We start from the raw sequence: 113,368 nt of genomic DNA, 5'->3' as shown, positions 1-113,368 counted from the left end.
GGGGCGGGGTGTTCCCCGCCCTCGACGCCCGGCGATCATGGGGAGCGGGCGACGAGCCTTGCTCCCCATTTCGTTTCCGGCGCTTGTCGCGATGAACCTATCGAGGTCACCGAATGGATGAACTGAGCAGCCGCGTAGCGCAGGCGCTCGAAGCAGTCGCCGCCGCGGCGACGCTGGAGGCGCTCGATGCCGAGCGCGTCGCCGTGCTGGGCAAGTCCGGCTTCGTCACCGAGCAGCTCAAGGGGCTGGGCAAGCTCGAACCGGAAGCGCGCAAGCGCGCCGGCGAGCGTATCAATGAGGCCAAGGACGCGTTGCTCGCGGCGGTCGCGGCGCGCAAGGCCGTGCTCGAACAGGCCGCGCTCGACCGGCGCCTGGCCTCCGAACGCATCGACGTGACGCTGCCTGGCCGTCGCGGCGAGCGCGGCAGCCTGCACCCGCTGACGCGCGCGCAGGACCGCATCATCGAGATCTTCGCGCGGCTCGGCTACGACGTCGCCGACGGCCCGGAGATCGAGGACGACTGGCACAACTTCGGCGCGCTGAATTTCCCGCCGGACCATCCGGCGCGCACCATGCACGACACGTTCTGGTTCCCGGACGGCCGCCTGCTGCGCACGCACACCTCGCCGGTGCAGATCCGCGCCGCCAAGGGGCGCACGCCGCCGATCCGGATCATCGCGCCGGGCAAGGTCTACCGCAGCGACTCGGACCAGACCCATTCGCCGATGTTCCACCAGGTCGAGGGCCTGCTGATCGACGAGACCTCGACGATGGCGGACCTGAAGGGCACGCTGCGCGAGTTCCTGCGCGCGTTCTTCGATCGCGACTTCCGCATGATGTTCAAGCCGACGTTCTTCCCGTTCGTCGAGCCCGGCGCCGACGTGGTGATCCGCTGGGAGCTTCCGGACGGCGGCTCGCGCTGGCTGGAAGTGCTCGGCTGCGGCATGGTCCACCCGGAAGTGCTGCGCAACTGCGGCATCGACCCGGAGCGTTACACCGGCTTCGCCTTCGGCATGGGCGTCGAGCGGCTGGCGATGCTGCGCTACGGCGTCACCGACCTGCGCGCCTTCTTCGAAAACGACGTGCGCTTCCTGCGGCAATTCGCATAGGACGACATGAAGATCTCAGAGAACTGGCTGCGCGAGCGCGTGGCCCTGGCCGTTGGCCGCGACGCGCTGATCGAGCGCCTGGACATGATCGGCCACGAGGTCGAGAGCGCCGATCCGGTCGGCGCGGGACTCGACGGGGTCGTCGTCGCCCGCATCCTCGCCTGCACCAAGCACCCGGAGGCCGACCGCTTGCAGGTGTGCGAGGTCGACGCCGGCGACGAGCGGCTGCAGATCGTCTGTGGTGCGCCGAACGCCCGTGCGGGTCTGGTCGCGCCGCTGGCCAGGATCGGCGCGCGCGTCGGCGACCTGACGATCAAGGCCGCCAAGCTGCGCGGCGTCGAGTCGTCGGGCATGCTCTGCTCGGCCAAGGAGCTGGGCCTGGACGCCGATGCATCCGGCTTGCTGGAACTGCCGGCCGATGCGCCCGTCGGCGCGCCGCTGGCGCGCTACCTGGGCCTGCCCGACGCCATCCTCGACCTCGGGCTGACGCCGAACCGGGCCGATTGCCTGTCGGTCGAGGGCATCGCCACGGATGTCGCCGCGGCGTTCGACCTGCCGCTGGCGCCGCTCGCGGTCGAGCCGGTGCCGCCGCAGTCCGACCGGCACATCGAGATCCGCCTCGACGCGCCGGCGGATTGCCCGCGCTACTGCGGACGCTACATCACCGGTCTGGACACGGCCGCGCCGTCGCCGGCGTGGATGCGCGAGCGCCTGCGGCGCTGCGGCCTGCGCCCGATCAGTCTGCTGGTGGACGTCACCAACTACGTGATGCTCGAGCTGGGCCAGCCGCTGCACGCATTCGATGCCGCCACGCTCGCAGGGCCGGTCGGTGTGCGTCGTGCGCGCAGTGGCGAGTCGCTGCGCCTGCTCGACGAGCGCGAGGTCGCACTGGACGAGGCCTTCCTGGTGATCACCGACGGCGACCGGCCGGTGGCCCTGGCCGGCCTGATGGGCGGCTGGGACACCCGCGTGCACGAAGCGACGGCGGACGTCTTTCTCGAAGCCGCGCATTTCGCGCCAGCCGCGCTGGCCGGCCGTGCCCGCCGGCTGGGGCTGCACACCGATGCCGCGCACCGTTTCGAGCGCGGCGTCGATCCGGACCTGCCGCGGCGTGCGCTCGAGCGTGCGACCGGGCTGATCGTCGAGGCGGCCGGCGGCACGCCGGGCGCGATCCTCGAGGCGGTTTCCGCGGCGCACCTGCCGGTGCGCGCCCCGGTGCGCTTGCGCCGCGCGCGGATCCGCCGCGTGCTCGGCATCGACGTGGCGGATGCCGAGGTGACGCGGATCCTGGCCGCGCTCGGCATGCAGGTCGAGGCGGCCGGCGACGGCTGGATCGCCACGCCGCCGAGCCGCCGCTTCGACATCGCGATCGAGGAAGACCTGATCGAGGAAGTCGCGCGGATCCACGGCTACGAGAAGATTCCCGATCACGCACCCAGCGGCGAGCTGGCCGGCCCGTCGCTGCGCGAGGACCGCATCGCGCCCGGTCTGGCGCGTGAACAGCTGGCGGCGCGCGGCTACCTCGAAGCGATCACCTATGCCTTCGTCGCCCGCGAGCAGCTGGTGGACTGGGGCCTCGACGAGGGCGTGGTCGCGCTGGCCAATCCGCTGTCGGCGGACCTTTCCGTCATGCGCACCAGCCTGTTGCCGGGGCTGGTCGCGGCCCTGGCCGCCAACCGCAGCCGCCAGCAGGCGCGGGTACGCCTGTTCGAGGTCGGCCGCGCGTATCACGCGACGGCGGACGCGCCGCGCGAAACCGCGCGCATCGCCGCGGCGGCCAGCGGCGGCGCCTTCGCCGAGCAATGGGGCGAGGCCGTGCGCCCGCTCGACTACTTCGACGTGAAGGGCGACCTGGAGTCGCTGCTCGCCCTGGCCGGTACCGAAGCCGGGGCGTTCACGTTCAGCGCCGGTGGCCCGGGCTGGCTGCATCCGGGCCGTGCCGCGACCGTACTGCGCGAGGGGACGGTCGTCGGCCATCTCGGCGCCCTCCATCCGCAGCTGCAGAAGCGGCTGGACCTGGACGAGGACGTCTACGTCTTCGAGCTCGACCTCGACGGCGTCGCGCCGCGCCCGGTGCCGGTGGCCGGCGAGCTGTCGCGCTACCCTTCGCTGCGCCGCGACATCGCCGTGGTGGTGCCCGACGAGGTGACCTGGGCCCAGGTCCGCGAGACCGTGCGGGAGGCGGTCGGCCCCGTGCTGAACGACGTGTTCCTGTTCGACCGTTACGTCGGTCACAATCTCGGAAGCGGAATGAAAAGTTTGGCTATGGGCTTGATTTTGCAGGACCGTTACCGCACTCTGACGGACCAGGACGCAGACAGCTGCGTGACCCGGGCAGTCGCCGCCCTGGAACGCGGTTGCAGTGCTACGTTGCGAGGGTAGGATGGCGTTGACTAAGGCGGAAATGGCCGAGCGTCTGTTCACCGACGTCGGCCTCAACAAGCGCGAAGCCAAAGAGTTCGTCGATGCCTTCTTCGAAGTCGTCCGCGACGCGCTGGAGCAGGGGGAGCAGGTCAAGCTGTCGAGCTTCGGCAATTTCGACCTGCGTCTGAAGAACCAGCGGCCCGGACGCAATCCGAAGACCGGCGAGGAGATTCCGATCTCCGCCCGCCGCGTCGTCACCTTCCGTCCCGGCCAGAAGCTGAAGGTCCGAGTCGAAGCCTATGCTCGACCAGAGCGGCAATAGTGAGCAGCCGGTCATACCGGCCAAGCGCTATTTCACGATCGGCGAGGTGAGCGAGCTGTGCGGCGTGAAGCCGCACGTGCTGCGCTACTGGGAACAGGAGTTCTCCAGCCTCAAGCCGGTAAAGCGGCGTGGCAATCGCCGCTACTACCAGCGCCACGACGTGCTGATGATCCGGCAGATCCGGTCGCTGCTGTACGACCAGGGCTTCACGATCACCGGCGCGCGCCAGCGCCTGGAAGGCCAGCAGGCCCGCACCGAAGCGAACATTTCCAACCAGATCGTCCGCCAGGTGCGGATGGAACTGGAGGAAGTCCTGCAGATACTTCGCCGCTGAGCCTGCTACAATCCCGGGTTCAAGCCGCAGCAGTCGGGGCGTAGCGCAGCCTGGTAGCGCATCTGCCTGGGGGGCAGGGGGTCGTGGGTTCGAATCCCGCCGCCCCGACCAACGCGGCCTCATCTTTCCGTTCCGGCGCCCTTGCGGCGCCGGAATCGTTTCCGGAGTCCGCCATGGCCGACCACTACCGCGCGCTCTACCCCGAGATCGAACCGTACGACAGCGGCTTCCTGCAGGTCTCGCCGCTGCACCGGATGTACTACGAGCAGTGCGGCAATCCCGGCGGCAAGCCGGTGGTGTTCCTGCACGGCGGCCCCGGCGCCGGCTGCAGCCCGAAGGCGCGACGCTTCTTCGATCCGGCGCACTACCGGATCGTCCTGTTCGACCAGCGTGGCTGCGGGCGCTCGACACCGCACGCGGAGCTGACCGACAACACCACCTGGCACCTGGTGGCCGACATCGAGCGCCTGCGCGAACACCTGGGCATCGATCGCTGGCAGGTGTTCGGCGGTTCCTGGGGCTCGACCCTGGCCCTGGCCTACGCCCAGACGCATCCGGAGCGCGCCAGCGAGCTGGTGTTGCGCGGCATCTTCATGCTGCGCCGCTGGGAGCTGGAGTGGTTCTACCAGAAGGGCTGCGACGCGCTGTATCCGGACGCCTGGGAGACCTACCTGGCGGCGATCCCGGAGGTCGAGCGCGGCGACCTGATGAGCGCCTACCACCGGCGCCTGACCGGTGCGGACCCTGCCGCGCAACTGGAAGCGGCCAAGGCCTGGTCGGTCTGGGAAGGATCGACCAGCTTCCTGCTGCCCGATCCGCAGCACATCGCCGGGACCGCGGTGGATGCCTTCGCGCTGGCCTTCGCGCGGATCGAGTGCCACTACTTCGTGAACGGCGGATTCTTCGAGCAGGAGGACCAGTTGCTGCGCAACGCCGGCCGCCTGCGCGGCATTCCGGCGGTGATCGTGCAGGGGCGCTACGACGTGGTCTGTCCGATGCGCAGCGCCTGGGACCTGCACCGGGCCTGGCCGGAAGCAGACCTCAGGATCGTCCCGGATGCCGGGCATTCGGCGTTCGAGCCGGGCATCGCCCACGAACTGATCGAGGCGACCGACCGCTTCCGGTCGGCGTGACGGAATGAACGGCGGCCGCCGTGTCCGGCGGCCGCCCGGTCGTCAGGCGGCCGCCCGGTCGTCAGGCGGCGGCCCGGGTCGCGTCGGCGCGCTGGCGCGGACCCTCGACGAGCGCACGGCGCAGGCCGTCGACCAGCAGGTCGACCTCGGCGCCGGTGATCGTGAACGGCGGTGTGAAGCGCAGCGAATTGGCGCCGCCGTGGATGACGCCGAAGCCGTGCTCGCGCAGCCACTCCTCGGTGCTGCCGGTGCCGTAGCACTTGAACACGGGTGCCAGCTCGCACGAGAACAGCAGGCCCGTGCCCTGCACCTTGGTGATGCAGTCGGGCAGCTCGGCCCGCAGGCGTTCGAGCTTGGCGAGGAACTCCTCGCCACGCGCGCGGATGTTCGCCCGCACCTCCGGCGTCAGCAGGTCCAGCACCGCGCAGGCGCCGTCGAGCGCCCGCGGGTTGGTCGTCATCGTGTTGCCGTACACGCCCTTGCGGTACAGCTCCGCGGTGGCCGGCAGCGCCGCCAGCACCGACAGCGGGAACTGGCCGGCATTGAGCGCCTTGGAATAGGTCTCCAGGTCCGGCGGGTCGACGTCCTCGAAACCGGGATAGTCGACGAACGACAGCACGCCGTGCGCCCGCAGGCCGGCCTGGATCGAATCGACCAGCAGCAGCGCGCCGTGCGCGCGCGTCAGCTCGCGTGCGGCCAGGTAGAACTCGCGCGTGACGGCGCGGCCCGGGTCGCCTTCGCCCATGACCGGCTCGAGGAACATCGCCTGGATGAACCAGCCGTTGCGGTCGGCGTCGGCGAAGGCCTGGCGCAGCTGGCCGACGTCATAGGGCTCCACGGTGAGCAGGCTGTCGTCGTTGCGGTAGCTGGCGAGGTTCTCGACGTAGGCCTTGCGGCTGGAGTCGGAGAATGCCGCCGGGCCTTCGGTGCGTCCGTGGAACGAGCCCTTCACGGCGAGCCGCTTGATCGTGCGGCCGGCATGGCGCGCGCCGGGATCGGTCATGCGCTTGGCGTTGATGTCGGCGATGCGGCTGGCGAGCGTCATCGCCTCGGAGCCGGAGTTGAGGCAGAAGAAGCGCGTGTACGGAGAACCGCCGCGGCGATGGCCGATCTCGCGCTGCAAACCCTCGACGAAGCGCAGCTGGCTCACGCTCGGTGTCATGACGTTGGCCATGACCTGCCGGCCGGCCAGCGCCTCCAGCACCGCTGCCGGCGCGTGCCCGAAGCCGAGCATGCCGTAGCCGCCCGAGTCGTGGACCACGGCGCCCTTGAGCGTGACCAGCCAGGGGCCGCGTGCGGCCAGCGCGACGTAGGGATTGACCGCATCGTCCGGGTAGAAGTTGACGAAGCCGGCCTGGACGCGGTGGATCTGCTCGTTCTCGTCCAGGTGCAGGAAATCGGCCCGCGCCGACTGCAGCTCCAGGTAGGCGGCATGGGCGGCATCGATGGCTTCGCCGAGCTCGGGATGGGTCGCGGCGAAGGCCTCGATGGCCTCGTCGGGGAGGCCCGAGGTCCGGATGGCACCGCCGACCTGGCGCATCTCGCGCAGCTTGCTGATCAACCGATTCATGTACACGCTCCGAAACGACCCGCAGCGCCCGGCGCCTCGCGTGGAGGTCCATCCGTTTCGCTTAGTCGTTGACTGAGAAGGAAAAATTGCAATCCGGCTAGGGTAGCACAGGGGCGCCGGAGGCGGTACCCCCGACAGTGGTGGCCGTCGATCGGGCCGTTGCCGGGTGCCGCGGTGCAGCGGCCGGCGGGCGGCCGCGCCGCCCGGGCACCGTCCTCATGACAGGCGTCACCTGCCTTGCCTGACCGAAGCGACTGCCGCGGCTGCCGGCCGGGTCCTAGGCTGCGTCCACTGGACCCCTGGAGCCGAACGATGCGATCAACCGAAACGATTCCCGCCCGCCTGGACCGCGTCAGCAAGCGGTACGGCGGCGCGGTCGCCCTCGACGGCGTGGCCGTGGACATCCGGGCCGGCGAGCTGCTGGCATTGCTCGGCCCCAACGGCGCCGGCAAGACCACCGCCATCGGGCTGCTGCTGGGCCTGCACCAGCCCGATGCGGGCGGTGTCGAGCTGTTCGGTCAGGCCCCGCAGACGCTGGCGGCCCGCCGCGAGGTCGGCGTGATGCTGCAGAGCGCCGGCATCCCGGACACGCTCAAGGTGCGCGAGCTGCTGGAACTGACCCGCAGCTACTACGCCGAGCCGCGCAGCATCGCCGACTGCGTCGCGCTGGCCGGCCTCGACGGCCTGCTGGAGCGCCTGTACGGCCGCTTGTCGGGCGGCCAGCAGCGCCGGGTGCAGTTCGCGCTGGCGTTGTGCGGGCGCCCACGCCTGCTGTTCCTCGACGAGCCGACCACGGGCCTGGACATCGAGGCGCGCATGGGCCTGTGGAAGGCGATCCGCGAGCTGGTCGGCCAGGGCTGCGCGGTACTGCTGACGACGCACTACCTGGAAGAGGCCGAGGCACTGGCCGACCGGGTCGTCGTGCTCAATCGCGGCCGCATCGTCGCCGAGGGCAGCGTCGCGCAGATCCGCGCCCAGGTCGATCGCCGGCTGATCCGCTGCGTGTCGCGGCTGACGGCCGCCGCCGTGGCCGCCTGGCCCGGCGTGGTTGCCGCCACCGCCGTCGCCGGCCGACTGGAGATCGTCGTCGCCGATCCGGAGCCGATCGTGCGGCGCCTGCTGAACGAAGACCCGGAGCTGCGCGAGCTGGAGGTCCAGCGCGCCGGCCTGGCCGAGGCCTTCGTCGAGCTGACCCGGGAGGCCGCATGAACGCGGTCGCCGTGTCGTCGCCGCGCCGCACGCTGCGGCCGTACCTGCTCGAGGCCCGCTATGAGTTCGTGCGCCTGCTCCGCACGCCGTCGTTCGTGTTGCCGACCTTGCTGTTCCCGCCGCTGTTCTATGTGTTGTTCGGCGTGCTGCTGGGCTCGCGCGGCGGGGCCGCGGCGGCGCAGTACATGTTCGCCGCCTATGGGGTGTTCGGCATCCTCGGCTGCGCGCTGTTCGGTTTCGGCGTCACCATCGCGATCGAGCGCGAGCGCGGCTGGCTGACCTACAAGCGCGCACTGCCGATGCCGCCGGGGGCGGTGCTGGTGGCCAAGACCGCGATGGCGATGATGTTCGCCGCCATCATCTCGCTGATGCTGGCGCTGATCGCCGCCGGCCTGACCGGCGTGCGCCTGGCGCCGCTGCAATGGCTGGGGCTGTTCGCCGTCAACGTGCTCGGCACGCTGCCGTTCTGCGCGATCGGCCTGTGGATCGGCACGCTGGTCAGCGGATCGGCCTCGCCGGCGCTGGTCAACATCGTCTACCTGCCGATGGCATTCCTGTCCGGCCTCCTGATTCCGCTGTCGGTGCTGCCGCCGGTTCTGGGCACCCTGGCACCGGCGTGGCCGGCCTATCACCTGGGGCAGGTGGCGCTGAAGATCGTCGGCCGCGACGCGGGCGGCAGCCTGCTCGTGCACCTGGGGGTGCTGGCGGTGATCACGGTCGCGTTCTTCGTGCTGGCGCGCCGGCGCCTGATGGCTGCCGGCTGAGCCGGCATCGACCCAGGAGACTTCCATGAATCGCATGCCCGAGGCGTTCTGGCTGATCGTGGTGGCGGCCGTGCTGCTGGCGGCCGTGGCATACCAGCGGCATTCGTCGGTGTCGCCGCCTTCGGCGCCGACGCCGTCCGTTCCCCGCGTGCCGACGGACGGTTTCGCGATCCGCGGCGTGCGCCTGTTCGACGGCGAGCAGGTGACCGATGCGGCCACGGTGGTCGTGCGCAACGGCCGCATCGAGGCGGTAGGAACCGATATCGCGCTGCCGGACGGCATCGCGGTGATCGAGGGCGCCGGACGGACGCTGCTGCCCGGCCTGATCGATGCCCATACGCACAGCTTCGGCGCCGCGCGACAACAGGCGCTGCAGTTCGGCGTCACCACCGAAGTGGACCTGCACGGCGACCGCCAGCGCCTCACGCAGATCCGGCGCGAGCGCGAGTCGCTGGACCGCACCGACCAGGCCGATCTGTGGGCCGCCGGCGTCGCGCTGACGGTGGCGGGCGGCCACGGCACGCAGTACGGATTCGCGGTTCCGACGATCGACGCGGACACCGACATCCGCGCCTTCGTCGATGCACGCGTCGACGAAGGCGCGGACTTCATCAAGCTGATCGTCGAGGACCTGTCCGTCTACAGCGAGGCGACACGCTGGCCGACGCTGTCGCCGGAACAGGTGGCCGCCATCGCCGCCGCTGCGCATGCGCGCGACCGGCGCGCGATCGCCCACGTCTCGCGCGAGCGCGACGCCGCTCATGCCCTGACGGTCGGTGTCGACGGCCTGGCGCACGTCTTCGTCGATGCGCCGGTCAGCGAGGCGCTGCTGGCGGCCGCCGCGCGCACGCGGCCCTTCGTGATCCCGACCTTGTCGGTGACCGCCGCCGAGACCGGTGCCGGCGACGGTGCCTCGCTGCTGGCCGATCCGCGCCTGCGCCCGTGGCTGGCGGCCGACCAGGCGGCGACCCTGGCGGCGCGCTTCCCGTCGACGGCGCGGACGCCGGCATACCGGCGCCAGGCACTGGAAAACGTCCGCCGGTTGCAGGCGGCGGGCGTCGTCCTGCTCGCCGGTACCGATGCGGGCAATCCCGGCACGGCCCATGGCGCCAGCCTGCACGGCGAACTGGAGCTGCTGACGCGCGCGGGCCTGAGCCCGGTGCAGGCGCTGGCGGCCGCGACCGCGGTGCCGGCCCGGGTGCTGGGCCTCGCCGACCGCGGGCGCATCGCGGCGGGCCATCGCGCCGACCTGATCCTGGTGGACGGCGATCCGACCCGGGACATTACCGCGACGCGCGCGCTGGTCGGCATCTGGAAGAACGGCCAGGCGGTGGCGCGAACGCCCGCTGCCGCCGCCGCGGCATCGGACCGTGGCGCGGAAGTGCCCGCCGCGACGGTGATCAGCACGTTCGATGGTGCGTCGATCGACGCGGCCTTCGGTGCGGGCTGGCACGCCACGACCGACCAGATGATCGCCGGCCGTTCCACGGCAGCGCATCGCCTGGTCCAGCCCGGTGCGTCCGGCAGCGCCGGCGCGCTGGAGGTCGCCGGCGAGATCGTGGCGGGCGCCGCCTTCCCTTGGGCCGGCGTCGTCTTCTTCCCGGCGAGCGAGGCGATGCAGCCGGTGGACCTCTCGGCGCGCCGGGAGCTGGTGTTCCTGGCACGCGGCGACGGTCGCGAGTACAACGCGATGCTGCTCTCGGGACCGACGATGCAGGGCATGCCGGCGATCCGGACCTTCGTCGCCGGCCCGGACTGGACCCCGGTGCGCCTGCCGCTCTCGGCGTTCGGCGGCGCGGATCTTTCCCGGGTCCGCGGCATCGGCTTCACGGCGGGCGACCCGCCGGGCCGCTTCCGCTTCCAGGTCGATCAGGTAGAGTTGCGATGAACGCCGATCGGATGCCGCTGACGATGCGAACGTTCCAGGCCCGCCTGCTGCGCCTGCGCCAGTGGCTGGTCCCCGACGAACTGGGCCTGGGCTGGGCGCCGCTGTACATGCTCGGCTATCTGGTGTTCCTGTTCCTGCCGGCGATATTCAACTTCCTCGGCACCCGGGAGCTGCTCTGGTTCGGAATGGAGAACGGGCAGCTTCTCGCCACGCTGGCGAGCGTGGTGGTGTTCCTGCCGATCTATTTCCTGAGCTACCGTGTGCGGTCGGCAGCGGCCGAGGGCGCCTGCCTGCTCGCGATCGCGGGCCTGGGCTACGCCCTGCTGCCGTTCAATTCATTCGCCAATACCTACGTGATCTACGCTGTCGCGATCGCGGCGACGATCGACGGGGCACTGCGCTACAAGCTCGCCTGGATGATCGGCGTGTTCGCCGTGTTCCTGCTGCAGGTGATCGCGCTGAACTATCCGCTGTTCGTCTTCGCGATCACGCTGCTGGTCGGTGTGGCGGCGTTCTTCAGCAATCACTTCTACGTCGAGAACCGGCGCAAGGGTGCCGAGCTCAAGCTCTCGCACGACGAGGTGCGCCGCCTGGCCGCGCTGGCCGAGCGCGAACGCATCGGCCGCGACCTGCACGACCTCCTCGGCCACACCCTGTCGCTGGTCGCACTCAAGTCGGAGCTGGCGGGCAAGCTGCTCGACCGGGACGTCGCCGCCGCGCGGCGCGAGATCGACGAGGTCATGCGCGTGGCCCGCGATGCGCTGTCGCAGGTCCGCCGCGCCGTCACCGGCATTCGCGCGGCGGGGCTGGCCGCCGAGCTGGCCTCGGCCAAGCTGCTGCTCGAGTCCGGCGGCGTGGCGTTCCGCTACGCGCTGGCCGACGTCGCGTTGACGCCGGAACTGGAAACCGTGCTGGCGCTCGGCGTGCGCGAGGCGGTGACCAACATCCAGCGCCACGCGCGTGCCCTCAGGGCGGAGGTCGCGCTGGAGCAGCGGCACGGCCGCGTGCTGCTGCGCATCGGCGACGACGGACGCGGCAGCGCGATCGTGCCCGGCAACGGCCTGACCGGCATGCGCGAGCGGATCGAGGCGCTGGGCGGCGACCTGCGCATCGATTCGGCGCCCGGGCGCGGCACCCGTGTCGAGATCGAGCTGCCGCTGCCGGAGCCCTCGTCGCCGGCGCCGGCGGCGGCGTCGCGGCCGATCGCATCCTGAGCGCGCCCGGCTTCGCCGCGCGCGCCGGAGTACGGCCGGCGATGGGATTTGCTACTGTCGCGGACCTGTCCGGCCGCCGCTTCCCGCCTCGATGATTCGCGTCCTGCTGGCCGAAGACCAGACGATGGTCCTCGGCGCCCTGTCCGCCCTGCTCAAGCTCGAACCGGACATCGATGTGGTCGGTGGCGTCGTCGACGGCGAAGCGGCCTGGCGCGAGCTGCAGCGGCTGCAGCCCGACGTGCTGGTGACCGACATCGAGATGCCGGGGCTGACCGGGCTGGAGCTCGCGCAGCGCATCCAGCGCCACGCGCTGCCGGTCAAGGTGGTCATCGTCACGACCTTCGCGCGTCCGGGGTTCCTGCGGCGCGCGCTGGATGCGGGCGTGGGCGGCTACCTGCTGAAGGACGCGCCCGCGGAGAACCTCGCCGAGGCCTTGCGCAAGGTCCACCGCGGCGGGCGGGCGATCGATCCGCAGCTGGCGGTCGAGGCCTGGTCCGAAGCGGACCCGCTGAACGATCGCGAGCGCCAGGTGCTGCGCCTGGCCGGCGAGGGCGCGTCGGCCGGCGACATCGCCCGGCAGCTCAACCTGTCGCAGGGCACGGTGCGCAACTACCTGTCGGAGGCGATCGGCAAGCTCGGCGTCACCAACCGGATCGAGGCCTACCGGCTGGCGCGTCAGAAGGGATGGTTGTAGCCGGCGCCCCGCGGCGGTTTGGAGCCGTCCCGTCGCACGCCTACAATGCGCGCCCCGCTGCTGCCGCCGTCGCCTTGAAGAAGTCCGATTTCCATTTCGATCTGCCGCCCGAGCTGATCGCCCAGGTGCCGCTGGCCGAGCGCTCGGCCAGCCGCCTGCTGGTGCTCGATGCCGCTGCGCGGCGTTTCGAGGACCGCGCGCTGCGGGACCTGCCGGACCTGCTGGCGCCGGGCGACCTGCTGGTGTTCAACGACACGCGCGTGGTGCCCGCGCGGCTGTTCGGGCGCAAGGAAACCGGCGGCGCGGCCGAGATCCTGATCGAGCGGCTCACCGGCGCCCACGAGGCGACGGCGCAGATCGGCGTCAGCAAGAAGCCGAGGGAAGGAACCGCGATCGTGCTGGCCGACGGCACCGTGGTGCGCGTGCTCGGTCGCGACGGCGAGTTCTTCCGGCTGCGCTTCGAGACGACCGAGCCGCTCGAGAAGCTGCTGCTGCGGCTCGGCAGGCTGCCGCTGCCGCCGTACATCGCGCGTGATCCGGACGCTGCCGACGCCGAGCGCTACCAGACCGTGTTCGCGCGCGAACCCGGCGCGGTGGCGGCACCGACGGCCGGCCTGCACTTCGACGCCCCGCTGCTGGCTGCGCTGGAGCGCCGCGGCGTGGCGGTGGGACAGGTCACCCTGCACGTGGGCGCGGGCACGTTCCAGCCGATGCGCGCCGAGCGCCTCGACCAGCACGTGATGCACCGCGAATGGCTGAACGTCGGCGCCGGCCTGGTCGAGAAGATACGGCACACGCGCGAGCGCGGCGGCCGCGTGGTGGCGGTCGGCACCACTGTCGTGCGCGCGCTGGAAACGGCGACGCGGGACGGCGTGCTGGGTCCGTATGCCGGCGAAACGCAGATCTTCATCTTTCCCGGCTACCGCATCACCAGCGTGGACGCGCTGCTGACCAATTTCCACCTGCCCGAATCGACCCTGCTGATGCTGGTCTCGGCATTGGCGGGGCGCGAGCTGATCCTCGAGGCCTACCGGCATGCGGTCGAGCAGCGCTACCGCTTTTTCTCGTACGGCGACGCGATGCTGATCCTGCCGGACCGGGGGCAGCCGTGAGCGCGCTGGAATTCACGCTCTCCGCCCGCGACGGTGCGGCCCGGCGCGGCTGCCTGACGCTGGCGCGCGGCACGATCCAGACCCCGGCGTTCATGCCGGTGGGCACCTACGGCTCGGTCAAGGCGATGACGCCGCGCGACATCGAGGAGACCGGCGCGGAGATCATCCTCGGCAATACCTTCCACCTGTTCCTGCGGCCCGGGCTGGACGTGGTCGGCGATTTCGGCGGCCTACACCGCTTCATCGGCTGGCAGCGCCCGATCCTGACCGACTCGGGCGGTTTCCAGGTCTTCTCGCTGGCGCACAAGCGGCGCATCAGCGAGGACGGCGTGACGTTCGCCTCGCCGGTCGACGGCTCGAAGGTGTTCCTGAGTCCCGAGGAGTCGATGCGCATCCAGCGTGCGCTCGATTCGGACATCGTGATGATCTTCGACGAGTGCACGCCGTATCCGGCCAGCGAGCCGGTCGCGCGCGATTCGATGGAGCTCAGCCTGCGCTGGGCGCTGCGCTCGCGCCGCGCGTTCGATGCGCAGGAAAACCCGCACGCGCTGTTCGGCATCGTGCAGGGGTCGGTCTATCCGGACCTGCGCAAGCGCTCGGCCGATGCCCTGGTGGCGATCGGCTTCGACGGCTACGCGATCGGCGGCCTGGCGGTCGGCGAGCCCGAGCATGAGCGCAATGCGATGCTCGAGACGGTCTGCCCGTTCCTGCCGGACGACCGGCCGCGCTACCTGATGGGCGTGGGCCGGCCCGAGGACATCGTCGAGGCGGTGCGCCGCGGCGTGGACATGTTCGACTGCGTGATGCCCACGCGCAACGCGCGCAACGGCTTCCTGTTCACGCGCGAAGGCACCCTGCGCATCCGCAACGCCCGCTACGCCCGCGATGCGCGCGTGATCGAGGCGGGCTGCACCTGCTATACCTGCCGCTCCGGCTTCAGCCGCGCGTACCTGCGCCACCTGGACAAGTGCGGCGAGATCCTCGCCTGCCAGCTCGCGACGATCCACAACCTGCATCACTACCAGCAGCTGATGGCGGGGTTGCGCGCCGCGATCGCCGAGGCGCGACTGGACGCCTTCGTCGCCGATTTCTACGCGCAGCGCCAGGCAGGGAGCGCCGAATCGCCATGAGCCGCAGCCTGGACGACTGGCTCGACTACCAGCAGCGCGTCCACCCGAGCGCTATCGCGCTCGGCCTGGACCGCATCCGCACGGTGTGGGGGCGGCTCGGCGCGCCGGCGCCGGCGCCGGTCGTCATCACGGTCGGTGGCACCAACGGCAAGGGCTCGACGGTCGCCTTCCTCGACGCGATGCTGCGGGCGGCGGGCCGGCGCACCGGCGTCTACACCTCGCCGCATCTGCTGCGCTACAACGAACGCATCCGCATCGACGGCGAGGAAGCGAGCGACGCGGCGCTGGTCGCCGCATTCGAGCGCATCGAGGCGGCGCGTTCGCGCGACGGCGAGGCGATCGCGCTGACGTACTTCGAGTTCGGCACGCTGGCGGCACTGCTGCTGTTCGCCGAGGCGGGGCTGGGGGTGGCGGTGCTCGAGGTCGGGCTCGGCGGGCGCCTCGACGCGGTCAACCTGGTCGATGCCGACGCGGCGATCGTCACGACGATCGATCTCGACCACCAGGACTGGCTCGGCAACGACCGCGACAGCATCGGCCGCGAGAAGGCCGGCATCTTCCGGGCCGGCCGGCCGGCGATCGTCGCCGAGGCGCACCCGCCCGCCGGCCTGCTCGACGCGGCCACCGCCGCCGGGGCAGACCTGCGCCGGCTGGGGCGCGATTTCACGATGGAGGTCGACGGCGACGGCTGGCGCTGGACCGCCGGCGGCATGGCGGTGTCGGTGCCGCGGCCGGCACTGGCGGCGCCGTGCCAGCCGCTCAACGCCGCCGGCGCGATCGCCGCGCTGCATGCCCTGCGCGAACGCCTGGGCTGGCATCCGGCCGCGCTGGCCGAGGGGATCGTCCGCGCCCGGGCCGCCGGCCGGTTGCAGCGTTTCGGCGGCGCGGTCGAGCTGGTCGTGGACGTCGCCCACAATCCGCAGGCGGCCGCCGTGCTCGCTGCATGGCTGCGCGCCGTGCCGTGCGCCGGGCGCACGATCGCGGTGTTCGGTGCGCTGGCGGACAAGGACGTGGCCGGGGTCACGGTCGCGCTGCAGGGCCTGGTGAGCCGGTGGCACCTGGCCGGGCTGGACCTCGAGACCCCGCGCGGCCTTGCGGCCGCCGCGTTGGCTTCGCAGCCCGCGTTCGTGCAGCCGGCGCTCCATGCCGGCCCGGATGCGGCCCTGGCGGCGGCGATCGCCGAGGCGCGGCCGGGCGACCGGGTCCTGGCTTTCGGCTCGTTCTTCATCGCGGCGGCGGCCCTGCGTCTCGCCGCGCGCGAGGCCCTGCCGGCGCGTTGAGCCTGTGTTGCGTCCGGCACGGGTATAATCCGCGCCGTTCGCCTGCGACCGGTCTCCAGAAGTCGATGGACATTTCGCTGAAACAGCGCCTGCTGGGCGCCGCGGTACTGATCGCGCTGGCGGTCATCTTCGTACCGATGTTCCTGTCCGGTTCCGGTCCCAAGCAGGAATCGGAGACCGTGAGCCTGCAAATCCCGCCGGCACCGGACCGCGAGTTCCAGACGCGCGTGCTGCCGGTCGAGCCGGCCGGGCAGCCGGCGCCGCAGCCGCAACCGGCGGCGCCCGCGCCGGACGCGCTGGCGACCGTGGACATCCCGCCGCGCACCGAGACCCCACCGCCCGCGGCAACGCCGCTGCCGACGCCCGCACCGGCACCGGCACCGGCCGTGCCCGAGAAGCCGCAGCCCGCCGTTACGGCGCCTGCGCCCGGCGCAGCCGCCACGGGCACGTACTTCATCCATCTGGGCGACTACGGCAACGCCAAGAACGCCGGCGACCTGGCGGCCGGCCTCAAGCGCGGCGGCTTCCTCGCCTTCACCGAGGCCAGCCAGTTCCAGGGCCAGCAGACGACACGGGTCCGCGTCGGTCCCTATGCCGATCGCGCCGCGGCCGAGGCGGCACGGCTGCGTATCGCCGCCACCGGTGTCAAGGCGCCGAGCAAGATCGTCGAGAACGCCACCGATGCGGCTGCCGATGCGCCGGCAACGGCCGTTCCGGCGGGCCGCGCCGGCGGTTGGGCCGTGCAGCTGGGTGCGTTCAAGACCCGCGAGGAGGCCGACAAGCTGCGCGAGCGGCTGCGCGGCGCGCAGTTCGCCGCGTTCGTCGACCAGACCAGCAGCAACGGCCAGACCCTGTGGCGCGTGCGCGCCGGCCCGGAGGCCGGTCGCGACAGTGCGACGCGCTTGCGTGACCGCATCAAGGAGAAGCTCAAACTGGACGGGCTGGTCGTCACCCAGCCGTGACCGGCACGCGCGGCGCCGGATTGCGCGCCCCGCTGCGTATCGGCGTCCCCGATCCGAGGCGGCCCGGGTGGCCGGTGCCGGCGAGCAGATTCCGATGAACTGGGCCGACTACACGATACTCGCGGTGCTGGCGCTGTCCGTCCTGGTCGGGCTGTGGCGGGGCTTCGTCGCCGAGGTCTTCGCACTGGCCTGCTGGGCGCTCGCGTTCTGGCTGGCCTGGATGTTCGGCCCGGCTCTTGCGGAGCGGTTTTCCGACAGCATATCGGTGCCGTCGGCGCGCGTGCTGCTCGGTTATGCGCTGTGCTTCGTCGCGGTGCTGATCGCCGGGGCGATCGTCGGATTCGTGTTGCGCAAGCTGGTCAGCGGCAGCGGCCTGTCGGGCACCGACCGCCTGCTGGGCATGGTGTTCGGTCTGGTGCGCGGCGTCGCGCTGGTGGTACTGGTGGTGCTGCTGCTCGGATTCACGCCGTTCACGCGGGATCCGTGGTGGAGCGCCTCGCAGCTGCTGCCGACGTTCCGCAGCGCGGCGGCCTGGGTCACCGACCGGCTTCCGGCGCAGGTCGCCGCGTATCTGGAGCCGGCGGCGGCATTGGCCGCGCCGTTGGCGCTGCCCGCGGAACGGCCTGCTGCCGCGCCCGCGGGCGCCGAGCCGGCCGCGCCACCGGCCGAGCCGCAGCGGTGAACGCCGCCGCGCTCCGGCGGTGCCTGCCGCGCGGTTGCGGCGGGCATTCGGCGTCCGTGCGGCAGGTGCCGTGTCTTTTCATCTTTTCAACGAGATAGACCCATGTGCGGAATCATCGGCATCGTAGGCAAGTCGGAAGTGGCGGCCTCGCTCTATGACGGATTGACCGTCCTGCAGCATCGCGGCCAGGACGCTGCCGGCATCGCCACGCTGGACGGTTCGCGGCTGCGCCTGCACAAGGGGCCGGGCCTGGTCCGCGACGTGTTCGACCGCGAGCACATGCTGGGCCTGCGCGGCCATGCCGGCATCGGCCACTGCCGCTATCCGACGGCCGGCGCGGAGGGTTCGACGGAAGCGCAGCCGCTGTACGTCAACTCGCCCTACGGCATCGCGCTGGCGCACAACGGTAACCTGATCAACACCGAGACGCTGCGCCGCGAGGTCTACGAGGACGATCGCCGGCACATCAACACCGATTCGGACTCGGAGATCCTGCTCAACGTCTTCGCACACGAGCTGCAGATCCAGGACCGGCTCACCCTGGCGCCCGACAACATCTTCAAGGCGATCGCCGGCGTGCACCGGCGCTGCGTCGGCGGCTATGCCGTCGTCACGCTGCTGCTCGGCTGCGGCATCGTCGCCTTCCGCGACCGCAACGGCATCCGCCCGCTGGTGCTCGGCGAGCGCGATACCCCGGAAGGCAAGGAGTACGCGGTCGCCTCCGAATCGGTCGCCTTCGACATCCTCGGCTTCCGGCTGCTGCGCGACGTCGAGCCGGGCGAGGCGGTGCTGATCACCTTCGACGGGCAGCTGCATTCGCGCCAGTGCGCGGAGGCGGCCGTGCATGCGCCGTGCATCTTCGAGTACGTCTACATGGCGCGGCCGGACTCGATGATGGAGGACGTCTCGGTCTACAAGGCGCGCCTGCGCATGGGCGAGCGGCTGGCCGCGAAGATCCGCCGGCTGCGCCCGGACCACGACATCGAGGCGGTGATCCCGATTCCCGACACCTCGCGCACGGCGGCATCCTCGCTGGCGCAGGCGCTCGGCGTGCCGATGCGCGAGGGCTTCGTCAAGAACCGCTACATCGGCCGCACGTTCATCATGCCGGGCCAGGGCGAGCGCGTGAAATCGGTGCGCCGCAAGCTCAATCCGATCCCGCTGGAGTTCCGCAAGAAGGCCGTGCTGCTGGTCGACGACTCGATCGTGCGCGGCACCACCTCCAAGCAGATCATCCAGATGGCCCGTGAGGCCGGTGCGCGCAAGGTCTACTTCGCCTCGGCGGCGCCGCCGGTGCGCTACCCGAACATCTACGGCATCGACATGCCGGCCGCGGCCGAACTGGTCGCCCACGGCCGCAGCGAGGCCGAGATCCAGGACATCCTCGGTACCGACTGGCTGATCTACCAGGACCTGGACGATCTGATCGCCGCGGTCATCGACGGCAACGAGGAACTGGCCGAGTTCGATGCCTCGTGCTTCACCGGGCAGTACGTCACCGGCGTCGAGCCGACCTACCTGCGCGAGCTGGAGTTCGCGCGCTCCGACGAGGCCAAGGCGCAGCGGCGCCAGGTCGGCTAGCCGGCGGCGGCGCGCTACCCGGCGCTTCACGGTGGCTGCCGTGCGGTAGCGCCGGCGCGCCGCGCCTGACCGGCGGTCCGAACCCACCGGCCCGGCCCCGGGGTGGCGATACGCGGGCGGGCGCGGCACACTTCGTCGCTTCCCGACCTGGAGCGACGATGCCCGCGTCCACGCCGCCCGCCCCGCCCCGCACCGAGGCTTGCCGATGAGGTGGCGCGTCGGCGTCGGCGTGGCGCTGGTCGTGGCCAGCGCCTTCGTCCTCGCCCTGCTGGCGGCGCGGGTCGACTGGCGCGATCCCTGGCATCCGCGCGAGCGGCAGACGTTCGAGGGTGCCGCGTTCCTCGCCGTGGGCGGGCAGGGGCGGGAGCTGGACGGGCATCTGCACGTCGACGCGCCCGGTCCCGAGAACACCGCCGTGCAGACGCTGGCGACGGCCGGGTTCGAGGCCGCGGCGTTCCCGTTGCTGCGCTACCGTTTCGACGGCCTGCCGCCGACGCTGGCGCTGTCGTTCGCGTTCCGGCGGACCGATGCGCCCGACCAGTTGCACGTCGTCGAGCTGCCCTGGCCCGGTTCGGGATCGGGCAGCTTCGACCTGCGCGCGCTGCCCGAATGGCACGGCGCGATCGAGGAGATCGGCTTCGCCGAGTTTCCGACGCCGCAGATGACGCCGCCCGATCGCGGCTTCGCGCCATTCGCACTGGTCGGTGCGGAGCTGTGGTCGCCGTCGTGGCGGGGCAGCCTGGCCGCGCTCGGCACCGCCTGGTTCGACCCGTGGCCCTGGACGATACGGTCGGTGCACGCGCTCGGCCGCGACGTCGCCGGGTTTCGCCAGTGGCCGCTGACGGTGGCGTCGGCGGCATTCGCGGGTCTGGCCGCCCTCTGGTGGGCGCTGCTGGTGCCCGGTGCGCGCCGCCGCTTCCTGCCGGCGCTGGCGATCGCGCTGGCGGCCGGGTGGCTGCTGCTCGACCTGGTGTGGGCGGCCGGCCTGCAGTGGCGGCATGCCGCGGCGGACGCGGTCTACGGCGCGCTGGACGGCGAGCAGCGCACGCGCCAGGTGACCGACCGCGACCTGGTCGAGGTCGCACGCCAGGTGCAATGGCTGCTGCGCAACGAGCCGGTCGATACGCCGGTGCTGATCCATGCCCGCAGCGGCTATCCGCTCTATCGCCTGGTCTGGCACCTGCTGCCGCGCAACGCCTTCGTGCTGTCGCAGGCGATGGAAGCGGCCGGTCCGCGGCAGGCGCGCCTGCCGCTGTACGCGGCCGGCTTCGACACGCCGGCGCCGCTGCTGCAAGGGGAGGTCCTGCGGCCCGGCAGCGTGGTGGTGTTCTACGACATGCCCAACTGGCGCTACGACGCGGCGCGGGGTGCCGTCGCCAGTACCGACGCGGTCCTGCCGGCCGACCTGCTGTTGCAGCGCGACCGCCTGCTGGTGGTGCGCTACCGGGGGCTGCGATGAGCCTGACCTATCTCGCGGCCTGGCTGCTGCCGTGGCTGGCCGGCTCCGGCTTGGTCTTCGCGGTGCTGCGGCCGTCGCTGCGCGGCGCGGACGCCGCAACCGTCGCCGGCTACGGCTACTTCGTCGGCTTGCTGATCGCCGCCGGTCTGGCGTCGGTGCTGGCGCGCGACGATGTCGTGCAGACGTTCGCGCGGGTCGCGCCGTGGCTGGGGGCGATCGCCGTGGTGGCCTGGGGTGCCGGCGTCTGGCTGCGCCGGCACCGGCCCGGGCGTGCGCTCTCCCGGCCGGAGCACGATGCACCCGCCTGCCGGTGGCTGCGGCTGGCGACGGCGGCGCTGCTGGCCTTGATCGGCTGGCGGATCGGCCTGCTGGCGGCGGACGTCCTGCTGCGCCCGACGTTCCCGTGGGACGCCTGGGCCGCCTGGCAGGTCAAGCCCAAGACCTGGTTCCTGAGCGGCACGGCGCTGCCCTTCGTCGCGCCGGGCGACTGGCTGATGGCCGACGGCGAATCGTTGCGCACCGTGTCGTCCTGGCGCTATCCGGACTTCCTGACCTGGATGCAGCTGTGGTTCGCCAGCGCCGCAGGGGGATGGATCGAGCCGAAGATCAACCTGGCCTGGTGCGGTGCGCTGGCCGCGCTGGCCCTGGCCGCCTACGGCCAATGGCGGGCGATCGGGCTGCGTGCCTGGCTGGCGCTGGTGCTGGTCTGGGGGCTGGTGTCGCTGCCGCTGGTCGACGCTCACGTCGCGCTGGCCGGCTATGCGGACCTGTGGCTGATGGCGCTGTTCGGCCTGGTCGTCTTCGCGGCGCTGCGATGGGTCCGCACGGGTGCAGTGGAGCAGGGCGGGTTGGCGCTGGGCCTGCTCGCGTGCCTGCCGCTGGTCAAGCTCGAAGGTGCGGTCTGGGCGATGGCCCTGCTGGCGGTGGGGCTCTGGAGCCGGATGCCGCCGCGCTGGCGCTGGGGACTGGCTGCGGTCGTCGTCGTGTCGCTGGCCATCGTCGTGGTGGCCGGTGGCGTATCGCTGCCGGTGCCGGGACTCGGATGGGCCCGGATCGAATGGGGCAGGATCCAGCTGCAGCCGTTCGGCACGATCGACCTGTACTGGCGGCCGGTCGGCGAGGTCGTGCTCGGCAGCCTCTTCAGCCTGCCGAACTGGCATCTGCTCTGGTATGCACTGCCGGTGCTGGTGCTCTGGCGCCGCGACGCATTCGGACGCGATCCGGCAGCCGCCTGGGCCGGCCGCGCGCTGCTGGGCTGCCTGCTGCTGTTGTTCGGATTGTTCTTCTTCACCGACGCTTCCTCGTGGGCGGTGGACTACACCAGCGCCAACCGTTTGGTCATGCAGGTCGTGCCGGCGGTCTTCGCGCTGGCGGCGGTGCTGTTGCGCGGCATCGGCACGCCGTGGCCGGCACCGCCACCGGCGCAGCGCTGATGCCGCTGGCGCGGTCCGGGCCGTGCGGGGTTTTCCGTGCGGGCTGAAATCGGCAGAATCCGGAAGTTCCCCTCCTGCGCACCGACGCCACCGGACTCCAGAGCACGCCCGACGATGTCCGATCTCCATGCCGCCGCGCTCGACTGCCTGCTGCTCGACGACCCGGTCGCCAAGGTCGCCGCGACCCGGCGCTGCGCAGCCCTGTTCCACGCTGGCGCGCTGCGCGCTGGACACGCGGCACCGCCGCGGCCGATCGCCGATCCGGGGCGGCCGTCGCGGCCGCTGCTGGTGCCGCCGCGGCAGCTCGCGCAGCGCGGGCTCGGCAGCGCCGACGGGCGGGCGGCGCTGGTGCATGCCGTGGCGCACATCGAGTTCAATGCGATCAACCTGGCCTGGGATGCGGTCTACCGGTTCCGCGACATGCCCGAAGCCTTCTATGCCGACTGGATCGGCGTGGCGGTCGACGAGGCGCGCCACTTCTCGCTGCTCGGCGAGCGGCTCGCCGGGCTCGGCCATCGCTACGGCGACTTCGCGGCCCACAACGGCTTGTGGGAGGCGGCGGTGGCGACGGCCGGTTCGTGCCTGGAGCGCATGGCGCTGGTGCCGCGCGTGCTGGAAGCGCGCGGCCTGGACGTCACGCCCGGCATGATCGAACGGCTGCGCGCGGTCGGCGATGCCGCAACGGTCGCGATCCTCGAAGTGATCCTCCACGAGGAGGTCGCCCATGTGGCGGCCGGTTCGCGCTGGTTCGCGTGGTGCTGCGCGGCGGCGGGCGTCGAGCCCGGGGCCACGTTCGATGCGCTGCTGCGGCGGCACATGCCGGGCAGGGTGAAGGGACCGTTCAACACCGATGCCCGGCTCCGGGCCGGTTTCTCGGTCGAGGAACTCACGCGCCTCGGCGAGCTGGCGGCATGATCGTCCGGCGGGTGCTCTTCTTCCTGAGCCTGTGCATCAGCATTCCGTTGCTGGTGGCCTGGGCGGCCGGCGTGCGCTGGGGCATGCCGGTGGCGCCGGCGGACCGGCTGGAACTGCCCGGCTCCGGGTTCCGCGTGGTCATGGGCGCCGGTGCGCCCGATGATGACGCCCTGCAGGTCAGCGCGGTCGGCAAGAACCGCTCGGCGGTCCAGGCGATGAGCCTGCTGCCGATCGAGGCGGCCGACTACCCGATCCTGCGCTATCGCTTCGAGCGCTTTCCGCAGGTGCTGGAAATGTCGCTGCTGTTCCGCCGGGCCGACGATCCCGGCGAAGTGCACGTGGTCACGCTGCCGCAGCCCGGCGACGGTGTGGCCAGCTTCACCTTGAGCGACCTGGAGGAATGGCAGGGCTCGATCGTCGAGATCGGCTTCGCGCAGTTCCCGATCGCGCAGCTGGTGCCTTCCGAGCAGCGTTTCCAGCCGTTCCGCCTGCATGGCGCCGAGTTGTGGTCGCCCTCGGTGACCGGCGCGCTGGACGCACTGCGCACCGACTGGTTCGCGCAGCGGCCCTGGGGCCTGTTCGCGGTCAGTTCGGTGGATCGCGAAGCCGGACCCAACTCGCCGCGCCGTCCGGCGCTGGTGCTGGTCGCCAGCGGCGCCGTCGTCCTGGTCGGCCTGTGGGGATGGATCTGGTTCGGCCGGCGCTGGCGGCGCGCCGGCACCGCCCTGGCCGTCGCCGTCGCGGTCGGCTGGCTGGCGCTGGACGCCACCTGGCTTTGGCAACTGCGCGGCCGCCTGGGCACGACCGAGGCGGTCTACGCCGGCAAGGACTGGCCGGCGCGCTCGCGCCTGGTCGCCGATGGCGTGCTCCAGTCCGCGGCCGAGCGGGTCAAGCGCGCGCTGCTGCCGCAGGACGCGGAGACGCGCGTGCTGGTCGATGCGCCATCGGTGTACGAGGCGTTGCGGCTGAACTATCACCTCCAGCCGATGAATACCGCGCTGTTCGGGCCGATCCGGACGATCGGCGATCGCGACTTCGCCGCCGGAGCGATTCTCGTGTTCTACGGGCGCGACGACGTGCGTTTCTATCCGCCCACGCGCGAGCTGTTCGTCGGGCTGCAGCGCTTCGAGGCCCGATCGCTGATCGATGCCGGCGTGCTGCAGGTCTTTCGCGTCGACACCCGGGACGGCCGATGACCTATCCACTGATAGTCGCGCTGCTCGTCGCGCTGGGAACCGGCCTGGTCGTCGCCGCTGCGGGCTGGCCGCGCGATCGCCTGCACTGGGCCCTGGTCGCCGGCACCGGCCTGTTCGTCGGTCTGCTCGCCGGCGCGCTGCTGGCCGGGCTGTTGATGCCGGCCGAGACAGCCAGGCTTCCGCTGCGGGTCGCGATCGCCGCCTTCCTGCTCGCGGCGGCGAGCTGGTCCTTCGCGTTCCTGCGGCGGCCGGCGCCGGCGGCGGCTTTGCCGCCTGCGGCGCCGACCCCGCGTGCGCGCCTGGCCTGGTGGGCCCTGCTGGCCCTGGTCGTGCTGCACCTGGTGCCGCTGGTCTGCGAGGTCTGGCTGCGTCCGGCCTATCCCTGGGATGCCTGGGCGACCTGGCTGATCAAGCCGCGGGCGTGGTTTCTTTCGGGTCGTTTCGCGTCCTATGTCGATCCATCGGCGTGGCTGGCGACCGAAGGGACGCGCACGATGGTGGGATGGAACTATCCGGAGCTGTCCGCCTGGTTGCAGCTGCTGCTGGCGCAGGCGCGCGGTGCCTGGGAAGAGCCGCTGCTGCTGCTGCCCTGGCTGGCGCTGCTGCTGGCGCTGCTGACCGGCGTGTACGCGGTGTCGCGCCGCCTCGGCGTCGGCGCGCTGCCGGCCCTGCTGGCGGTCTACGGCCTGGTCTCGATGCCGCTGATCGACTCGCATGTCGCACTGGCCGGCTACCTGGACCTGTGGGTGGCCACCGCCGTGGTGTTCTCGCTGGCCTTCTGGCTGTGCTGGCTGCACGCGCCGGAGCGCAGGGGCTATCTGGTGCTGGCCGCGGGCTTCGCGCTCTGCCTGCCGCTGCTCAAGCGCGAGGGCGTGGTCTGGATGGTGCTGCTGGTCGCGCTGATGCTCTATGCGCGTGGCGGCATCCGCTGGCGTCGCCGGATGCTCGGCCTGGCGCTGGCCGGCCTGGCCGCCGGCCTCGTGCTGGTGCTGGGCTTCAACGAGACCGTCAACGGCTGGCTGGTCGCTTCGGGCCTGGCCGCTTCCAGCCACGTCGCCGAACCGGTCCGCCTGGGCTGGCGGCCGGGCGGCCTGGCGATCGTGGCCGCCTCGTTCGGCGCCGACAACTGGCACCTGCTGTTCCTGGCGGTGCTGCTGGCGCTGCTGCTGCGCTGGCGCAGCCTGCGCGAGGACCCGCAGGCGCGGCTGGTCGGCCTGTTTCTCGCCAGTGGCTGGATCTTCCTGCTGCTGCTGTTCTGCCTGACGCCGGCTTCCAGCTGGGCGCAGAGCCAGACCGCGGCCCATCGCCTGGTGATGCACCTGGTGCCGGCCACCGTGCTGTGGCTGGTGCTGATGCTTCGCGATTCGCCGAACCCGTCGCGGACGGCGGCGGGAACCGCCGGTGTAAGATGAGCCCGTGCCGGCCCGGCCGCGCGGGGAGGGTTCCATGAGCAGCGTCGATTTCACCTCGTTCCTGAAGCTGATGGCGCACAAGAAGGCGTCGGACCTGTTCATCACGGCCGGCATCGCGCCCTCGATGAAGGTCCAGGGCCGCATCGCGCCGATCACGCAGAACGTGCTGACGCCGCAGCAGTCGCGCGACATGGTGCTGAACGTGATGACGCCCTCGCAGCGCGAGGAGTTCGAGAAGACGCACGAGTGCCAGTTCGCGATCGCCGTCACCGGCGTGGGGCGCTTCCGTGTCTCGTGCTTCTACCAGCGCAACTGCGTGGGCATGGTGCTGCGGCGGATCGAGACGCGGATTCCGACGATCGAGGAGCTGAGCCTGCCGCCGATCATCAAGACGCTGGCGATGACCAAGCGCGGCATCGTCATCTTCGTCGGCGCCACCGGCACCGGCAAGTCGACCTCGCTGGCGGCGATGATCGGCTACCGCAACCAGAACTCGACCGGCCACATCATCACGATCGAGGACCCGATCGAGTACGTCCACAAGCACGAGGGCTGCATCATCACCCAGCGCGAGCTCGGCATCGACACCGACAGCTGGGAGAACGCGCTGAAGAACACGTTGCGCCAGGCGCCGGACGTCATCATGATCGGCGAGGTGCGCACGCGCGAGACGATGGAGCACGCGATCAACTTCGCCGAGACCGGCCATCTGTGCCTGTGCACGCTGCACGCCAACAACGCCAACCAGGCGATGGACCGCATCATCCATTTCTTCTCCGAAGACCGGCGCATGCAGCTGTTCATGGACCTGTCGCTGAACCTCAAGGGCGTGGTGGCGCAGCAGCTGATCCCGACGCCGGACGGCAAGTCGCGCCGCGCCGCGATCGAGGTGCTCATCGGAACGCCGCTGGTGCAGGACTACATCCGCCAGGGCGAGATCCACAAGCTGAAGGACGTGATGAAGGAATCGACCAACCTCGGCATGCGCACGTTCGACCAGGCGCTGTTCGAGCTGTACCAGTCCGGCGAGATCAGCTACGAGGACGCGCTGCGCCACGCCGATTCGGCCAACGAGGTGCGCCTGAAGATCAAGCTGGCCCAGGGCGGCGACGCGCACACCCTGAGCCAGGGACTCGACGGTGTCGAGCTGGTCGAGAGCTGAAGCCCTGCCGATGAACGACGATCTCGCCCGCTTGCAGCGGGTCTGGAGTGCGCTCGGCCGTGACGACCCGCTGTGGGCCGTGCTGTCGCAGCCCGGCAAGCGCGGTCAGCGCTGGGACGAGTCGGAATTCCTCGCCACCGGCCAGGTCGACATCGAGACCCAGCTCGCCGGCCTTGCCGCGCACGGCCTGCCGGTGCGCAAGGCGGTGGCGCTGGACTTCGGCTGCGGCGCCGGCCGCCTGTCACGGGCGCTGGCGGGGCACTTCGAGCGGGTCGTCGGCATCGACGTCTCGCCGACGATGATCCAGACCGCGCGCCGGATCAATGCCGACCTGGCCAATGTCGAGTTCCGCGAGAATCCCTCCGCGCGCCTGGAAGGCATCGCCGACCGCAGCGTCGACCTGGTCTATTCGACGATGACGCTGCAGCACATCCCCACCGGGCTGGCTGCCGGCTACGTGGCGGAGTTCGCGCGCGTGCTGGCGCCGGGTGGCGTGGCGTCGTTCCAGTTCGTCGCCGATCACGACCGCGGTTCGCGGCGCGGCCGGCTGTTCGCCCGCGTCTCCAACCGCTGGCTCAATCCGCTGCGCCGGCTGCTCTGGCGGCGCTGGTCGGTCTTCGAGATGCACGTGCTGCCCGAGTCCGTGCTGCACGAACGCCTGGCCGCGGATCCGGCGGTGCGGCTGCTGGCGGCGCTGGACGATGGATCGGCCGGTCCCGGCTGGCACGGCCGGCGCTGGTACCTGGTGCGCGATCCGGCCGCATAGCCGGTTGCCGCGGGCGCGTTGCGCGTCGCGCGGCGCCGCCCCTCATCCGTCGAAGCCGCTGCGGAACACCGGATCGGGCCGGCTGCCGGTCAGCGCGCCGATGGTCGGCGGTGCTTCGGGCGGTCGCGCCAGGCCGGTGCCGGGCGCCAGCGGCTGCCGTATCGGCGGCAGCTGCAACGGCAACGGCGTCGGGGCCGGGAACGGCCAGGCGGCCGGGCTCGCGGGCGACGGATGGCCGGCCTGGTTCAGCGGGCTGGCAACCGAAGGACGGAAATCGAAGCGCGCCGCGTCGACGAATCCGGGCGCCTGGCCCAGCAGGGTGCCGGTCCATTCGGCCGGGACGTCGGTGGCGCCCGCCGGAACCCAGTTGTACGACCCGGCCACGCGCCGGCCCAGGCTCCAGGCCGCCTCGGTCGAGCGCTCGATGCGCAGGCTGCCCGGCGTCGTGCGATGGATGACGTTGTTGTGCGCCTCGACCGACTCCAGGCCCTCGAACAGCCGCAGCACGGTGTAGTTCGACGCGCTGCCGGTCGCGACGATCGTGTTGTTGACGATGCGGTAGCGGCCACGGCTCTCGCCGGTGCCGTCGCCGCCCAGGCGTATGACGGCGCCGAAGCTGCCACCGTGCACGATGACGTTGCCGAGCACCTCGGAGTCCTCGCGCCGCAAGTCCGGCGTCCAGCCGCCCTGCTGGGTGTACTGGTCCGGGCCGATCAGCTCGAGCTCGTGGTAGTAGGCGTTCTCGAACCAGTTGTAGTGGATCTCGTTGCGCTCGGCGCGGCTCTTGAGCAGGTTGCCGCCGAGCCCGTCGTGCAGGTAGTTGTAGCGCATCCGGAAGACCGCGCCGGGATGCGCGATCTCGTCGGTCTGGATGTAGAGCGCATGGCGGCTGTCGCCACCGCCGGAGGTGCGGATCTCGCTGTACTCGAGCGTCAGCGAGCCCGAGTCCTGGTCGCTGGACAGGATGCCCTGGCCGCTGCAGTCGCGCACCAGCAGGTCGCGCAGGACGACATCGGCGGCATTGACGAAGACGCAGCGCGAGCTGCCGCCGGTGATCTCGAAGCCTTCGACGACCACGTGGTCCGCGCGCCGCAGCTCGATCGTGTTGACGCCGCCGCTCAGCAGCGGCCGCCGCCCGTCGACCCGCCGGCCGCGCAGCACGATCGGCGCGGCCGTGGTGCCGGCCTGGCGCAGCACCGCGCCGCCCGGATAGCTGGCGCCGCCGTCGACCTCGACGACGTCGCCCGGGCGCAGCGTCACGTCGGTGAACAGCGCCTGCAGCGAGGCGAACGGGCGGCCGGGTCCCACGGCATAGGTGGCCGCCGCTGCCGGTCCGGCAGCCAGGAACGCTCCGAGGAGGGCGCAATGACGGTAGCGGGAGCGATGCATGGGCGAGCCGAGCCAGCCGGGGTGCGTCACAGCCTCCACCGGTCGGCCGCTGCGGACTGCGAACGACTTCGCATCTGCGGCATCGGCCGGTGGCCCGCCTGCCGGGCGCCGGGTGCTTGTCAACGCGCCGTGGCTGGCGGAACCTTCCGTGACGGTCTCCACGGACATTCCCGCCTTGCCGATCCTCGACGCGCAGCAGGCGCGCCTCCTGCATCTTTCCGCCCAGGGCCTGCTGGCCGCGCCGCGCCGGCGCGCGCGGCAGGGCGACGTGCTCGCGGCGATCGAGCGCATGCGTCTGCTGCAGATCGACACGATCCACGTGGTCGCGCGCAGCCCGTACCTGGTGCTGTTCTCGCGGCTCGGCGACTACCGGCCCGAGTGGCTGGACGCGGCCCTGGCGGATGCGGCGATCTTCGAGTGCTGGTCGCACGAGGCCTGCTTCGCGCCGGCGTCGGATTTCGCGCTGCACCGCTCGGCGCGGGACACGCGCGGCCATCACTGGTCGATGAAGCACGCGCAGCGCATGGCGCGGGAACAGGCCGAGCCGATGCAGCGCCTGATCGACCACGTGCGTGCCAACGGCGCGGTCAAGGCCGCCGATTTCGAGCGCACGCAGGGGCGTGCCAGCGCCTGGTGGGGATGGAAGGACGAGAAGCGCTGGCTGGAAGCTGCGTTCGCGCTGGGTCATCTGATGATCGCGCGGCGCGAGAACTTCCATCGCGTCTACGACCTGCCCGAGCGCGTGATCGGCCGCGTGCAGCCGGACTGGGATCGCGAGGCGCTGCCGGCCGCGGAGGTGCGGCAGCGGCAGATCGCCGCCGCGGTCAAGGCGCTGGGCATCGCGCGCGCGGCATGGATCGCCGACTACTACCGCAGTGGACGCCGCTACCGGGATGCCGATCTCGACGAGCCGGTGGAGCGCGGCGAACTGCTGCGCGTGGAGGTCGACGGCTGGGACGCGGCCGGCTACGTCCATCGCGATCTGGAAGCCGACCTGCGGCGCGCGCAGGCCGGCCGGCTGCGTGCCAGCCACACGACGCTGCTGTCGCCGTTCGATCCGGTGGTCTGGGATCGCACGCGCGCCGGCGAGCTGTTCGGGTTCGACTATCGCCTTGAGTGCTACACGCCGGCCGAGAAGCGCCGCTTCGGTTACTTCGTGCTGCCGATCCTGCAGCGGGGACGCCTGGTCGGCCGCCTCGACGCCAAGGCGCATCGCGCCGAGGGCCTGTTCGAGGTCAAGTCCGTCCACCTCGAGCCGGACGTGGTGCCGGATGCGACGCTGCTGGCCGATCTGGGCCGCGCGCTGCGGGCCTGCGCGGCCTGGCATCGCACGCCGCGGATCGTCGTGCGGCGCAGCGACCCGCGCGATTTCGCCAAGCGCCTGCGCGCCGAACTGGCGGCTTCGGCATGACGATGGCCGGCGACCCTGCCTCGCATCGCGCGGTACCCGTCGCACTGCGCGGCATCGCCGTCTTCAAGTTCACCAAGAGCGCGCTGCTGGCATCGCTGGCGGTGGGGCTGCATGCGCTCGACGATCCGTCCGTCATGCATCGGCTGTCGCATGCGCTCGGCCCGTTCGCCGCCGGCCACCACCTGCTGGCCGGCTGGCTCGCGGCGGTGCCGGTGCCGCCGGCCGGGCGCTGGTCCTGGTTCGCGGTCCTGGCGCTGGCGTACGCGTCGGTGTTCCTGGTCGAAGGGATCGGCTTGTGGCGCGGCCGCCGCTGGGGCGAATACCTGACCGTGGCCGTGACCGCCTCGCTGATCCCCTTCGAGGTGTGGGAGAACTGGCGCCACCCGGGGTGGCTGCGCGTGCTGGTCCTGGTGGCCAACGGCGCGATCCTGGTCTACCTGATCGTGCTGCTGCGGCGGTCGCGCGCCGCGGGAGCCGCGACGTGAAGCGGCACCTGCCGCTCGTGCTGGCGGGGGCGGCCCTGCTGGCCGCCTGTCGCGATCCGGCGCCCGCATCGGCACCGGTGCCCACCGTGGCCGCGCCCGCGCCGGCCGTCCCTGCGGCGGTCGCTTCCACGCCCTTGCCGGTGGAAGCGTCCGACGCGCACGGCAGCACGCCGCCCATCGGTCCGCCCCTGGCGGTCGCCGGCGAGGTGCACGACGGGACGCCGCGCGGCGACTCGGCGCGCTGCCTGGCGGGTACCGGTGCGAAGGTGGCCCGGCAGGAGCGCGCGATCCATCGCTGGGTCGACGCGGCCGGCATCGTGCACTACGCCGATCGTGCCCCGAGCGGCGTGGCGCGCGACCATCGGTTGATCGCGACGGCCGGCGGGCCGCCGGTCAGCGTCGAGGCGAACGGCTACGACGTCAACCTGCCGGCAGACCTGCATGCGCGGGCGGTGGCCGACGCGCTGGCGATCGACCGGATCCTGCGGACGCTGTTCGGCGCGGATGGCGACGACCGGCTGGCATTGCGCATCGTCTTCGTGCAGTCCCCCGAGGCGTACGCCCGATTCATCGGCGAGCCGGACCTGGCACGCTCGGCCGGTGCCTACTCGGCGCGCGAGCGCACGGTCTACGTGCGGGCCCAGGCCAGCGAGGCCATCGGCTTCGCCGTCCTGCGCCACGAGATCGTCCATGCGCTGGTTCACGAGCGTATCGGCAACCTGCCCACGCCGTTGAACGAGGGGCTGGCCGGCTACTTCGAGCGACTGGAGGTCGCCGGCCAGGGCGGACGCGTCGACATCGGGCCGCTCAGAGCCCGGCTGGCGGCGGCGGTGCCGGCCGATCCGGCCGCGGACCTGGCCGACCTGCTGGCCGTCGAGGGGCCGGCTTTCTACCGGGAACACAGCGAGCAGCGCTACGCGCGGGCTTTCGCACTGGTCGCGCTGCTGATGCAGGACGTGCAGGGGCGGGCCTTGCTGGGGAAGGTGCTGGCGCAGCAGCGCGAAGCGCCGTGCGAGCCGGTCGCGGCGGAGCACATCCTCGATGCCGGCTACCCGGGAGGACTGCAGGGCCTGGCGGCCGCACTGGCCCGCTGGATGGCGGCGCCGGATGCGGCCGTGCATGCCTGGTGAGTGCCGGCCGGCCGCGGAACGCGGGCGAGGCATGTGGAAAGTTCCACTTGTTCCCGTCGTGACGGTGCGCGGCGCCGGCAGCGTATCGGCCTGCGGGCAGGCCGCGGGATCGGCGTTAACACACTGACAGGTAAGGGGTTTTCGGGGGCGGCGTGTTCCCGCCGCTCGCCCTGGAAATCCCTATCAGAAACCGTCGCTTCCGTCAAAATACTGCGCTAGACTCGGCAAACTGGAGGTGCACGGGCACGGATTTTCGGAAGGAGGCGGGGTGCCGCGTCGATCGTCGGCCGCATCGAATCCGCCGGCAGGCGTGCCTGCATGTTCAGTGTTGGAGCGTCCCGATCGGATGCGATTCACGTCAACTTGATACCTGTGGAGAGTTACATGTCGGACCGTCAGCTCGGCACCGTCAAATGGTTCAATGAAAGCAAGGGTTTTGGTTTCATCAGTCGCGAAAACGGCCCCGATGTGTTCGTGCACTTCCGCGCGATCAGCGGCACCGGTTTCCGTACGCTGCAGGAAGGCCAGCGCGTCAGCTTCCGTGTCGTGCAGGGCCAGAAGGGCTTGCAGGCGGAAGACGTCACCGCCGCCTGAGCGCCCGCGTTCCCCGCTTTCCGGAGTCGCGACGTCCGACGCTCGCGACTCTTTTCGTCATGGCGAACGATGACTCGCCGGGCCGGCATCTCGCCGGCCACCGGTGTCGTCGTGTTCGTTGCGTGCGCATGCATTCCTCGATCGATTGATGACCGACCGACCCCGTACCCCGCTGCCGACCCGGCCCGTACGCGATAGCCTTCGCGTGCGGGCGGGCGATGGCCCGGAGGCGACGCTCGAACTGGACCTGCCGGCCGGTGCCGAGACCGGCTTGCTGTGGCTGCCGGCGCTCGGCGTGGCGGCCCGCCACTACGAACCCCTGGCGCACGCGCTCGCCGAGACCGGCATCGCGGTCGCGCGGCACGAATGGCGCGGCCTGGGATCGAGCACGGTCCGCGCCTCGCGTGCCTGCGACTGGTCCTATCGCGAGCTGCTGGTCCAGGACCTGCCGGCCTCGCTGCGGGCGGCACGCGCGGCGGCGCCGCAGGTGCGCTGGTACGTCGGCGGCCACAGCCTGGGGGCCCAGCTGGCGGCGCTGGCGCTGGCGTTCGAGCCGGAGGACCTGCAGGGCCTGGTCATCGTCGCCGGTGGCGTGCCGTGGTGGCGCCATTTCCCGCCGGGGCGGGGGCTGGCGTTCCGGGCGATCCTCGGCATGCTGCGGCCGCTGCTGGCGGCCACCGGCCATTTTCCCGGCCGCCGGCTCGGCTTCGGCGGGCGCGAAGCGCGGGGCGTCATGCGCGACTGGGCGGCCAGCGCGATCAGCGGGCGCTACGGCTCGGCCGCGACCGGCACGGATGCCGAGGCGGCACTGGCAGCCGTGCAGCGGCCGGTGCTGGGCGTCTGGTTCGATCAGGACGCCCTGGTGCCGCGGGCGGCCTTCGATGCGCTGCTCGACCGGATCGGCGGCCGCGATCACGCCGTCGCGGTGTTCGGCCGCGACGAGCTCGGCGGCCTCGCCGCCGATCACTTCTCGTGGATGAAACAGCCCGGCCCCGTCGCGCGGCAGCTTGCCGGCTGGCTGCATGCGCGTGCATGAAGTAGCCTGATCGGATGTCCGAACTGTTCTCGCCCCTGGCCCTGCGCGGCCTGACGCTGCGCAACCGCATCGCGGTGTCGCCGATGTGCCAGTACTCGGCCGTCGACGGCGTGCCGCAACCGTGGCACCTGGTGCATCTGGGCAGCCGCGCGGTCGGCGGTGCGGGCCTGGTGATCGCCGAGGCCGCGGCGGTCGAGGCGATCGGGCGCATCTCGGCCGCCGACTGCGGCATCTGGAACGACGCGCAGGTCGAGGCCTGGCAGCCGATCGCCCGCTTCGTCGGCGAGCAGGGCGCTGTCGCCGGCATCCAGCTGGCGCATGCCGGCCGCAAGGCCAGTACCGAGGCGCCCTGGCTCGGCGGCGGTCCTGTGCTGCCCGGCAATGGCGGCGGCTGGCAGCCGGTGGCACCGTCGCCGCTGCCGTTCGACGCCGGCCATGCCGAGCCGGCCGAGCTCGACGAGACCGGCATCGCCGCCCTCGTCGCGGCGTTCCGCGCCGCCGCCACGCGTGCGCTGGCGGCGGGCTTCGGCCTGGTCGAGATCCATGCCGCGCACGGCTACCTGCTGCACCAGTTCCTGTCGCCGCTCAGCAACCGGCGTACCGATCGCTATGGCGGCGATTTCGCCGGCCGTACCCGCCTGCTGCGCGAGACCGTCGCCGCGGTGCGTGAAGACTGGCCGGAGCGGCTGCCGCTGCTGGTGCGCATCTCGGCGACCGACTGGTCCGAGGGCGGCTGGGAGATCGAGCAGAGCGTCGCACTCGCGCGCGATCTGGCCGCACTCGGTGTCGACCTGATCGACGTTTCCTCGGGCGGCCTGGTGCCGCGCGTGACCATCCCGCTGCAGCCCGGCTACCAGGTGCCGTTCGCCGCGCGCATCCGCCGCGAGGCGGGCATCGCCACGGCGGCCGTGGGGCTGATCACCGAGCCGGGACAGGCCGAGCGGATCGTCGCCGGTGGCGAGGCCGATCTGGTGCTGCTGGCGCGCGAACTGCTGCGCGATCCGTACTGGCCACGGCGCGCGGCGCAGGCGCTGGGCGCGACGGTCGTCGCACCCGTGCAGTACCGGCGGGCCTGGTAGTCCCTCCCGGACGATCGCAGTATCCTCGGGTCCACCGCGCGCAGACGCGGGTCGAGGAGGGTCAGCCGATGAGCCGTTTCGCCAGCTTCCGCGAGTTCTACCCGTTCTACCTGTCCGAGCACCGCCATCCGGTCTGCCGCCGCCTGCATTTCGCCGGCAGCAGCCTGGTGCTGGTGGTGGTCGCGGCGGCGCTGGTCAGCGGGCGCTGGGGCTGGCTGCTGCTGGTGCCGGTGATCGGCTACGGTTTCGCCTGGGTCGGCCATTTCGCGTTCGAGAAGAACCGGCCGGCCACCTTCAAGCACCCGCTGTACAGCCTCGCCGGCGACTGGGTGATGTTCTGGGACATCCTGCGCGGCCGCATCCGCCTGTAGTCGGTCAGCGTGCAGTCGGTCGGCGTGCAGTCGGCCGGCCTCTCGCTGGCCTGCGAAGTCGACCCGTGGTCGCACGCCCGCCGGCGGGCCGGCGCGGCCGTTCAGCGGTAGTCGCGGTGGCAGTCCTGGCAGGCGTTGTCGATCGCGGTCAGCGCTTCGGCCTGGGCGGGGCAGTTCTCCGGCAGCGCGCTCGCCGCCGCGATGCGGCTGCGCAGCGCGCGTGCGTAGCGCGCGAACACGCGGTCGCCTTCACCGCCGGGCACGAACACCGGTTCGAGATCGCCGGCCAGCCCGTCCAGCAGCTGCAGGCGCTGCCCGTTGCCGGCGCAGCCGCTGCCGGCGGCCGTCCGTGCTTCGCCGAGGGCGTGCTTCATGACGTTCATCATCGCTCGCGGATACGGGTCGCGCGGACGCAGCAGGCCAATCGCCATCAGGGCGCACAGCAGGCCGACGAACAGGCCGACGCCCAGGCATGCCAGGTAGCGCACCGTTCAGCCGCCCTGCGGCAGGCGGGGGCGGCGGCGCAGGTTGGCCAGCAGCAGGCTGGCGAGGCCGAGCAGGATCTCGTCGACGAACGGAATGAAGTCGGGTATCAGCAGGTCGGCCACGAACAGCGCGATCGTGATCAGGGCCAGCCGCGGGAAGCGCAGCCCCTCGGCCCAGCGCAGCAGGCGTTTGGTCAGCGGATTGGGCATGACGGCTCCCGGTCGGACAGGGGGCATACCATGCTGCCCGGCGTGTCCCGGTGCAAGGGGTGCCTCGCTGGCGTCCGGCGATTCGGTGTACCCTCCGCGCCCGCATGGACCGTCCCGTTCCTCCTCCCGCACCGGCTGCCGATCCGCGGTTCGCCGGCCTCGACCGCCTGTACGGTGCCGGCAGCGCCGCCGCGCTCGCGCAGGCGCGCGTGTGCGTGGTCGGTATCGGTGGCGTCGGTTCGTGGGTGGTGGAGGCGCTGGCCCGCAGCGGTGTCGGACGACTGAGCCTGATCGATGCCGACGACGTCTGCGTCAGCAACACGAATCGCCAGCTGCACGCATTGGCCGGCGAGTACGGGCGCAGCAAGGTGGCGGTGATGGCCGATCGTGCCCGCGCGATCCAGCCGGGCATCCGGGTCGATACGATCGCCCAGTTCCTGACGCCGGCCTCGATGGAGCAGCTGCTGGGTGACGGCCACGACCTGGTGCTCGACTGCTGCGACGCGTTCCGGGTCAAGGTCGAGATGATCGCCTGGTGCCGGCGGCGCAAGCTGCCGCTGATCGTCAGCGGTTCGGCCGGCGGCCGCACCGATCCGACACTGATCCGCGTGCGCGACCTGTCGCGTACCGAGCACGACGCCCTGCTGGCCCTGATCCGCAAGAAGCTGCGCGAGGCGTTCAACTTCCCGCGCGGGCCCAAGCGCTACTTCGGCGTGCAAGCCGTCTATTCGCTCGAGAACGTGCGCTATCCGCAGGCCGATGGCCGCGTCTGCGGCACGCGCCCTGCCGCCGGCGATGCCGGCAAGCTCGATTGCGGCGGCGGGCTCGGTGCGGCCGCGCACGTGACCAGCGCATTCGCGATGGCGATGGTGTCCCGCGCGATCCCGCGCCTGCTCGAGCGATCGCGCGACGAAACCGCCGCCTCCTGATCCGGAGCCGCCCGGCTACGGCAGATCGAACAGGCGTACGGCGTTGGCCGTGGTGGCGCGGGCGATCTCTTCCGGTGCCTCGCCGCGCAGCGCGGCGACCACGTGGAGCACCTCGACGAGGTGGGCCGGTTCGTTGCGTTCGCCGCGGTGGCCGCTGCCGGGCTGGTCCGGTGAGTCGGTCTCCAGCAGCAACTGCCCGAGCGGCATCGCGGCGACGATGCGGCGCAGGCGGGCGGCCCGTTCGTAGGTGACCGGCCCTCCGATCCCGAGGTGGAAGCCGAGCTTCCAGAGCTGCCGCGCCTGCTCTTCGCTGCCCGAGAAGCTGTGCACGACGCCGCGCAGGTTCCCGATGCGGCGCAACGTGGCGATGACCTCGTCGACGGCGCGCCGCGCATGGACGATGACTGGCAGGCCGGATGCGCGGGCCAGTTCGAGCTGGCCGGTGAAGTAGCGCCGCTGTGCCTCGGCGTCGAGCCCTTCCACGAAGAAATCCAGGCCGCATTCGCCGATGGCGACCGGGGTCTCGCGCCGGACCCATTCGGCCAGCAGGTCCAGGTGCTCGGGCGCATGCTCGGCCAGGTACATCGGGTGCAGGCCGTAGGCGGCGTAGAGGCCCGGCGTCGCGCACAACCGGCGCAGGCCGCTCCAGCCGGCGGCGGCGATCGCCGGCACGATCTGCCGGGTGACGCCGGCCGCGTGCGCCCGCGCCAGGGCTTCGTCGCGGTCCGGATCGAACTGCGGCGCGTCGAAGTGGGAATGGCTGTCGACCAGGGCGTGCATGCCGCGACGCTAGCAGGCGCGGCACGGGCCGTCGACTTCGGCCGTGGCCCCCGAACGAAGACGGCGCCGCATCGCTGCGGCGCCGTCGGAAGCGGAACGGGCGGGGTGGCGCGTCCGGGCTGACGCTCAGGGCGCCGGGCCGTCGAAGCCGTCGGCGAACAGGGCGTCGGCGCCGTTGGAATCGGTGATGGTGACCGACTCCAGGTCCAGCCACATGCCGGTGGAGCCGCCATCGGCCTGGACCGACCAGGCGATCTTCTCGAAGAATTCAGGACCGAACGTGCGATTGATGCGGTTGAGGCTGTCCGAGTCGAACAGGTCGCCCCCAGGATTGAACAGCTCGAACTCCAGCGCGTGCCCGGCGGTGGCCAGCGGCGTCGAGAACAGGTGGATGCCGTCGGACTTCGGATAGTCGTTGCTGAGGATCAGGCCCGGGCCGGCCGGGGTCGCCACCAGCAGGTCGCTGGCCGTGCCGGACGTGAGCTGGAAGCTGTCGAGGACGACCGGGTACTTCGTGGCCTGGTCCGGTTCCATGTTCAAGGCGTCCTGCGCGGTGATGCGGAACGTCATGCTGACCTTGGTACCGACCGGCAGGCCGGCGAACGGGCCGCTGGTCAGGTCGTTCCAGTTGATCGTGCCGTGCGCCTCGACCAGGGCCTGGCCGGACGGCGCGTCGTGCAGATCGATGACGAACGACTGCATGCCGGTCTCGCTGAGGCCCCAGCCGGCGATCGTCTTGCCGTCGGCGGAAACGGCCGACGCCGTCATCAGCGACCAGCCGGCCGGAATCTCCACGCCCTGGGCGGCAGCGTAGTCGGCCAGGGTCTGCATGCCGGTATCCGGCGTCCAGATCACCGCGCTGCGATCCCAGCCGAAGCCGCTGGCGCCGACGACGACATTGCCGTCGTCGCTGACACCGAAGCCGAAGGCGGTGCCCATGAAGCCGATGAAGCCGATCGGCTGGACACCGGTCGCGGCCGTCCAGCGCCAGGCCTCGCTGCCGACTTCGGTCATGACGCTGGAGCCGACGACGACGCTGCCGTCGCTGTTGGACGCCAGCGCTTCGCCGACGCCCTCGCCCTGGTAGGTCAGGTCGATCACCTGGCCGCCCTGCCAGATCACGGCGGTGCGGCCGCCGTTGTCCTGGTCGTTCCAGCCGAACACCGTGCTGCCGTCGGCGCTGATGCCGTTGGCGCGGGAGTAGTTGGCGGGGCGGTTGACCGGCAGGCGGGTCATGCCCTCGGCCGCGGTCCAGCGGAATGCGATCGGGTTGTTGGCCGCGTCATAGGCCAGGCCGACCGCGACACCGGTGTCGGAGACGTCGTAGGCGGTGGACAGGTGGCCGTCGAAGCCGGGGCCGCCGCCGGGGAAGGCGCCGATCACGGTCGGGCCGACGAAGTTGTTGTTGCTGTAGGCGATTGCGGCGACCGTATTGCCGTCGCCGTCGGTCGTCGTGCCGGCGAGCGGCTGGGCCCACGCGCTCATGCCGTTGGTGTCGGAGAAGCCGTCGAGGATCTCGGCGCCGCGCGCCGGCGTCCAGCGCCAGGCAGCCGTGCCGGCGATGCCGCTGACGATGCGGCCGTTGTGGGACAGCCCCGTTGTCTGCCCGGAGGCCACGTCGATGGCGGTGAAGGAGGCGGCCTGGGTGCCGCTGGCGGCCAGGGCGAGGGCGATTCCGGCGTGGAGCGTGATGCGCATGCAATTCCCCGTAGCGTGAGCGAGAGTCGGTGGGTTTGCAGAACCGTGCGTCGCCGTCAGGGCGGGCGACCGATCGGGAGCACCCGGAGTCTCGGCCCGCGGCTGCCGAACCTGCATTCGCGCTTCATTCGCGGACCGTTCGCGGGTCGCGAATGAGCGTTCATGTCACTGATGAATCAGAAGAAAAGTTTTCTTCCGGCATCTGCGACGCCGGCGCCGGGTGGCGTCGCCAGGATGTCCGGCAGGGCGCGCTCGCCGCTCAGGCTTCTGGCACGCGTCAGCGCACCCTGCCAGGCATCGTGCTGGCCCAGGGCCCGGTACAGGCGCACCAGCACCAGGGCGCAGTCGAAGTCGGCATCGGCCCAGCGGGCGACCTGTCCGACCACGGCACTGGCGCGCTCCAGGTCGTCCTGGCCGATCAGGTGATTGCCGTAGGCGGTCACGGCCTCGGCGACCAGCATCGGGACGCCGAGGCGGTCGGCGCCCAGCAGCACCTGTTCATAGGCCGCGTTCGCGGCCGCGCCGGTGGTGGCCTGGGCCGCTTGTTCGGCCAGGGCCAGGCCGGCGAATACGTTGGCGGCCGGATTGTCGGCGCGAGCGGCCCAGGCGGCGAGCACGCTGGTTTGCGCGTCGGCCTCCTCGGTCCGGCGCTCGGCACGCAGGACGCGGATCCAAAGCAGCCAGGCCTGGGCGCGTTCGCGGTCGTAGTTGACCGGGGCTTCGTCGGTGGCGGCGCGTTGCGCGTAGGCGGCTGCGGCCGGGAGCCTGTCCTCCGCGGCCTCCAGCAGGGCCGCCGCCAGCAGCGTGCGTCCGGCCATGCTCGCTTCCTGCTTGAGATCGGGGTCGTGCAGGATGCCGTCGAGCAGGGCACGTGCCTCGGTCAGCCGGCCGATGGCCATCAGCGTGCGTGCGCGCTGGAGGCGCATCGAGCGTCGCGCCAGCGGATTTTCCAGCCGGCCCAGCAGGCTCCAGGCGCGGTCGCTGATCGCCAGGGCCTCGACCGGCCGCAGCAGGGCGAGCAGCGCGTCGATCTGGTTGCTCTGCACCGTGGACAGCTCGTTGAGCGCGCCGAACTGCTCGAAGCGCTGGGCGGCCCGCTCCAGGATCGGCAACGCTTCGGCGGGGCGGTTGCGCAGGTTGTCGAGCACGCCTTCGTTGGCCTCGACGCGCGCCAGCGCCAGCGCGTCACCGGCCAGCTCCAGCACGATGCGGGCACGCGAGAAGTCCGCCGAGGCCTCGTCGAGGCGCCGCGATTCGGCCAGCGCGGCGGCCCGGCCGGTGTAGGCCTGGCCGAGTGCGGCCGGCTCCTGGCGGATCTCCAGCAGGCGGACCGCTTCGTCGAAGGCCGCCAGCGCGCGTACGGGGGCATCCTGGCGGACCGCGACGGCGCCGATCGCGATCTGGATCCGCGCGCGCAGCACCGGGTCGGTCTCGGCCGGGGTTTCCGCCAGCAGCGGGCCCAGGCGCTGCATCGCCTCGGCCAGCCGGCCGGCGCGAAAATCGATCTGCGCCAGGCGCAGCCGCAGCGCCGGCGTGTTGCGCAGTTCGGGCGGCGCCGACTCCAGCAGGCGGCGTGCCTGGTCGAGGTCGTCGGTCAGCAGGGCCGCTTCGGCGCGCTGCAGGATCTCCGAGGCGGACAGTTCGACGACCGAGGCGGCGGCGGTCTTGCCGAGCCGGCCGAGCAGCACGTCGGTCGCCTCGCGCCCCGCGGCGGCGGCTTCGGCGGCCTGCGACTGCACCTCCAGCGGTGCGCCCGCGACGTCCTGCAGCTCCAGCCTGACCACCCAGGTATCGCCCGCCCTGCGCACCGAGGGCAGCACCAGCCGGGTGGCGCCGGAGGCCTGGCGTACCGCGTGGGCGGCTTCCTGCGGATGCATGCCGCTGCGCGCCAGGTGGATCACGTTGTCGCTCGGCACCACGGCCAGCCCGCCGCTGCGCAGGCGTGTGGCCACCAGGTCCATCAGCCCCAGGCGCAACCATGAGCCGTCCGGGTCGGTGTCGGTCTGCGCCGGCAGTACCGCGATGATGTCGGTTCCTGCCGGTTGCATCACCTTCGCCTGCGCCGGTCGCTCGGGCGCCGGGTCATCGCTTCGGGGTGTCGGCGCCAGTACGCCCCAGAGCACGACGATGCCGAGCAGCAGGACCGCGGCCACGGCCGGGACCCTCCAGGACGGGCGCTGCCCATGTTGTGGTCGAGGCGAGGGAATCGTCGGGGCCTGGGGCACGGTCGCGCCTGCAGCGGGTGCCGCCGCGGTGGGTGCCGGCGCCGGGGTCTGGTCCGCTGCCGTGGACGTGGCGGTGCCGACGGCCGGCGGAGGCACGCATTGCACGTCGGCGATCCAGCGATAGCCGAAGCGCGGAACGGTACGAATGGCGTTCTGGTCGTTGCCCGAATCGCCGACGGCCCGGCGTGCCTTGAGAACCGTCTGGCCGAGCAGGGTATCGGTGACGTCGGCACGGCCCCAGACGGCCGCGATCAACTCGTCGCGCCCGATGGCGCGATCGCGGTGCGCGATCAGGTAGACCAGGCAATCGAAGACTTTCGGCGGCAGCACCAGCAGTTCGCCGGCGCGCCGCAGTTCGCGTGCATCGCGATCGAGCAGGCAGTCGCCGAACTGGAAGAAGCCGGTATCCATGATGCAGCAGAGTAGCCGGGTCCTCGCTCGTTGGATATCGCGTTCAACGACCGATCAGCCAGGCGGCCAGGCCCAGAAACGCGCCCAGGCTGGCGACATCGGTCGCCTTGGTCAGGAAGATGCTCGACGCCGTGGCGGGGTCCGCGCCGAAGCGCTTGAGGATCTGCGGGACACCGGCACCGACCGCGCCGGCCAGCGCGCAGCTGCCGGTCATCGCGGCGAAGGTGATCGCTGCCAGTTGCACGGCCTGCGGATTGCCCTGATAGGCGGCCAGACCGAACATCGCCAGCGCGGCCACGACGCCGGTCAGCGCGCCGTTGACCAGTCCCAGTCCCGCCTCCTTGACCAGCAGCGCCAGCCCGCGTCCGTCCTTGAGTTCGCCGAACGTCATGCCGCGCAGCGTGACGGCCAGCGCCTGGCAGCCGGTGTTGTTGCATTGGTCCGAGAGCACCGGAAGAAACACCGCCAGCAGGACGATCCGGTCGATCGTTTCCTGGAACGAGCCGACCACGGCAGCGGTGACGAAGGTGGTCAGCAGGTTGATCTGCAGCCACGGGTTGCGCATCCGCAGGCTGCGGGCCCAGGGCGTGGCGATGCGTTCTTCCTTCTCCACGCCGACCATCGATCCGGCCTGTGCGCTGATCTCCCAGGCCTGCGCCTCGAACAGGACCGCCCCGCGGATCGCCCCGAGCAGGCGGCCGTCCGCATCGGCGACCGGATAGACCGGATAGTGCCTGCGGACGACCTCGCGCATCGCATCGATGACCGGCATCTGCGGCGACAGCGCGAACGGCTGCGCGATCATGATCTCGCGCAGCGGCTGGTCCGGGCGCGCGAAGGTGAGTTCGCGAAAGGCGACGACGCCGATCAGCCGATGGGCGGCGTCGACGACGAAGACATAGGTCACCCGTCCGCGCGCGGGCAGGTCGCGCAGCCGCGCGACGACGTCGGCTGCAGGGGTTTCGGCCGTAAATACGGCCGGTGCGTCTTCCATCAAGCGGCCCACCGACCCTTCCGGCCAGCCCGAATCGCTGAGCCAGCGGTCGCCGTGGCTGCGCCCGGCAGCGGCCGCGATGCGCCGGCGCCGTTCCGGCTCGAGCCGGTCCAGGATGGCGGTGCCGAGCAGCGGCCCCAGTGTCTGCAGCAGGGCGGCGGCGGCCGGGTCCTCCAGCGTGGCGAGACGGGCGGCGGCGCTTGCGGCGTCGAGGTCGCGCAGGTCTTCCGCCTCGACGAGGCCCTGCTGCGGAACCGGTGCGGGAATGGACGGGTCGGACATGGGGCTAGGGCGTGGCGTGAGTGCGAAGATCCCCGGCACGGCGCTCCGGCAGGCGCGGGCGGATCGGGCATGGCATACACTCGGAATTAGGCGCCGGTTCATTCCCCGGTGCCCACACTGCTTCGAGAATCCAACGGGGATCTACGGAGGACACCATGAGACGTTTTCCTTCCATGCTGGCAGTGACTTTGGGGGTATCGGCATTGATCGCGGGCTGCGCGGCGCCACCGCCGCGGGCAGCGTACTACGATCGCGGGGGTGATCGCGTGTCGGCCCGCGTCTGCGGTCCGTGCGGCTACATCGAGGATGTCGAGCGCGTCAGCGCGAGCGAGCGCGGCACCAGTGGCGCCGGCGCAGTGATCGGCGCGATCGTCGGTGGCGTGCTCGGCAACACGATCGGCCATGGGCGCGGACGCCGTGCAGCCACCGTGGGTGGCGCGGTCGCCGGTGGTTTCGCCGGCAACGCCGTCGAGCGCAACAGCAACGAGCGTGACGGCAACGCCTGGCGGTTCTACGTCGATCTCGACGACGGACGCAGCGCGGTCGTGACCCAGTACGACAACCCGGGGCTTCGTCGCGGTGACCGCGTGGCGATCCGCGGCGATCGCGTCGTCCTGCTGCAGCGCTGAGCTTCGGCGACGCCGACAGCGGCGTCGTCCCGAAACGAAAACGCCGACCGGTTTCCCGGTCGGCGTTTTCGTTTGCGAAGCGTGCTCGACGACGAGCAACGAGCTTGCGTGATGGAACTAGTTCACGCGATAGAAACTGTGCGCGCCGATCTTGCGCAGCGGTTCGCCGATCATCCAGGCCGGCGAGACCTGCTCGGCGATCGCGAAGTGGTCGGCATGCGGAACGATCTGCTCGCGCTGCTCGTGCGGCAGTGACCAGGTGTGGATCACATCGCCGGCCACGCGCCAGGCCTTGCCCCAGGCATCCGGATTGCGCAGGACGTAGCCCTTGTGGGTGGTGGAGAGCGCGAACTGTCCGGGAGCGTTCACCACTTTGCAGATCGTGTTGCCCCAGCGGCCGTTGTCGCGGCGGCGCAGTGCCACCTCGGCCACGGCCTTCTGGCCGAGGGTCGATTCGCTGCGCGCTTCCAGATAGACGGTAGCGGCAAGACAGGTCTGGTCTGCGGCATCGTGCGGCAGAACCGATGCAAGCCAGAGCAGCCAGGCTAGTTTCATCGGATTGTGGTCTCCTCAAAGCAAGAGTCGTAGCCCGTGCCGACCGCGTTCGGTCGGATGGCGCGGCGCAAACCGTGGCGCGCTGCCGGTACTGCACGGGTTGTCTGCTAGGTGCGACGCTCAGCGAGCGCACCTGCCGGATCGTTCGCCATCGGCGGCGGTCGAACCGGCTTCTTCGGTCGGCGGCTGCGGGGCTGATTCGCCATCACGCAGTCGCTCGGAAATCCTTCGGGCGGCCCCACCGATGCGGCAGGGCTGGCGAAGACTAGGGGAAGAACGCGGCTCTTGTCACGTTAAAAATGAATTTTGTTCAGCTTGACTACAGCTTGTATGTGACTGCCATTCTTATTCTACGACGCTCATCGTAGATAGTGCCGCGTCCGGCGACGAGGCCAGATGAAGCGATTGCTCGACGGTGCTTTCGTGCAGCACGGCAAGAAACGCGCCGGCCGCACCGTAGAGCACATGGCCCGCGGTGGTGCCGTCGGTGGCGAGGATCGGCGTGCCGGGCGCCGGTGGCGGGATCGCATCCGACGAGGTGATGTCGAAGGCGCGCAGCACGCGCTTGTTGCCGCCGCGAAAATGCAATCGCGCGGCGATCTCCTGGCCGGGATAGCAGCCCTTGCGGAAACTGATCGCGTCCACGCGTTCGAGGTCGAGCGCCTGCGGCACGAACTCGCCGCGCAGGCGTGCATCGAGCAGCGGCAAGCCCGCCGCGATATCCGCGCGCCGCCAGCGATCGAGTGCGGCGGCGTCGAAATCTTCCGGCTGCGCCGGTGCGATACAGACGATCCGCGCACCCGGCTGTTCGAAGGCATAGCCCCCTGATGCCTCGACGATCGTTCCGGATGCGGGTGGTCGAGGCAGGTCGTGCATATCGAGGGCGTGGACGACCCAGCCCGAGGGCGCATCGAGCGTGACCTTGGCACGAAACACGAAGCGCGAAAGCGCGGCACGCATCGCATCGGCTTCGCCGAGCGGCAGCCAGGCCAGCAGCGCGTCGGCACGCGGCCGCAGCAGCGCGAAGAAATGCAGCACGCGGCCCTGGGCGTCCAGCCATGCGTTCCACTGCCAATGGCCGGGTTCGAGTTGCGTGACGTCGGTCGTGAACTGCGAGTTGGCGAAACCGGCGGCGTCGGCGCCCTCCAGCAGAAGCACTTGCGCAGGGGATAGCGGGATCTTCATCGGTGCATGGGGCCGTGGGAGCGACGGGATTACGAAGCGCAATCCCTGCCGATAGTCAAGGTTGTCTGCAAAACGCCCTGGGTTTACTCTTGACATGATAAGTCCGATGTCCGATTCCGAGCGCAATCCGAACGAACGCCCCGCTTCGCCTTCCCCCGGGAGCGATGCGCCGCCGCGCCCGGATCGCGTAACGCCCGTGAAAGAGATCGGTGGCCGCGACGGCCCGGACCCGGTTCGCTACGGCGACTGGGAAAAGGGCGGGCGCTGCATCGATTTCTGACGCGGGCCGGCGCGCCCCGGACCGACGGCAGACGCAAGCTAAGCGATTCGCGCAAGCAGAAGGCCAGCCCATGCCCCAGACGGCAAGACCCTTGTCCCCCCACCTCCAGATCTATCGTTGGGGGATCCAGATGATCACGTCCGTCCTGCACCGTGCCACGGGCATCGTGCTGGCGGTCGGCAGCCTCCTGATCGCGGCCGCACTCGTCGCGCTGGCCGCCGGGCCGGAGGCCTGGTCGCACGTCACCGCGATCGCTGGTTCCTGGTTCGGCCTGCTGGTGCTGTTCGGCTGGACCTGGGCCCTCGCCTTCCACCTCGTCAACGGCCTGCGCCATCTCGCGCAGGATGCCGGCTGGGGGTATGCGATCGCGCAGTTCGTCCGCAACAGCTGGCTCTCGGTCGTCGGCAGCTTCGTGCTGACCGCCCTGGTCTGGGGCGTGGTGCTCGTTCGTGGAGGTGGGCTGTGAGCGGCTTCGACCGGTTCCGCACGCCGCTCAAGAACGCCCGCGGCCTCGGTGCGGCGAAGGACGGCGTGCATCACTTCGTGGTCCAGCGCATCACCGCCGTCGCCCTGTTCTTCCTGGTCATCTATTTCGTCGGCTTCCTGGTCAGCCTGGCGGGCGCCGACTATGCCGCGGCGCGTGCCGCCGTGGCGCACCCGTGCAACGCGGTACTGCTGATCGCGTTCCTGGTCGCGATGTTCTGGCATGCGCAGCTCGGCTTGCAGGTGGTCATCGAGGACTACGTGCACACGCAGGGGCTGGCGATCCTCTCGCAGCTCGCCGTCCGCTTCGCCTGCGTGCTCGCTGCGCTGGCCAGCGTGCTCGCCGTTCTTCGCATCGCCTTGGGGGCCTGACCGCATGTCCGCGTACAAGATCCAGGAACATCACTACGACATGGTCGTCGTCGGTGCCGGCGGCGCCGGTCTGCGGGCTACCTTCGGCCTGGCCTCCAAGGGCCTGCGCACGGTCTGCCTGACCAAGGTCTTCCCGACCCGCTCGCACACGGTCGCCGCGCAGGGCGGCATTTCCGCCGCGCTCGGCAACATGGGCGAGGACGACTGGCGCTACCACTTCTACGACACGATCAAGGGCTCGGACTGGCTCGGCGACCAGGACGCGATCGAGTACATGTGCAAGGAGGCGCCCGAGGCGATCATCGAGCTGGAGCACTACGGTGTCCCGTTCTCGCGCACCGAGGAAGGCAAGATCTACCAGCGGCCGTTCGGCGGCATGACGACCCGCTACGGCGAGGGGCCGCCGGCGCAGCGCACCTGCGCCGCCGCCGACCGTACCGGTCACGCGATGCTGCACACGCTGTACCAGCAGTCGCTGGCGCACGACGCGCAGTTCATGATCGAGTACTTCGCGCTCGACCTGATCTGGGACGAGCAGGGCGTCTGCCGCGGCGTGCTCGCGCTCGACATGGCCGAGGGCACGCTGCACCTGTTCCGCGCCCACGGCGTGGTGCTCGCGACGGGCGGCTACGGCCGCGCCTACTTCAGCGCGACCTCCGCGCACACCTGCACCGGCGACGGCGGCGGCCTCGTGCTGCGCTCGGGGCTGGCGATGCAGGACATGGAGTTCGTGCAGTTCCATCCCACCGGCATCTACGGGGCCGGCTGCCTGATCACCGAGGGCGTGCGCGGCGAAGGCGGCATCCTGCGCAACGCCAGCGGCGAACGCTTCATGGAGCGCTACGCGCCGCACTACAAGGACCTGGCTTCGCGCGACGTGGTCTCGCGTTCGATGACGATCGAGATCCGCGAAGGCCGTGGCGTCGGCGAGCACAAGGACCACATCCTGCTCGACCTGACCCATCTCGGCCCCGAGGTCATCCACGAGAAGCTGCCCGGCATCGCCGAGAGCGCGCGCATCTTCGCCGGTGTGGACGTGACCAAGCAGCCGATCCCGGTGCTGCCTACCGTGCACTACAACATGGGCGGCATCCCGACCAACTACCACGGCGAGGTCGTGCAGAAGGCCGGTACCGATCCGGACAAGGTCGTCCAGGGCCTGTATGCGATCGGCGAGGCCGCCTGTGTCTCCGTGCACGGCGCCAACCGCCTCGGCTCCAATTCGCTGCTCGATCTGGTGATCTTCGGCCGCGCGGTCGCCAACCGCTGCGCGGCGACGATCAAGCCCGGGGCGCCGCACAAGGTCCTGCCGGCCGATGCCTGCGACAAGGCGCTGGCCAACCTGGACCGGCTGCGCAATGCCAACGGCTCGACGCCGACCGCCGAGATCCGCCTGAACATGCAGCGCACGATGCAGAACGACGCCGCCGTGTTCCGCACCTCCAAGACGCTCAAGGAAGGCTGCGAGAAGATGGAGACGATCTTCCGCAGCTTCGAGGACGTCCGTGTCTCGGACCGCTCGCTGGTCTGGAACTCCGACCTGATCGAGACCTACGAGCTGCAGAACCTGCTGTACAACGCGGTCGCCACGATCACGTCCGCCGAGCAGCGCCACGAGAGCCGCGGCGCGCACGCGCACGAGGATTTCCCCGAGCGCGACGACGTCAACTGGCAGAAGCACACGCTGGTCAAGGTCGACGGGCAGGGCAACGCGAGCTTCGACTTCCGGCCGGTGCATATGTACACGCTGACCGACGACGTGCAGGTGGTGCCGCCCAAGGCGCGCGTCTACTGATCCGCGCCGGACGTGGTGCAGCTTCCGAACCAATGATCGCAGTACCCGCGCCCGCCCGACCAGGCGGCGCGTCACGCACAATCGGGTGAACCAGACATGGCAGAGTTCAGCCTTCCGAAAAACTCCAGGATCCAGCCCGGCAAGCATTTCCCGGCGCCGGGTGGAGCCAAGGACGTCCGTCAGTTCCGCATCTACCGCTGGAGCCCCGACGACGGCCAGAACCCGCGTATCGACACGTACGAAGTCGATCTGGCCACCTGCGGCCCGATGGTCCTGGACGCCCTGATCAAGATCAAGAACGAGATCGACCCGACGCTGACGTTCCGTCGCTCGTGCCGCGAGGGCATCTGCGGCTCCTGCGCGATGAACATCGACGGGACCAACACACTGGCCTGCACGAAGGCGATCGACGAGTGCGGCAAGGGCGACGTCAAGATCTATCCGCTGCCGCACATGCCGGTCGTCAAGGATCTGGTGCCCGACCTGACGCATTTCTATGCGCAGTACGCGTCGATCAAGCCGTGGCTGCGTACGCAGAGCGCCGCGCCGCCGAAGGAGCGCCTGCAGTCGAAGGAGGACCGGGCGCGCCTGGACGGCCTGTACGAGTGCATCCTGTGTGCCTGCTGCACCACCAGTTGCCCGAGCTATTGGTGGAACGGCGAACGCTACCTGGGGCCGGCCATCCTGCTGCAGGCCTACCGCTGGATCGTCGACAGCCGCGACGAGGACACCGGTGCGCGCCTGGACGACCTGGAAGATCCGTTCAAGCTCTACCGTTGCCATACCATCATGAACTGCGCGCGCACCTGCCCGAAGGGCCTCAACCCGGCCAAGGCGATCGCGGAGATCAAGAAGCTGATGGTCGAGCGCCGCACCTGACCGGAGCGCCGCCGATGGCCACGGACGCCATGCTCAACCGCCTGCGCTGGCGCTGCCGCCGCGGCACGCGCGAGCTCGACCAGCTGCTCGGCGGCTGGCTGGACGCCCATGCCGCCTCCGGCGATGCCGAGCTGCTCGGTACGTTCGACGCAATGCTCGACGTGCCCGATCCCGACCTCTGGGACTGGCTGGTCGCGCGCCGGCCACCCGAGCCGCGCTTCGCGGCGATCGTCGATGCGATCCGCACCCGCCATCGCATTTGACTATCGCCCGTCGCGGCTGCTGATTGCGGCATTGACGGTCATGGGTTCGCTGGCCCTGGTGGCGGTCGCGCTCTGCGGGCTTGGCCTGCCGTTAAAGCTGGCTGTGGCGGCGATCGTAGTGGTCTGCGTCATACGGGCGCTCACGGGATTGATCCGCCCTGCCTATACGCGCATCGCCCATGGCGAAGCGGGATGGGTTCTGGTTCGGCGCAGCGGCGCTGAAGCAGCGGCTGCGCTGTCGAAGCATGTCAAGCTGGGCGCCTTGCAGGTGCTGGACCTGCGAGTCGATTCGCGGTCGTTTCGCGTCGTGGTCCTGCCGGACAATCTCGAGCCCGATCTTCGGCGGCGGCTGGCCCTGATTCCGATGGCCGGGACGCCCTCTTCGAGATAACGGTGCCTGATACCGTCGTCTACAATCGCGTTTTCAGGGCGCGTTCGAGACGGCGCTCGAGCCAGGGAGCAGAAATGGGACGTGTCCTCAAGATTCTCGCCGTATGGGCGGTTGCGTGTTGGCTGGCCGGTGCCCAGGCGGCCAGCTGGCGTCAGGTGCCGGTTCCGGGTGCGCAGGTCAGCGATCTGGTCGTCCTCCGGGATGGCCTGCTGTATGCGGGCACGAACAACGGCGTCTACCGCTCGTCGGACGCAGGCAACACATGGGCTCCGACTCAGGGCGCTTCTCCTTCCAAGGCGTTTCTGCGCTTGCACGTCGTCGATCAGGATCCGCAAAAGCTGGTGGCCTACACACACGACGGAACTAGGCCCGGCTGGTTTGCGATAGAAGTCAGTCGTGATGGCGGCGCGACCTGGCAGGTCGCTCAAACCCCTTGGTTTCACACGGAGAACGGAAGCTTCGCGAGTCATCCTGCGTCGCCAGGCGTCATTCTCTTCTTCAACCTAAGCATTGTGCTCCGCTCGGAAGATGGAGGAATGACTTGGTCAGATCTGAGCTCCAACCAATCCAAGAGGGATATTTTCGCGGTCAGCGACCAGCCTGCGCGATATGTCGCTACGACCCCTAGCCGTGGGAGGCTGCTCGAGTCGAGCGATGGCGGCGTCAGCTGGACCAATCTCGAGATGCAGCCGCGCATTCCCGATGGCGACTACTTGAGCTTCGAGCAGGATCCGTTGCAGCCATCGGTACTGTACTTCGCATCCTATCGCTATGGCAGCCAGGAGGCTGCCAGCGGAAAGATCGACACGCGAACCGGTGTCGTCACGTCTTTCGTAGATGTCTGTGGCTGTTCGCACATACGTGTGGTCGCCGATCCTCATCGGGCGGGACGGCTGGTCGCGCTTTCCGTGGCTTTCGACCCTGAATCGTCCGCCATCTCCGGTCGCCCCCTTAGGGAGAGCCTTGACGGCGGAGTTACCTGGGGCGATATGGGCGGGCTTACTCGGAAGCTGGAAGACGACTACCGCTGGTATTTCGATCCCTGGCAGCAAGGAAGGGTCTACCTGCCGACAGCAGGGGCAGGCATCTATCGTTCCGACAACGATGGCCGAACGTTCAGCGCTCGCTATTCAGGCATGAAGGCCGGCATCGTAACCGACCTGTCTGTCGACCCGACGAGCCCATCCGATCTTCTCGTTGTTCGGCAGCTGTTGCCGATGTTGCATTCCAGCGATGGCGGCGACAGTTTTTCGTTGGTCCGAACAGATTTCTACAGTGATGTCCCCGTTTCCTACGAGGATCGATCGCGAATAGCGAGGGCGTGGACGGACCCGAGTGTTCTCATCGGATTTGACAGAAATGCCTTTTACCGCAGCCAGAATGGAGGACGCTCCTGGGCGATCCTTCCTTCCAATTTTCCTTTTTCGGAAGTCTGGGTAAATGCGATCCAATTCGTTGGAGCAGGAAGCAGCAAGATCGTGGCCTTGACCGAGCGCAATGAAATAGGCAATCAGGTCTACTGGTCTGCCGATGGAGGTGAGCATTGGACCGCGACCGATCTCGGGGGCTGGGTTTTCGTGAACCGACTTGGCTCCGGAGGTGATGACGCCGGCCCCATCTATGCGCGCCGAGAAAACTACTCGCCGTCGAGTGCGACGCTATGGAAAGCCGACATATTTGGCGGCGCGTTCCGTTTCGCTCCTGCGCCCTTGCCGGGCGATATGTTCCGCTGGATCATGTCGCCGCCGGATCCAAGCAATACATCGAGAGTTCTTTTTTTCAGCAAAGACGAAAGCACGACCGAGCGACCCAACCAGGTCTGGGAAACGCGCGATGCGGGAGGCACGTGGAGCCTCCTGGGGAGCACCAACCTTTCCGGAGGCTTACCGGTCGTCGACGCGTGCGACGGCCGTACCATTTGGGAGACCGCTGGTGGGCGGGTGTCTCGCGATAGCGGGCGATTCTTTCGCCCCGACGTCAGGATCGGCCAGCCTTTTGCTGGTGGATTCCAGGCGCTCTGTTTCGAGGGCAAGTCCCATTTGTTCTCCGCAGCCAATGGAGGCATCGCGATCCGCGAACCGGAGGCAGCGGACACCCTTCTCAAAGAAGGGCACGATCCCTAGCGCGGCCGATGGCTGCGGCCTGCGCGCCTTCTGTTGAACTTTCCCGGTGATCGCGGTCCCATACCGGTTGCCGGCGGGCGTCACCGCCCTCCCAAGGATTGCCGCCCGATGTTTCGCCCGCTAGAAGTCTTCATCGGCCTGCGCTACACGCGCGCCAAGCGCCGCAACCACTTCATCTCTTTCATCTCGCTGGTGTCGATCCTCGGCATCGCGGTGGGCGTGGCGGCGCTGATCATCGTGATCTCGGTCATGAACGGCTTCGACAAGGAGCTCAAGAGCCGCATCCTCGGCATGGTCTCGCACGCGACGGTCACCGGCGTGGACGACACCGTGCACGAGTGGCGCAAGGCGATCGACCTGGCACGCGCCAACCCGCACGTGGAGGGGGCGGCGCCGTACGTCGAGCGCTACGTGATGATCCAGGGCGCCAGCAGCGACGGCGCTGGCGCGGTGATCCGCGGGGTGCTGCCGGAGCTGGAACCGAGCGTCTCGGAGATCGACCGGCGCATGGTGCAGGGGCGCCTGACGGATCTCACGGCCGGCCGCTTCGGCATCGTGCTGGGGCGCGAGCTGGCGATCATGCTGGGCGTGACGGTCGGCGACGACGTGACCGTCTTCGCGGCCGAGTTCACGGCCTCGCCGATCGGCGCCCTGCCGCGCGTCAAGCGCTTCCGCGTCGTCGGCGTGTTCGAGGCGGGCATGCAGGAGTACGACTCGGGCCTGGCGGTGGTCCACATGGACGACGCGGCCCGGCTCTACAGGCTCGACGGACCCACCGGCATCCGCCTGCGGCTGGACGACCTGTTCCGCGCGTACTCGGTCGCACGGGACATCGGCACCGAACTGGGGCAGTTCTATCGCGTGACCGACTGGATGCAGGGGCACAGCAATTTCTTCAAGGCGATCGCGATGGAGAAGCGCGTGATGTTCCTGATCCTGTCGTTGATCGTCGCGGTGGCCGCGTTCAACCTGGTCTCGACCCTGGTCATGCTGGTCACCGACAAGCAGGCGGACATCGCGATCCTGCGCACGCTCGGGCAGAGCCCGGCCAGCATCATGGGCGTATTCGTCGTGCAGGGCGTGCTGGTCGGTACGCTGGGCATCGTTTTGGGGCTCCTGTTCGGCATCGTCATGACCTTGAACCTGGAGACGATCGTGCACTGGATGGAGCGGACGTTCGGCATCGTCTTCATGTCGCCGGACGTGTACTACATCAGCGAGCTGCCGGCCGACCTGCACTGGGGGGACGTCGGCTGGATCACGATCACCGCATTCGTGTTCTGCACGTTCGCGACCCTGTATCCGGCCTGGCGCGCGGCGCGCGTGCAGCCAGCGGCGGCGTTGCGCTATGAATGAGTCGAGACGGGGCCTGCGGGCGGTCGCAACGTCCCGATCGCCGACGACGGGAGGATGCCGGTGAGCGAAAAGATCGTGCTGCGCGCCGAGCGCATCGCCAAGACCTACCAGGAAGGACGGCTGCGGGCCGAGGTGCTGCGCGAGGTCAGCTTCGATGTCGCGCGCGGCCAGACCGTCGCCATCATCGGCGCGTCGGGCAGCGGCAAGAGCACCTTGCTGCACATCCTCGGCGGACTCGACACGCCGAGCAGCGGCGAGGTCGTCGTCGAAGGCAAGACGATGTCGCGAATGTCCGACCGGGCACGCGGCCAGCTGCGCAACCACTCACTGGGTTTCGTCTACCAGTTCCACCACCTGCTGCCCGAGTTCACCGCGCTGGAGAACGTGTGCATGCCGCTGCTGATCCGCGGCACGCCGATCGATGCCGCCCGGCAGCGGGCGACGACGCTGCTCGAGCGCGTGGGCCTGGCCGAGCGCATCGAGCACAAGCCCGGCGAGATGAGCGGCGGCGAACGCCAGCGGGCGGCGGTGGCGCGCGCCCTGGTGACGCGTCCGGCCTGCGTGCTCGGTGACGAGCCGACCGGCAACCTGGACGAGGCCAATGCCGCCCAGGTCTACGGCCTGATGCTGGAACTCAATCGCGAGATCGGGACCAGCTTCATCCTGGTCACGCACGACCGGCGACTGGCGATGCGCATGGACCGCGTGCTGGAGCTGCGCGGCGGCAGCGTTCACGAGGTCGACAAGACCGGCAGCTGAGGGACGCGGGAACCAGCCATGGATGCGGCGAGCGACACTTCGAGGACCTGCGACAGCTACGGACGCGATCGCGCGGTCCCGCCGGTGTCGGTGATCGCACTGGCGTTGCTCGGCGGTGTCCTGGCGGTACAGGGCCTGCCGTCGTTGCCGTCGCCGGCGTGGACAGCCGTGCTGGCGTTCGCGGCGCTCGGTGCCGGCTGGCGCTGGCCCCGGCTGCGCGGGCTGGCGATCTTCGCACTGGGTTTCGCCTGGTGCGTGTGGCGCGCCGATGCGGCCCTGCAGGCGCGGTTGCCGCGCGACCTGGAGGGACGTGACTTCGAGGTCGTCGGGGTGGTCGACGAGCTTCCGGTCATGCGTGCGGACGCGACGCGCTTCTCGCTGCGGGCGGAGCAGGCGCTGCTGGATGGGGCGCCGGTGGCGCTGCGCGGCAGGATCCGGCTTTCGTGGTACGGCCCGGCACCGGCCGATCTGGCGGCCTGCGAGCGGTGGCGGATGACGGTGCGCCTGAAGCGCCCGCGCGGGCTGGCCAATCCGGGCGGTTTCGATTCCGAGCGTCATGCGCTGGAGCGCGGCATCGTCGCGGTGGGCTATGTCCGCGACGGGGCCGCCCGGCAACGCATCGGGACGCAACGACACTGCGTGGACCGCGTGCGGGACGGCCTCTCCACCGCGATCGTGGGCCACGTCGGCGATGTGCACGCGACGCGCCTGCTGCGTGCCTTTGCCGTCGGCGACACACGCGGCCTGGAACCGCTCGACTGGGAGGTCGCGCGCGCCAACGGCGTGCCCCATCTGATCTCGATCTCCGGTTTCCATGTCGGCGTCGCGGCGCTCTTCGGCGCCTGGCTGGTGCGTGCGCTCTGGTGGGCGTTGCCGTCCCTGGCGTTGCGGCTGCCGGCACCGCTGGCGATGGCGCCCGCGGCGCTGGCGACGGCCGTCGGCTACGGCCTGCTGGCCGGCAACAGCCTGCCGACGGTGCGGACCGTGCTGATGATCGCCGTGGTGGCGCTGGCGCGCCTGGGGCGGCGTGCCGGCAGTGGCCCGCAGTCGCTGGCACTGGCCTTGGTGGCGGTGCTGCTGTTCGATCCGCTGGCGGTGCTGGCGCCGGGGTTCTGGCTGTCGTTCGTCGGCGTGGCCTTCCTGATGCTGAGCCTGCAGCGCGAACGGGGCGCCTTGGGCTTCGTGCGGGAGCTCGGTGTCGGGCAATGGGTCATGACGATCGCGCTGCTGCCGCTGACGGCTTGGTTCTTCGGCGAGGCCTCGCTGGTCGGGGCGCTGTCGAACCTGATCGCGATACCGTTCGTCAGCCTGGCCATCGTGCCGCTGACCCTGCTCGCCACCTTGCTGCAGCTCCTGCTGCCGGGGCTGGCCGGGCCGCTGTTCGTCGTGGCCGGGTGGCTGGTGCACGCGCAATGGTGGCTGTGGGAACAGATGGCGACCTGGCCGGGCGCGCGCTGGTATCTGCCGGAGGTCGCTCCCTGGGCGCTGGTCCTGGCGACGCTCGGTGCGGCCTGGCTGTTCCTGCCGCGCGGGATACCGCTGCGGCCACTGGGCCTGCTGCTGTTCCTGCCGCTGGCCGTACCGCCGGCCGACCGGCCGGAGCCCGGGGCGTTCGAGGCGACGATGGTCGACGTCGGCCAGGGCCTGGCGGTCATCGTCCGCACGCACCGGCACGTGCTGCTCTACGACGCCGGTGCGCGCTACCCGTCGGAATTCGACCTGGGCGAGGTGGCCGTGCTGCCGGCGATGCGTGCGGCCGGCATCGGCGCGCTCGACCACCTGATCGTCAGCCACAACGACAATGACCACGGCGGCGGCGCGCCCGCGATCCTGCGCGCGTTCCCGAAGGCGGCGCGATCCGGCGGCGAGTCGGACACCAGCCCGCTCGGGCTCGCGGCCTGCGTCGCCGGCCAGCGATGGACGTGGGACGGTGTCGACTTCCGCGTCCTGCATCCTCCGCCGGCATCGACGGCGCGGGGCAACGACCGCTCCTGCGTCGTCCTGGTCGAGCACGCCGGCGGCCGCCTGCTGCTGACCGGGGATGTCGGCCGCCGTGTTGAGCCGGCGATCGCGGCGGCGGCGGGAGCCGGGGCGCCGCTGGTGCTGGTGGTGCCGCACCACGGCAGCCGGACCTCGTCCAGCCCGGGTTTCATCGGAGCGTTGAGTCCTGTCCTGGGCGTGGTTTCCGCGGCTTGGCGCAGCCGGTTCGGGCACCCACACCCGCGCGTGGTCGAGCGCTATCGAACCCGGGACGTGCCATTGATCAACAGCGCGGATGCCGGCGCGGTGCGCATCGCGTTTCCGGCGGATGCCCCGCCCCGGATCGTGCGCCGGGAGCGCGAGCACCGGCGGCGCTACTGGCGCGAATAGCCCCGCGAGGCGGGGCGGCCGTCCGCGGCAACTGGCCACACGGCGCTCTTTCACCCGCGTCTTGGCGAACGGGCGCACGGATCGGGCGTGCGGCGCTGCTATGATGCGGCCGGTCGTTGCGGTTGCTAGAAGGTGGGCTCGTGCTGGAAATCCTGGTGGCGGGAGGGTGGGCGATGGTGCCCATCCTGGTGTGTTCGGCCGTTGCGCTGGCGATCGTGCTCGAACGGTTCTGGAGCCTGCGCCGGAAGGTCGTCGCGCCGCCGGAACTGGGCGACCAGGTGCGCGAGTGGGCGCGGACCCGCCGGCTCGACCCGGAGCACGTGCGCGAGCTGGCCGCCAGTTCGCCGCTCGGCGAGCTGCTGGCTGCGGCGCTGTCGGTGCGCTACCGCTCGCGCGAGGTCATCAAGGAACGCGTCGAGGATGCCGGCCGCCACGTCGTCCACCAGCTGGAGCGCTTCCTCAACACGCTCGGCACGATCGCCCTGATCGGTCCGCTGCTGGGCCTGCTCGGCACCGTGATCGGCATGATCCGCATGTTCTTCGCGGTGATGGTCAGCGGCGTGGGCGACCCGATGAAGATGGCCGGCGGCATCGGCGAGGCGCTGATCTGCACGGCGGCCGGCCTGCTGGTCGCGATTCCCGCCTACATCTTCCATCGCTACTTCCGCGGCAAGGTCAACGACCTGACCATCGACATGGAGAAGCAGGTGATCGCCCTGGTCGACGAGCTCGGCGCACAGAGCGAGCCGCCGGTCGCCGTGCGGGCGGCGGGCTGAGCGGCCGCCATGCGCATCGCTTCGGGCCGTCGCGACGACGATTTCGAGATCAGCGTCATTCCGCTGATCGACGTCATGCTGACGTTGCTGATGTTCTTCGTGCTCTCCACGACCTTCGTCGAGCATTCGCGCATGAAGGTGACGCTGCCGGAAGCGGCTTCGTCCGACCGGCAGCAGGACGACCAGGCCCCGCTGCTGATCGTGATCGATCGCGAGGGACGCTACTACCTCGACAACAACGAGGTGCTCAACTCCGGGCTCGACACGCTCAAGGAAGCGATCGCCCGCAGTGCCGGCGATGACCGCCAGCGCCCGGTGGCGCTGCGCGCCGACGCGCAGACGCCGCACCAGGCGGTCGTCACCGCGATGGACGCGCTCGGCTCGCTGGGCTTCACGCGCCTGAGCATCGCGACCACGCCGGCCGAGCGGCCCGACACGCCGTGAGCCGGCCGGACCCTTCCGACCCCGGCGCATCGCCCTGGCGCGTCTATCGCCGGCTGCTCGGCTATTCGGCACGGTACTGGCCGATCGGCACGCTCGCGCTGATCGGCATGATCTTCGACGCGGCATGCGGCGCCGCGTTCACGTTCGTCATCAAGCCGATGCTGGATGACCTGTTCGTCGCCAAGAACGCGGCGACGATCTTCTGGATGCCGTTCTTCATCGTCGGCCTGTTCCTGGTCCGCGGCGTCGCGGTGTTCATCGCGGACTACGGCATCGCCCGCGTCGGCCGCTCGGTGGTGATGACGCTGCGCGGCGAGCTGTTCCGCAAGTACCTGCGCCTGCCGGCGGCCTGGTTCGGCCGCGAGGCGTCGGGCAAGCTGATCTCGCGGGCGACCTACACCGCCGAGCAGGTCGCCAACGCCAGCACCGATGCGCTCAAGGTGGTCGTGCTGGACGGCCTGATGGTGATCGGCCAGATCGCCGTGATGCTCTATCACAGCGTACGGCTGACGCTGGCGCTGTTCGTGCTGGCGCCGGTCATCGCGCTGGTGGTGTCGGTGGTCGGCCGGCGCTACCGCCGCATCAACAACCGCATCCAGGATTCGGTCGGATCGGTGGCGGGTATCGTCGACGAGGTCGTGTCCGGCCATCGCGAGGTGCGCGTCTACGGCGGCCAGACCTACGAGGAGGACCGCTTCGGCAAGATCAACGGCGGCATCCGCCGGCTGGCGCTGAAGGTCGCCTCGACCAATGCGCTGGCGACCTCGATCGTGCAGCTGATGGCCGCGATCGCCCTGGCGCTGGTCATCTACCTGGCGACGCGGCCGACGATGCTGGCGTCGATGAGCCCCGGTACGTTCATGTCGCTGATCACGGCGATGCTGATCCTGCTGCCGTCGCTCAAGCGCCTGACCACGGTGCAGGCGAACATCCAGCGTGGCGTCGCCGCCGCTCGCGACCTGTTCTCGGTGATCGACGCCGAGGAGGAGCACGACACCGGCACGTTCCGCTGCGAGCGGGCGCGTGGTGCGATCGAGTTCCGTGCGGTCGATTTCACCTACCCCGAGGCGGCGACGCCGGCGCTGCGCGGCATCGACCTGGTCTGCCCGGCCGGCAGCGTGACCGCCCTGGTCGGACGCTCCGGCAGCGGCAAGTCGAGCCTGGTCGGCCTGTTGCCGCGCTTCCACGACGCCCAGGGCGGGACGATCCTGCTCGACGGCCGCCCGCTGGCCGAGTACACGCTCGAAAGCCTGCGCCGGCAGATCGCCCTGGTCAGCCAGCAGGTGGTGCTGTTCGACGATACCGTCGCGCGCAACATCGCCTACGGTTCGCTCGGCGAGGCCTCGATCGAGGCGATCACCGCGGCGGCCGAGGCGGCCAACGCGATGGGCTTCATCCGCCAGCTGCCGGGCGGGCTGGACGCGCGGATCGGCGAAGGCGGCTCGCTGCTGTCGGGCGGCCAGCGCCAGCGCATCGCGATCGCCCGTGCCCTGCTCAAGGACGCGCCGATCCTGATCCTCGACGAGGCGACCAGCGCGCTCGACACCGAGTCGGAGCGGCTGATCCAGGGCGCGCTGGAACGGCTGATGCGCGACCGTACGGTGCTGGTCGTCGCCCACCGCCTGTCCACGATCGAGCGCGCCGATGCCATCGTCGTGCTCGACGAGGGCCGTATCGTCGAGCAGGGCCGGCACGCCGAGCTGATCGCCGGCGGCGGCTACTACGCGGCGCTGCACCGGATGCAGTTCCGCGAGGCGTCTGCGGCGTCCTGACCGGCGGCGAGCAGGGCCGCGCCGGCGGCCCTACAATACGCGGCCCCTGAAGACGATCCGAGGCCTTGTGGTGACAGCGCGACGCGGCATCATTCTCGCCGGCGGGTCCGGCACCCGGCTCTATCCGTTGACCCAGGCGGTCAGCAAGCAGCTGCTGCCGGTCTACGACAAGCCGATGATCTACTACCCGCTGAGCACGCTGATGCTGGCGGGCATCCGCGACGTGCTGATCATCAACACCCCGCACGAGCAGGCGCTGTTCCAGCACCTGCTCGGCGACGGCTCGCAATGGGGCATCGCCATCCGCTATGCGGTGCAGCCGTCGCCGGACGGCCTGGCCCAGGCCTACATCATCGGTCGGGATTTCGTCGGCGACGAGCCGAGCTGCCTGGTCCTGGGCGACAACATCTTCTACGGCCACGGCCTGACCGACCTGCTGCGCCAGGCCGACAACCGCACCCTGGGCGCGACCGTGTTCGGCTACTGGGTCCGCGACCCGGAACGCTACGGCGTCGCGGAATTCAACGGCGACGGCCGCGTGGTCGGCCTGGACGAGAAGCCGGTCCATCCCAAGTCGAACTGGGCCGTCACCGGGCTCTACTTCTACGACGGCCGCGCCGCCGACTACGCCGCCGAGCTCAAGCCCTCGCTGCGCGGCGAGCTGGAGATCACCGACCTCAACCGCCGCTACCTGCAGGACGGCACGCTGATGCTCGAGCGCATGGGGCGCGGCTACGCCTGGCTCGACACCGGCACGCACGAGTCGCTGATCGAGGCGTCCACGTACATCGAGACGATCGAGAAGCGCCAGGGCTTGAAGGTGTGCTGCCCGGAGGAGATCGCGTTCCTGAGCGGCTGGATCAACGCCGAGCAGCTGCTGGCGCTGGCCAATCCGCTGGCCAAGAACAGCTACGGCCTCTACCTGCAGCAGCTGGCGCGCCAGGGACGCCAGCCATGAAGCTGATCCGCAGCGCGCTGCCCGAGTGCCTCGTCATCGAGCCGGCCGTCCACGGCGATGCGCGCGGCTATTTCTACGAGAGCTTCAATGCGCAGCGGTTCGCCGAGGCGGGCCTCGACCTGAGCTTCGTGCAGACGAACGTCTCGCGGTCGGCGCGCGGCGTGCTGCGCGGGCTGCACTACCAGTGGCCCCACCCGCAGGGCAAGCTGGTCAGCGTGATCGACGGCGAGGTCTACGACGTCGCGGTCGACATCCGCGTCGGCTCGCCGACGTTCGGGCGCTGGGCGGCGGCGATCCTCTCGTCCGACAACCACCGGCATTTCTGGATACCGGAGGGCTTCGCGCACGGCTTCGCGGTGCTGTCCGAGCACGCCACCTTCGTCTACCAGTGCACCGCACTGTACGACCGCGCCGGCGACGCGGCGATCCGCTGGAACGATGCGGACATCGCCGTGGACTGGCCACTCGCCGAGCCGCTGCTGTCGGACAAGGACACGAAGGCGCCGTTCCTGGCCGACGTGCCGCCCGCGCGGCTGCCGGTCTACCGCGCGTGAGAATCCTCCTGCTCGGCGCGAACGGGCAGGTCGGCCGGTCGCTGCAGCGGCCGCTGGCCGGTCTCGGCGAGGTGATCTGCGCGACCCGCGACGGCCGCCTCGATGGCGGCGGCGTGGCGCTGGCGGCCGATCTCGGCGACCCGGCCGGCCTGGCGCTGGCGCTCGACGCGGCGGCTGCGACCGTCATCGTCAATGCGGCCGCCTACACCGCGGTGGACCGGGCCGAAAGCGAGCCCGACCGGGCCGACCGCATCAACCACCGTGCGGTCGGCGAGATCGGTGCCTGGGCCGCGTCGCACGGCGCCGCGGTGGTGCACTACTCGACCGACTACGTCTTCGACGGGCGCGGCGACCGCCCCTATCGCGAGGACGATCCGGTGGCGCCGCTCGGCGCCTACGGCCGCAGCAAGCAGGCCGGCGAGCAGGCGCTGCAGGCCAGCGGCGCCGAGCAGCTGATCCTGCGCACCGCCTGGGTCTACGCCGCGCACGGGCACAATTTCCTGCGCACGATGCTGCGCCTGGCCGGGGAGCGCGAGGAGCTGCGCATCGTCGCCGACCAGGTCGGCTCGCCGACACCGGCTGGCCTGATCGCCGGGACCACGGCGGCGCTGCTGGCGCGCTGGCGGCACCTGCCGGCCGGCGAGCGCGGGGCGGCCCAGGGGGTCTACCACCTGACGGCGGCCGGCGCCTGCAGCTGGTTCGACTTCGCCCAGGCGATCTTCGAGCGGGCCCACGCGGCCGGCCTGCTGCCGCGCCGACCGCGGGTGGTCCCGATCGCCAGTGCCGACTATCCGACCCCGGCGCAGCGGCCGGCCTGGTCGGTCCTGGACTGTGAACGGCTGCAAACCCGGTTCGGGTTACACTTGCCGGCTTGGGAGCAGGGCCTGCGCGAGGTCGTCGAGGCGCTCGCCGCCGCCCGCTCCGCCTGAAGGAGTCTCTCTCGATGCTAGTCCCCGTGATCCTTTCCGGCGGTGCCGGTACGCGCCTGTGGCCGGTCTCGCGCAGCGCCTATCCGAAGCCGTTCATGAAGATGGGCGACGGCGAATCACTGCTCTACAAGACGCTCGATCGCGCCTTGCGCCTGGCCGCCGGATCACCGGTGCTGACGGTGACCGGCCGCGACTACTACTTCCTGACCCGCGACGACTACGCCGGCCACCCGCAGGCGGACCTCGACCGGCTGCCGTTCCTGCTCGAGCCGGCCGGCCGCAATACGGCACCGGCCGTGCTGCTCGCCGCGCTGCACGCCGTCGAGCACGTCGCGCCCGACGCGACCCTGCTGGTACTGCCGGCCGACCACCTGATCCGCGACCTCGACGCGTTCGCCGCGGATGCGCAGCGTGCCGCGGCGCTGGCCGCCGACGGCTGGCTGGTCACGTTCGGCATCCGCCCGACGCACCCGGAGACCGGCTTCGGCTACATCCGCATGGGCGAGGCGGTCGCCGGCCGCGAAGGCCGCCAGGTCGGCGCCTTCGTCGAGAAGCCCAATCGCGACACCGCCGAGACCTACGTGGCCTCGGGCCAGTACGTGTGGAACTCGGGCATGTTCTGCTTCCGCGCCGATGCGCTGATCGCCGCGGCCGAGCAGACCTGCCCGGACGTGCTGGCGGCGGTGCGCGTCTGCCATACCGGTGCGAGCGGCAGCGAATCGCCGGTCGAGTTCTCGCGCGAGGCGTTCCTCGCGCAGCCGGACATCTCGATCGACTACGCGATCATGGAGCGCGCGCCGCGCGTCGCCGTGGTGCCGGCGCAGTTCGACTGGAGCGACATCGGCTCCTGGAAGGCGATCAGCGAGCTGGAAGGCGAGAGCGACGCCGCCGATGCCGACGGCAACCGCGTCCGCGGCAGCGCGATCGTGGTCGAGAGCAGCAACTGCTACATCCAGTCCGACGCCCGCATGGTGGCGGCGGTCGGGGTGCGCGACCTGGTCATCGTCGATACCGGCGACGCCGTGCTGGTGGCCGATCGCGAGCGCGCGCAGCAGGTCAAGCTGGTGGTCGACCGCCTGCGCGCCAGCAACCACGACGCGGCGACCTTCCACAAGACGGTGCACCGTCCCTGGGGCAGCTACACCGTCCTGGAAGACGGCGACGACTGCAAGGTCAAGCGGCTGACGGTCAAGCCGGGCCACGTGCTTTCGCTGCAATTGCATCACCGCCGCAGCGAGCACTGGACCGTGGTCCACGGCACCGCCAAGGTCCGCGTCGGCGAGAAGGAATTCCTGCTCCAGCGCAACGAATCGACCTACATCCCGATGAACACCGTGCACCGCCTGGAGAATCCCACCGACCAGGACATCCACCTGATCGAGGTGCAGTGCGGCGACTACTTCGGCGAGGACGACATCGTCCGTCTCGAGGACCGTTACGGCCGGATTCCGGCCAAGGTCTGAGGCCGCGGGCCGGGAGTCCCGGCGCCTCGGCACGGCCGGCGATCAGGCGCTCACCAGGCCGTGCCGCATCGCGATCAGCGCGATCTCGGCCTGGTTCGACGCGCCGAGCTTCTGCTTGATGTTGTACAGGTGTGTGCCGACCGTACGCGGCGAGAGGTTCAGCATCTCGGCGATGCGGTTGACCGAGTGGCCGTGCGACAGGTGCAGGAAGACCTCGTACTCGCGCTCGCTGAGCCGTTCCACCGGGCTCTGGTCGGCCTGGGCGCCTTGCAGCGCCATGCGCTGGGCCAGCTGCGCGTCGACGTAGCGCCGGCCCGCCGCGACCGAGCGGATCGCCTCGATCAGCGCTTCGGGCGCGCTGCGCTTGCACAGGTAGCCGAGCGCGCCGATCTTGAGCATGTGCCGCGCATGGCTGGGGTCCTCGTGGGCCGACAGCGCCAGCACGCGCGCGCCCGGATCACGGGCCAGGATGCGGCTGGTGGCTTCCAGGCCGGATACGCCGGTCATCGCGATGTCCATGACGACGACGTCGACCGGATCGTCCTGGTAGGCGCGGTAGGCGGCTTCGCCGCTGTCGGCCTCGGCGACCACGGCCAGGTCGTCGGTGGCGTCGAGCAGCAGGCGGAACCCCATCCGTACGACGGCGTGATCGTCGGCCAGCAGGATGCGGATGGTCTTGCTCATCGGCTGGGATTTCCTTCGTGGAGCGGGATACGGACTTCGATCGTGCTGCCGGCGCCGGGGCGGCTGGCGATCTGCAACTGGCCGCCCAGGGTCTCGACGCGCTCGCGCATGCCGCGCAGGCCGAAACGGCCGCTCTGCTCGGGCGCCTCGGGCATGCCGATGCCGTCGTCGGCCACGTCGATCGCCAGGCTGCCCGCGGTCACCGCGAGGTTCACGCGGATGCGGGTCGCACGGGCATGGCGCACGGCGTTGCTGAGCGCCTCCTGGACGATCCGGTAGGCCCCGATCCGCACCGCGTCGCCGGGCTCGCCGGGCAGCGGCGCCAGCGCCGCCTCGAAGCGGATGCCGGTGGTGCGCAGCCGCCAGTCGTCGACCAGGTCGGCCACCGCCTCCACCAGGCCCAGGCTGTCCAGCGCCAGCGGCCGCAGCCGCGGAATCATCGCGTGCATGCTGTCGTAGAGCTGGTTGGACGTCGCCGTCAGCGCCTGCACCGCATTGCGCATCGCCCCGTCGCCGGCCGCCCGCTGGGCGATGGCCAGCGCCAGGCTGCGGATCGCCGTCACCTGCTGGCCGAGTTCGTCGTGCAGCTCGCGCGCCAGCGCCCGGCGCTCCTCCTCGATGCGCGCATGCAGGGCGCGGGTCAGTTCCTGCTGCATGTCGAGCCGGGCGGCCGCCTCGGCGGCTTCCCGGCGTGCCGCCAGGCTGTTCTCGATCGCCTCGGCCATGTGATTGAACGCGGCTCCCATCGCGCCGGCCTCGCGCCCGCGCAGCGGCGGCAGGCGCGTGTGGAAGGCGCCTTGCTCCATCTCGCGCAGGCCCCGCAGGATGCGCTCGAACGGCGCCAGCGCACGGCCGACGACCGCGTAGACGACCAGGTTGGCCAGCGCGAACAGCATCAGCGCCACGCCGAGCAGGCGCTTCATGTCGTCCCAGCCGTCGAGCACCGCGCGCGACGCGTCGGAACGCACCACCAGGCGCCCGCCGCGGCCGACGTCGATGCTGCGGGTCTGCGGCGTCGGCTGGACCAGGTGGGCGAACCAGCCGGGCGCCGAGCGGCCGGCCTTGTAGGTCGGCTCCGGCGAGCGGTAGATCGCCTGGCCGCCGGTGTCGTAGAGCGCGATGTCGTTGGAGCGCACGCGGCCGAGCCCGCGCAGGTACTCGGCGATGTCGTCCAGGCCGTCCTGACTGCCGACCAGGATCAGGCGCGACAGCAGCTGCTGCGCGATCCGGCTCGACGCGGTGATCTCCTCGCCGACGCTGCGCCGCGTGTCGCCGACGGACAGGTACACCATCGTCCCCACCAGCCCGAGGCTGAGCGCGGCGACCAGCAGGTGCAGCTTGGCGCGCAGGCTCATGCCGGCATCCAGCCGCTGAAGTCGCCGGTGCCGGCGAACGCGTCCAGCGCGCCCACGAAGGCCGTCGCCATGGCCGGCGCGAACGGATCGTGGCCACCGCCCGCCACCAGGGCGAGCCGGCTGCCGGCGACGCTGCGGTGCAGGCGCCAGGCGGCGAGCGGCCGGCACACGCGGTCCTCGCGGCCGTGCACGATCGCCATCGGAATCCCGTGCAGGCCGGCTGCGTGGCCGAGCAGGGTGCGTTCGCCGAGGAAACACCGGCGCGCGAGATAGTGGATCTGGACGCGATAGCGATCGACCAGGGTCGCCAGCAGGTCGGCAGACAGCGCAGGCCCGGCCTGCGGCGCGGCCGGGTCGAGCAGGCGATGTTCGTAGAGCGACCAGGCATACGCCGTGCGGACCACCGCATCGGCATCGCCGCGCGCGAAGACGCGCGCGCAGGCATCGAGCAGGTTGCGCCGGTGCCGGCGAGGAAAATGGGCGGCGAAGCGCTCCCAATCGTCGGGCGCGAGCGCACGGACACCGTGGAAGAACCAGTCCGTATCGGCGCGGCCGGTCAGGAACACACCGCGCAGCAGCAGGCCGGCGACGCGTTCGCGATGGTGCCCCGCATAGGCGAGCGCCAGCGCCGAGCCCCAGGAGCCGCCGACGACCAGCCAGCGATCGATGCCGAGGTGTTCGCGCAGGCGCTCGATGTCCTCGACCAGGTGCGCGGTGGTGTTGTGCCGCGTATCGCCACGCGGCGTGCTGCGACCGCAGCCACGCTGGTCGAACAGCACCGCGCGGTAGCGCTGCGGATCGAAGAAGCGCCGCTGCCGCGGGCTGCAGCCGCTGCCGGGACCGCCGTGCAGGAAGACCGCCGGTACGCCGTCCACGCGCCCCACCTGCTCGTAGTGCAGCGTGTGGCCGTCGCCGGTGGCGAGCAGGCCCTGGTCGAACGGATCGATGGCGGCATGGAGCATGCCCGGATTCTATGCCGGGAACCGGCCGGCACCGGTGCTCCGGTGCGATACGGTCCCGGCGCCCGGCAGCGTTCATGAAAATCATGAGGCGCGTCGCGCGCTTTCGCGCAGGAATGCTGCAGCGCGATGCTCCGAGACTGCCCGGGCAGCCGCTGTCCGGCTGCCCGGGGCGCACAGCCGGCCCGGTCCGCAACCGGAGAACGACGATGAAATGGGAAACGCCGCAGGCCAGCGATCATCGCTATGGCTTCGAAGTGACGATGTACATCGCCAACCGCTGAGCGGGACCGTTCCTTCCGCCGCGTGGCGGCGGAAGGAACGCCCGTCACACGATGAAGCTGCGCATCCTCGGTTCCGCCGCCGGCGGTGGGTTTCCGCAATGGAACTGCAACTGCCGCAATTGCCACGGCCTGCGCACCGGCACGGTGCGGGCGACCGCGCGGACGCAGTCGTCGATCGCCGTCAGCGGCAACGGCCGGGACTGGCTGCTGGTCAACGCCTCGCCCGACATCCTGGCCCAGCTTCGCGCCAACCCGCCGCTGCAGCCGGCGCGGTCGCTGCGCGATACCGGCATCGCCGCGGTCGTGCTGATGGACGGCCAGGTCGATCATGTCACCGGCCTGGCGATGCTGCGCGAGCACCGCCGGCCGCTGCCGGTGTGGTGCACCGACGCAGTCGCCGCGGACCTGCGCCTGGGCTATCCGTTGTTCGAGGTGCTCGGTCATTTCTGCGGGGTCGAGCAGCGCTCGATTCCGCTGGATGGCAGCCGCTTCGCCATCCCCGGCGTCGACGGCCTGACGCTCGCCGCCGTGCCGGTGGCCAGCAAGGCGGCACCGTATTCGCCGCATCGCGATGCGCCCGAGCCCGGTGACAACATCGGCCTGACGTTCGTCGACGACGCGGGGCGATCGGTGTTCTACGCCCCCGGGCTGGCCGCGATCGAGCCGCGCACCTGGGACGCGATGTGCCGTGCCGATGTCGTCATCGTCGACGGCACGTTCTGGCGCGACGAGGAGATGATCGACCTCGGCATCTCGACCCGGCGCGCGCGCGCGATCGGTCATCTGCCGCAAGCCGGGGCCGACGGCATGATCGCCTGGCTGGACCGGTTGCCGGCGACGACGCGCAAGCTGCTGATCCACGTCAACAACACCAATCCGATCCTCGACGAGGACAGCGCCGAGCGCGCCGAGCTCGCGCGCCACGGCATCGCCGTCGCCGAGGACAACCAGGAGCTCGTCCCATGAATGCGGCCATCCCGTTGCCGGCAGCCCCGTGGACGCCCGCCGAGTTCGAGCGGCAGCTGCGCGCGCAGGGGGCGGCGTATCACATCCATCATCCGTTCAACGTCATGTTGAACGGCGGGCGGGCCCGTCCCGAGCAGGTGCGCGGCTGGGTCGCCAACCGCTACGCCTACCAGGTCGCGATCCCGATCAAGGACGCGGCGGTGCTGTCGAACTGCCCCGATCGCGCGGTGCGCCGCGCCTGGATCCAGCGCGTGCTCGATCACGATGGTCACGCCGACGACCCGGGCGGCATCGAGGCCTGGCTGCGGCTGGCCGAGGCGGTCGGCCTGACCCGTGAGGAAGTCGAGGACCAGCGGCACGTCGTGCCCGGCGTGCGCTTCGCGGTCGATGCCTATGTCCACTTCGCCCGCCGCCGGCCCTGGCAGGAAGCGGTCTGCGCATCGCTGACCGAGCTGTTCGCGCCGGCGATCCACCGCCAGCGCCTGGCCGGCTGGCCCGAGCACTATCCGTGGATCGACCCGGCCGGGCTGCAGTACTTCCGCAACCGTGTCGGCCAGGCACGCCGCGACGTCGAGCAAGGGCTGGCGGTGACGCTCGATCACTTCCGCAGCGTCGAGCAGCAGCAGCGCGCGCTCGCCGTGCTGCGCTTCAAGCTCGACGTGCTGTGGGCGATGAACGACGCCATGGCCGTGCGCTACGGGGTGACCGCGTGAGCACGCCGGACGATGCGCCGATGCCGCGGATCACGCGCCACTACCGATTGCAGTGGGAGGCGGTCCAGGACTGCCACGTCCTGCTGTATCCGGAGGGCATGGTCAAGCTCAACCGCAGCGCCGCCGAGATCCTGCTTCGCTGCGACGGCACGCGTACGGTCGCCGCGATCGTCGCCGAGCTCGAGCAGGCGTTCGACACCGGCGGCCTCCGGTCCGAGGTCGAGGATTTCCTCGGCCACGCCCGGCATCAGCGCTGGATCGACGCCTGATGGCGACGCCCGGCCCTCCGTTGTGGCTGCTGGCGGAGCTGACCTACCGCTGCCCGCTGCATTGCGCGTTCTGCTACAACCCGATCGACTTCGCCGACGGCAAGCAGGAGCTGTCCACCGAGGAGTGGCTGCGCGTGCTGCGCGAGGCGCGCGCACTCGGCTCGGTGCAGTGCGGCTTCTCCGGTGGCGAACCGATGCTGCGCGCCGACCTGGAACGGCTGGTCGGGGAGGCGCATCGGCTGGGCTACTACACCAACCTGCTGACGTCGGGCGTCGGCCTGGACGAGCGCCGCATGGCCGCCTTGCGCACGAGCGGCCTGGACCACATCCAGCTGTCGTTCCAGGATTCCACGCGCGAGGTCAACGATTTCCTGTCCTCCACGCGCACGTTCGACCTGAAGCGCAAGGTGGCCGCCTCGATCAAGCGGCACGGCTACCCGATGGTGCTCAACGTCGTCATCCATCGGCTCAACATCGACCATGTCGACCGCATCATCGCGATGGCCGTGGAGCTGGGGGCGGAGTACCTGGAACTGGCCAACGCGCAGTACTACGCCTGGGCCCATCGCAACCGCGAGCACCTGCTGCCGTCACGCGAGCAGCTGCAGCGGGCCGACGCCGTGGTCGAGGACTGGCGCCGCCGCAGCGGCGAGGCGATGCGGATCTACCACGTCGTCCCGGACTACTACGAAGCACGGCCCAAGCGCTGCATGAACGGCTGGGGCAGCGTCTTCCTCACCGTCACGCCCGACGGCACCGCGCTGCCCTGTCACACGGCACGCATGCTGCCGGGCCTGGCATTCCCGAACGTCCGTGACGGCAGCCTGCGCGAGATCTGGTACGCATCCGAAGGCTTCAACCGCTACCGCGGTGACGGCTGGATGAAGGAGCCGTGCCGCAGCTGCCCGGAGAAGACGCTGGACCTCGGCGGTTGCCGCTGCCAGGCCTATCTGCTGGCCGGCGACCCGGCGGCGGCCGATCCGGTCTGCACGCGCTCGCCCGAGCGGGCCCGTGTCGACGCCGCGATCGAGCGCGCGCAGCAGCCGGATGACGGCCGCCCGCCGTCGCAGCCGCTGGTGTTCCGTACGCCGAAGGCGTCGCGCGCGCTTGCTGGGGGATAGACGGGCGGTCGGCACCGGCAAGCGCTTGCGGTCGCGCAGGCGGGCCGGAGCTTGCGGCCATCCACCGCGCTCCGCGGCCGCCGGTGTCCTCGTGTGCGTTTGCGGGATTGCCTTGGCGCGCCGGCCCGGTTGTAATCGGCGACGCGCGCGGGAACCGTTCCCGCGCCCGACACAAGGAAAGTCTCCGATGCGCCTTCCGGTCCTGCTGTCCGTCCTGTTTCTGGCCGTCCCAGCCGCCTCGTTCGCCGAGGAGGCTCCTCCACCGATTCCGATTGGCGATTTCGTCAAGCGTCCCGAGGTCGAGCAACTGCAGCTCTCGCCGACCGGCAAGTACCTGGCGATGACGGTGCCGCTCGAGGACGGGCGAACCGGGCTCTACATCGTCGATCGCGAGACGATCAAGCCGTCGGCTTCGATTCTCGCATCGGGCAACAACGTCATCGATCGCTTCTGGTGGGCGAACAACGACCGCGTCGTCGCCACGCTGGCCCAGAAGTTCGGTGGCGTCGACAAACCCCAGCCGACCGGCGAGCTGTTCGCGATCGATGCCGACGGCAAGAATTCCAAGCAGATCTTCGGCTACCGCAGCATCGGCGAGGAGACCGGCTCGCGCATCCGCAAGGGCGGTGACCAGCGCTACGCGTCGGCTGAGCCGTTGAGCCGGATTCCCGACAAGGACAAGCGCATCCTGATCGGCGTGTACGAGTGGAAGCAGGGCGGTGAACCGGCGGTGCCGATGATCGAGCTGCTGGACATCTATACGGGTAAGTCCTCGATCGTCGGAAAGGGCCCCGCACCGGGCGCCGAGCTGATTCTCGACCACACCAACGAAGCGCGCGTCGCCAAGGCCCGCGGCAAGGACAACAACCTCGTCTTCTATGTGCGTGCCGGTCGCGGCTCGGACTGGACCGTCTTCAACGACTCCAAGGAGTCGGACGTGGTCATGGATCCGTTGATGTTCACGCGCGACAACCGCAGTGTCTACGTCCAGGTGTCGGAGGATGCGGGCCCGGACGGCCTGTACCGGATCGACCTGGAGACGCGCCAGAAGACCCTGGTCTACCGTGGTGCGGCCGATCCCGGAGCACTGCTGATCACGGCCGACGGCCAGGATGCCTATGCGGTGCTGACCCAGGAAGGCAAGACCGGTGTCCACGTCTTCGACACGGCCTCCCCGGAAGGACGCATGACGCGCGCCCTGGCGGCCAGCTTCCCCGGGCAGACCGCCTTCTTCACCAACTTCACGCGCGACGGGCGCTATGGCCTCGTCAACGTGTCCAGCGATCGCAATCCTGGCGACTTCTATTTCTTCGACCTCGAACAGAAGAAAGCCGACTACCTGGTCAGCCGCCGCCGCTGGATCGAGCCGGATCAGCTCGCCGAGATGCGGCCGATCGAACTCAAGGCCAGTGACGGCGTGGCGTTGCACGGCTACCTGACGCTGCCGAAGGGAACGAGCGGCAAGAACCTGCCGCTGGTGGTCAATCCGCACGGCGGCCCGCATGGCGTGCGCGACGTCTGGGGCTACAGTCCCGAAGTGCAGCTGTTGGCCAGCCGCGGCTATGCGGTGCTGCAGGTCAACTTCCGCGGCTCGGGCGGCTACGGCTACGATTTCGGCACGTCCGGCTATCGCCAGTGGGGCATGCGCATGCAGGACGACGTTACCGACGCGACACGCTGGGCGATTTCCGAAGGCTATGCCGATCCCAAGCGCATCTGCATCTACGGTGCGAGCTACGGTGGCTATGCCGCGCTGATGGGCGCCATCCGCGAGCCCGACCTGTATCGCTGCACGATCGGCTACGTCGGCGTCTACAACCTGGCGATGATGCACGAGCGCGGGGACATCCCCAATTCGCTCTACGGCCGCAACTACCTGCGCATGGCGGTTGGCGACAATCGCGAGGACATGCTGAAGCGCTCGCCGGCCAGTAATGTCGACAAGCTCAAGGCAGCCGTGATGCTGGTCCACGGCGGCAAGGACGAGCGCGTGCCGATCGCGCAGGCCCAGACGCTGCGCAAGGCGCTCGACGGACGCGGCTACAAGTACGAGTGGCTGGTCAAGGACGGCGAAGGCCACGGCTTCTATCTGGCCGAGAACCAGACCGAGTTCTACACCAAGCTGCTGGCATTCCTCGACAGCAACATCGGGCCGCGGGCCGCCACGGCGCCGGCTGCGGCGCCCTAGAAACGAAACGGGCGCGGCTCTCGCCGCGCCCGTACTCACGCTTTCGGTGGCCGGGCGACGCGGGGCCGCCCGTGCCGCTCAGTTGGCCTTGTGGATCGCGCGCTTGTCGACCGCGAGCGCGGCTTCGTGCACCGCCTCGGACAGGGTCGGGTGCGCGTGGACGATGCGCGCCATGTCCTCGGCGCTGCCCTTGAACTCCATCGCGACCACGCATTCGGCGACCAGCTCGGACACGTTGGCACCGACCAGGTGCACGCCGAGGATGCGGTCGGTCTCGGCGTGGGCGATCATCTTGACGAAGCCGGCCGGCTCGTTCATCGCGACTGCACGGCCGATCGCCGCGAACGGGAAGCTGCCGGTCTTGTAGGGCACGCCCTCGTCCTTGAGCTGCTTCTCGGTCTTGCCGACCCAGGCCACTTCCGGCTCGGTGTAGATGACCCACGGAATGGTGTCGAGATTGACGTGGCCCGGCTTGCCGGCGATCAGCTCGGCGACCATGATGCCTTCCTCGAAGCCCTTGTGCGCGAGCATCGGACCGCGCACGCAGTCGCCGACGGCCCAGACGCCCTCGGCGCCGGTCCAGCAGTGCTCGTCGACGAGGACACGGCCGCGCTCGTCCAGCTTGACGCCGGTGTCGTCGCCCAGGACGCCGTCGGTGTACGCGCGGCGGCCGACCGCGACCAGCAGGCGGTCGACCACGAGCTGCTTCTCGCCATCCTTGCCGGCGTAGGTGAGGTGCACTTCCTTGCCCTTGACCTCGGCCTTGGACAGCTTGGCGCCGAGCTCGATCTTGAGCCCCTGCTTGGCCAGCTCCTTGAGCGCCGTCTTGGCGACGTCGGCGTCGGCGGCGGCCAGGAAATCGGGCAGGGCCTCGATCACCGTCACGTCGCTGCCCAGGCGGTTCCAGACGCTGCCCAGCTCCAGGCCGATGACGCCCGCGCCGATCACGCCCAGCCGCTTGGGCGTGGCGTCGAAGTCGAGCGCGCCGGCGTTGTCGACGATGTACTTGCCGTCGAACTTGGCGAACGGCAGCTCGATCGGCGCCGAGCCGGTCGCGATGACGACGTTCGTCCCGCCGAGGACCTGCGTGCTGCCGTCCTGGGCCGTGATTTCGACCTGGCGGTCCTTGAGCAGCCGGCCCTTGCCGGCGAACGGCTTGATCTTGTTGGCCTTGAACAGCATGTTCACGCCGCCGGTGAACTGCTTGACGATCTTGTCCTTGCGGCCGACCATTTTCGCCACGTCGATCGCGGCGTCCTTGGTGCTGATGCCGTGCGCCTCGAAGGCGTGCGTCAGGTTGTGGAACTGCTTGGACGAGTCGAGCAGGGCCTTGGACGGAATGCAGCCGACGTTGAGGCAGGTGCCGCCGAGCGCCGGCTTGCCGTCCTTGCCGATGAAGTCGTCGATGCAGGCGACCGAAAGGCCGAGCTGGGCTGCGCGGATCGCGGCGTGGTAGCCGGCCGGCCCGGCGCCGATGACGATGACGTCGAAGTGTTCGCTCATGGGAGTTCCTCTGAAGGCTGGGCCCGCTCCGGACTCAGCTGGCGGCGATGTGCCGAAGGTTCAATGCGCGCCGGCGCGAAAACCGGCGCGTGGCATCCGGGAATGCGGCGGGGGCGACGATCGCCGTCCCGCCGCGCGCGAACCGGTCAGATCCCGACCAGCATGCGGTTGGGATTCTCCAGCTGGTTCTTGATGTCGACCAGGAACAGCACGGCGTCCTTGCCGTCGATGATGCGGTGGTCGTAGCTGATCGCGACGTACATCATCGGCGCGGCGACCACCTGGCCGTTCTCGACGATCGCGCGCTCCTTGATCGCGTGCATGCCGAGGATGGCGCTCTGCGGCGGATTGACGATCGGCGTCGAGAACAGCGAGCCGAACGTGCCGCCGTTGGTGATCGTGAACGTGCCGCCCTGCAGGTCGTCCAGCGTCAGGCCGCCTTCGCGGGCCTTCTTGGCGTAGCCGATGATCGCCTTCTCGATGTCGGCGAAGCTCATGGCCTGCGCATCGCGCAGGACCGGCGTGACCAGGCCCTTGTCGGTCGATACCGCGATCGAGATGTCCTGGTAGCCGTGGTAGATGACGTCGTTGCCGTCGACCGAGGCGTTGACGATCGGATGGCGCTTGAGCGCCTCGGCGGCGGCCTTGACGAAGAAGCTCATGAAGCCGAGCTTGACGCCGTTGGTCTTCTCGAACTGCTCGCCCAGTTCCTTGCGCAGCGCGGCGACCTTGGCCAGGTTGATCTCGTTGAACGAGGTCAGCATCGCGATCGAGTTCTTCGACAGCATCAGCCGCTCGGCGATCTTGGCGCGCATGCGCGTCATCGGCACGCGCTCTTCCGGCCGGGCGCCGGGCGTGGGCGCAGGGGTGGCGGTGGCGGTGGCGGCCGGCGCGGCGGCCGGCGCCTTGGCGTAGCCGACCAGGTCTTCCTTGGTGACGCGGCCGTCGCGGCCGGTGCCGGTGACCTTGGACGGGTCGATGTTCTCTTCGGTGGCGACGCGGCGGCCGGCGGGCGACAGCTCGTCCACGCCCTTGGCCGGCGCTGCGGCCTTTGCCGGCTCGGACTTGGCCTCGGACTTGGCTTCGCTCTTGGCCGGCTTGTCGTCCTTGGCCGGCGCGGCGGCGGCGCCCTCAATGACGATGCCGAGCACTTCGCCGCTGGTCACGGTTTCGCCGGTCTGCTTGAGGATCTCCTTGAGCACGCCGTCGGCGGTGGCCGGCACTTCGAGGACGACCTTGTCGGTCTCCAGGTCGACGAGATTCTCGTCGCGCTTGACGGCATCGCCCGGCTTCTTGTGCCAGGTCGCGATGGTCGCGTCGGACACGGATTCGGGAAGGACCGGTACTTTGACTTCAAGGCTCATGACGTGCGTCCTGGGGGCGTGCGATGGGTGAGGGGCGATGGGTCGGTCTTCGGGAGGAGCGTGGGGTCCGGATCATTCCAGGCCGTAGTCGTTGCCGAGCGGCGCGACCAGGGCCTGTTCGACCAGGGCCGCCTGCTCGACGACGTGGGTGGCCAGATGGCCGGCCGCCGGTGCCGGCGAGCGCGGCCGGCCGGCGTAGGCGACCGCGATCTTCGGATCGAGGATCGCCTGGAAGTGATGCTTGATCTGATACCAGGCGCCCTGGTTCATCGGCTCTTCCTGGCACCAGACCACTTCCTTGAGCCCGGGGTACTTGGCCAGCTCGGCCGACACCTCCGGGCGCGGGAACGGGTACAGCTGTTCCACGCGCAGGATCGCCACGTCGGCGACGCCGCGCTTGGTCGCTTCCTCGACCAGGTCGTAGTAGACCTTGCCGGAGCACAACACGGCGCGCTTGACCTTCTTGGCGGTCTTGGCGGTGCTGTCCGGGATCACCAGCTGGAAGCTGCCGTTGGCCAGGTCGTCGAGCGTCGATACCGCGAGCTTGTGGCGCAGCAGCGACTTGGGCGTCATCACGATCAGCGGCTTGCGGCACGAGCGCAGCATCTGCCGCCGCAGCATGTGGAACATCTGCGCCGGCGTGGTCGGCACGCAGACCTGCATGTTCTCCAGCGCGCACAGCTGCAGGTAGCGCTCCAGCCGCGCGGAGGAGTGTTCCGGGCCCTGGCCCTCGTAGCCGTGCGGCAGCAGCAGCACGATGCCGCACAGGCGGCCCCACTTGGCCTCGCCGGACGAGATGAACTGGTCGATGACGACCTGCGCGCCGTTGGCGAAGTCGCCGAACTGCGCTTCCCAGATCACCAGCGTCTCCGGCTCGGCCGTCGCGAAGCCGTACTCGAACGCCATCACCGCTTCTTCGCTGAGCAGCGAGTCGATGATCTCGACCGAGTCGTCGTCGCGCAGCGTGTCGATCGGCGTGTAGCGCTTGCCGGTCTTCTGGTCGTGCAGCACCGCGTGGCGGTGGAAGAACGTGCCGCGTCCGGCGTCCTGTCCGACCAGGCGCATGTCGTTGCCGTCGGCGACGATCGCCGCGTAGGCGAGGTTCTCGGCGAAGCCCCAGTCCAGCGGCAGCTCGCCCTTGGCCATCTTGGCGCGGTCCTCGTAGATCTTGGCGACGCGCGGGTGCAGCGTCATGCCCTCGGGCAGGCGCAGGATCTGGTCGCAGAGCGTGGCCATCGCCTTCTTGCTGACACCGGTCACGACGGTCTGAGTGAGGTCGCCGGCCAGGTGCTTGGACCAGTCCACCGCGAAGGCGTCGTAGTAGTCCGAGTCGACGCCGGCGATCGGCTTGCCTTCCTCCAGCCGCTTGCGATAGCCGTCGACGACCGCCTGCACGCTCTCGTCGGTCATCACGCTCTGCTCGACCAGCTTGCGGCCGTAGAGCTCGCGCAGCGTCGGGCGCTTGCGGATCACCTGGTACATCAGCGGCTGGGTGGCGGCCGGTTCGTCGGCCTCGTTGTGGCCGTGGCGGCGGTAGCAGACCAGGTCGATGACGACGTCGCGCTTGAACTTCTGCCGGTAGTCGTAGGCCAGGCGCGCCACGAACAGCACCGCTTCCGGATCGTCGCCGTTGACGTGGAACACCGGCGCATTGACCATCTTGGCGACGTCGGTGCAGTACAGCGTCGAGCGCGCGTCGTGCGGGTTGGAGATCGTGAAGCCGACCTGGTTGTTGATGACGATGTGGATCGTGCCGCCGACCTTGAAGCCGTCGGCCTGCGACATGTTGAACAGCTCCATGACGACGCCCTGGCCCGCGAAGGCGGCGTCGCCGTGGATCAGGACCGGCACGACCTGCTCGCGGCTGGTGTCGCCGCGGTGGGTCTGGCGGGCGCGGACGGAGCCGGCGACCACCGGATCGACGATCTCCAGGTGCGAGGGATTGAACGCCAGCGCCAGGTGCACGGTGCGGCCCGGCGTCTTGACGTTGGCGCTGAAGCCCATGTGGTACTTGACGTCGCCGGAGTGGGCCGGGTCGTCCGGATGGTCGAAGCGGCCCTCGAACTCGTCGAACAGCTTGTTCGGCGGCTTGCCGAGAATGTTGACCAGGACATTGAGGCGGCCGCGGTGGGCCATGCCGATGACCATGTCCTTCATGCCGTCGCCGCCGCCGCGGCGGACCAGCTCGTCCAGCAGCGGGATCAGGCTGTCGCCGCCTTCCAGCGAGAAGCGCTTCTGGCCCACGTACTTGGTGTGCAGGTAGCGCTCCAGGCCGTCGGCCTGGACCAGCTTCTCGAGGAGGTGCTTCTTCTCGTCGGTGGAGAGCGCGAAGCGGCCGCCGACGCGCTCGAGCTGCTCGTGCACCCAGCGCCGCTGCTCGGAGTCGGAGATGTGCATGAACTCCGCGCCGATGCTGCCGGCGTAGGTCGACTTCAGCAGGGCGACCAGCTGGCGCAGCTTCAGCCGCTGCGGGCCGGCGACCGAGCTGGTCTCGAACTCGGTGTCGAGGTCGGCCTCGGTCAGGCCGTGGAAGGTGTAGTCCAGGTCCGGTGCCGACGGGCGCGGTACCAGGCCGAGCGATTCGAGCTCGACGCCGGAATAGGTGCCGGCGAGGTCGAGCGGGTCGAGCTTGGCGGCCAGGTGGCCGCGCGAGCGATAGGCGGTGACCAAGCGCAGCACGCCGGCCTGCTTCTGCGACAGCCCGTCGGTCCGCGGCGCCGCGGTGGCGGCACCGGCGGCGCGCGGCGCGGCCTTCTGCGCCAGTTCGATGCGGGCGATCGCGTCCGAATGCGGGGTGTCGCCGGCGGCCCGGCCCTTGAGTCCGTCGAAGTACTGCCGCCAGGCCGGGGCCACGGTGGCCGGATCGCGCAGCCAGGCTTCGTAGAGGTCTTCGATGAAGGCCGCGTTGCCGCCGGAGAGGGCGGACGTGGATGCAAACTGCTGGAAAATGCTGGCGGTCACGCGTGACACCGTGATGGGGTTGGCTGGACGGGCGTGGAGTCGGTGTGGGGGCTGAACCGGGCTTGGCAAGGCTCGCCGCCTGAAACCTTGGGATTATAGCGCCACCGTCGCGAATGCTGCATCGCGAAATGCCATGGGGCCGGTCCGCGGATCGCGGGGGCGACGGAGGCGCCTGCGTGGACCCGGTGGCGTGAACCGACGGCAGATCGGGCCGATCCGCCGCGGATCCATGCAGATGCCGGACGATCGCCGATCCTAATGCCGGCAGCGCGGCGCGTGCCGCGCGAGGCGGCCCTGGCAGGGCGGGGCCGGAGATCCGGCATGGGCCGGCCGGTGGAGCGCGGGGCTGCGGCCGCTCGTCGGTCCGGGTCGGTGGCGGCCTTCGTCACGGGCGGACCGGTTCGGCGGGGGCGGACGAGGCGTGGACCTGCCGTGGTGTCCCGGCCGGCTAGTCGAAATCGCCGTGGGTGCCGGTCAGCTCGCGCACGCCGCTGTCACCGTCGCCGAAGCCGTCGCCTTCCTCGGCCGCCGCCGCGGGCGCGGACCCGTCGCCGTCGCGCTGGGCGCTGCGCTGGGCACCCTTTTCCCACCGGTTCCGGATCGGATTGGCCGCTTCGGCCGCTTCCAGCGCGGCGATCAGTTCGTGCTTGGCCGTGTCGCCGAGTTCGGTCCAGTGGCAATCGGCCAGGGCACCGGCCATCGAGTAGAGCAGGTTCAGGCTGGGCCGGAAGCCGGCGCGCTTGGTCTTGAGGAAGGCTTCGACGGGACCGATCCGCTGCAGGTCTTCGAGCGTGCGCACGCCGACCTGGCGCAGCCAGGCGGCGGATTTCGGACCGACGTTGCGGATTTTCTCATTGGCCATGGTGTCCTCAGCGGGTTGGGCCGGGCGGTCAGCCGCGCAGCGATTCGACGAAGATCCGGCACAGGTTCTCCATGCCGTCCTGGTCGGTGGCGTCGAAGCGGGCCGGCTGGGGGCTGTCCACGTCCCATACGCCCAGCAGGCGGCCGTCGGCGAACAGCGGCACGACGATTTCCGAACGCGAGGCCGCGTCGCAGGCGATGTGCCCCGGAAACGCATGCACGTCGTCGATCCGCTGGGTCGCGCCGGTGGACGCCGCGGTGCCGCACACGCCCTTGCCGAGGCCGATCCGCACGCAGGCCGGCTTGCCCTGGAACGGACCGACGACCAGCTCGCGACCGTCGAAGAAATAGAAGCCGCACCAGTTGATGGCGGGCAGGGCGTGCCAGACGAGAGCGGCGAAGTTGGCGGCGTTGGCGATCCGGTCGGTCTCGCCGTGCAGCAGTCCGCGCGCCTGGGTGGCGAGGTCGGCGTACTGCTCGGCCTTGGTGCCGGACAGGGAGCGGGCTGCGAACATCGAAGACGAAGCCGTTGCGTGGAAGAGGGGAGTGTACGCGGATCGAGCGGCCCCTTGCTAAGCTTCGCCGATGCCCCCGCCTCCGACCTCGACGACGACCGGCCTGCACGCGATCGCCGCGCCCGGCCGCGCTGCGCACTCCACGCGGCTGGAGGCCTTCGTCGATGCGGCGTTCGCGTTCGCGCTGACGCTGCTGGTGATCTCGGTCGACACGATCCCGGAAAGCATCGCCGACCTGGCACGGGCGCTCAAGGACGTGCCGGCGTTCGCGCTGAGCTTCGCCGTGATCGCGATGTTCTGGTACCAGCACGTGCGTTGGAGCCGGCGCTACGGCACCGATGGGCTGCCCGCCACGCTGCTCAGCCTCGCGCTGGTCTTCCTGGTCCTGGTCTACGTCTATCCGCTCAAGATCCTGTTCTCGAGCTTCATGGCCGCCGTGTCCGGCGGCTGGCTGCCGTCCAGCACGCGCATCGGCACGCTCGACGACCTGGTCGTGGTCTACCTGGTCTATGGCCTGGGCTGGTCGGCGATGTGGCTGTGCATCACCGGCCTTTACCTGACGGTTCGCCGTCGCGGAGCGGCATCGCGCGAGGAGGCTGGCGATGTCGCCGGCGCCATCGCCGTCGGTGCCGTGGCGATCGGTACCGGCGTCATCTCGATCGCGCTGGCGCTGCTGTTGCCGCTGCACCCGACGTATGCGTGGATCCACGGCTTGCCGGGCCTGGCCTATGTGCTGATGAATCTCGCCTGGCCGCTGTCCCGGCGGGCCGCGCGTCGCGCGGAGGACGGTTGATGCGCTGGCGCGCGCGCGGCGCCGGCGCCCCGTCCCGCGACGAGGACGGATTCTTCCACCGGGGAGCCGAGGTCACCCGCATCGAGGCCTTCGTCGACGCCGCGTTCGCGTTCGCGATCACGTTGATGGTCATCTCGATCGACCAGATACCCGACAGCATCGGCGCGCTCCGGCAGGCGCTGAAGGCGATTCCCTCCTATGCGGCGAGCTTCCTGCTGATCGCGCTGTTCTGGCGCGGCCATGCGGACTGGAGCCGCCGCTACGGGCTGGACGACCGCATCAGCCAGCGCCTGAGCCTGCTGCTGGTGTTCCTGGTGCTGATCTTCATCTATCCGCTGCGGATGGTCTTCGACGCATTGTTCAGCTGGATCAGCGGTGGCTGGCTGCCGACCACGTTCACGCTGGAAGGCGTCTCGGACCTGCGGCTGATGTTCGCGGTGTTCGCGCTGGCGTTCGGCTCGATGGGGCTGGCCAGCGGCCTGCTCTATCTCCACGCGTGGCGCCGGCGCGAGGCGATCGGGCTGGATGCGCTGGAGCGTGACCTGACCCGGCACGCGATGCTGCGCTGGGCGATCATCCCGCTGTTCTCGCTCGCCTCGCTGGCACTGGCCCTCTGGATGCCGGTGATTCCCGGAATGCCCTGGACGGCGGCGTTGCCGGGCTGCATCTTCTTCGGCCTGCATGGCGTGCAGATCCTGATGCCGATCCAGCAGCGGCGCATCCTGGCGCGGCACGGGCTGGGGAAACGATGAACGCCTGCTATCTCACCGGCACCGACACCGGCATCGGCAAGACCGTCGCCAGCGTGGCGCTGCTGAACACGCTGCGCGGGCATGGCCACCGCGCCGTCGGCATGAAGCCGGTCGCCAGCGGCTGCGATCGGACCGCGGCGGGCCTGCGCAACGCCGATGCCGAGGCACTGCTGGCCGCGAGCCGGCCGCAGCCGGCCTATGCCGACGTCAATCCGTACGCGTTCGAGGCGCCGATCGCGCCGCACCTGGCGGCCCTGGATGCCGGGACGCCGATCGTCCTCGCGCCGATCGATGCGGCGTTCCGCCGGCTGGCCGGCCAGGCCGACCGCGTCGTGGTCGAAGGCGTCGGCGGCTGGATGGCGCCGCTGTCGGAGACCCTGATGCAGGCCGATCTCGCCCGCGCGCTGGCGCTGCCGGTGGTGCTGGTCGTCGGCATGCGCCTGGGCTGCATCAACCACGCCCTGCTGACGGCGCGCGCGATCACGGCGGACGGCTGTCGATTGGCCGGGTGGATCGCGAACCGGATCGACCCGGCGATGGAGCGCGCAGACGACAACATCGCCAGCCTGACCGGGCGTCTTCCGGCGCCGCTGCTGGGCGTGCTCGACCGCCTCGATGCACCTGGCCCTCCGGCGATGCTCGACCCGGGATTCCTGCGATGACGCGCGAGGGCCTGCGGCGCGGGCTGCCGTGGATGCTGGCACTGGTCGGCTTCCTCGTCGACCTGCTGCTCTACTGGCCGGGCCAGATGTCGTTCGATTCGGCCTATGCCTGGTGGCAGGCGCGCGGCGAGACCGTCACCAATGTCGCCTCGCCGACCCTGATCGCGCTGTGGCGGCTGTGCGACGTCTTCTTCGAAGGCCCGGGGCCGATCTTCGCGATCCACCTGGCGATGTTCTGGTCCGGTCTGGCGCTGCTCGCCGGCGCGCAGCGCAGCGGCTGGCGCTGGGTGCTGTTCGCGTGCGCCGCCGTGCCGATCGTGCTGATGCTGCGCGGCCACGTCTGGACCGATGTCGGCATGTTCAGCGCGCTGCTGCTGGCCTGCGGCCTGCTCGCGCAGGCCCGCGCCAGCGGCCGGCGCGGCGGCCTGCTGGTCGTCCTGCCGGCCCTGTTCTATGCGCTGGGCATGCGGCACAACGCGATCCTCGCGGTCGCACCGCTGGCGGTGGCCTGGAGCTGGCTGCTGCTGCCGCAGGCGCCGGCGCTGTATCGGGTCGGACTGGCGGTGCCGGTGCTGGCCGCGCTGATGGGCATCGTCGCGGCCATCAACGGCCGCAGCCAGACGCAGGTGCCGTTGTGGCCGATCCTCGCGCAGGGCGACCTGGCTGCGCTGTCGATCGCCCGCGGCGAGGTCCTGCTGCCGGCCTTCAGCGTCGGCCCCACGCTCGATGTCGCCGAGCTGGCCGAGGTCTCGCGCCCGTGGAGCGTGACGGCGATGCTGCAGAACAACCGCAGCGGTATCCGCGACCCGCTCGGCGCCTGGACCGATGCCGAGTACGACGCGCTGCGCAGCGCCTGGCTGGCGGCGATCCGGGCCGATCCCGGCACCTACCTGGCCCACCGCTGGCGCGTCACGCGCGCGTTGTTCGGCACCCAGGCGCGCGACTGGCCGCCGACCCTGGTCTACGTCGACGCACAGGTCGCCTATCGCGACAATCCGCCGGTCGCGCCCAACGCGGGCCGCGCCCATCGCCGCCTGATGGACTGGATCGAGGCCTGGCGGCCGACGCCGCTGTTGGCACCGTGGCCGTACCTCGCCATCGGACTGGCGCTGGCGCCCGTGGCCTGGTGCCGCCGCCGGACGGCGGCCGGCGGGCTGGCCTGCGCGCTGCTGGTCAGCGCGGGGCTCTATGCGCTGCCCTACCCGGTGCTGGCTCCTGCGGCCGAGTCGCGCTATCTCGGGTGGAGCTGCCTGGCGTCGGTGCTGGCCGCGGTATTGGCGCTGGCCGCCGGCGGTCATCGACACCTCGAAGGCCGCGGCCCGGCCGGGTGAGTGCATACTTTCACGATGCGCAAGGCGCCGGCACGCCGGCGGCGGATGCGTGACCAAAACGACGACGGAGTAGCCCGATGCCCCATCCCCAGAAGTTCTATCTTTCGGTCGGCGAACTGGCTGCCGCGCGCGGCGAGGTCGACCAGCTCTCGTTCCACGGCGTGTCGCCCGAGAGCTTCGCCGCGACGCTGCAGGCGGCGCTGCGCGAGCCGACGCTGTGGCAGCGCTGGCGGGCGATGCAGCCCGATCCGGACGAGGTCGATCCGGCCACGGGCGCCAGCGATCCGGAGGCCACGGTCACGGCCACGCAGACCAACATGCACTGCGACGTCGAGGTCGTGACGCGGCTGCCGCATGCGATCCTGCGGCATCGGCTGGACCTGCTGGTCGGCCATCACTGGCGGCTGCACGACGTCAGCAAGGCCTGATCCGCGGGCATCGGGCGCCGGGCGGCGCGAAGGCCGGCAGTCCCGCGGCGACGGCCGATCCCCATCGAGCCCGCCGGAGGTGCCATTCGCGCCCTGCGTGGTGCGGTCCGTCCCGGTACCGCTTGCCCTCGACGCCTCCACGCACGTCCACTCTCCGGCCCCTGCCGGCCGGAGAACCCGTGCGCTATCCCTACCTGACCCAGGCGCAAGCCCTGGTGCTGCTGCGCGCCACCCTCGCGCTGCTGTTCATGGCGCATGCCGTGGTGCGCCTGGTGAACGGCAGCGTGCCGCAGTTCGCGGCCTTCCTCCAGAACGCGGGCTTCCCGGCCGCCACCGGCCTGGTGCTGGCGATATCGGCCTACGAGATCGGCGCCGGCCTGCTGATCGCGGCCGGCATCGGTGTCCGCTGGCTTTCCGGCGGGCTGTTCTTCATCGTGCTGATGGGCATCGTCCTGATCCACGCCCGCCTGGGCTGGTTCGTCGGCGAGCACGGCACCGGCGGTGTGGAATACAGCCTGGCGCTGATGGCCGCCCTGCTGGTGATCGCGGCCGCCGACCGCGAGGCGTCGTAGTCGAGGTACCGTTCCTCAACGGGCCTGCACGCAGCCGTCCAGCCAGACGACGTGACTGAACTGGTCATAGCGCGAGAACGTGCCGGTCAGCGCGACGCGATCGCCCTCGCGCAGCGACAGCGTATAGGCGGTCTGGCTCTTGGCCATCAGGCAGCTGACGTTGACCTTGAACTTCGGATCCAGCGGTCCCGGTGAAAACTTCAGTTCGGGGATCGAGAAGCCGACGTTGTAGTCGTCGCCGTCCTCCATGATGAAGGCGGCGCGGCCGGTCAGCGTGTAGCGGCGGTCCTTTTAGCGGACATTGATGGTCGACTGGTTCTCGTTGGCCTGACGCGCGATCTGCTGCGAGAAGATGAAGGCGTCCATGCGGTCGGGTTCGGCGGTCTGCGCGGCGGCGGCCATGCGGCGCGCGGTCTCGTCGCCGGCTGCGCCGGGCCGCACCTGGGTGAGCAGTGCGCAGATCTCGCGGCGGACGTCGTCGGCCTTGGCCAGCGCACCGCGCGACAGCTTGACCTCCATCGTGACGTGGGTGACGCCGTTTTCCACCGCGGCCCCGAGGATCATCGGGATCGGCTTGTGCATCGCGGTCTCCGGCTCCTCGATCAGCAAGCTGCCATTGGCGGGGTCGGACGAGAGCACGGCCATCTTCTTCGCCAGCGCGATCGCGCCGAGTTGCTCGATCGCGCTCTGGACCGTCAGGTCGGCCAGGGCGATCGAGGATCGGTAGGTGGTACCGGTGAGCGGGTTGCCCTTCTTGCTGAAGTTCGTCTCGCAGGCGTCGGCGAACGCGTTCGTCGACCAGGCGGCGATCGACAGGCACAGGGCGGTAGCGGCTCGCATGTCACGGATCCTCGGAAAGCCGGAAGGCGGCGGCCGAGGAAACCGTTGCGGAGACCGTCGGTTCAACCGCTACGGGATGAACGCCGCCCGGCTGTGGACCAATGGCACCGGCGCACGGCGCCGGCGACACCGGGGAACCGCTCAGCCGGCGAATGCGGCGGGCGACGACAGCCCGAAGGTCCGGCGGACGTGTTCGCGGTAGCTGCGACCCGAAGTCAGTACCTGGCCAGCGGCGAGCTGCAGCCGGAAACGCCCGGAAGGCAGCGGCTCGATCCCGGCGACCGCCGTGATGCGGACCAGGGCCGAGCGATGCACGCGCGCGAAGCGTGCGGGGTCGAGCTCTTGCTGCACGACCGTCAGCGGCTTGCGCAGCACGAAGCAGCGGGTGCCGACGCGGATCTCGACATAGTTGGCCTGGGCCAGCACGCAGTCGATCGCGTCCACATCGACGAGCTGGACGCGGCGTCCGATCGGCAGCGCCAGCCGCGGTGGATAGGTGGCCGGGGCAGGCGCGGCCGCGATGCGCTCGCGGACCCGCCGGAGCGCCGCCGACAGGCGCTCCGGTGCCACCGGCTTGATCAGGTAGTCGGCCGCCGCGATCTCGAAGGCCTGGACCGCGTGCTCGGCGTGGGCAGTCACGAAGATGACCTGGGGGCGCGGTGGCGGCAGGCCGGCCATTGCCGCGAAGCCGTCCATCTCCGGCATCTGGATGTCGACGAAGACGACATCGGCCGGCGCGTCGTGCCACGCGGCCAGCAGCGCCGGGCCGCTGTCGTATTCGTGCACGGTGGCGCCGGCTTCGTGCATCGCCAGCAGCCGGCGCAATCGCGCCCGCGCCAGCGGCTCGTCGTCGACGACGGCGATGCGCAGGGCTTTCATGCCGGCCGCAGCAGGGTGGTGCGGGTGGCGACGGGCGGAACGCCGGCGACACGCAGCGGCAGGTCGATCCGCACCGTCGAGCACAGGCCGTCGCGGGTCTGCAGGTCCAGCGTCCAGTCTTCCCCGTACAGGCAATGCAGCCGGCTGCGCACGGTGTCCAGCCCGATACCGGTGCCGCCGCTGGCCGCGGGGACGGCGGCCGCTGCGCCTTCGTCGCGGACTTCGATCCGCAACCGTGGCGGGAACGGCCGGATGTCCACCTGCAGCGTGCCGGGGCCGCGCCGCCGGGCGATGCCGTGCACGATGGCGTTCTCCGCCAGCGGCTGCAGCATCAGCGCCGGTACGCGCGCGTCGAGGCAGGCCGGCTGGACCTCGATGCGCACGTCGAGCCGGTCGCCGAAGCGGAGCTGCTCGATGGCCAGGTAGTGCCGGAGCAGGACCAGCTCCTCCTCGACCCTGACCTCGTGGCCCGACGGATGGGCGAGGCTGCGGCGCAGCAGGGCGGAGAGCGCGACCAGCATGCCGTCGGCCGCATCGGCATCCCGGTGGATCAGCTCGGCGATCGAGTTGAGCGCGTTGAACAGGAAGTGCGGATTGAGCTGGGCCGCCAGCGCGTCCAGGCGTGCCTGCGCCAGGCCCGCTTCGAGGCGCGAGATGCGCAGGCGGCTGGCGCGTGCATTGCGCGCGTAGATCCAGGCGTGGGCCACGCCCACGATCAGCCAGGCGAGCATGAAGTTGAAGCGCACGCTGTGGGACAGGATCTGCCCGAACGGCGGCGCCACGTCGTACCAGAAGCCGAACACGGGATTCAGCGCCCACACGTAGACCGCCCGCGCCGTCAGCACCGCCGCCACGGCCAGGACGGACGCGACGATGCCGGCACGCAGCCGGCCGCGTTCCAGCGGGAAGCGCTGCACGATCGCGACCAGGCCGACGGTCAGCGGCACCCAGCACAGGACCAGGCCGAACAGGCTGTGGAACAGCGCCTCGTTCCAGGCCACGCGCACGCCGGCGACGCGCTCCATGTTGACGAGCTGTTCGGCGAAGATCAGGCCGTAGACGAGCCAGGCGACCGAAGCCGCCAGCCAGGTTGCTGCCGCGTTGCGCATGCCCTGCAACGTAGACGAGCGCCCGGCGCGCTACAAGCCACGCAGGAACGCCGGACACCCGCCCGGTGCCGTCCGTCCCCGGCGTGCGGCGGCCGGTTCCGGCGATTCCGGCCGGCCGTCACAGCAGGGCCTGGCCGGCGCGGTAGTCTTGGGCGGCCCGCCCCGTGGACTGCCTCTCATGCCGCGCACCTGCTCGCTGCTTCTCGGTCTGGCGCTGTCGGTACCGGTGGCGGCCGTGGCCGGATGCCCGCCCGACCGGGTCTGCGCCGAGGACTTCCTGCGCCGCAACGATCCGCCGGACGGCCGCCTGCCGTTCCGCATCTATGTCCCGCCGGCCTGCCAGGCCGCGCGTGATTGCCCGCTGCTGCTGTTCCTGCACGGCCTCGGCGAGAGCGGCACCGACAACGCCGCCCAATTGGGCAATGCCGCCAACGGCGCGATGCAACTGGTCTATCCGGCGCGCCAGGCGGTGCAGCCGATGATCATGGTGGCGCCACAGTGCTGCCTCGGCGAAGGCGGCCAGTGGGGCGGCCAGAAGAACCGGCTGATCGACCTGCTGGAGCAGGTGCATGCGGAGTTCCCGTACGACACCGGGCGCATCTACCTGACCGGCCTGTCGATGGGCGGCGGCGGCGCGCTCGACCTGATCGGCACCTACAACGGCACGTTCGCGGCGATCGTCCCGGTATGCCCGCATACGGGCTACACGGCGGGCGATGCCGCCTGGGCGACGACGCCTTCGTGGTTCTTCCACGCCGTCGACGACGGCACCGCGATCGTTGCCCATTCGCGCAACCATGTCGCGGCACTGCGCGCGGCCGGCGGCGATCCCCGTTATACCGAGTTCGCCAGCGGCAACCACTGGATCTGGACGTACAGCTACGCCAGCGAGCGGCTCTTCCGCTGGTTGATCGGACAGCGGCTGGGCATGCCGGCAGCGGCCACCGAGCCGTTCGTGCGCATCACCGCGCCGACGGCCGGCCCGGTGTGGACCAGCGATACGCCGACGTTCGACGCGGCGGGCACCGCCGGCCCTGTGGCCGCGGCGATCGCATCGGTCCGCTGGTTCCTCGGTGGCCAGGACGGCACCGCCGCCGGCACGTCGGACTGGTCGGTGGCCGGTCTCGGCCCGGTCAGCGGCACCCAGGTGCTGCGCGTCCAGGCGCGCGGTGCCAGCGACGATGCCGGGCTCGGCGGCTGGACCGAGACGTCGGCATCGCTGCGGGTGACGGTCCCGGTGGCCGTCAACGTGGTGCCGCGCGTCTTCGTGCGCGGCGACGCGGTCGCGCGGGCCGGCGGGCGGCTGGACCTGCGCGCGCGCGTCATCGACGACGGCCTGCCGGCGCCGGGTGCGCTTGCGGTGAGCTGGACCGTCGAGCAGGCGCCGGCCGGCGCGGTGCTGGTGGTCGACGCGGCCGATACGCGGCATGCGGTGATCGACGCGGCCCCGCCGGGGCTCTATCGCGTCCGCGCCGACGCCAGCGACGGCGCCCTGGCGGGCAGCTTCGTCCGGCAGGTGCTGGTCCTGCCGTCCGGCACGCCGCCGCCGGTGGCGATCGCGATCAATGCCGGCGGCGGTGCCTACACGGCGGCCGACGGCAGCCCGTACCAGGCCGACCAGTACCACTACGGCAGCAGCGAGGCCTCCACGGCATCCGGCCCCGGCGCGATCTTCGGCAGTGACGACGATGCCCTCCATCACGACTACCGGATCAGCTACGGCACCTGGGGCTACCGGCTGCCGGTGGCCGAGGGCCGGTACTTCGTCGAACTGCATTTCGCCGAGACCTACAACCCCTGTAATACCGCCGCCTGCCGGGTGCAGGACGTCCGCCTGCAAGGCGTGCCGGTGCTCGAGCGCTTCAGTGCCTTCGCGCTCGCCGGCCAGCGCAGCGCACTGCGCTTCGGGTTCGTCACCGAGCCCGTCGATGGGCTGATCGAGATCGCGCTCGCGCGCAGCGGCGGCCAGGGCGAACGGTCGCGGCTGGACGCGATCCGCGTGCTGCGGCTGGATGGTCTGGACGAGCTCCTGTTCTCCGACGGCTTCGAGCCCTGAACGTGCCGACGCCACGCGCGGCGGATTGGCCCCGCGCGCGGCGCTGCGGAACGCGCGATCCCATTCTTTGCAACCGTGAACGGCGTGTACGCGGTGCCGCTGCGGCGGCATTGCTATAGTCCACGCAGCCCCGGCCTCGGGGTCCTGCACGGCGACCGCGATGAAGACGATGAACACGCCGTTCCTGCAGCGCGCGGTATTCCTGCTGCTGCTGTGCGCTGTGACGATCGCGTTCGGCCTGATCCTGCTGCCGTTCTTCGGCGCGGTGTTCTGGGCGGTGGTGCTGTCGATCCTGTTCGCGCCGCTGCACCGCCGCTTGCTGCGGCGCCTGCCAGGCCGGCCCAACCTCGCCGCTCTGCTGACGCTGTCGCTGTGCCTGTTGATCGCGATCCTGCCGCTGATGGCGATCACCGCCTCGCTGATCCAGGAGACCTCGCTGGTCTACCAGCGCGTGCAATCGGGCGAACTGAACTTCGGCACCTATCTGCAGCGCATCCTCGCGGCGCTGCCGGACTGGCTGACGCAGCCGCTCGACCGGATCGGTCTCGGCGACGTGGCGTCGCTGCAGGGCAAGCTCGGATCCGGTGCGGCCGAGGCCAGCCGTTTCATCGCGACCCACGCGATCAACATCGGCCAGAACACGTTCCAGTTCGTCATCGGCTTCGGCATCATGCTGTACCTGCTGTTCTTCCTGCTGCGCGACGGACGGATGCTGATCGCGCGCATCGTCGAGGCGATTCCGCTGGAGCCCGTGCACAAGCGCCAGCTGATCGCGCGGATGGCGACCGTCATGCGCGCCACGGTCAAGGGCAATGTCGTCGTCGCGATCGTGCAGGGCACGCTCGGTGGTCTGGCATTGTGGTTCCTCGGCATCCAGGGTGCGCTGCTGTGGGCCGTGCTGATGGCGTTCCTGTCGCTGTTGCCGGCGATCGGCGCCGGCCTGGTCTGGGCGCCGGTGGCGATCTATTTCCTGGCTACGGGCGACTGGGTCAAGGGTATCGGGCTCACCGCGTACGGCGTGCTGGTAATCGGCATGGTCGACAACGTGCTGCGGCCGATCCTGGTCGGCAAGGACACGCGCATGCCCGACTACGTGGTGCTGATCTCGACGATCGGCGGCATGGCGCTGATGGGCATCAACGGCTTCGTGATCGGGCCGATGATCGCCGCGCTGTTCATGGCGGTGTGGGGCATGTTCGTCGGCCGCGAGGACGAGACCGAAGCCGAGGCGATACCTGCCGCCGCCGTGCTCGCCGCGTCGCCGGCCGATCCCGGCGCTGCGCCCTGATCGCCGCTGCGACCTGCTCGGCTCGGCCGCGCCCGTTCGATCGGAACGGCTCGACCGGACCAGCTCGGCGCAACCCGGTTCGACTCAGATCAGCTCGACCTAGATCCGCTCGACCTAGATCAGGAACAGCGTAGCCAGGCCGAGGAAGATGAAGAAGCCGCCGCTGTCGGTCAGCGCGGTGATCATCACGCTCGACCCCATGGCCGGATCGCGGTCCATGCGCAGCAGGCCCATCGGAATCACCACGCCCATGAAGGCGGCGAGCAGCAGGTTCAATGTCATCGCCAGGGTCATCACCAGGCCGAGCGCCGGGTTGCCGTAGAGCAGCCAGGCCACGATGCCGATGACGCCGCCCCAGATCACGCCGTTGATCAGGGCGACGCCCAGTTCCTTGCGCAGCAGCCGCTTGGCGCTGGCCGGACTGATCTGGTCGAGCGCGAACGCGCGCACGATCATCGTGATGGTCTGGTTGCCGGAGTTGCCGCCGATACCGGCGACGATCGGCATCAGTGCGGCGAGCGCGACCAGTTTCTCGATCGAGCCTTCGAACAGGCCGATCACGCGCGAGGCGATGAAGGCGGTCACCAGGTTGACCGCCAGCCACAGCCAGCGGTTGCGCACCGAGCGCCAGACCGAGGCGAAGATGTCCTCGCCCTCGCGCAGGCCGCCGCGGCTGAGCGCCTCGGCCTCGCCGGCCTCGCGGATCACGTCGACCATCGCGTCGATGGTCAGGCGCCCGATCAGCTTGCCTTCGCCGTCGACGACCGGCGCGGTGACCAGGTCGTAGCGCTCGAACGCCTGGGCGGTCTCGGTGACGTCGTCTTCCGGATGGAACGTGTTGGCGTCGGCCGCCATGACCTCGCTGACGTTCCTGGCCGGGTCGTTGACCAGCAGCCAGCGCACCGGCAGCACGCCGGTCAGCAGGTTGTCGCCGTTGACGACGAACAGCTTGTCGGTGTGGTCCGGGATTTCCTTGAGCCGGCGCAGGTAGCGCAGCACGACCTCGAGGCTGACGTCCTCGCGGATCGTCACCATGTCGAAATCCATCAGCGCGCCGACCTGGTCCTCTTCCCAGGCCATCGCCGACTGCACGCGCTCGCGCTGCTCGGCGGTGAGGCGCTGCATCAGCGTGTAGAGCACGTCCTCGGGCAGGTCCTCGGCGAGGTCGGCCAGCTCGTCGGCATCGAGTTGCTCGGCGGCGGCGAGGATTTCCGGCGTGTCCATCTCCGCCAGCAGCGACTCGCGGACCGCGTCGGAGACCTCGAGCAGGATCTCGCCGTCGCGATCGGACTTGACCAGGTTCCAGATGCTCTGCCGGTCTTCCTGCGGCAGCGATTCGAGGATGTGCGCGATGTCGGCCGGATGCAGCTGGTCGATCTCGCGCTGCAGCTCGGCCAGGTTCTGGCGATGGACCAGGTTCTCGACCAGGTCGTGGTGCAGTCCTTCCTGGCGATGGGCCAGGCCCTCGACCAGCCGGTGCCGGCGCAGCAGCTCCTCCACGCGCGCGAGGTGGCTCTGCAGGGTGGTCTGCGGCTTGCCGGCTTCGACTTCGGTCATGGCGATCGGGATGCGGCCGGCACCGGCGATCGGCGGGGCCGGGCGCTGGACGTCGGTCGGGGGTGGGGGCGGCCGCTATTGTCGCCTTTCGGCCGTTCGACGAAAAGAAATTCCGGCGTGGTCCGGTTACGGGCCGGCGGCGGGCGGCCTTCGCTTCTCGCCCTCGGCCAGGGTCCAGTCGACCAGGTGCGGGACGACCTGGTCGAGGGCGGCCTCGAACGCCGGGAACAGGCCGGCGACATCGCTCGACGCGGCCGGGGCCGAGGCCTCGAAGCTGCGCGTGGCGAAGACGCGGTTGGTGGCGAAGTCCAGCAGGCTGGCCTGGAAGCGGACGACCGCGCGCGCGCCGCCGGTGTCGATCTCGGCCTGGAACGCACGCAGGTCGATCGACAGGCCGATGTCGGCGTGCAGGCCCGCGGTGGCTGCACCGACGCCGAGGATGCGGCCGGAGCGCTCGAACCCTTCGACGACCAGGCCGCGCAGCAGCTGCGGCGCCGGGTCGCGCCAGCGGGCGGCGGGATAGATCTGCAGCACGCCGGGCGACGGCATGACCACGATGCGATTGGAGTCCAGTGCGCTGCTGGTCAGCGGCGTATCGATCGCCAGCTGCCAGGCGACCGGGGCGCCGGCCGTGGACGGGGCGGCGCTCAGGCGCGGCGAGTAGATCGCGAACGGGTCGCTCTTGCCGGTCAGCGAGGCGCAGGAGGTGAGCAGGGCCGCTGCCAGCAGGCCGGCGATACGGATCATCGGGATGCTCATCGCGGCGAGTACTCCTTGGGTTGGTCGTTGCCGAGCAGCAGGCTCTCGGACCGGGCCAGGCGGTCGCTGAGCTGCTTGAACGCGCGCAGCGTCTCGCGCAGCTCGGCGATCGTGGGGCCGACCTGGCGCAAGCCCTGGTTGCCGAAGCTGTCGATCGCGGCGCGGTTGTCGTCGACCAGGCCGCTGACCGACGCGGCCACCCGGTCGACCGAACCGATCGCCTTCTCCGCCGCGATCATCACGTTGCGGGCGTCCTCGCGCACGAGCCGGTTGGTCGTCGTCGCCAGCTCGCTGACCGTGCGCAGCGAGGACTTGAGGTCGCCGGTGGCGTCGGAGAGCTGGCGCAGTGCGGTCGTCAGGTCATCGCGCTGGCCGGCCACGCTGTCGACGATCTTGTCGACGTTGTCGAGCACGTGGGCGACCCGGTCGACGTTTTCCTCGGACAGCAGCTGGCCGATCCGGTACAGCGCGTCGTTGATGCTGGTGACGATGTCCTCGCCGGAATTGAGCAGCTGCGAAAGCGCCGACGGATCGGCCGGGATCACCGGCACCGGCGTCTCGCGGGTCGGCTCCAGGGCGACGCTCTGCGGCGTGCCGCCGCTGAGCTGGATGAAGGCCACGCCGGTGACGCCCGCCAGCGCCAGCTTGGCGCGCGTGTCGTGCTTGATCGGCGTCGACGCGCCGATCCGTACTCGGGCGATGACTTTGCGCGGGTCGTCGGGCGCGAGCTTGAGCTGGCTGACCTCGCCGACCTTGATGCCGCTGTACTGCACGGCGCCACCTTGCGAGAGCCCGGTGACGGCCTCGGTGAACACCACGTCGTACTCCTTGAACGCGCGGTCCTGGCTGGTCTTGGACAGCCACAGGACGAAGCCGGCGGCGAGCACGAACACGAGGATCGCGAAGGCGCCGATCAGTACATGATGCGCACGGGTTTCCATGTCAGTTCCTCTTCGCCGCCACGGCGGCGTGCTCGGCCGCGCGGCCGCGCGGCCCTTGGAAATAGTCGCGGATCCACGGTTCGTCCTGGCGCTCGACCTCGGCCAGCGGCGCGTTGATCAGCACGCGCTTGTTCGCCAGCACCGCCACGCGGTCGCAGATCGTGTAGAGCGTATCCAGGTCGTGGGTGATCAGGAACACGGTGAGGCCGAGGCTGTCGCGCAGGGTCAGGATCAGCTGGTCGAATGCGGCAGCGCCGATCGGGTCGAGGCCGGCGGTGGGCTCGTCCAGGAACAGGATGTCCGGATCCAGCGCCAGCGCGCGTGCCAGCGCCGCGCGCTTGACCATGCCGCCGGACAGCTCCGACGGAAACTTGGCACCGGCCTCGGGCGGCAGCCCGGCCAGGCCGATCTTCAGCGCCGCCAGCCGGTCGATCAGCGTGCGCGGCAGGCCGTGCCGCTCGACCAGCGGAACGGCGACGTTCTCGGCCACCGTCAGCGACGAGAACAGCGCACCGTTCTGGAACAGCACGCCGCACCGCTGCTCGATCGCCGCGCGGCGTTCCCCGCCGAGCGAGCCCATGTCCTCGCCGAACAGCTGCACGCGGCCGGCGCGTGGCCGGTTGAGGCCGATGATCGAGCGTAGCAGCACCGACTTGCCGCTGCCGGAGCCGCCGACCACGCCGATGATCTCGCCACGCCGGACGTCCAGGTCGAGGTTCTCGTGCACGACCTGTGCGCCGAACTGGTTGCGCAGACCGCGGACCTCGATGACCGTTTCGCTCACCAGCCGATCTCCATGAAGAAGATCGCCGCCAGCGCATCGACCAGGATCACCACGAAGATCGACTGCACGACGCTGGAGGTCGTATGCGCGCCGACCGATTCGGCACTGCCCGACACCTTGAAGCCTTCCAGGCAGCCGATCGCGGCGATCAGGAACGCGAACAGCGGCGCCTTGGCCATGCCGACCCAGAAGTGCTTGACCTGGGTCATCTCGTTGAGGCGGTGGACGAACATGCCCGGCGAGATGTCCAGCGTGTAGATGCACACCACCGCGCCGCCGACGATGCCGGCGACCATCGCCAGGAAGCTCAGCAGCGGCATCGAGATCAGCAGGGCCAGCACGCGCGGCAGGACCAGGACGTCCACCGGGGAGAGTCCCATCGTGCGGATCGCGTCGACTTCCTCGCGTGCCTTCATCGAGCCGATCTGCGCGGTGAAGGCACTGCCGGAGCGCCCGGCGATCATGATCGCGGTCAGCAGCACACCGAACTCGCGCAGGAACGAGTAGCTGATCAGCTCGACCGTGAACACGGTCGCGCCGAAGTCGCGCAGGATCGTCGCGCCGAGGAACGCGACCACCGCGCCGACCAGGAAGCTCAGCAGGGCGACGATCGGCACCGCGTTGAGGCCGGTCTGCTCGATGTGGAAGAACAGCGAGGTGACGCGCCAGCGCTGCGGCCGGACGATGCTCTGCGCGAGGCTGGCCAGGATCAGGCCGATGAAGCCGACCAGTTGCGCAAGGTCCCGCCAGAGGGTCTCGACCGCCTTGCCGGCATTGGCGAACAGCTCGATGACACTGTTGGGCGCGCGCGGCCGCGACGGGCGCGTGTGCATCGCCCGGACCACCGTATCGAGCAGGGCGCGCTGGCGCGCGCCCAGGCCGGCGAAGCGGTCGGCCGACCCGGTTTCGCCGCCGAGCTGCAACAGCAGGCTGGCGCCGGCGGTGTCGAGCCGGCCGATGCCGCTGGCGTCGAACACCGGTGTCGCGGCGGCGCGCCGCTGAAGCTGCTCGACCTGTGCGGCGAGGGCCGGCGCGCAGGCCAGCACCCAGTCGCCGGCCAGAGCGATCCGTGTTCCGTCGGGCGTGAGGGTGGCGGTGCCGGGCTGCATGCGCGAAGCCTAGCAGCTTGCGAAGTCGTCATGGATGCGGCCCGGGACGTCCCGTTCCGCTTCAGCTCAGCAGCATGCAGGCCAGTCCCGCCAGCGTGCAGGCGACGCCCGCCAGCCGGCGCCGATCCAACGGCTCGTGCAGGAACAGCCAGGCCAGCAGCACGATGAAGACCGACGAGGACTCGTTCAGGATCGAGGCGACCGAGGCATCGGTGAACTTGTAGCCGCCGAGCCAGAGGATCATCGACAGGTACTGGCCGAGGAAGGCCGCGGCGAGCAGCAGCCAGCCGTCCCGTCCGCGCAGCGAGAAGGCCCCGCGCGAAAGCGGTTCGCGACCGAGCGCGAACAGGCCCAGCATGCCGAGGATGGCCCCGACCAGGCGCAGCGCGACCACCCAGAGCAGGGGTTGCGTCTCCAGCGTGCGCTTGATCATCACGATCGCGATCGCCATCAGGGCGATCGCCGTCGCGCCGAGCGCGACGCCGCGACGCAGGGCGCGGCGATCGACCGGCCGGCCGGCGGCGTTCCCGCTGACCAGCAGCACGCCGGCCATCACCAGTACGAATCCGACGATCTGCAGGGCGCCCAGGCGCTCGCCCAGGAACACGAACGACAGCACGATGACCAGCGGGCTGTAGAGGTTGCCGATGACGCCCATGTGGCCGGCGCCGAGCGCGTTGAGCGCGCGGAAATACAGCGTGTCCGCCACGGCGATGCCGATCACGCCGGACAGCAGGGCCAGCGCGATCGCGCCCGTGGTGAGGCTGGGCCAGCGCAGACCCTCGACCAGCAGGACGGTCGGCACGACCATCGCGAAGACCAGCAGGTTCTTGAACAGGTTCAGCCACAGCGGGGGCAGGGTGCGCCCCAGCCGCGTGTAGATGACGACGCCGCCGGCCCAGGCCAGCGCGCTGCCGATTGAAAGTGCTTCGCCCAGCCCCATGTGCCCGCGCCGCGCCGCGCAAAAAGCGGCATTATGAATCAGTCGCATGTACCGAAACGGCCTGATGCCCGCCGAAGCAGCCCTCACTACCCGGATCGAGTTCGTCGTGGAACTGGCCCGGCGCCTGCACGAGTATGGGACGGCCGCCCCGCGCCTGGAGGACGCGATCAACCATGTCGCGGCGCGGCTGGGGCTGGACTGCAACATCCTTTCCACGCCGACCTCGATCGTGATGTCGTTCTCCGACCGGCAGCGGCCCGGCAGCCTCGCCGACGTGACCCAGGTCGTGCGGCTGTCGCCGGGCGAGGTCAATCTCGAGCGGCTCTGCGAGGTGGACGAGATCGCCGACCGCGTGATCGACGGGCAGGTCGACCTGGTCGAGGGGCGGCGACGCCTGCGCGACATCGGCGCGCTCCGGCCGTCGCTGCCGGCGAACCTGCTGCTGGTGGCGGCCTACGGCGTGGCGTCGGCCTGCGTGGCGATCATCCTGCGCACGGCCTGGCCGGCGGTCGCCACCGCCGGCCTGATCGGCCTGGCGACCGGCGCCATCGCGCTCGGCGCCGCCAGCCGGCCGAACATCGCCGCGGCCTTCGAGGCCATCTGCGCGCTGCTGGCGACCCTGGTCGCCACCGCGATCGCCGTCTATCTCGTGCCGATCGACGTCCGCGCCGTCGTCATCGCCAGCCTGATCGTCCTGCTGCCGGGGCTCTCGCTGACCACCGCGGTGCGCGAGCTCTCGAGCCAGCACCTGATTTCAGGCACCGCCCGCATGGCCGGGGCGATGGCGATCCTGCTCAAGCTCGCGTTCGGCGCGGTGGCGGCCACGCAGCTCGGTGCGCTGTTCGGCTGGATGCCGCCGCCGATGCCGGCTGCCTCGGTACCGGTATGGGCCGAATGGGCGGCGGTGGTGGCGGCGGGGCTGGCGTTCGCCGCGATGTTCCGCAGCCCCGGCCGGTACTACCCGGTGGTGATCGCGGCCGTGGTGCTCGGCTATGTCTGCACGCGGGTCGGCGGCATCTTCGTGTCGGCGCCGTTCGGCGTGTTCCTGGGCGGCCTGATGCTGGGCGCTGCCAGCAATGTCTTCGCACGCGTGTGGAAGCGGCCCGGGGCGCTCCTGCGCGAGCCGGGCATCATCTTGCTGGTCCCCGGCAGTGTCGGTTTCCGCACCCTGAGCTTCGTGCTCGAGCGCGACGTCATGCTCGGCCTCGACACGGCGGTGACGCTGTTGACGCTGTTGATCGCCCTGGTCGCCGGCCTGCTGTTCGGCGACCTGCTGGTACCGCCGCGCCGCAAGCTCTGAGGGCGCGCCGCCGGCCCGCGAAGGCGGGGCCGGCGGCGCGTTGCGGGCATCGTCAGAAGCGCAGGTTGGCCGACAGCCAGAAACTGCGCCGCTTGTCCTTGATGCGGTAGTCGTCCAGGCAGGTGTAGGCGTCCTGCAGCTCGGTCAGCTCACAGGTCTGCGCGATGAAGTCCTTGTCGAACAGGTTGTTGACGCGGCCGTTGATCGTCATCCAGTCGGTCGCCTTCCACGACGCGCCGAGGTGGAAGATCGCGTAGTCCTCGTAGTAGCTCTCCTTGCCGCTGGTGACGTTGTAGTCCCGATAGCGCTTGGAGCGGGCCTCGCCGATCAGCGCGAGGCTGACCGCATCGCTGAGCTGCCAGTCCAGCGTGCCGTTGAGCATGTGCTTGGCGGGATTGCCGGTGACCGGCCGGCCCTTCTGCGGCCCGCTCTTCTGCTCGGAGTCGGTGAAGGTGTAGTTGCCGCGCAGCGTGAAGCCGGCCGGCAGCTCGACGCGGCCCGCCAGCTCGACGCCGCGGCTTTCGGCGCGATCGATGTTGATGCTCTGGCTGAAGGTGGTGTAGCCCAGTTCCGCCCAGCCGGGCCCGATGTCCACGCAGTGCACGCCGGCCGGTGCCACCTCGCAGTTGGGCACGCTGTCGCCGGTGGCGATCTTGTCCTTGAACTTGCTGACGAAGACGGTCGCATTGAAGCTCAGGCCGGTGCCGCTGTCGTAGTAGGCCGCCAGCTCGGTGTTCGTGCTGGTCTCCGGCTGCAGGCCCGGCGAGCCGACGAACGGGCTGACGCCCTGGCCGCCGAACCCGGTGATGCCGGGAAACAGCTGGTTCGGCTTGGGCGTCTTGTAGCCGGTACTGACGCCGCCCTTGAGCGTCCAGTTGTCGGCGGCGTTCCAGACCAGGTAGCCGCGTGGGCTGAAATGGTCGCCGAAGATGTTGTGGTCGTCGTAGCGCAGGCCGAACGTCGCCGTCAGCCGGTCGGTGAGGCGCCAGTTGTCCTCGGCGAAGACCGCCCACTGCTTGTGCTTCTGCGTGGTGCCGTCACGGAAGCCGCCGCCGTCCATGCCGAAGGTGCCGTCTTCCATGTCGGTGTCGTTGTACTGGCCGCCGACCGTCAGCTGGTGATCGCCGAAGAGCATCTCGAGCTTGCTGTCGAGGATGGTGCCGTCGAGTTCGAGCACGCGGCGCTGGCGCGGCAGGAACGCCTCCAGTGCCGCCCGCTGTTCGGCGGTCAGGTCGCCCAGGCGCGCGTTGCCGCAGTACGGGTTCCCGCCGCCGGCGACGCAGGCGGCATTCCACAGCGCCTGCAGGTCGGCGCGCTCCTCGATCGTCAGCGGCAGCGAGCGGCCGAGGTTGTTGGTCTTGCTGCGGGTGATGCTGGTCTCGCTGGTGCCGAACGACCACCGGCCGACGTGGGTGAAGGCCAGCTGGTCGCGCTCGTAGCGCTGCTCCCGGGTATAGCCCACGCGGGGCTGGACCACGCGGCGGACGATCGTCGCGGGATTGTCGGAGCCGGGCGGGCGGGTCGGGTCGAAGTCGGGGTTCGGGATCGTCGCATTGCCGGTCCGCCACAGGCTCTCGATGCTGTCGAGCGTGCCGGTCTGGCCTTCGGAGTTGTCGTACTTCTGCCGCGCGACGTCGTAGTCGACCCACAGGTCGTGGTTCTCGCTCGGCGTGAACGAGAGTCGCAGGCCGCCGTTCCAGTTGGTGTTGGCCACCTGCTTGCCGCCGTCGCCGAAGCCGAGCGAGCGCTCCCACAGCGTGCCGTCCGGCAGCGGCAGCGGATCCCATTCCGGGTTCGAGGCCTGGCGCTTGTAGAGGCTGCCCCGCAGCGCCAGGCCGACCTTGCCGGGCACGATCGGGCCGTTGAGATACAGGTCGGTCGTGCGGTCGTTGCCGAACTGGTCGTCCTGCTGCCAGGTGCGGCCCTGGGTCAGCGAGCCGTGCCATTGCTGCGCGACCTTGCGCGTGATGATGTTGATGACGCCGCCCATCGCATCGGACCCGTACAGCGTGGACATCGGGCCGCGCACGACCTCGATGCGCTCGATGGAGTCCAGCGGCGGCAGGAAGCTGTACTGGCCACCGCCGAAGTTGTTCGGGTACAGGTCGCCGACATTGCTCTGGCGGCGGCCGTCGATCAGGACCAGCGTGTAGTCCGCGGGCATGCCGCGCATGCTGATCGACGCCATGCCGTTCTTGTCGGTCGACTCGCCGACGTCGATGCCTTCGATGTCGCGCAGCGCGTCGACCAGGCTGGTGTACGGGCGCTTGGCGAGCTCGGCGCGGCTGACCACGCTGACGCTGGCGGGCGCATCGGTGATCTTCTGCTCGAAGCCGGCCGCGGTGACGACCACCTGCTGCAGCTCGGTGGCATCCGCCTCGGCAGCGGGCTGCGCGGCCAGGTGCGGAGCCGCCAGACAGGCCACGACGGCCAGCGCCAGCAGGCATCGTGGCGGCAGGGCGGGCCGTGCTGCAGGAAGGTTCGGAACTGAAGAAGTCATCGTTGGATTCCGTTGGATGAAAGAAGGCGTGGCGACCGGCCGGTGTGCCGGGCGCATGCGCACGACGCCGGTGACGGGCGGCGCGAAGGGCGTCGGGCGGAGGGACGTGCCGGAGCGGATGACGGCCGTGTGCCGTCAGGGCATCCGGTCGAGGATGGGCTGGAGGGATCAGCGCGCTTGCGCGCTTCTCAGCCGAGCGGTGGTGCGCGGCCGCGGCAGGCCCGCAGGAAGCGGGATTCGCCGCGAAGGGGACCGGGCGTTGCCGGCCGATGCAGCTCGACCGGTACGACCGGCGGCCCTTGGCAGGCCATCGCCATGGCCGCAGCGGCAGGGTCGCGCTGCGGCGAGACGACGTCGGTTTCGACGCGCCGCCGCTTGCAGGGCTCCGCGTCGTGCTGGCCGGTGTCCGGCTCGGGTGCCTCGTCGGTCGGGGCCAGCAGCATGCGGGCCGGGCAGTCGATGTCGTCCGCTGCCGCGGGGTGATCGCCGTCGGCACCGGCCCACGCCGGCATCGATCCGCTCGACAACCCGCCGGTCAGCAGGAGCGAGAGAACCAGCAGGACGCGAAAACAGTGCCGGAACGGGACGATGGACACGAGAGCCGAATGAGGGGATGCGCTGCCGCGCAAAGCATGAGCGAAACAGAAATTCTAATGAGAGCCGTTAGCATTCGCAACTGTAGGGCCCGCCAGCGCGTGCGTAGGGGGATGATTCATTCTGAAAATGTTAATTGTTCATCCCGCTTTCACGACCGAGATCCCGCCATGACCCGCACGCATGCCGCAGTTCGCTCCCTCTCCGCTCTCGCCCTGGGCATCGGTGCCGTCCTGGCCGTGCCGGTGGTGCAGGCCGCGCCTTCGCAGGCGCTCGACCGCATCAGCATCTGGCTGGGTGGCTATCGCGCCGATGCCGACCTGGATCTGACCTTGCGCGAGAACCAGAGCGGTGCCGAGAGCGGCCGGCTCGACGTCGGCGACTTCAAGGACACCGTCGGCCGCGCGCGCCTGGACTTCCTGATCATGGATTCGCAGGGGTTCTCGTTCGACTACTACGGCCTCAAGCGCGATCGTTCGCTGACCCTGCTCGAGCCGTTCAGCTTCGGCGGTACCGATTTCGACGCCAATGCCGTGCTCGACACGCGCCTGCAGATGGACTTCGGCAACGCCGCGTACCGGTGGTGGTTCGGCGGGGAGCGGACGGTGTTCGGTTTCGGCCTCGGCGCGGCCTGGTATCGCCTCGACGCGCGTGTTCGCGGCGAAGCCACCTTCGACGGCCAGACCGCCATCGTCACCGAAGGCTACAAGGACGACGCGGTGGCACCGCTGGTGCAGCTGGGGTGGCGGCATGCGTTCTCCGACAACCTGCGCACCTACATCGACATCTCGGGCGTCAAGAAGAACGGCGGCTCCCTGGAGGGCCACATCTACAACGGTTCGCTGGGCGTGGAGTGGTTCCCGTGGCAGAACCTGGGCCTGGGCGCCGAGTACAGCGTGTCGCGGATCAAGCTCAACGGCAGCGAAGGCAGCCTCGACGCGACGGCCGACATCAAGCTCAACGGGCCATCGGCCTATCTGCGCCTGCGCTTCTGACGCCGCTCCCGCTGCCGGTCGCGCAGCGGCAGCGGCACGGCCGCGCCGGCCGTCGCCTCGGCCCTGTCAGCGCGGCAGGTCGCGAACCCAGTTGCCCTCGTAGCGCCAGCGCGTGGCGGGCGAGGGCTCTCCGGTTCCCGGCCAGAGCACCTCGGCCAGTCGCGGGATCCCGGCAGCGTCGACCGCTGCCAAGGTGCTGGCGCGGGTCCCGTAGTGCTCGCCCTGTACTAAGACCGGCGCCAGGCGCCGCTCCATCGCCAGGCCCACGCCGGTGTCGGGCAACTGTTCGTCCGGCGGCTGCCAGGTATCGGCCAGCAGGGCCAGCAGGGTGTCGTCGCTGCGATCGGCGCGCGCCACGGCTTCGGCGAAGCGCCGGCGCAGGCGTTCGGTCTTGGGCCATTGCGTGCCGAACCGGCCGTTGCTGACCACGTGCACGCCGGGCTCCAGCCGATGGATCGCCGCGCTGCCCCCGGCGAGCAGCCAGGCGCCCTCGGCGTCGCCGACGATGAGGTTGAACGGGCCGTAGGTTTCGATCTGCGCCCGCACCTGGGCGAGGAACGCATCCGGGGACACGCTGCCGCGGACGTAGTCGCCGACCAGCAGGCCGCGCGATCGCGGTGCCGTCGCCGGCAATCCGTTGCGCAGGTTGGTGACCGCGGCGTAGCGGCCGCCACCTTCGATGGCGAGCCACGAGCCGCCGGCGACCAGGTCACGCCCGCCGACCACCTCCGGCGTGTCCGTCCAGGGCGCGGCAGGCAGGGATGGGCGGCCGCGGAACTCGTCCCGGTTGCCGAGCAGCAGCAACGGGCTGGCCGGAACGTGCTGGACGGCGATCAGCAGCAGGCACATCGAGCCGGCCTAGCTGCCACCTTCGGGCACGGCGCGCAGCCGCTCTTCGAGCATGCCCACGCGCGGGTCGGCCGGGTTCAGCTTGCGCACCGATTCGAGCGCCCGCGTCGCATCGGTGCGCCGGCCTTCGGTGATGCGTGCGGTCGCCTCGTCGATGAAGGCGTTGACCAACTGCCCCTGCAGCGGCGCGATGGCCGGATCGGCCGGGGCAAGCTGGCGCAATACCTCCCACTCGTCGCGGGCCTCCAGCAGCTGGCCGGCCTGCAGGTGCTGGGCGAACAGCTCGCGTGCTCGGACCGACAGCGCCGACAGGCCGCGTTGCGCCTCGGCATTGTTGCGGTCGATCGCCAGTGCCGCGCGGTACTTGTCATAGGCGCTGACGCCGGGCGGGACCAGCAGCCGCCCGGCAGCCGCGGCTTCGCCGGCTTCGCTGACCAGGGTGCGGACGCGTTCCTGGGCGGCGACCGTCAGCGGCGCCTGTGCCCGGTCGATCGCCAGGCGTTCGCGCAGCTCGCGCAAGCGGTTGCGCGCCCCGGCCGTGGCGGGAAGGCCCGGCGCGATGCGCTCGGCCTCCGCCAGCAGGCGATCGGCGCGTTCGGAATTGCTGTCCTCGATGGCCGCCTCGGCCTGGATGACCAGGGTCTGGGCGGATTTGCGCAAGCCGTCGCTGGCCGCAGCGTCGGTGGGCCGCCGCGCGAGCACGGACTGGAACAGCGTGACCGCGTTGTCGCCGGCGCCGGCGACCTGGCCGGCCCGCAACTGCGCCTGGGCCTGGGCCAACGTCCGATCGATCTCGGCTTGTGCCGCTTCGCGCGCCTGGGTCAGCTGGCCCTGGAGCTCGGGCAGGCCCGGGTAGTCCGGCAGTACCTCGCCGAGCTCGCCGATGCGGCTGGCCGCCGCGCTGGCATCGGATTCGGCCAGTGCCTTGCGCGCTGCGGCTGCCAGTGCATCGGCCGCCTTGCGCAGCCCCGCCTTCGCCAGCGCGTTGTCGGCATCGGCGGCCAGGATGCGGCGATACTGGTCCACGGCGCCTTCGGGCCCGACGATGCGCCCGGCGTCGAGCGCCGCCTGTGCCTGGCCGAACAGGACCTCGATCTCGGTGCCGCGCGACTCGAGCCGGCCCAGCTGGCGATCCAGGTCTTCGACCGCGGTGCCGCCGCCGAGCAGTTCACGGGCCGCCGAGATCGACTCGCGCGCGACGCCGAGGTCGCCGCGCCCGAGCGCATCGCGGGCGCGTTCGAGCAGGCGGTTGCCGACGTTGCGCAGACCGTTGCGGGCGATGTCGTTGTCCGGCTCGCTCGAACGCGCACCCTCGAACAGTTCGCGCGCGCTGTCCGCGCTGCCGCTCAGGCGGCCCGCCTCCAGGGCGTGCTGCGCGCGCGCCAGCGTGTCGTTGAGCTCGGTGTTCGGCAGCAGCGTGCGCAGCCGGTCCTGGTAGTTCCAGGCGCCGAAGCCGGCGGCGGCCAGGACCAGTCCTGCCACGGCCAGCCCGACCAGGTTGCGCCGAAAGGGTGCACGCGGCGGCGGGGTGGCCGTGCGGGATGCGCGCGCCGGCCCGTTGGCCATCGCCACGATGTCGTCGAACCGGCCCATGCTCGGCTCGGAGCGCTGCCGCTCGGGCGATTCGCCCGGCAGCGCGAAGGTGACGCCTTCCGGCGACGACGGCGATACCCGCGTTTCCGGCCTGCGTGCTTGCCGGCGGACTTCGCGGGGCTGGATGTCGGGCAACTGGGGCCACTCGCCGCTGGCCGCCCGCTGCTCGATCGCGCTGATCGCCGCCGCGACCTCGCGCCCGCTCTGGAAGCGATGCTCGGGTTCCTTCGCCAGCAGCTGCTCGACCAGCGGCTGGAGCGGCGTCAGCGGCTCGGGCAGGGTCGGGATCGGCTGGGTGATGTGCATGATGCCGACCGCCAGCGAATCGTCGGCATGGTAGGGAACGCGTCCGACCAGCATCTCGTAGAGCACGATGCCGAGCGCGTAGAGGTCCGAGCGGCCGTCGATCTGCCGGCCACGCGCCTGCTCGGGGCTCATGTAGTGCGGCGTGCCGACGACCGCGCCGGTCTTGGTCATCCGCGTGACCGTGTCGCTGGCGCGGGCGATGCCGAAGTCGGTCAGGACGCTCGAGTCGTCGTCGCGCAGGAGGATGTTGTCCGGCTTGACGTCACGATGGACGAAGCCCTTCTCGTGCGCGTAGTTCAGGGCGCCGGCGATTTCGCGGACGGTGCGCAGCGCGAACGAAACCGGCCGCGGATGGCCGTCCTTCAGCAGGACCGGCCCGCCGGCCAGGTACTCCATCGCGATGTAGTGGTAGTCCCCGGCCCGGCCCACGTCGTGAACACCGACGACGTGCCGATGATGCAGCCGCGCGGCGATCTTCGCCTCGCGAAGAAAGCGCTCGCCGAAGTTGGGGTCGATCAGCAGCGCCGGCGACATCACCTTGAGCGCGACCTCGCGGTCGACCGATTCCTGGATCGCCAGATAGACCGTGGCCATGCCCCCTCGGCCGAGCTGGCGCAACAGGCGGTAGCCGGGTATCTCGATCACGTGGGCATCATGTCCGCGGCAATGTGGCGGGCGCCGGCGGCGCCCGGTCTTGGCCGTGAAGCATAGCAGCCGGCCGCATTTCAGACGATGCGGCGCGCCTCTACGACGTTGGGCAGGGCCAGCAGCCGGTCGAGCAAGGTGCTCAGCTGCCCGAAATCCGCCACCCGGAGGCCGAGGTTCATCTCGGCGATGCCGCGTGCCTCGTCGAGCCGGGAGTGGATGCCGAGCAGGTGGACCTTGGCGGCGGCGACCGCCGCGGTGACGTCCTTCAGCAGGTCCTTGCGGTCGTAGCCGCGCAGCAGCACGTCGACCTCGTAGGACTGCGAGCCGGTTCCCCATTCCACCTCGATCAGCCGCGAACCGTCACGGGCGCGCAGCCGCGCGAGCTGCGGGCAGTCGCTGCGATGCACGCTGACGCCGCGGCCACGGGTGATGAAGCCGGTGATCGGATCGCCCGGCAGCGGCTGGCAGCAGCGCGCCAGTGCGGTCAGCAGGTTGCCGACGCCTTCGACGATGAGGTTGCCGCGGGTTTCCCTGGCCGGTTCCTTGGGCGCCGGTGGCGGACTGGACACCGGCGGCGGCGCGGATCGTTCGTGCAGGATGCGGGCGATGTGGCCGGGGGTGACGTCGCCGAGCGCGAGCGCCTCGTGCAGCTCGTCCTGCGACTTGAACTTGAACAGCGCCGGCAGCTCGTCGAGATGGACATGGGACAGGCCGACCCGCTTCAGTTCGCGTTCGAGCAGCGCCCGGCCCGCCGCGACGTTCTGGGCGAGGTCGATGCGCTTGAACCAGGCGCGGACCTTCTCGCGCGCCCGGTGGGTGGTGAGGTAGCCGGTGTGCGCGGACAGCCAGTCTCGCCGCGGTTCGGCGACCTTGCCGGTCAGGATCTCGATGCGGTCCCCGGTTTCCGGCGGATGGTTGAGCGGAACGATGCGGCCGTTGACCTTGGCGCCACGGCAGCGATGCCCGACATCGGTGTGCACGTGGTACGCGAAGTCGAGCACGGTGGCACCCCGCGGCAGGTCCTTGACCTCGCCCTTCGGGGTAAGCAGGTAGACGCGATCGTCCATGATGTCGGTGCGGAACCCGGCCATCAGCGCGTCGTCGTCGTGTTCGTCGCGGCTTTCGAGCAGCTGGCGCATCCAGGCGACCTTGCGCTCGAAGCTGGCGTCGCCGCCGCCGCCTTCCTTGTAGCGCCAGTGGGCCGCCACGCCGAGCTCGGCCTGCGCGTGCATGTCGGGCGTGCGGATCTGCACCTCCAGCGGGCGCCCCTGCGGACCGATCACCGCCGTGTGCAGCGACTGGTAGTTGTTGCCCTTGGGGTTGGCGATGTAGTCGTCGAACTCGCCGGGAATGAACGACCAGAGCGCATGCACGGCGCCCAGCGCGAGGTAGCAGGCGGGCACGTCCGCGACCAGGACGCGCAGCGCGCGGACGTCGTAGAGCTCGGAGAACTCGACTCCCTTGCGCTGCATCTTCCGCCAGATCGAATAGATGTGCTTCGGCCGGCCGGAAATCTGCGCCGAGATGCCGGCCTGGCCAAGGGCGGTTTCCAGTTGTTCGCGTGCCTGCCGGATCCAGACCTCGCGATCGTTGCGCCGTTCGTCGAGCAGGCGGGCGATGCGCTTGTAGGTCTCCGGCTGCAGGTAGCGGAACGCGAGGTCCTCCAGCTCCCACTTCAGCTGCCAGATGCCGAGGCGATTGGCCAGCGGCGCATGGATGTCGAACGTCAGTTGCGCGAGCGCGCGGCGCCGCGGCTCGGGCCAGTCGGCCGCCTGCTGCAATCGCGCCGCCTGGCGCGCCAGCAGGATGAAGACGACGCGCAGGTCGCGGATGATCGCCAGCAGCAGCCGGCGCAGCCCCTCGGCGCCGCCGCTGACGCCGCCGGCATGCAACTGCCAGATCCGTTCGGCCGCCTGCTGCCCGTCGAGCAGTTCGCGGACCGCCACCGGAAAAGTGGCGAGGTCCTTCGCGGAGGGCGCGAGGTCGGCCAGCACCATCGCGTGCAGGATGCAGGCGGCGGCCGCATCGGCTCCGACATCGAGCTGGTCGAGCCGCCGCAGCGTGGCCGTCAGCTCCGGGCCTGCGCCCAGGCTCCAGCGCTCGCTTGCGGCGGCGTCCTGGGTCAGGGCGGCTTCGAGCAGGCGCGCCGCGCGAGCCGCTTCGCCTGGCAGCGATTCGGCCGCTGGTAGAGAAGGTGCGGTCGCTTGTTTCACGGCGTGGAGGTTCGAGACGAGATCCGAAACGAAAAGAGCGCCCATCAAGGGCGCTCTCGGTCCGATTGAGGCCTTGGGTGGACGAAGGCGAGACTACTGCGGCGGTACGCTGAAGACGACGTTGTCGCCGACGAAGAGGTCCGCCTTGGGCGCGCGCGGATCGACGAACACCGCCGCACCGGCGAGCGGCGCGGAACCCAGGGGCTGCGTGCCCTGGACGACGCGGTGGACGATGATGAAGCGCCGCTTCGGTGCGCTGTCCAGGTAATAGGAGAACTCGATGTTGCCGGTGGTCACCGGCGCGTTCGGGCAGAGGGTGCGCAGGTCGAGGTTGCCCGACGGGAGCTGGTCCAGCTCGCAGGACCAGGCCACGTTGCCGAGCCGCGTCGCGTCGTAGGCGTCCCTGACGCGCATGTTGACGTTCGGATTGGTGCTGTTGATCCGGTTCTGGCCGTAGACCTCGAACATGTACATGTACACCCACATGCCACCGTTGGTATAGGTCTGGGTCAGCATCCTCGGCGCATAGGTGCCGGACGAGGTCAGCCCGGTCACGGACGCCACGACGTTCTCGGTCGTGCCGTAAGGGTTGGCGGGCAGGGCCAGCTCGAACGCGTCATAGAACAAGCCGCCCTGGAACGGCGACATGGTCCAGCCCTGTGCGCTGGCGGCGTGGCAGACCAGCGAAGAGGTTCCGCCGAGACCAGTGTTGTTGATGCGCAACTGGTTGCCGCCGGCGCCGTAGGTGAAGCTGTTGACGTCCTTCGCCGTCGGCAACGCCCATCCACCGTACTCGGGGGTGAGCGTGATCGCGGTGAACTGCGGACTCTGATTCGGCGCCAATGGGTTGGCGCAGAGCAGGAAGCCGCTGGTAGGGACGCGCAGCTCGATGGTGCCGTTGCCACTGGCATAGCTCATGCCCGGCGCCGTGATCGTCATTGGCGGCAGATCCTTGACGAGGACCGAGGTCTGTGCGGAGGCTGCCGTGCACAGGAACGTGGCACCGGCGAGGACGATCAAGCTTGTTACGGACTTCGATGAAAACATTCAGGCGGGTCTCTGGCAGCGGGAGCACAAGGCACATCTCTAGCCGTCACGGGCAGCCGTAACGGCAACGAACGAACGGGGCTGTCACGCCATGGAGTTTCCCCAAGCCGGTCGCGCACCCATGTACCGCGTGAGCACGGTTGGCGCCATGCTACACTCGCGATCGGGGCAAGTGTAACGCCTTGTTTTGTCTGCTGCATCTGTTAAGTTCCCATTTTGAACGCGACCCCTGCCGCTTTTTCATCCCTCCGGCCTCGTCCGTCGATCGAACCCATGCGTCCAATTCGTATACTTCTGTGTCTGGCTTTTGCGTCGTTTGCGGCCGCCGCCGGCGCTCAGTCCGCGTTTTCCTCGCTCGAGGAACGCATGTCCCAGGGCGATTTCAGCGCCGCGGGCCTCGACAAGCTTTCCCCGGAGGAGCTGAAGTTCCTGAACGACTGGCTCCGCCGGCAGGGAGCCAGCATTCCCGAGACCGTCGTCGGCCGTCCCGCGGCCTCGCGCTACTTCTATCCGGAAGGCACCCAGCGCGAAGCGGTGACCAGCCGGATTGCCGGCGACTTCACCGGCTGGCGCGGCAATACGGTGTTCAAGCTCGAGAACGGCCAGGAATGGCAGCAGGTGCAGACCGGGTTGAACGACATCAGCCTGTCCTCCCCGGCCGTCAAGATCCAGCCGATGATGTTCGGCAGCTGGCTGATGGAAGTGGAAGGCTGCGATTGCCGGCTGCGGGTGCGTCGCATCCGCTGACCGGCTGACCGGTCGACCTTCACCGGCGCCCGCGCGGCGCCCGGTGTGCCTACGAGGGCAGGGCGGCCACGGCCTTGGCCAGCCGTTTCGGAGACACCGGTTCGGCGGTCTTCAGCTCCTGCGCGAACACCGAGACGCGCAGCTCCTCGACCAGCCAGCGCAGTTCTTCCAGCGCCGCCGCCTCGACACCGCTGGCGCGGCGCTTGAGGTACTCGCGCCAGTAGAGCTGGACGCCCAGCATGCGTCCCTGGTCGCGTGCAGGATCCTGGCGCAGACGTTCGGCGCGCAGGCGCATCGCCTGCAGGTAGCGTGGGTAGTGCGCCAGCCGTGCCGGCGCCACCTCGCGCAGGAAGCCCGGAAAGACCAGCTCCGCCAGTTGCTCGCGCAGGTCGTCGTAGTTGGCGCGGGCGAAGCCGACGATCGGCGGCTCCATCCACGGTGCCAGGGCTGCATGGGCCTCGATGATCGCCTCGGCGCGCTTGAGGCCGGCGACGGCGGCTGGGAACAGGTCGTGCGCCACGCCGGCGCGCAGTCGCTCGAACGCCGCACGGTCGCGGACCGCCAGGTCGCGATCGGCCAGGACCTGGACCAGTGCGGCCTCGACCAGGTCAGTGCGCAGGCCGTCGGCGCTGCCCAGCGGCGCCCACTTGAGGGCGACCTTGCCGTTCAACGGAAGCTGCCGGCGTGCGTGCTTGAGCTCGCCGGCCAGGCTGCGCCGCAGCAGGCGCTCGACGCCGCGACGGTGCTCGGCGAGGGCTTCGTCGCGGCGCTCGAAGACGCGCAAGGCGACGCTTTCGCCGAGGTCGACCAGGGCGGGGAATGCATCGAGCCCGGCGGGCGAGGTGACGCGCTCGGGGAGCGTGTCGAAATCGAATTCGGCGACGTCCTCGCGGGTCAGGTCGGCATCGGCCTGTTGCGAGAACGCAGCGCGGGCCGCGCCGCTCCATTGCCGCTGGATCGCCGCCAGATCACGCCCCTCGGCCAGCGTGCGTCCGTCCGTGTCGTAGACGCGGAAGCGCATCGAAAGATGCGCGGGCAGGCTGGCGCCGCCGAAAGCGCCGGCATCGATCTCGACGCCGGTGACGCGGCGCAGATAGGCCGCCAGTACGCCAGCCAGCGGCGCATCGCGGGGTGGCTCGGCTTCCACGAAGGCACGTGCGAAGTCCGGCGCCGGCACGAAGTTCCGGCGCAGCGGCTTGGGCAGCCCGCGGATCAGCTCGGCCACCTTCTCGGCCAGCAGGCCCGGGACCAGCCATTCGCAGCAGGCGGCCGGCAGCGCATTGACCAGGGCCAGCGGGACGTTGAGGGTGACGCCGTCAGCCGGATCACCGGGGACGAAGCGGTAGTCGTAGCGCAGCGCGTGCGCGGCGACCTCCACCTTGGCCGGAAAATCGCGGGCGGCCAGGCCGCCGCCACCGGCCATGACGTCGGCCAGCGACCACCGCAGGGCCGCCTGTTCGGCCGGTGACGCGCGCCGGTACCAGGCGTCGAGGGCGGCAGCGGTGTGGATGTCGGCGGGCAGCCGGCCGTCGAAGAACCCGGCCAGCTCGTCCTCCGACCGGAGCAGTCCGCTGCGGCGCTGCTTGGCCTCGATGTCACGGGCCTCGGCCAGCACGCGCGCATTGGCGCGGACGAAGTCGGCGCGGGCGTCGATCTCGCCTCTCGCCAGCGCCTCGCGCAGAAAGATCGCGTGCGCCTGGGCGGGGTCCTGCGTGCCGAACTGCACCGCGCGCTTCTCCACCAGCGTCAGGCCGAACAGCGTGACCTGCTCGTAGGCGACGACCGCCCCGCGCTTGCGCGACCAGTGCGCATCACGCCAGGCGCGCCGCACCAGGTGGGCGGCCTGCTGTTCGATCCAGGCCGGGTCCACGCGCGCGCAGTTCATCGCGTAGACCTTGGCGATATCGAGGATCTGGCCGGCCAGCACCCACTGCGGCGGCGACTTGGCCAGTGCCGAGCCCGGGAAGATCGAAAACTTGCGCTCGCGCGTTCCGCGGTACTGCCCGCGCTCGTCCTTGACGCCGACCTGGGTCGGCCAGCCCGACAGCAGGCAGCGGTGAATCGCTTCGTACGGGTCGGCGGCAGCGCCCGCGGGGGCGGTGGCGGTTCCGCGCCGGAGCGCCGCTCGTCGGGCGGTCGCCGATGGGACGCCGCCGCCGGGGGCGGGGAGGGTCCGTCGAGCTGCCAGCCCAGGCCGCCGGCGATGACCAGCAGTTGCCGGTGCAGCTCGCGCCATTCGCGCATCCGCAGGAACGACAGGAAATGGCTCGAGCACCAGTCGCGCAGCTTCGATTGCGTGAGTTCCTCGTGGGCCGTGCTGTAGGCGGTCCACAGCTTGAGCACGCCGAGGAAATCGGACTTGGGCTCGGCGAACCGGGCGTGCGCGGCATCGGCTTGCGGACGCGCATCGGCCGGTCGCTCGCGCGGGTCCTGGATGCTCAGGAACGCGGCCAGGATCAGCAGGTCGCGAAGCACGCCGCGCGCGTTGGCCTCGATCAGCATGCGGCCCAGCGCGACGTCGACGGGGATCTGCGCCAGTGTCCGGCCGACGGCGGTGAGCCGGCGCTGCTCGTCGATCGCGCCCAGCTCGGACAGGTGGCGGTAGCCGTCGCCGATCGCGCGCTCGACCGGCGCCTGCACGAACGGAAACTCGGCGACGTCGCCGAGCTTCAGGCTCAGCATGCGCAGGATCACGCCGGACAGCGAGGAGCGGAGGATCTCCGGGTCGGTATAGCGCGGCCGTGCGGCGAAATCGTCCTCGGCGTAGAGGCGATAGCACACGCCGGGGCCGACGCGTCCGCAGCGGCCCTTGCGCTGCTCGGCCGCCGCCTGCGAGATCGGCTCGATGTGCAGCCGCTCCAGTTGCGTGCGCGTACCATAGCGCTTGACGCGCGCGGTGCCGGTATCGACGACGTAGCGGATGCGGGGAACCGTCAACGAGGTCTCGGCGACGTTGGTCGCCAGCACGATGCGGCGCGGCGCGCCCGGCTTGAACACGCGATCCTGTTCCTGCGCCGACAGGCGGGCATACAAGGCCATGATCTCGGTCGCCCGGTACGTTCGCCGCGACAGCGCCAGGTGGGCGTCGCGGATCTCGCGTTCGCCCGGCAGGAACACCAGGATGTCGCCACGCGGATCCTCGGCCGTGATCTCGTCGACCGCCGTAGCGATCTGCTCGGCCAGGCCGGCCTCGCCGCGTTCCGGCGGCGGCCGCCAGCGTACCTCGACCGGGAATGCGCGCCCCTCGACCGTCACCACCGGCGCACCGTCGAAGTGCTCGGCGAAGCGGGCGGTATCGATCGTCGCCGAGGTGACGATCAGCTTCAGGTCCGGCCGCCGCGCCAGCAGGCGCTTGAGGTAGCCGAGCAGGAAATCGATGTTGAGGCTGCGCTCGTGGGCCTCGTCGAGGATCAGCGTGTCGTAGGCGCTCAGCCACGGATCGGACTGCGTCTCGGCGAGCAGGATGCCGTCGGTCATGAATTTGACCAGCGCCTGGTCGGACGTCTGGTCGGTGAAGCGCACCTGGAAGCCGACGAGGCCACCGACCTCGCTGCCGAGCTCGGACGCCACGCGCCGCGCCACCGTGCGCGCGGCGATCCGGCGCGGCTGGGTGCAGCCGATCAGCCCGGCGGTTCCGCGCCCGGCGGCCAGGCAGAGCTTGGGCAACTGGGTCGTCTTGCCCGAGCCGGTTTCGCCGGCCAGGATCACTACCGGATAGCGGCGGATCAGATCGACGATCGCATCGCCCTGGGCGGCGATCGGCAACGTTTCGTCGATGCGGATCGGCGGGACGCGCGCGGCCCGCGCCGCCACGCGCGCGCGCGAGGTCGCCACCGCCTCGGCGAGTGCGGCCAGCGCCGGGCCGGCCGGTGCGGAAGGCTGCTGGCCCTGGGCAGAGGCCAGCTTGCGCCAGCGTCCGATGAGCCGGCCGCGGTCTCGCGACTGCACGCCGTCGAGCAGGGTCCTGATGTCGGAAAGGTCGTTCATCGCTTCTCGCACGCCGGGCGGCGCGTCTTGCTGTGCAGTCGGAGCAGGCCAGGAACCCCGGCGTGGGATGGGTTGTGCCGCCGCAGCGCCCTTGCAAGGGGCGCTGTCGCCGGAGCCCGTCCCGGCGGTGGCGCACTCATTCCGGATCCATGGCACGGCCAATGATAGCGGGCCACTATGGGAGCGATCCAAGCCACCAATTTCCTTCGGTCACGGGACAGGTCCACAATGCAGGCGGTTTTCCACACCCGGAGGAGACGATGGCCATCGATATCGGTATCGACCAGAAGGATCGCAAGAAGATCGCCGACGGCTTGTCCAAGCTGCTGGCGGACACCTACACGCTGTACCTGAAGACGCACAGCTTTCACTGGAACATCACCGGCTCGATGTTCAACAGCCTGCACACGATGTTCGAGACGCAGTACAACGAGCTGTGGAGCGCCGCCGACGTCATCGCCGAGCGCATCCGCTCGCTGGATTTCCCGGCGCCCGGATCGTACTCGC

102 protein-coding genes, 1 tRNA gene and 1 pseudogene (1 of these 104 running past the window's edge) are annotated in these 113,368 nt (G+C 70.4%); 69 read left to right on the top strand and 35 right to left on the bottom strand.

Annotated features, from left to right (window positions below; translation table 11 throughout):
* The first annotated feature begins 113 nt into the window (after positions 1–113).
* The 6 genes from pheS to pip (I596_RS14995) all read left to right on the top strand — a co-directional run bounded on the left by pheS (position 114) and on the right by pip (I596_RS14995) (position 5,262).
* Positions 114–1,109, top strand: a complete 996-nt coding sequence (gene pheS, locus I596_RS15020) for a phenylalanine--tRNA ligase subunit alpha (RefSeq protein WP_067649710.1) — start codon at positions 114–116, stop codon at positions 1,107–1,109.
* 6 nt (positions 1,110–1,115) lie between these two features.
* Entirely contained in the window at positions 1,116–3,491 is a 2,376-nt protein-coding gene (pheT, locus tag I596_RS15015) for a phenylalanine--tRNA ligase subunit beta (protein WP_067649707.1), read from the top strand.
* Between the two features lies 1 nt (position 3,492).
* Positions 3,493–3,795, top strand: coding sequence for an integration host factor subunit alpha (gene ihfA / locus I596_RS15010; protein WP_067649703.1), 303 nt, complete (start codon positions 3,493–3,495; stop codon positions 3,793–3,795).
* Entirely contained in the window at positions 3,773–4,129 is a 357-nt protein-coding gene (locus I596_RS15005; protein WP_067649702.1) for a MerR family transcriptional regulator, read from the top strand. Before ihfA ends, I596_RS15005 begins: the two co-directional genes overlap by 23 nt.
* A 34-nt stretch (positions 4,130–4,163) precedes the next feature.
* Positions 4,164–4,240 (top strand) — tRNA-Pro (locus tag I596_RS15000).
* A gap of 62 nt (positions 4,241–4,302) precedes the next feature.
* Complete coding sequence (gene pip / locus I596_RS14995) at positions 4,303–5,262, top strand: prolyl aminopeptidase (protein WP_067649699.1); 960 nt, start codon at positions 4,303–4,305, stop codon at positions 5,260–5,262.
* A gap of 61 nt (positions 5,263–5,323) precedes the next feature.
* On the opposite strand, the gene I596_RS14990 is transcribed toward pip (I596_RS14995), so the two are convergent.
* Positions 5,324–6,832 carry an aminotransferase class III-fold pyridoxal phosphate-dependent enzyme gene (locus I596_RS14990; RefSeq protein WP_067649693.1) on the bottom strand — a complete coding sequence of 503 codons (1,509 nt, stop codon included), beginning with the start codon at positions 6,830–6,832 and terminating at the stop codon, positions 5,324–5,326.
* Between the two features lie 312 nt (positions 6,833–7,144).
* On the opposite strand from I596_RS14990, the gene I596_RS14985 reads away from it, so the two are divergent.
* From I596_RS14985 to I596_RS14900, 18 genes are all read left to right on the top strand, one after another.
* Entirely contained in the window at positions 7,145–8,041 is an 897-nt protein-coding gene (locus tag I596_RS14985; protein ID WP_067649690.1) for an ABC transporter ATP-binding protein, read from the top strand.
* Positions 8,038–8,805 carry an ABC transporter permease gene (locus I596_RS14980; protein ID WP_067649687.1) on the top strand — a complete coding sequence of 256 codons (768 nt, stop codon included), beginning with the start codon at positions 8,038–8,040 and terminating at the stop codon, positions 8,803–8,805. The genes I596_RS14985 and I596_RS14980 overlap by 4 nt, the downstream gene beginning before the upstream one ends.
* A 25-nt stretch (positions 8,806–8,830) precedes the next feature.
* A complete protein-coding gene (locus I596_RS14975) occupies positions 8,831–10,693 on the top strand; it encodes a CIA30 family protein (protein WP_067649685.1) in 1,863 nt (620 codons plus the stop codon).
* Complete coding sequence (locus I596_RS14970; protein ID WP_067649683.1) at positions 10,690–11,907, top strand: sensor histidine kinase; 1,218 nt, start codon at positions 10,690–10,692, stop codon at positions 11,905–11,907. Before I596_RS14975 ends, I596_RS14970 begins: the two co-directional genes overlap by 4 nt.
* Positions 11,908–11,998: 91 nt before the next feature.
* Positions 11,999–12,601 carry a response regulator transcription factor gene (locus I596_RS14965; protein WP_067649681.1) on the top strand — a complete coding sequence of 201 codons (603 nt, stop codon included), beginning with the start codon at positions 11,999–12,001 and terminating at the stop codon, positions 12,599–12,601.
* 74 nt (positions 12,602–12,675) lie between these two features.
* A complete protein-coding gene (queA, locus tag I596_RS14960) occupies positions 12,676–13,713 on the top strand; it encodes a tRNA preQ1(34) S-adenosylmethionine ribosyltransferase-isomerase QueA (protein WP_067649678.1) in 1,038 nt (345 codons plus the stop codon).
* Entirely contained in the window at positions 13,710–14,843 is a 1,134-nt protein-coding gene (gene tgt / locus I596_RS14955) for a tRNA guanosine(34) transglycosylase Tgt (RefSeq protein WP_067649675.1), read from the top strand. The genes queA and tgt overlap by 4 nt, the downstream gene beginning before the upstream one ends.
* Entirely contained in the window at positions 14,840–16,123 is a 1,284-nt protein-coding gene (gene folC, locus I596_RS14950) for a bifunctional tetrahydrofolate synthase/dihydrofolate synthase (protein WP_067649672.1), read from the top strand. Before tgt ends, folC begins: the two co-directional genes overlap by 4 nt.
* Positions 16,124–16,188: 65 nt before the next feature.
* The gene (locus I596_RS14945) at positions 16,189–17,085 is read left to right on the top strand and encodes an SPOR domain-containing protein (RefSeq protein WP_083965622.1); all 897 of its coding nucleotides are present in this window, start codon (positions 16,189–16,191) and stop codon (positions 17,083–17,085) included.
* A gap of 94 nt (positions 17,086–17,179) precedes the next feature.
* Complete coding sequence (locus I596_RS14940) at positions 17,180–17,767, top strand: CvpA family protein (RefSeq protein ID WP_067652091.1); 588 nt, start codon at positions 17,180–17,182, stop codon at positions 17,765–17,767.
* Between the two features lie 102 nt (positions 17,768–17,869).
* Positions 17,870–19,348 (top strand): amidophosphoribosyltransferase, encoded by a 1,479-nt coding sequence (purF, locus tag I596_RS14935; RefSeq protein ID WP_067649668.1) that lies wholly within the window; start codon positions 17,870–17,872, stop codon positions 19,346–19,348.
* 205 nt (positions 19,349–19,553) lie between these two features.
* Positions 19,554–20,807 (top strand): hypothetical protein, encoded by a 1,254-nt coding sequence (locus I596_RS14930; RefSeq protein ID WP_067649665.1) that lies wholly within the window; start codon positions 19,554–19,556, stop codon positions 20,805–20,807.
* Entirely contained in the window at positions 20,804–22,240 is a 1,437-nt protein-coding gene (locus tag I596_RS14925; RefSeq protein WP_067649662.1) for a hypothetical protein, read from the top strand. Before I596_RS14930 ends, I596_RS14925 begins: the two co-directional genes overlap by 4 nt.
* A gap of 114 nt (positions 22,241–22,354) precedes the next feature.
* Positions 22,355–23,155, top strand: a complete 801-nt coding sequence (locus I596_RS14920) for a ferritin-like domain-containing protein (protein ID WP_067649659.1) — start codon at positions 22,355–22,357, stop codon at positions 23,153–23,155.
* Positions 23,152–24,351, top strand: a complete 1,200-nt coding sequence (locus I596_RS14915; RefSeq protein WP_067649652.1) for a hypothetical protein — start codon at positions 23,152–23,154, stop codon at positions 24,349–24,351. Before I596_RS14920 ends, I596_RS14915 begins: the two co-directional genes overlap by 4 nt.
* Positions 24,348–25,763: a hypothetical protein gene (locus I596_RS14910; RefSeq protein ID WP_067649649.1), complete on the top strand. Its 1,416-nt coding sequence runs from the start codon at positions 24,348–24,350 to the stop codon at positions 25,761–25,763. Before I596_RS14915 ends, I596_RS14910 begins: the two co-directional genes overlap by 4 nt.
* A gap of 34 nt (positions 25,764–25,797) precedes the next feature.
* Positions 25,798–26,925 (top strand): PilT/PilU family type 4a pilus ATPase, encoded by a 1,128-nt coding sequence (locus I596_RS14905; protein ID WP_067649646.1) that lies wholly within the window; start codon positions 25,798–25,800, stop codon positions 26,923–26,925.
* A 10-nt stretch (positions 26,926–26,935) separates the two neighbouring features.
* Positions 26,936–27,691, top strand: coding sequence for a class I SAM-dependent methyltransferase (locus I596_RS14900; protein ID WP_067649643.1), 756 nt, complete (start codon positions 26,936–26,938; stop codon positions 27,689–27,691).
* Between the two features lie 42 nt (positions 27,692–27,733).
* On the opposite strand, the gene I596_RS14895 is transcribed toward I596_RS14900, so the two are convergent.
* Positions 27,734–29,080 (bottom strand): right-handed parallel beta-helix repeat-containing protein, encoded by a 1,347-nt coding sequence (locus I596_RS14895; protein WP_150132191.1) that lies wholly within the window; start codon positions 29,078–29,080, stop codon positions 27,734–27,736.
* A 148-nt stretch (positions 29,081–29,228) separates the two neighbouring features.
* Here I596_RS14895 and I596_RS14890 point away from each other — a divergent pair, with 148 nt between their 5' ends.
* The 7 genes from I596_RS14890 to I596_RS14860 all read left to right on the top strand — a co-directional run bounded on the left by I596_RS14890 (position 29,229) and on the right by I596_RS14860 (position 35,186).
* Positions 29,229–30,491, top strand: a complete 1,263-nt coding sequence (locus I596_RS14890) for a winged helix-turn-helix domain-containing protein (RefSeq protein ID WP_269465537.1) — start codon at positions 29,229–29,231, stop codon at positions 30,489–30,491.
* Positions 30,488–30,976 carry a DUF2127 domain-containing protein gene (locus I596_RS14885; RefSeq protein WP_067649637.1) on the top strand — a complete coding sequence of 163 codons (489 nt, stop codon included), beginning with the start codon at positions 30,488–30,490 and terminating at the stop codon, positions 30,974–30,976. Before I596_RS14890 ends, I596_RS14885 begins: the two co-directional genes overlap by 4 nt.
* Positions 30,973–32,106, top strand: coding sequence for a hypothetical protein (locus I596_RS14880; protein ID WP_067649634.1), 1,134 nt, complete (start codon positions 30,973–30,975; stop codon positions 32,104–32,106). The genes I596_RS14885 and I596_RS14880 overlap by 4 nt, the downstream gene beginning before the upstream one ends.
* 384 nt (positions 32,107–32,490) lie before the next feature.
* On the top strand, positions 32,491–32,700 hold the full coding sequence (locus tag I596_RS14875) for a cold-shock protein (protein WP_067649632.1): 210 nt from the start codon (positions 32,491–32,493) through the stop codon (positions 32,698–32,700).
* 148 nt (positions 32,701–32,848) lie between these two features.
* Positions 32,849–33,736: an alpha/beta hydrolase family protein gene (locus I596_RS14870; RefSeq protein WP_067649629.1), complete on the top strand. Its 888-nt coding sequence runs from the start codon at positions 32,849–32,851 to the stop codon at positions 33,734–33,736.
* 14 nt (positions 33,737–33,750) lie between these two features.
* Positions 33,751–34,815, top strand: a complete 1,065-nt coding sequence (locus I596_RS14865) for an NADH:flavin oxidoreductase/NADH oxidase (RefSeq protein ID WP_067649626.1) — start codon at positions 33,751–33,753, stop codon at positions 34,813–34,815.
* Between the two features lie 68 nt (positions 34,816–34,883).
* Entirely contained in the window at positions 34,884–35,186 is a 303-nt protein-coding gene (locus I596_RS14860; protein ID WP_067649624.1) for an Mpo1-like protein, read from the top strand.
* 101 nt (positions 35,187–35,287) lie between these two features.
* Here I596_RS14860 and I596_RS14855 read toward each other — a convergent pair whose 3' ends face one another.
* Positions 35,288–35,674: a hypothetical protein gene (locus I596_RS14855; RefSeq protein ID WP_067649622.1), complete on the bottom strand. Its 387-nt coding sequence runs from the start codon at positions 35,672–35,674 to the stop codon at positions 35,288–35,290.
* Between the two features lie 3 nt (positions 35,675–35,677).
* Positions 35,678–35,881 carry a DUF6116 family protein gene (locus tag I596_RS14850; protein ID WP_067649620.1) on the bottom strand — a complete coding sequence of 68 codons (204 nt, stop codon included), beginning with the start codon at positions 35,879–35,881 and terminating at the stop codon, positions 35,678–35,680.
* Positions 35,882–35,985: 104 nt separating this feature from the next.
* Here I596_RS14850 and I596_RS14845 point away from each other — a divergent pair, with 104 nt between their 5' ends.
* Positions 35,986–36,810 (top strand): tRNA threonylcarbamoyladenosine dehydratase, encoded by an 825-nt coding sequence (locus tag I596_RS14845; RefSeq protein WP_067649618.1) that lies wholly within the window; start codon positions 35,986–35,988, stop codon positions 36,808–36,810.
* A gap of 15 nt (positions 36,811–36,825) precedes the next feature.
* Here the strand turns inward: I596_RS14845 and I596_RS14840 are convergent, their stop codons facing one another.
* From I596_RS14840 to I596_RS14825, 4 genes are all read right to left on the bottom strand, one after another.
* Positions 36,826–37,590 carry a TatD family hydrolase gene (locus I596_RS14840; RefSeq protein ID WP_067649615.1) on the bottom strand — a complete coding sequence of 255 codons (765 nt, stop codon included), beginning with the start codon at positions 37,588–37,590 and terminating at the stop codon, positions 36,826–36,828.
* A 126-nt stretch (positions 37,591–37,716) separates the two neighbouring features.
* Positions 37,717–39,288, bottom strand: a complete 1,572-nt coding sequence (locus tag I596_RS14835) for a hypothetical protein (RefSeq protein ID WP_067649609.1) — start codon at positions 39,286–39,288, stop codon at positions 37,717–37,719.
* 176 nt (positions 39,289–39,464) lie between these two features.
* Complete coding sequence (locus tag I596_RS14830) at positions 39,465–41,924, bottom strand: winged helix-turn-helix domain-containing protein (protein WP_067649606.1); 2,460 nt, start codon at positions 41,922–41,924, stop codon at positions 39,465–39,467.
* Between the two features lie 43 nt (positions 41,925–41,967).
* Entirely contained in the window at positions 41,968–43,200 is a 1,233-nt protein-coding gene (locus I596_RS14825; RefSeq protein WP_067649603.1) for a magnesium transporter, read from the bottom strand.
* Positions 43,201–43,466: 266 nt separating this feature from the next.
* Here I596_RS14825 and I596_RS19235 point away from each other — a divergent pair, with 266 nt between their 5' ends.
* Entirely contained in the window at positions 43,467–43,829 is a 363-nt protein-coding gene (locus I596_RS19235) for an outer membrane lipoprotein (protein ID WP_269465536.1), read from the top strand.
* Between the two features lie 117 nt (positions 43,830–43,946).
* On the opposite strand, the gene I596_RS14815 is transcribed toward I596_RS19235, so the two are convergent.
* A complete protein-coding gene (locus I596_RS14815) occupies positions 43,947–44,384 on the bottom strand; it encodes a cell wall hydrolase (RefSeq protein ID WP_067649599.1) in 438 nt (145 codons plus the stop codon).
* A gap of 345 nt (positions 44,385–44,729) precedes the next feature.
* Complete coding sequence (ygfZ, locus tag I596_RS14810) at positions 44,730–45,695, bottom strand: CAF17-like 4Fe-4S cluster assembly/insertion protein YgfZ (RefSeq protein WP_150132189.1); 966 nt, start codon at positions 45,693–45,695, stop codon at positions 44,730–44,732.
* On the opposite strand from ygfZ, the gene I596_RS18180 reads away from it, so the two are divergent.
* The 18 genes from I596_RS18180 to I596_RS14730 all read left to right on the top strand — a co-directional run bounded on the left by I596_RS18180 (position 45,664) and on the right by I596_RS14730 (position 63,536).
* A complete protein-coding gene (locus tag I596_RS18180) occupies positions 45,664–45,849 on the top strand; it encodes a DUF1674 domain-containing protein (RefSeq protein WP_083965618.1) in 186 nt (61 codons plus the stop codon). The genes ygfZ and I596_RS18180 overlap by 32 nt on opposite strands.
* A 70-nt stretch (positions 45,850–45,919) precedes the next feature.
* On the top strand, positions 45,920–46,315 hold the full coding sequence (gene sdhC, locus I596_RS14805; RefSeq protein ID WP_067649594.1) for a succinate dehydrogenase, cytochrome b556 subunit: 396 nt from the start codon (positions 45,920–45,922) through the stop codon (positions 46,313–46,315).
* Entirely contained in the window at positions 46,312–46,704 is a 393-nt protein-coding gene (gene sdhD, locus I596_RS14800) for a succinate dehydrogenase, hydrophobic membrane anchor protein (protein WP_067649586.1), read from the top strand. Before sdhC ends, sdhD begins: the two co-directional genes overlap by 4 nt.
* 4 nt (positions 46,705–46,708) lie before the next feature.
* On the top strand, positions 46,709–48,499 hold the full coding sequence (gene sdhA / locus I596_RS14795) for a succinate dehydrogenase flavoprotein subunit (protein WP_067649577.1): 1,791 nt from the start codon (positions 46,709–46,711) through the stop codon (positions 48,497–48,499).
* 96 nt (positions 48,500–48,595) lie between these two features.
* Positions 48,596–49,378, top strand: coding sequence for a succinate dehydrogenase iron-sulfur subunit (locus tag I596_RS14790; protein WP_067649574.1), 783 nt, complete (start codon positions 48,596–48,598; stop codon positions 49,376–49,378).
* Positions 49,379–49,392: 14 nt separating this feature from the next.
* Positions 49,393–49,641, top strand: coding sequence for an FAD assembly factor SdhE (locus tag I596_RS14785; protein ID WP_067649571.1), 249 nt, complete (start codon positions 49,393–49,395; stop codon positions 49,639–49,641).
* The gene (locus I596_RS14780) at positions 49,613–50,032 is read left to right on the top strand and encodes a hypothetical protein (protein ID WP_150132187.1); all 420 of its coding nucleotides are present in this window, start codon (positions 49,613–49,615) and stop codon (positions 50,030–50,032) included. Before I596_RS14785 ends, I596_RS14780 begins: the two co-directional genes overlap by 29 nt.
* Positions 50,033–50,106: 74 nt before the next feature.
* Positions 50,107–52,155, top strand: coding sequence for a beta propeller repeat protein (locus tag I596_RS18540; protein WP_150132186.1), 2,049 nt, complete (start codon positions 50,107–50,109; stop codon positions 52,153–52,155).
* Positions 52,156–52,263: 108 nt separating this feature from the next.
* Positions 52,264–53,511 (top strand): lipoprotein-releasing ABC transporter permease subunit, encoded by a 1,248-nt coding sequence (locus I596_RS14775; protein WP_067649567.1) that lies wholly within the window; start codon positions 52,264–52,266, stop codon positions 53,509–53,511.
* A gap of 54 nt (positions 53,512–53,565) precedes the next feature.
* Entirely contained in the window at positions 53,566–54,270 is a 705-nt protein-coding gene (lolD, locus tag I596_RS14770) for a lipoprotein-releasing ABC transporter ATP-binding protein LolD (protein WP_067649565.1), read from the top strand.
* 18 nt (positions 54,271–54,288) lie between these two features.
* On the top strand, positions 54,289–56,640 hold the full coding sequence (locus I596_RS14765) for a DNA internalization-related competence protein ComEC/Rec2 (protein ID WP_083965617.1): 2,352 nt from the start codon (positions 54,289–54,291) through the stop codon (positions 56,638–56,640).
* Positions 56,641–56,813: 173 nt separating this feature from the next.
* Entirely contained in the window at positions 56,814–57,416 is a 603-nt protein-coding gene (locus I596_RS14760) for a MotA/TolQ/ExbB proton channel family protein (RefSeq protein WP_425478811.1), read from the top strand.
* A 9-nt stretch (positions 57,417–57,425) separates the two neighbouring features.
* On the top strand, positions 57,426–57,860 hold the full coding sequence (locus I596_RS14755) for an ExbD/TolR family protein (protein ID WP_067649560.1): 435 nt from the start codon (positions 57,426–57,428) through the stop codon (positions 57,858–57,860).
* On the top strand, positions 57,857–59,632 hold the full coding sequence (gene msbA, locus I596_RS14750; RefSeq protein WP_067649556.1) for a lipid A export permease/ATP-binding protein MsbA: 1,776 nt from the start codon (positions 57,857–57,859) through the stop codon (positions 59,630–59,632). Before I596_RS14755 ends, msbA begins: the two co-directional genes overlap by 4 nt.
* A gap of 70 nt (positions 59,633–59,702) precedes the next feature.
* Positions 59,703–60,590 (top strand): glucose-1-phosphate thymidylyltransferase RfbA, encoded by an 888-nt coding sequence (rfbA, locus tag I596_RS14745; protein ID WP_067652079.1) that lies wholly within the window; start codon positions 59,703–59,705, stop codon positions 60,588–60,590.
* The gene (rfbC, locus tag I596_RS14740) at positions 60,587–61,144 is read left to right on the top strand and encodes a dTDP-4-dehydrorhamnose 3,5-epimerase (protein WP_067649553.1); all 558 of its coding nucleotides are present in this window, start codon (positions 60,587–60,589) and stop codon (positions 61,142–61,144) included. The genes rfbA and rfbC overlap by 4 nt, the downstream gene beginning before the upstream one ends.
* Positions 61,141–62,073, top strand: a complete 933-nt coding sequence (gene rfbD, locus I596_RS14735) for a dTDP-4-dehydrorhamnose reductase (RefSeq protein ID WP_067649550.1) — start codon at positions 61,141–61,143, stop codon at positions 62,071–62,073. Before rfbC ends, rfbD begins: the two co-directional genes overlap by 4 nt.
* A 14-nt stretch (positions 62,074–62,087) precedes the next feature.
* Complete coding sequence (locus I596_RS14730) at positions 62,088–63,536, top strand: mannose-1-phosphate guanylyltransferase/mannose-6-phosphate isomerase (protein ID WP_067649547.1); 1,449 nt, start codon at positions 62,088–62,090, stop codon at positions 63,534–63,536.
* A 42-nt stretch (positions 63,537–63,578) separates the two neighbouring features.
* Here the strand turns inward: I596_RS14730 and I596_RS14725 are convergent, their stop codons facing one another.
* The 3 genes from I596_RS14725 to pip (I596_RS14715) are packed head-to-tail and all read right to left on the bottom strand — an operon-like array spanning position 63,579 to position 66,537.
* The gene (locus I596_RS14725) at positions 63,579–64,220 is read right to left on the bottom strand and encodes a response regulator (RefSeq protein ID WP_067649544.1); all 642 of its coding nucleotides are present in this window, start codon (positions 64,218–64,220) and stop codon (positions 63,579–63,581) included.
* Complete coding sequence (locus I596_RS14720; protein WP_067649542.1) at positions 64,217–65,575, bottom strand: ATP-binding protein; 1,359 nt, start codon at positions 65,573–65,575, stop codon at positions 64,217–64,219. The genes I596_RS14725 and I596_RS14720 overlap by 4 nt, the downstream gene beginning before the upstream one ends.
* On the bottom strand, positions 65,572–66,537 hold the full coding sequence (gene pip, locus I596_RS14715) for a prolyl aminopeptidase (RefSeq protein ID WP_067649540.1): 966 nt from the start codon (positions 66,535–66,537) through the stop codon (positions 65,572–65,574). Before pip (I596_RS14715) ends, I596_RS14720 begins: the two co-directional genes overlap by 4 nt.
* A gap of 83 nt (positions 66,538–66,620) precedes the next feature.
* On the opposite strand from pip (I596_RS14715), the gene pqqA reads away from it, so the two are divergent.
* The 6 genes from pqqA to I596_RS14690 all read left to right on the top strand — a co-directional run bounded on the left by pqqA (position 66,621) and on the right by I596_RS14690 (position 72,075).
* Entirely contained in the window at positions 66,621–66,818 is a 198-nt protein-coding gene (gene pqqA / locus I596_RS18535; protein WP_190278921.1) for a pyrroloquinoline quinone precursor peptide PqqA, read from the top strand.
* Positions 66,819–66,869: 51 nt separating this feature from the next.
* Positions 66,870–67,784, top strand: coding sequence for a pyrroloquinoline quinone biosynthesis protein PqqB (gene pqqB / locus I596_RS14710; protein WP_067649538.1), 915 nt, complete (start codon positions 66,870–66,872; stop codon positions 67,782–67,784).
* A complete protein-coding gene (gene pqqC / locus I596_RS14705; protein WP_067649535.1) occupies positions 67,781–68,497 on the top strand; it encodes a pyrroloquinoline-quinone synthase PqqC in 717 nt (238 codons plus the stop codon). Before pqqB ends, pqqC begins: the two co-directional genes overlap by 4 nt.
* The gene (pqqD, locus tag I596_RS14700) at positions 68,494–68,766 is read left to right on the top strand and encodes a pyrroloquinoline quinone biosynthesis peptide chaperone PqqD (RefSeq protein ID WP_223303845.1); all 273 of its coding nucleotides are present in this window, start codon (positions 68,494–68,496) and stop codon (positions 68,764–68,766) included. Before pqqC ends, pqqD begins: the two co-directional genes overlap by 4 nt.
* A complete protein-coding gene (pqqE, locus tag I596_RS14695; RefSeq protein ID WP_067649533.1) occupies positions 68,766–69,887 on the top strand; it encodes a pyrroloquinoline quinone biosynthesis protein PqqE in 1,122 nt (373 codons plus the stop codon). Before pqqD ends, pqqE begins: the two co-directional genes overlap by 1 nt.
* Positions 69,888–70,074: 187 nt before the next feature.
* Positions 70,075–72,075, top strand: a complete 2,001-nt coding sequence (locus I596_RS14690; protein ID WP_067649530.1) for a S9 family peptidase — start codon at positions 70,075–70,077, stop codon at positions 72,073–72,075.
* A gap of 78 nt (positions 72,076–72,153) precedes the next feature.
* Here the strand turns inward: I596_RS14690 and lpdA are convergent, their stop codons facing one another.
* The 5 genes from lpdA to I596_RS14665 all read right to left on the bottom strand — a co-directional run bounded on the left by lpdA (position 72,154) and on the right by I596_RS14665 (position 79,279).
* Positions 72,154–73,578: a dihydrolipoyl dehydrogenase gene (gene lpdA, locus I596_RS14685; protein WP_067649527.1), complete on the bottom strand. Its 1,425-nt coding sequence runs from the start codon at positions 73,576–73,578 to the stop codon at positions 72,154–72,156.
* Positions 73,579–73,724: 146 nt separating this feature from the next.
* Positions 73,725–74,942, bottom strand: a complete 1,218-nt coding sequence (gene odhB / locus I596_RS14680) for a 2-oxoglutarate dehydrogenase complex dihydrolipoyllysine-residue succinyltransferase (RefSeq protein WP_067649524.1) — start codon at positions 74,940–74,942, stop codon at positions 73,725–73,727.
* 72 nt (positions 74,943–75,014) lie between these two features.
* Positions 75,015–77,903 carry a 2-oxoglutarate dehydrogenase E1 component gene (locus tag I596_RS14675; protein WP_067649521.1) on the bottom strand — a complete coding sequence of 963 codons (2,889 nt, stop codon included), beginning with the start codon at positions 77,901–77,903 and terminating at the stop codon, positions 75,015–75,017.
* Positions 77,904–78,351: 448 nt separating this feature from the next.
* Entirely contained in the window at positions 78,352–78,765 is a 414-nt protein-coding gene (locus I596_RS14670) for a TfoX/Sxy family protein (protein WP_067649518.1), read from the bottom strand.
* Positions 78,766–78,793: 28 nt separating this feature from the next.
* Positions 78,794–79,279, bottom strand: coding sequence for a GAF domain-containing protein (locus I596_RS14665; protein ID WP_067649515.1), 486 nt, complete (start codon positions 79,277–79,279; stop codon positions 78,794–78,796).
* Between the two features lie 70 nt (positions 79,280–79,349).
* Between I596_RS14665 and I596_RS14660 the strand changes: the two genes are divergently transcribed.
* From I596_RS14660 to I596_RS14635, 6 genes are all read left to right on the top strand, one after another.
* Positions 79,350–80,072 carry a TMEM175 family protein gene (locus I596_RS14660; protein ID WP_083965615.1) on the top strand — a complete coding sequence of 241 codons (723 nt, stop codon included), beginning with the start codon at positions 79,350–79,352 and terminating at the stop codon, positions 80,070–80,072.
* Positions 80,072–80,824, top strand: a complete 753-nt coding sequence (locus I596_RS14655; protein ID WP_067649512.1) for a TMEM175 family protein — start codon at positions 80,072–80,074, stop codon at positions 80,822–80,824. The genes I596_RS14660 and I596_RS14655 overlap by 1 nt, the downstream gene beginning before the upstream one ends.
* Positions 80,821–81,486, top strand: a complete 666-nt coding sequence (gene bioD / locus I596_RS14650) for a dethiobiotin synthase (protein WP_067649509.1) — start codon at positions 80,821–80,823, stop codon at positions 81,484–81,486. Before I596_RS14655 ends, bioD begins: the two co-directional genes overlap by 4 nt.
* Complete coding sequence (locus tag I596_RS14645) at positions 81,483–82,817, top strand: hypothetical protein (protein WP_067649506.1); 1,335 nt, start codon at positions 81,483–81,485, stop codon at positions 82,815–82,817. The genes bioD and I596_RS14645 overlap by 4 nt, the downstream gene beginning before the upstream one ends.
* A gap of 77 nt (positions 82,818–82,894) precedes the next feature.
* The gene (locus tag I596_RS14640; protein WP_067649503.1) at positions 82,895–83,245 is read left to right on the top strand and encodes a hypothetical protein; all 351 of its coding nucleotides are present in this window, start codon (positions 82,895–82,897) and stop codon (positions 83,243–83,245) included.
* A gap of 179 nt (positions 83,246–83,424) precedes the next feature.
* On the top strand, positions 83,425–83,817 hold the full coding sequence (locus I596_RS14635) for a DoxX family protein (RefSeq protein ID WP_067649500.1): 393 nt from the start codon (positions 83,425–83,427) through the stop codon (positions 83,815–83,817).
* Positions 83,818–83,832: 15 nt separating this feature from the next.
* Here the strand turns inward: I596_RS14635 and I596_RS18175 are convergent, their stop codons facing one another.
* From I596_RS18175 to I596_RS14620, 4 genes are all read right to left on the bottom strand, one after another.
* On the bottom strand, positions 83,833–84,066 hold the full coding sequence (locus I596_RS18175) for a hypothetical protein (protein ID WP_083965614.1): 234 nt from the start codon (positions 84,064–84,066) through the stop codon (positions 83,833–83,835).
* 42 nt (positions 84,067–84,108) lie between these two features.
* Positions 84,109–84,657 (bottom strand): hypothetical protein, encoded by a 549-nt coding sequence (locus I596_RS14630; protein ID WP_083965613.1) that lies wholly within the window; start codon positions 84,655–84,657, stop codon positions 84,109–84,111.
* A 141-nt stretch (positions 84,658–84,798) separates the two neighbouring features.
* A complete protein-coding gene (locus I596_RS14625) occupies positions 84,799–85,536 on the bottom strand; it encodes a LytR/AlgR family response regulator transcription factor (RefSeq protein WP_067649497.1) in 738 nt (245 codons plus the stop codon).
* On the bottom strand, positions 85,533–86,645 hold the full coding sequence (locus I596_RS14620; protein ID WP_067649494.1) for a sensor histidine kinase: 1,113 nt from the start codon (positions 86,643–86,645) through the stop codon (positions 85,533–85,535). The genes I596_RS14625 and I596_RS14620 overlap by 4 nt, the downstream gene beginning before the upstream one ends.
* 178 nt (positions 86,646–86,823) lie before the next feature.
* Between I596_RS14620 and I596_RS14615 the strand changes: the two genes are divergently transcribed.
* Together I596_RS14615 and I596_RS14610 are read left to right on the top strand one after the other, a co-directional pair.
* Positions 86,824–88,701: a malectin domain-containing carbohydrate-binding protein gene (locus tag I596_RS14615; protein ID WP_067649491.1), complete on the top strand. Its 1,878-nt coding sequence runs from the start codon at positions 86,824–86,826 to the stop codon at positions 88,699–88,701.
* Positions 88,702–88,861: 160 nt separating this feature from the next.
* A complete protein-coding gene (locus I596_RS14610) occupies positions 88,862–89,989 on the top strand; it encodes an AI-2E family transporter (RefSeq protein ID WP_223303844.1) in 1,128 nt (375 codons plus the stop codon).
* 114 nt (positions 89,990–90,103) lie between these two features.
* Here the strand turns inward: I596_RS14610 and mgtE are convergent, their stop codons facing one another.
* The 6 genes from mgtE to I596_RS14580 all read right to left on the bottom strand — a co-directional run bounded on the left by mgtE (position 90,104) and on the right by I596_RS14580 (position 96,082).
* Positions 90,104–91,546 (bottom strand): magnesium transporter, encoded by a 1,443-nt coding sequence (gene mgtE / locus I596_RS14605; RefSeq protein WP_067649488.1) that lies wholly within the window; start codon positions 91,544–91,546, stop codon positions 90,104–90,106.
* A gap of 126 nt (positions 91,547–91,672) precedes the next feature.
* Positions 91,673–92,305: an ABC-type transport auxiliary lipoprotein family protein gene (locus I596_RS14600; RefSeq protein ID WP_083965611.1), complete on the bottom strand. Its 633-nt coding sequence runs from the start codon at positions 92,303–92,305 to the stop codon at positions 91,673–91,675.
* Positions 92,302–93,246 carry an MlaD family protein gene (locus tag I596_RS14595; protein WP_067649482.1) on the bottom strand — a complete coding sequence of 315 codons (945 nt, stop codon included), beginning with the start codon at positions 93,244–93,246 and terminating at the stop codon, positions 92,302–92,304. The genes I596_RS14600 and I596_RS14595 overlap by 4 nt, the downstream gene beginning before the upstream one ends.
* A gap of 1 nt (position 93,247) precedes the next feature.
* On the bottom strand, positions 93,248–94,033 hold the full coding sequence (locus tag I596_RS14590; RefSeq protein WP_067652067.1) for an ABC transporter ATP-binding protein: 786 nt from the start codon (positions 94,031–94,033) through the stop codon (positions 93,248–93,250).
* The gene (locus I596_RS14585) at positions 94,027–95,139 is read right to left on the bottom strand and encodes an ABC transporter permease (RefSeq protein ID WP_067649479.1); all 1,113 of its coding nucleotides are present in this window, start codon (positions 95,137–95,139) and stop codon (positions 94,027–94,029) included. Before I596_RS14585 ends, I596_RS14590 begins: the two co-directional genes overlap by 7 nt.
* Before the next feature lie 61 nt (positions 95,140–95,200).
* Positions 95,201–96,082 carry a DMT family transporter gene (locus I596_RS14580; RefSeq protein ID WP_067649476.1) on the bottom strand — a complete coding sequence of 294 codons (882 nt, stop codon included), beginning with the start codon at positions 96,080–96,082 and terminating at the stop codon, positions 95,201–95,203.
* A 64-nt stretch (positions 96,083–96,146) separates the two neighbouring features.
* Between I596_RS14580 and I596_RS14575 the strand changes: the two genes are divergently transcribed.
* Positions 96,147–97,382, top strand: coding sequence for a threonine/serine exporter family protein (locus tag I596_RS14575; RefSeq protein WP_223303843.1), 1,236 nt, complete (start codon positions 96,147–96,149; stop codon positions 97,380–97,382).
* Positions 97,383–97,434: 52 nt separating this feature from the next.
* Here the strand turns inward: I596_RS14575 and I596_RS14570 are convergent, their stop codons facing one another.
* Together I596_RS14570 and I596_RS14565 are read right to left on the bottom strand one after the other, a co-directional pair.
* Entirely contained in the window at positions 97,435–99,882 is a 2,448-nt protein-coding gene (locus I596_RS14570) for a TonB-dependent receptor domain-containing protein (protein ID WP_067649470.1), read from the bottom strand.
* Positions 99,883–100,070: 188 nt separating this feature from the next.
* Positions 100,071–100,478 (bottom strand): hypothetical protein, encoded by a 408-nt coding sequence (locus I596_RS14565; protein WP_067649467.1) that lies wholly within the window; start codon positions 100,476–100,478, stop codon positions 100,071–100,073.
* Between the two features lie 168 nt (positions 100,479–100,646).
* On the opposite strand from I596_RS14565, the gene I596_RS14560 reads away from it, so the two are divergent.
* Complete coding sequence (locus I596_RS14560) at positions 100,647–101,471, top strand: hypothetical protein (RefSeq protein ID WP_067649464.1); 825 nt, start codon at positions 100,647–100,649, stop codon at positions 101,469–101,471.
* Between the two features lie 66 nt (positions 101,472–101,537).
* Here the strand turns inward: I596_RS14560 and I596_RS14555 are convergent, their stop codons facing one another.
* The 4 genes from I596_RS14555 to I596_RS14540 form a co-directional block, all read right to left on the bottom strand.
* Positions 101,538–102,320, bottom strand: a complete 783-nt coding sequence (locus tag I596_RS14555; protein WP_067649461.1) for an NRDE family protein — start codon at positions 102,318–102,320, stop codon at positions 101,538–101,540.
* Between the two features lie 9 nt (positions 102,321–102,329).
* Positions 102,330–104,864 (bottom strand): serine/threonine-protein kinase, encoded by a 2,535-nt coding sequence (locus I596_RS18170; RefSeq protein ID WP_083965609.1) that lies wholly within the window; start codon positions 104,862–104,864, stop codon positions 102,330–102,332.
* Between the two features lie 80 nt (positions 104,865–104,944).
* Positions 104,945–107,080, bottom strand: a complete 2,136-nt coding sequence (locus I596_RS14545; RefSeq protein WP_223303842.1) for a RelA/SpoT family protein — start codon at positions 107,078–107,080, stop codon at positions 104,945–104,947.
* Between the two features lie 93 nt (positions 107,081–107,173).
* Positions 107,174–108,019 (bottom strand): hypothetical protein, encoded by an 846-nt coding sequence (locus I596_RS14540; protein WP_150132184.1) that lies wholly within the window; start codon positions 108,017–108,019, stop codon positions 107,174–107,176.
* Positions 108,020–108,493: 474 nt separating this feature from the next.
* Between I596_RS14540 and I596_RS14535 the strand changes: the two genes are divergently transcribed.
* Positions 108,494–108,874 (top strand): hypothetical protein, encoded by a 381-nt coding sequence (locus I596_RS14535; protein WP_083965607.1) that lies wholly within the window; start codon positions 108,494–108,496, stop codon positions 108,872–108,874.
* 49 nt (positions 108,875–108,923) lie between these two features.
* Here I596_RS14535 and hrpA read toward each other — a convergent pair.
* Positions 108,924–112,861 (bottom strand): annotated as a pseudogene (hrpA, locus tag I596_RS14530) (ATP-dependent RNA helicase HrpA).
* Positions 112,862–113,121: 260 nt separating this feature from the next.
* Between hrpA and I596_RS14525 the strand changes: the two are divergent.
* On the top strand, positions 113,122–113,368 hold the 5' portion of the coding sequence (locus I596_RS14525) for a Dps family protein (protein ID WP_067649453.1). Its footprint extends 221 nt past the window's final position; 247 of the gene's 468 nt are visible here — the first part of the coding sequence; it begins with the start codon at positions 113,122–113,124; its stop codon lies beyond the right edge, outside the window.

The organism is Dokdonella koreensis DS-123 (assembly GCF_001632775.1).
Classification (GTDB): domain Bacteria; phylum Pseudomonadota; class Gammaproteobacteria; order Xanthomonadales; family Rhodanobacteraceae; genus Dokdonella; species Dokdonella koreensis.
Note: the sequence above shows the minus strand (reverse complement) of the source record. Positions and strands in the feature narration are given on the sequence as shown.

What these genes read in the sequence shown, in the direction of transcription:
- I596_RS14595 (WP_067649482.1), bottom strand. Translation starts at nt 93,246, where the DNA reads ATGGAAACCCGTGCGCATCATGTACTGATCGGCGCCTTCGCGATCCTC.
- folC (WP_067649672.1), top strand. Translation starts at nt 14,840, where the DNA reads ATGAGCCGCAGCCTGGACGACTGGCTCGACTACCAGCAGCGCGTCCAC.
- I596_RS14965 (WP_067649681.1), top strand. Translation starts at nt 11,999, where the DNA reads ATGATTCGCGTCCTGCTGGCCGAAGACCAGACGATGGTCCTCGGCGCC.
- I596_RS14835 (WP_067649609.1), bottom strand. Translation starts at nt 39,288, where the DNA reads ATGCGCATCACGCTCCACGCCGGAATCGCCCTCGCCCTGGCCGCCAGC.
- pqqC (WP_067649535.1), top strand. Translation starts at nt 67,781, where the DNA reads ATGAATGCGGCCATCCCGTTGCCGGCAGCCCCGTGGACGCCCGCCGAG.
- I596_RS14665 (WP_067649515.1), bottom strand. Translation starts at nt 79,279, where the DNA reads ATGTTCGCAGCCCGCTCCCTGTCCGGCACCAAGGCCGAGCAGTACGCC.
- I596_RS14625 (WP_067649497.1), bottom strand. Translation starts at nt 85,536, where the DNA reads ATGAAAGCCCTGCGCATCGCCGTCGTCGACGACGAGCCGCTGGCGCGG.
- I596_RS14645 (WP_067649506.1), top strand. Translation starts at nt 81,483, where the DNA reads ATGACGCGCGAGGGCCTGCGGCGCGGGCTGCCGTGGATGCTGGCACTG.
- I596_RS14860 (WP_067649624.1), top strand. Translation starts at nt 34,884, where the DNA reads ATGAGCCGTTTCGCCAGCTTCCGCGAGTTCTACCCGTTCTACCTGTCC.
- I596_RS14780 (WP_150132187.1), top strand. Translation starts at nt 49,613, where the DNA reads ATGCGATCCGCACCCGCCATCGCATTTGACTATCGCCCGTCGCGGCTG.
- I596_RS14910 (WP_067649649.1), top strand. Translation starts at nt 24,348, where the DNA reads ATGACCTATCCACTGATAGTCGCGCTGCTCGTCGCGCTGGGAACCGGC.
- lolD (WP_067649565.1), top strand. Translation starts at nt 53,566, where the DNA reads ATGCCGGTGAGCGAAAAGATCGTGCTGCGCGCCGAGCGCATCGCCAAG.
- I596_RS18540 (WP_150132186.1), top strand. Translation starts at nt 50,107, where the DNA reads ATGGGACGTGTCCTCAAGATTCTCGCCGTATGGGCGGTTGCGTGTTGG.
- I596_RS14945 (WP_083965622.1), top strand. Translation starts at nt 16,189, where the DNA reads ATGGACATTTCGCTGAAACAGCGCCTGCTGGGCGCCGCGGTACTGATC.
- I596_RS14865 (WP_067649626.1), top strand. Translation starts at nt 33,751, where the DNA reads ATGTCCGAACTGTTCTCGCCCCTGGCCCTGCGCGGCCTGACGCTGCGC.
- bioD (WP_067649509.1), top strand. Translation starts at nt 80,821, where the DNA reads ATGAACGCCTGCTATCTCACCGGCACCGACACCGGCATCGGCAAGACC.
- I596_RS14760 (WP_425478811.1), top strand. Translation starts at nt 56,814, where the DNA reads ATGGTGCCCATCCTGGTGTGTTCGGCCGTTGCGCTGGCGATCGTGCTC.
- I596_RS14620 (WP_067649494.1), bottom strand. Translation starts at nt 86,645, where the DNA reads ATGCGCAACGCGGCAGCAACCTGGCTGGCGGCTTCGGTCGCCTGGCTC.
- pip (WP_067649540.1), bottom strand. Translation starts at nt 66,537, where the DNA reads ATGCTCCATGCCGCCATCGATCCGTTCGACCAGGGCCTGCTCGCCACC.
- I596_RS14895 (WP_150132191.1), bottom strand. Translation starts at nt 29,080, where the DNA reads ATGCATCGCTCCCGCTACCGTCATTGCGCCCTCCTCGGAGCGTTCCTG.
- I596_RS18180 (WP_083965618.1), top strand. Translation starts at nt 45,664, where the DNA reads ATGATAAGTCCGATGTCCGATTCCGAGCGCAATCCGAACGAACGCCCC.
- I596_RS14830 (WP_067649606.1), bottom strand. Translation starts at nt 41,924, where the DNA reads ATGGATACCGGCTTCTTCCAGTTCGGCGACTGCCTGCTCGATCGCGAT.
- I596_RS14720 (WP_067649542.1), bottom strand. Translation starts at nt 65,575, where the DNA reads ATGAGCCTGCGCGCCAAGCTGCACCTGCTGGTCGCCGCGCTCAGCCTC.
- pqqA (WP_190278921.1), top strand. Translation starts at nt 66,621, where the DNA reads ATGAGGCGCGTCGCGCGCTTTCGCGCAGGAATGCTGCAGCGCGATGCT.
- I596_RS14585 (WP_067649479.1), bottom strand. Translation starts at nt 95,139, where the DNA reads ATGCAGCCCGGCACCGCCACCCTCACGCCCGACGGAACACGGATCGCT.
- pheS (WP_067649710.1), top strand. Translation starts at nt 114, where the DNA reads ATGGATGAACTGAGCAGCCGCGTAGCGCAGGCGCTCGAAGCAGTCGCC.
- I596_RS14670 (WP_067649518.1), bottom strand. Translation starts at nt 78,765, where the DNA reads ATGGCCAATGAGAAAATCCGCAACGTCGGTCCGAAATCCGCCGCCTGG.
- I596_RS14970 (WP_067649683.1), top strand. Translation starts at nt 10,690, where the DNA reads ATGAACGCCGATCGGATGCCGCTGACGATGCGAACGTTCCAGGCCCGC.
- I596_RS14975 (WP_067649685.1), top strand. Translation starts at nt 8,831, where the DNA reads ATGAATCGCATGCCCGAGGCGTTCTGGCTGATCGTGGTGGCGGCCGTG.
- I596_RS14870 (WP_067649629.1), top strand. Translation starts at nt 32,849, where the DNA reads ATGACCGACCGACCCCGTACCCCGCTGCCGACCCGGCCCGTACGCGAT.
- I596_RS18175 (WP_083965614.1), bottom strand. Translation starts at nt 84,066, where the DNA reads ATGGAGGACGGCGACGACTACAACGTCGGCTTCTCGATCCCCGAACTG.
- I596_RS14540 (WP_150132184.1), bottom strand. Translation starts at nt 108,019, where the DNA reads ATGACGATCACGGCGCCGGGCATGAGCTATGCCAGTGGCAACGGCACC.
- I596_RS14790 (WP_067649574.1), top strand. Translation starts at nt 48,596, where the DNA reads ATGGCAGAGTTCAGCCTTCCGAAAAACTCCAGGATCCAGCCCGGCAAG.
- I596_RS14940 (WP_067652091.1), top strand. Translation starts at nt 17,180, where the DNA reads ATGAACTGGGCCGACTACACGATACTCGCGGTGCTGGCGCTGTCCGTC.
- I596_RS14765 (WP_083965617.1), top strand. Translation starts at nt 54,289, where the DNA reads ATGGATGCGGCGAGCGACACTTCGAGGACCTGCGACAGCTACGGACGC.
- I596_RS14985 (WP_067649690.1), top strand. Translation starts at nt 7,145, where the DNA reads ATGCGATCAACCGAAACGATTCCCGCCCGCCTGGACCGCGTCAGCAAG.
- rfbC (WP_067649553.1), top strand. Translation starts at nt 60,587, where the DNA reads ATGAAGCTGATCCGCAGCGCGCTGCCCGAGTGCCTCGTCATCGAGCCG.
- purF (WP_067649668.1), top strand. Translation starts at nt 17,870, where the DNA reads ATGTGCGGAATCATCGGCATCGTAGGCAAGTCGGAAGTGGCGGCCTCG.
- I596_RS14845 (WP_067649618.1), top strand. Translation starts at nt 35,986, where the DNA reads ATGGACCGTCCCGTTCCTCCTCCCGCACCGGCTGCCGATCCGCGGTTC.
- I596_RS14905 (WP_067649646.1), top strand. Translation starts at nt 25,798, where the DNA reads ATGAGCAGCGTCGATTTCACCTCGTTCCTGAAGCTGATGGCGCACAAG.
- I596_RS14755 (WP_067649560.1), top strand. Translation starts at nt 57,426, where the DNA reads ATGCGCATCGCTTCGGGCCGTCGCGACGACGATTTCGAGATCAGCGTC.
- pqqE (WP_067649533.1), top strand. Translation starts at nt 68,766, where the DNA reads ATGGCGACGCCCGGCCCTCCGTTGTGGCTGCTGGCGGAGCTGACCTAC.
- sdhC (WP_067649594.1), top strand. Translation starts at nt 45,920, where the DNA reads ATGCCCCAGACGGCAAGACCCTTGTCCCCCCACCTCCAGATCTATCGT.
- I596_RS15005 (WP_067649702.1), top strand. Translation starts at nt 3,773, where the DNA reads ATGCTCGACCAGAGCGGCAATAGTGAGCAGCCGGTCATACCGGCCAAG.
- I596_RS14660 (WP_083965615.1), top strand. Translation starts at nt 79,350, where the DNA reads ATGCCCCCGCCTCCGACCTCGACGACGACCGGCCTGCACGCGATCGCC.
- I596_RS14785 (WP_067649571.1), top strand. Translation starts at nt 49,393, where the DNA reads ATGGCCACGGACGCCATGCTCAACCGCCTGCGCTGGCGCTGCCGCCGC.
- I596_RS14600 (WP_083965611.1), bottom strand. Translation starts at nt 92,305, where the DNA reads ATGAGCATCCCGATGATCCGTATCGCCGGCCTGCTGGCAGCGGCCCTG.
- I596_RS14555 (WP_067649461.1), bottom strand. Translation starts at nt 102,320, where the DNA reads ATGTGCCTGCTGCTGATCGCCGTCCAGCACGTTCCGGCCAGCCCGTTG.
- I596_RS14580 (WP_067649476.1), bottom strand. Translation starts at nt 96,082, where the DNA reads ATGGGGCTGGGCGAAGCACTTTCAATCGGCAGCGCGCTGGCCTGGGCC.
- I596_RS14615 (WP_067649491.1), top strand. Translation starts at nt 86,824, where the DNA reads ATGCCGCGCACCTGCTCGCTGCTTCTCGGTCTGGCGCTGTCGGTACCG.
- odhB (WP_067649524.1), bottom strand. Translation starts at nt 74,942, where the DNA reads ATGAGCCTTGAAGTCAAAGTACCGGTCCTTCCCGAATCCGTGTCCGAC.
- I596_RS14630 (WP_083965613.1), bottom strand. Translation starts at nt 84,657, where the DNA reads ATGCGAGCCGCTACCGCCCTGTGCCTGTCGATCGCCGCCTGGTCGACG.
- I596_RS14990 (WP_067649693.1), bottom strand. Translation starts at nt 6,832, where the DNA reads ATGAATCGGTTGATCAGCAAGCTGCGCGAGATGCGCCAGGTCGGCGGT.
- I596_RS14840 (WP_067649615.1), bottom strand. Translation starts at nt 37,590, where the DNA reads ATGCACGCCCTGGTCGACAGCCATTCCCACTTCGACGCGCCGCAGTTC.
- I596_RS14980 (WP_067649687.1), top strand. Translation starts at nt 8,038, where the DNA reads ATGAACGCGGTCGCCGTGTCGTCGCCGCGCCGCACGCTGCGGCCGTAC.
- pheT (WP_067649707.1), top strand. Translation starts at nt 1,116, where the DNA reads ATGAAGATCTCAGAGAACTGGCTGCGCGAGCGCGTGGCCCTGGCCGTT.
- I596_RS14690 (WP_067649530.1), top strand. Translation starts at nt 70,075, where the DNA reads ATGCGCCTTCCGGTCCTGCTGTCCGTCCTGTTTCTGGCCGTCCCAGCC.
- I596_RS14885 (WP_067649637.1), top strand. Translation starts at nt 30,488, where the DNA reads ATGACGATGGCCGGCGACCCTGCCTCGCATCGCGCGGTACCCGTCGCA.
- ihfA (WP_067649703.1), top strand. Translation starts at nt 3,493, where the DNA reads ATGGCGTTGACTAAGGCGGAAATGGCCGAGCGTCTGTTCACCGACGTC.
- I596_RS14915 (WP_067649652.1), top strand. Translation starts at nt 23,152, where the DNA reads ATGATCGTCCGGCGGGTGCTCTTCTTCCTGAGCCTGTGCATCAGCATT.
- I596_RS14570 (WP_067649470.1), bottom strand. Translation starts at nt 99,882, where the DNA reads ATGACTTCTTCAGTTCCGAACCTTCCTGCAGCACGGCCCGCCCTGCCG.
- I596_RS14535 (WP_083965607.1), top strand. Translation starts at nt 108,494, where the DNA reads ATGTCCCAGGGCGATTTCAGCGCCGCGGGCCTCGACAAGCTTTCCCCG.
- I596_RS14610 (WP_223303844.1), top strand. Translation starts at nt 88,862, where the DNA reads ATGAAGACGATGAACACGCCGTTCCTGCAGCGCGCGGTATTCCTGCTG.
- I596_RS14850 (WP_067649620.1), bottom strand. Translation starts at nt 35,881, where the DNA reads ATGCCCAATCCGCTGACCAAACGCCTGCTGCGCTGGGCCGAGGGGCTG.
- lpdA (WP_067649527.1), bottom strand. Translation starts at nt 73,578, where the DNA reads ATGAGCGAACACTTCGACGTCATCGTCATCGGCGCCGGGCCGGCCGGC.
- I596_RS14730 (WP_067649547.1), top strand. Translation starts at nt 62,088, where the DNA reads ATGCTAGTCCCCGTGATCCTTTCCGGCGGTGCCGGTACGCGCCTGTGG.
- I596_RS14640 (WP_067649503.1), top strand. Translation starts at nt 82,895, where the DNA reads ATGCCCCATCCCCAGAAGTTCTATCTTTCGGTCGGCGAACTGGCTGCC.
- pqqB (WP_067649538.1), top strand. Translation starts at nt 66,870, where the DNA reads ATGAAGCTGCGCATCCTCGGTTCCGCCGCCGGCGGTGGGTTTCCGCAA.
- I596_RS14900 (WP_067649643.1), top strand. Translation starts at nt 26,936, where the DNA reads ATGAACGACGATCTCGCCCGCTTGCAGCGGGTCTGGAGTGCGCTCGGC.
- pip (WP_067649699.1), top strand. Translation starts at nt 4,303, where the DNA reads ATGGCCGACCACTACCGCGCGCTCTACCCCGAGATCGAACCGTACGAC.
- I596_RS14925 (WP_067649662.1), top strand. Translation starts at nt 20,804, where the DNA reads ATGAGCCTGACCTATCTCGCGGCCTGGCTGCTGCCGTGGCTGGCCGGC.
- I596_RS14655 (WP_067649512.1), top strand. Translation starts at nt 80,072, where the DNA reads ATGCGCTGGCGCGCGCGCGGCGCCGGCGCCCCGTCCCGCGACGAGGAC.
- I596_RS14775 (WP_067649567.1), top strand. Translation starts at nt 52,264, where the DNA reads ATGTTTCGCCCGCTAGAAGTCTTCATCGGCCTGCGCTACACGCGCGCC.
- I596_RS14560 (WP_067649464.1), top strand. Translation starts at nt 100,647, where the DNA reads ATGACCCGCACGCATGCCGCAGTTCGCTCCCTCTCCGCTCTCGCCCTG.
- I596_RS14930 (WP_067649665.1), top strand. Translation starts at nt 19,554, where the DNA reads ATGAGGTGGCGCGTCGGCGTCGGCGTGGCGCTGGTCGTGGCCAGCGCC.
- I596_RS14815 (WP_067649599.1), bottom strand. Translation starts at nt 44,384, where the DNA reads ATGAAACTAGCCTGGCTGCTCTGGCTTGCATCGGTTCTGCCGCACGAT.
- I596_RS14575 (WP_223303843.1), top strand. Translation starts at nt 96,147, where the DNA reads ATGCCCGCCGAAGCAGCCCTCACTACCCGGATCGAGTTCGTCGTGGAA.
- sdhA (WP_067649577.1), top strand. Translation starts at nt 46,709, where the DNA reads ATGTCCGCGTACAAGATCCAGGAACATCACTACGACATGGTCGTCGTC.
- I596_RS14920 (WP_067649659.1), top strand. Translation starts at nt 22,355, where the DNA reads ATGTCCGATCTCCATGCCGCCGCGCTCGACTGCCTGCTGCTCGACGAC.
- I596_RS14825 (WP_067649603.1), bottom strand. Translation starts at nt 43,200, where the DNA reads ATGTCCGACCCGTCCATTCCCGCACCGGTTCCGCAGCAGGGCCTCGTC.
- mgtE (WP_067649488.1), bottom strand. Translation starts at nt 91,546, where the DNA reads ATGACCGAAGTCGAAGCCGGCAAGCCGCAGACCACCCTGCAGAGCCAC.
- I596_RS14875 (WP_067649632.1), top strand. Translation starts at nt 32,491, where the DNA reads ATGTCGGACCGTCAGCTCGGCACCGTCAAATGGTTCAATGAAAGCAAG.
- I596_RS14725 (WP_067649544.1), bottom strand. Translation starts at nt 64,220, where the DNA reads ATGAGCAAGACCATCCGCATCCTGCTGGCCGACGATCACGCCGTCGTA.